The organism is Rhodococcus sp. USK10 (assembly GCF_019378875.1).
Taxonomy (GTDB): Bacteria; Actinomycetota; Actinomycetes; order Mycobacteriales; family Mycobacteriaceae; genus Rhodococcus_F; species Rhodococcus_F pseudokoreensis.
Genome location: NZ_CP076048.1, coordinates 6,668,079 through 6,783,109, shown reverse-complemented (window position 1 = coordinate 6,783,109; position 115,031 = coordinate 6,668,079). Strand labels below are relative to the sequence as shown.

The window sequence follows — 115,031 nt, the reverse complement described above, 5'->3', positions numbered from 1 at the left end:
CCGTAGAGAATTTCGAGACCGAGAACCACCTCCTCCAGCGCGGCGAAGCCGGCACGGTAGGACATTCCGGACACCGACACGTCCGGGCTCGCGCCTGCCGTCGCGGCCGCGACGGCCGTGGCGGTGCCGAGGCCGAAGTCGTCATGCACATGCATGGTGATCGGCACGTCCTCGACCAGGCGCTCCCGGAACGTCCGGACGAACAGTTTCATCGCTTCGGGGCCGAGACTGCTGGTCGAGTCCATCAGATCGAGTCGCCGCGCACCGAGCGCGACGGCGACGTTGCAGGCTGCCACCAGATCGTCGAAGTCGCGGCGGCCCACGTTGGCGAGCGTGATCGTGGCGTCGCCACCGAGCTCACGCACGTACTCGAAGAACTTCTCGAGATCGCGGTACTGACGTGACCGGGCGGGGGCCGAGGGTGCCGGGACGATGCCCGGCGCGAACGTGCGCACTCCCCATTCGTGCAGTTGATCGACAGTTTCCATCATGCCGACCTGCTGGTAGTTCTCTCCGTCCGACAACAGGGTGTCGGCGTACACATTGAGCCGGAATCCGAAGTCCCGGGCGGCGACGGCACGAACGAGCGCCGCTTCGCGCGGCAGCGGTGACGCTCCGCCACCCCAGTTGATGTTGATGCTTTCCTCCCGGATTCCCGCCACACCGAGCGCCGCCGCGATCCGGACGAATCCGTCCATCGACGTGGTTGCGCCCGCGGTGAAAAGCGTCTTCCGCAGGGTGCTGTCGATCAGCGCGAACGGTGAAGGCCAGTCGAACTGCGCCCGGACGGTGGCGTCGAAGTTGAACGGGCTGACCCAGTGACTGCCTTCGACGAGGTGGGAGCGCTCAGGATTGATCATGCGAATACCTCTTCGGTGTCGTGGTTTTCGTGATGTCGGGGAAGGTCGGAGGGAACAGTTCGGCCGGTGGTCTGCGTCGGTGGTCGCGTTCGCTGTACGCCGCCCTCATGCGTTCGAACAGGGCCTGTGCGCGAGCCTGCAGCCGCGACTGGTCGGCACCGAGGACGACGCCGTCGACCATGACGGTGCGGCCTGCGACCACCGTCCGGCGGACGTCGCGGGCCGATCCGTTCATCGTGAGGGTGCGGAGCGGATCCTCGCGTACCCCCATGGCGAAGTCGGCGAGATCGACCACGATGAGGTCGGCACTCGCTCCGGGCTGCAGGCGGCCCAGATCGGTTCTGCCGAGGGCACGAGCACCGCCGAGCGTCGCCGAACGGAGGTAGTCGGCTGTGGCACCCGCCGCGAGTGACCTGTCGGCAAGTTTGGCGAGATGGGTGCCGTAGTCGATGCCGCGGACGAGGTCCGGGGGGAACGAGTCGGTTCCCAGGGCGATGTGGACACCGGCCGTTCGATACCGGTCGTACGAGTCCAGCACGGCTCCGTACCGAATAGATGTCATCGGGCAATGCACGATGGTGACACCCGCCTCGGCGAGGCGGCGCAGGTCGGCCTGCCGCCCGCCACCGCCCGGCGCGCCGAGATGAATGCCGTGGGGCACCAGCAGACGCGTCGCCAGAAGTCCGGTCGCTTCGAGGAGTTCGACGGGGCGCATCCCGTACCACTCGTCGAGCAGCGCCAACTCCACCCCACCCTGCATGCAGTGCAGTCGCACCACGGCGTCGCGGGCAAGCGCCAGCTGTGCGGTCGCTGCCATCAGTTCCCTTGTCAGGGTCTCGATCCTGCAGGGCAGCAGAGCGCCGTGGACGAGATCACCGCCGTGGTCGGCGGCATAGTCGAGAAAGCGCTCGGCATCCCGGAGCCCGGCTCGTCCTCGTTCCTCGTCGAACAGTACGGACCGGCGTCCACCGTCGACGACGTTGACGCCGGACCGGTAGGCGGGGCCGAGATATCCCCGAATTCCGAGACGCTCCGCGATCCGCGCGACCTCGACCATGTCGTCACAGGTCTCCGCCCAACTGCTGTGGGTCTCGGAGGCGATCGGCATGAAGGTGGTCACACCGTGCCGAAGAAGCTGCGACAGAGCATATTCGCGGATGACCGCACGCTCGGATGCGTCGAACACGTCGCGCCGCCGCGATCGGAAGTAGTCGGCCGACCACTGCTGCCCGAGTGCCAGATCGGGTGTCGCCCAGGAATCGAGCAGCGCGTGATCGATGTCTGCCAGCGCATCGAGGTCGATGAATCCCGGCATGATCAGAGCGTCGCCGCAGTCGATCGTCTCGTCGACCGGGCCGTCCCATCCCCGTCCCGCGTGCAGGATCCGCGCGCCCCGATAGACGATCTCCCCGTCGGAGACGAGCATGTGATCGCCGTCGCGATGGGCCAGGACGTGGGCCGCCGTCATCCTGACCACCGGTTCCGTCATGGCACGGTCACCTCGATCGGCTCGTCGAATTCGCGCCTGTTGCTTCGCCATCCGGGATCGGTGAGGTGGTGCGCCAGGCCGGCACGTTCGACGAGCAGTCGGGCGTGCCGGTCTCCCTCTTCCAGTGCTTCCGTCTCGTCGACGCCGCACACGGTGCGGTCTTCCATGACGACCGTTCCCCCGACGATCACCGTGTGCACGTCGGCTCCGGTCGCCTCGTAGACGAGGCGGTGCACCGGCATCCAGTTGGGTACGAGATGCGGCTTGCGCATGTCGAGAATCGCGAGATCGGCGCGTTTGCCCACTTCGATGGATCCGATGACGTCGGACATCCCGAGGACCGCCGCCGCATCGATCGTGATCATCTCGAGCAAACGGCCCGGTGGCAGCAGGTAGGGATCGTCGGCGAGAAGCTGATTGGCAGCCTGCACGGCGCGCGCGGCCTGCAGGAGGTCGAACGGACGCCGCGGCGACGACCCGTCGGTGGTGACCGCAACGGTGATGCCTGCCTGCAGCATCTGAGGAACCGGCGCACGTCCTCCCGGCGCATGTCCCACGGACGTCCCGGTCTCCGCCAGGATCGCGACCTCCTCGGCAGACAAGCCCGTGCAATGTTGCAGGTGGACGTCCGGCCCGAGGAGCGCATTCTCCCGGTCCTTCACGGCGAGCCGCACCATGCCACCGAACGCATCCGAGTGGATGCGGACACCCCAGCGCTCCGCTGCTTCCCTGATCCGGCGCGCCTGGTAGCGATCGCCTTCGGTGAGATTGGTGGCAACGTCGGGTCGCGACGGGTGGGACGGATCGACCGAGGGGACGATCGTGAAGGGTGTCAGGAACACAGACGTGAGATCGCCCTCGTAGCCGTCGACCGTCTCGATCACCGATTCCGCGCCGGACAGCATCTCGTCGAATCCGACCTCGCGTCGCCGCGGAACTCCGCCGGACCAGTCCGTGACCGGATGGGGCAGCGGCAAACCCGCCGGCCCGACACACACCACGTCGCGTATTCCAACCTCGCGGTAGGCGCGCGCGTGAGCCAGCGAGATCTCGGGATCGTCACTGCGGGGGCGCGATCCCATGACGCTGACGCCGCACGTCACTCCGGCGCGGACGCGTTCGAGCGCGGACACCAGTCCGTCGTGATACCAGTATTCCGGTGTCGTCGCGTGGAAGTACGCAGGTGTGACGGTTCGCATCCAGAATGTCGGGCTGTCACATCCCAGCGTCTTGATCAGCGAGTGGCCGGCGTGTCCGTGGGCGTCGACGAGCCCGGGAATCACCAGTTTGCCCCGGCAATCGATTCGGCGGACGGACCGATCCGTGACGGCGAGGAGCGCCTCGCTGTCACCGACCACGCTGATGAGGCCACCGTCGATCAGGACGGCGCCGTCGTCGATGATCCGGCGTTCACGGTCCACTGTCACGATCGTGGCTCCGTACAACAACATCGCGCTCATGCCGCCGTCCCGCTCGTCATCGTTGCCAGTTCGGACAGCGCAGCCTGCAGTCGCGGCGCCGTGGCCGTCACCGGAGGCCGGTCGGGCCGCGCCCTGGACGACAGGATCGAGAGTTCTCTCAGCGAGACGTCGCTGTTCTGCAGAAGCCACCGTTCGTCACACACCGGCATCTCGAACTCTCCGCGGTGCAGGTCGACGAGGACCGGCGCGCTGGAGCCTGCACCGTCGACGATGCGAAAGATCGCTCCCCAGTCGATGTCGCCCTCACCGCCCGGGCACAACCGTCGTGCGAGACCGCGACCGGTGAAGGTGATCCACGCGTCGTCGTAGTGAATCCGGGCGACGTGCGGTGCGAGCCGGGCGGTCGCCAGCTCCGGATCTTCGCCTCTCACCGGCAGATTGACCGGGTCGAGCGCCACCGCCAGATGATCGGATCCGACGGCGTCGACGAGCGCGAGGATTTCGTGTGACGTGATCTCCTCGTGCGTTTTGACCGCGAGTTTCAGACTCAGGTCGGTGAGCACCGGTGCCAGGTTCCGATACAACTGCGCCGTGGCGTCGAGTTGCTCCGGCCACCCGACCGACGCGTCATAGCGGTCGTCCAGCGTCCCCACGGCGACCTGGACGTAGTCGGTGTCGAGTTCCCCGATCGCCCTCAACGCCTTGCTCAGTCCCGCAACCAGATCGCCGCGACCCGCCTCGCGGAATCGTGTGGTCCGTTCGGCATGCCCGGCGGATACCATTCCCAGCGCGCAGGTCAGCCGAACACCGAGTGAACGTCCGTAATCGGCGAGTGCCCGGAAGGCGGTCGGATCGAGTGCGGGCGAAATCACGAATGGAGAAGCGAACTCCACGTGCCGCAGACCGAGGCCCGACGCCGTGCGGATGGTCTCCCGCGGGGTCGATTCCTCGCCCAGCGCACGCGCGCACGCACCGAGTTCCCGGACGACCGTGCCGACGCCGTCGCCGATGTTCACCGCGCAGACTCCGCGAGATCGCCCGCCTTCGTGATCGATTCGACGGGAAGATCGTATTCCGCGCACACGTTTCGCACGTGATCCGCACTGGACCTGATGTACGACACCGTCTCCGCATAGCCGTACGGCTGCGCGGCATAGGCGGCGTTGTCGATCCGTTCTCCCGACCGGAGCTGCCGGTCGTACGACTGCACCATGTCCAGGTACGCCGCCATCTCCTGGACTGTCAGATCGGGATGGCCGTCGAGGAATTCGGGGTCGAACGCCTCGATGAGCATCGTCCGCCGGGGACGGGGCAGGTCATCGAGCGACTCGTCGTTCTCGATCGTGAGATTGAGATCCGGATTCGCCGCCGCGAGTATCGGCAGAATGCGATGGAAGTCGACGACACCGGTGCCGCACGGGCGCATCTGGTAGGCGAGACCGCCCTCCGTGTAGGTGATCGCAGCATCCTTGATGTGCGTCTGACGCACGTACGGCGCCAACCGTTCGGCCGCCCGGACGGGATGTTCGAGGCGTTGGAGCACGTTCGCGGTGTCGAACACGACCCCCACCACATCCGAGCCGACCGCCTCCACCAGCCGGACGAGTTCGAACGACGTGATCTCCTCGTGTGTCTCCAGGTTGAGGTGGATTCCGAGGTCTCGTGCGATCGGAGCCAGTGTTTCGAGAAAACGCGCCGTTGCGTCCAGCTGTTCCGTCCACGTCACGTCGGTGCGGAAACGGTCGTATGCCCAGCGGCCGCTGTACGCCGACTTGTAGTTCGCGGTGGCCACCCACAGCTCACGGCAATCGATGGCGGCGCACGCTTCCATCATCCGGCGGAAACCGAGGACGATGTCGCCGTCACCGACGGCGCGCAACTCCGGCGCCTCCGGGTTCGCATAGGGATTGACCTTGCCCAGACCGGTCTCCAGGTACATACCCAGTTCGTCTGCCTTGGACCGGATGTCGCGCAATTCGCCGGCATCCAGGGCCGGACTCATATCGAGCACCGTCCGGAAGAACAAGCCGGACATACCGAGTTCGTCGGCGTGTTCGAGGCTGTTCACGGGACCCCGAGTGCGGCTCTCCGGAATCTTGCGTCCGTCTACACCAATTCGCATGTCTACCTACTTCCGTCAGGGATGATCGATGGGATGAAACGCCGGGGCTCGACGGCCCTTACGGCAGAGTCAGGACGCCGCCGGGGATGGCTCGCCCGGCGCGGGCCACAACCGGGTCGGGGATCGGCACCGCCTCGAGTAGTTCGCGTGTGTATCGGTGACGTGGAGTGGAGAACACCTGTCGGGTGGGCCCTTCCTCCACCACCACGCCGGACCGAAGAACGGCCACCTGAGAACAGAGTTGCTGCACTATCGCGAGATCGTGCGCGATGAACAAGATCGTCACACCGAGGTCCTCGTGCAGGGACGCCAGCAGATTGATCACCTGTGCCTGTACCGAGACGTCCAGGGCCGATACCGGTTCGTCGCACACGAGCAACCTCGGGCGAAGGATCAGCGCGCGTGCGATGGCGATACGCTGCCGCTGCCCACCGGAGAACGTGGCCGGCAATCGACCCATCGCATCCGGGTCGAGACCCACCTCGATCAGGGTCTGCGCGACCCGCGCACGCCGGTCCGCGCGGTTACGGGCCAGGCGGTGGACGACGAGCCCCTCGCCGACGATCTGCTCCACCGTCATCCGAGGGTTCAGGCTGGCGTACGGGTCCTGCGCGACCAACTGAACGTCGCGACGAAACCGGCGCAGGTCCCCGCCGCGGAGCGCATGGACGTCACGCCCGTCGAAGGTGACCGTCCCGGAGTCCGGTCGCTCGCGCCGGACGATGCACTTGACGAGCGTGGACTTGCCGGAACCCGATTCGCCGACCAGTCCGAACGTCCCGCCCTCGGGCACCGACAGGTATACGTCGTCGAGGGCCTTGCTTCCGCGGGATCCACCGAAAGTCTTGTTCAGAGATCGGATATCGAGAAGAGGTGTTCCGTTCATCAGTTCCCACTTCCTTGATCCAGATGGCAGACGCGGCGTCCACCGTCAGCGGTCGCCGTCGCCGGTGGGGTTTCGCTCGCGCAGCGCTCCATCGCGACTGGGCATCGTGGGTGGAAGGGGCAGCCGGGGGGCCGTAGCGCCGGTGACGGAGGCGCACCCGGAATGGTGGTCATCCTCGGGAGATGAACATCCAGCCTCGGCACCGCGGCCAGCAGTCCTGCGGTGTAGGGGTGCAGAGGGTCCGCGAACAGTGCGCGGACCGGGCGATCCTCCACGATCCGCCCGGAGTACATCACCGCGACACGGTCGGCGAGTCCGGCGACGACCCCGAGGTCGTGCGTGATCAGCAGGAGTCCGAGTCCCCGTTCCCGAGTGACCTCGTCGAGCAGGTTCAGCACCTGCTGTTGCACTCGGACATCGAGCGCCGTCGTCGGTTCGTCGGCGATCAGAATCTCCGGCTCCCCGATGAGGGCCATCGCGAGGACTACCCGTTGCCGCATGCCCCCGGAGAATTCGTGCGGATAGGCGCCGAGTCGTTCATGTGCACGCGCGACCCCGAGTTCGCTCAAGACCTCGGCGGCCCGCCGCAGTGCGTCCTTCTTCCTGACCCCGCGTTGCCGTAGTGGCTCACTCACCTGTGCGCCGATCGACTGCAGCGGGTCGAGCGCGCCCATCGGGTCCTGGAACACCATCCCGATGCGACTGCCCCGGATCGTGCTGAGGCGACGTTCGGTCTGCGCGAGGATCTCCGTGTCGCCCAGTCGAATCGAACCGCCGATCGTCAGTGAGCCGTCCAACCGCATCAGTGCGCGTGCCGTCACCGACTTTCCCGAACCCGATTCGCCTACCAGCGCCACACGCTCGCCCGCCGCAACCGTGAGATCCACGCCGTCCACCAACCGGACCGACGTGTCGCCCGGCTCCGTGTCGATGGTCAGCCCGGAGATCTGGAGGAGTGCGGTGCGCTGAACGATTTCTGTCGTCATGATCGATCACGCTCCTTCTCGTGCGGGGTCGCGCCGCTCGTGCAACATGTCGCCGAGCAGTCCGAAGGCCGCGGCCGTGATGACGATCGCGATGCCCGGCACGAGCGCAGCCCACCAGGCCGTCGACAGGTAGTCACGCGCGCCGGCGACGGCCGCGCCCCATTCCGCGCTGGGCGGCTGCGCACCGACACCGATGAACGACAGACCTGCGAGCACCAGAACGGTATTGCCGATGTCGCCCGCCCATTTGACGGTCATGACGTCGAGTGAGTTCGGCAGCACGTGCCGTGTCATCAGGCGCCATCGACTGACCCCGAGCACCACCGCACCGTCCACGAACGGCGACGCCATCGTCTCACGCATCACGCCGCGCAACAGTCGCGCCGTGTACGGCCAGCCGGTGGCGACCATCGCGATCAGTGCGCTGCTGAGGCTCGGACCGAGTGCGGCGGCGATACCCAGTGCCACGACGAGTCCGGGGAGAGCGAACCCGATGTCCGTCACTCGCATGAGGGTTTCGTCCACCCACCGTCCACCGACAGTGGCCATCGTGGCGAGTGCCGTTCCGATGAGCGAGTACGCGGCGACGACCAGAACGGCGGACAGCACCGACGACCGGGCGCCCGCGATCGTGCGCCACAGAACGTCTCGCCCCTGGTCGTCGGTCCCCAGCCAGTGTTCACTGCTCGGAGCGGCGAGGGCGTTCGCGATGTCCGACCGGTAGACGGAGTCGGGCGCGACCCACGGACCGACGACGGCGAGCACCACGATCACGCCGACAGCACCGACGACCACGGTGTCGAGCAGTCCCCATCGCGATCGGCGTCGACGACCGCGGATCGAGGCGGATCGCCATCGGCCTGCCAGTGCGGCCACACCGGTGACATTCGCTGCAATACTCATCGGACTCACTGCACCTTTCCGGGTGTGCGCAGCCGGGGGTCGTGGGCCAGCTGGAGCACGTCCACGACGAAGTTGGCGACGACGACGATCACGCCGACGACGGTGACGGTGCCGATGACTGCGGTGATGTCCTTGCGACTCACCGCATTGGAGAGGTAATCGCCGACCCCGGACAACCCGAACACGGACTCGACGAAGATCGCGGAACCAACGAGCATGCCGATCTCGATGCCGATGATGTTCAGGAGCGGCCCGGTCGCGTTGGGAAGCGCGTGCCGAGTCCACAACCTTAGGGAAGGAACACCTTTCGCTCGGGCAACGGTCATGTGATCGCGGCCCCGAACCCGGAGGAGATCGGCACGGAGAGCCCGGAACATCTGTGCGGCGACGGCGACGGCGAGCACGAACGCGGGCAGCATCAGATGCTGAAACGCATTGCTGAACGCGGCGAAGTCTCCGGCGAGGGCGGCGTCGACGAGTGTCATCCCCGTTCGGTGCGGGACGTCGACGCCCACCGAGAGACGTCCCGAGATCGGCAGGATCTGCAGCCACGAGCCCAGCACCCATTGCAACATCAGCGCGAGCCAGAAACCGGGAAGCCCGAATGCGACGATCGCACCGATGCGGCTGATCTTGTCGAATCCTCCCCGTGATCGCGCCGCCGCGATCGTCGCCATCGGAACCGCGAAGGTTACCGCGAGCATCATTGCGAGAACGACCAATTCGAGCGTTCCGGGCAGTCGCGCGAGAACGTCGTCGAGCACCGGCTGGCGGGTCGAACTCGAGGTGCCCAGATCGCCGTGGAGCATCCGGCCCAGGTAGTCGAAATACTGCACGGCCGCCGGCTTGTCCAGACCCAGCTGACGACGCACCTCTTCCACCTGTTCCGGAGTGGCGCTCTCCCCCGCGGCCACCTGCGCTTCGTCCCCGGGAATCACCTTGGTCATGGCGAAGACGATGGTGGCCAGTCCGACCAGGGTGAGGAGCGCTGCGCCCAGTTTGCGGCCCAGAAACGCCGACGGCGCCGTCAGGCGATGTAGGGCGCGAGGCATGTCGAGTGTCGTCATCGCGTACTCCCTCACGCCACGCGGATCGCGGGAACCCAGACTCCGCTGCCCACTACCGCCGGACCGACACCGGTCACCCTGTTGCTGTGAGCGGTGGTCTGCCCCAGGGTGTACATGTTGACAGCCACCGCGTCGTTGCGAATATCCTCTTGAGCCTGCTTGTACAGGTCACACCGCTCCCCGGCATCGGAGGTTTCGGCCGCGCGTCCGAGCAACGCGTCCACCGTGGGATTGCTGTAGCCGGATTTGTTCGTTCCGACCTGGTCCGACTTGTACGTCTTGACCAGCATCACTCCGGGATCCGGGTACTGCGCGAAGTCGGTGGCGAGCATCATCTGCGGAATCGAGTCGGGCGACTTCAGAGCCGACAGATAGTCCGCGTACGCGATGGGCTCGAGATCCAGCGTGACACCGATCTGCGCGAGGTTGGACTGCAGCAGCGTCGCTTCGCGTTCCTGCTCCTTGAAGACGGGCTGGAATTTCATGGTGAGGGTCAGGTCGGACATCCCGGCGTCGGACAGCAGCTTCTTCGCCTGTTCGAGATCCTGCCCGTAGGCGGGCATCTCCGGCCGGCACGAGAACTTTCCGGGCAGCGGGCCGGTGGCGATGCTGCCGTTGCCACCACGAATCGTCGCGAGGCCACCGGTGTAGTCGTACGCCATCTGGATGGCCTGTCGTACGGCCTTGTTCGCCGTCGGCCCGTTCATCACGTTGAAGAAGATGTTCGCCTGCAGGTTGACCGGCTGACTCTGCACCGTCACGCCGGAGAAGCCGTCCAGCGCCGCGGCGTCGGCGTTGGTGAGCCCGAACGAGACGTCGATGTTGCCGGCCTTCAGTTCCGCACTCTGCGTGGCGCTCTCGTCGATTCGTCGATAGACGAGCGAGACCGGACGCCCCTCGTCGCCCGCCCAGTAGTCGTCGAATCGTGTCAGCGTGTACGTGTCGGCACCGCCCGGGCCGGACAGGAAGTAGGGCCCGGACCCGGCATCGTGGCCCGCGAGATAAGCCTGGCCCCGGTCGGTCCCCTCGTTGGCTTTCACGAGGGCCGAGTTGAGGATGTAGATCTTCGACAGAGCGCCCAGGAACAGCGAGTTCGGTTCCGCCAGTTCGATCGTCAGGCTCTGCGGGCCGGTGACCGTGGCGCCCCGGTATCCGGTCATCTGCCCGGCAATCCCCTGTCCCAGCGCCGCCGTCCGATCGAGCGTGTAGCGGACGTCCTCGGCGGTGACGGGTGCGCCGTCGTGGAAGGTCGCCGCGCGCAGGGTCATTTGGATCGACCGCGCATCGGGGGACGGGGCGAACTCGGACGCCAGCTGGCCGACGATCTCGTTGTCCGCGTCGTATGTGACCAGGGTGTCGTACAACGCCTGGTCGACGAAGTTCGTCTGAGCGTAGTCGGCGCGGATGGGGTCGAGCGTGGAGATCTGATTCTGGTAGGCCAGGACGACGGGACGGTCGCCCGGTCCCCCACCTGCATCGGTCCTGGCCGCGCTGGTACACGCCACCAAGGAGGAGGTGACTGCCAGGCCGATCAGCGCGTACCCGAAACCCTTGCGAGCAAGTATTTTTCGTTCAGTGGACACGGGAATCCTTCCGAATGGAGAGGGTAGTTCCGAAGCTTTCGACGAAGTGGGCGGCGACCGAATTGCGCCACACTGCGCTGCCGGGCCGGATGTATATGGTCTACCAAGTGCGGAACCCGAGCGCCAAGCGTGGAGCGTTACATTCGGGTTAATCCCTTTGACCAGCAGAGTTGCGAAACGCGTCCGGTGGTCGGGTTCAACTTGGTATGCCATGATCGGTTCATGACAGTGAACCTGAACGGCGAGATCGGGGTCGTGGAATCCACGACGTCGCCTCTGGGCACGGGCGTGGCCGGCGGACTGTCGGACGTGCCACTCCCGAAGCAGATCTATTCGGTGATTCGTGAGCGCATCATCTCGGGCGCGTACCCACCCGGCAGTCGCCTGCGGGAGCGCGAATTGTCACAGGAGTTCGACGTCTCGAGGGTTCCGCTCCGCGAGGCGTTGCCGCAATTGGAATGGGACGGATTCATTCAGATCCTGCCGCGGCGGGGCGCGGTCGTGACTCAGCTGTCGTTACGCGACATCGAGGAACTGTTCGACGTGCGATTGGCCTTGGAACCGTACGCGGCACGATGCGCGGCCGAGAACGTCGCACGGGGCGCATCCATGGAGGCGCTGCTGTCGACGATGGCGCGCACGGAGGAACTGATCGGAAACGACGAACCCCTCCTGATTCCGGCGGTCAACGCGCGTTTCCACATGGATGTCGTCGAACTGTCCGACAACAAGCTACTCGTGTCGGTGATGAACTCGCTGATGGGCCGGGTCCACTGGTTGTTCCGGCTGACGTGGCATCACAATCCCGCAGTGTCCTGTGCAGCGCACCGGGAACTCGTCGAGGCAATTCGCAGCGGAAACGGAAGACTGGCCGAGGCCAGTGCGTTCGCTCACATCGAGCACGGGCGCAAGCCGACGTTGGAACGCCTCGCGCCGTCCCTGCCCGCAACCCTGTAGGTCGCCGCGCCACCTACACGTCCCCCGATGTCACATCGGTTCGATCTGACGGAACCGGGGTGACATCGGGCAACGGAAAGCGAAACAACGAGACGAGCGGACTACCGCACCACGTCGCGGCGGACGATGGTCTCGTCGCGGCCGGGGCCGACGCCGATGCAGGAGATGTACGCACCCGACAGTTCCTCGAGACGCAGGACGTAGTTCTGCGCGTTCTTCGGAAGCTCCTCGAACGTCCGGGCGTGGGAGATGTCTTCCCACCAGCCGGGCATTTCTTCGTAGATCGGCTTCGCATGGTGAACGTCGGTCTGCGACATGGGCATCTCGTCGTGCCGCACACCGTCGACGTCGTAGCCGACACAGATCGGGATGGTGTCGAGGCTGCTGAGCACGTCGAGCTTGGTGAGGAAGTAATCGGTGATGCCGTTGACACGCGTTGCGTAGCGGGCGATCACGGCGTCGAACCATCCGGTGCGCCGGGCACGGCCGGTGGTGACACCCACCTCGCCGCCGGTCTTGGCGAGGTATTCGCCGTTCTGGTCGAACAGTTCGGTCGGGAACGGGCCCGAACCGACACGGGTTGTGTACGCCTTGAGGATGCCCAGCACCGTCGTGATCTTGGTGGGGCCGATGCCCGAACCGACCGCTGCGCCACCGGACGTCGGGTTGGACGACGTCACGTACGGGTAGGTGCCGTGGTCGACGTCGAGGAGCGTGCCCTGCGAACCCTCGAGCAGCACCGTCTCGCCGCGCTCGAGCGCCTCGTTGAGCTGCAGACGCGTGTCCGCGATGCGGTGCTTGAAACCGTCGGCCTGCTCGAGCACGTCGTCGACGACCTGCTGCGGGTCGAGAGCCTTGCGGTTGTAGATCTTGACGAGCACCTGGTTCTTGAACTCGAGTGCCGCCTCGACCTTCTGGGTGAGGATCTTCTCGTCCAGCACGTCCTGCACGCGGACGCCGACACGCGCGAGTTTGTCCTGGTAGCACGGCCCGATGCCGCGTCCGGTGGTGCCGATCTTCTTGGCCCCGAGGAAGCGTTCGGTGACCTTGTCGATGGCAACGTGGTAAGGCATGATCAGGTGCGCATCGGCCGAGAGCAGCAGGCGGCTGGTGTCCACGCTCCGCTGTTCGAGTCCGGCGAGTTCGGTGAGCAGCACTCCCGGGTCCACCACGACACCGTTTCCGATGACGTTCGTGACTCCCGGAGTGAGGATTCCGGACGGGATGAGATGCAGTGCGAACTTGTCGCCGTTCGGAAGTACCACTGTGTGTCCGGCGTTGTTACCGCCCTGGTAGCGCACCACCCACTGCAGGCGTCCGCCCAGTAGATCGGTCGCTTTGCCCTTGCCCTCGTCGCCCCACTGGGCGCCGATCAGGACGATTGCCGGCATGACGTTGTCTCCTACGGTCGACGTACAGTCGTATCCGACTGCGTGGTCCTGCCGTTCGTAGGCAGTGGCCGGGGGAACAGTCTAGCCGAGGGTGCGGAGAACAGACCCCACAGTACGGCCGGGGAGGCCAACTCGGGCGTGCCACTAGGATGATCCGAAAGGGAAGCTGCGGAAATCGCGGCGGGACATCCGGGCGAGGAGTGGCGTTGACCCCCGTAGTGCTCATTTGCGGCGACGCGCCGCTTCCCCTACCTCTGGGCTCCATTTCCGCCTCGAGCGCACCCACTGTTCCGGACAAGGACGACTTCGACGAGGTCTTCTCCAAACTGCAGGTGGTCGCGGATCCGCGACTGATCGTGGTGGGCAGCGACGCCGCCCTCGCCGCCACCGTGACCCGGCTGATGCGCACCGAACGGCTGCACATCGAACTCGCCTACGTCGCGGAGCACCGTTCGGAGGCGACAGAGGCCTACCACCTGTCCGCCGGCGCGCGTGGCGCCCGCACCGCGCTGAAGGGGACGGCCAGACCGGTCCCCCTCATCCGCGACGACGCGGGGATCGCGCTCGTCGGATGCGCCACGGTCACCGGCCCGGACGGCGGCCCGCTCGTCGGCGAGGCGTACGTCGACGACACCCGGTTGTTCTCGGGGACGACGACGAACATGAACATCACCCCGACCCCGCGGATGCCCGGCCTGCGGGCGTCGGTCGAGCCTCGCCGGCGCTGGCTGCCCCGCCGCTGGGTCGAGGGCCGCGCCGTGCAGTTGGGGTCGCCCGCCGCGGCCCTCACCCGCGACGGCGTGCCGAACCCGCGCGACGTCAAGCGTTCGACGTTCTACCGCCACGACCAAGAGTGGCTGCTGGTCCGATGAACCTGCCCAGGGCGCGGACCACCGCGGTCCGTCCCAGTCCGGTCTTCCTGCTCGTCGTCGCGGTCGCGGTCGCCGGCGGTGTCCTCGCCTGGCGCGCCGAGCGGGGATCGGCCCTCGGGCACGGCGGGGTGTTCCTGCTGGTGGTCGCGGGATGGGTGGTGACGCTCTGCCTGCACGAGTTCGCGCACGCGTACACGGCGTGGCGGCACGGCGACACCGACGTCGAGGTGCGCGGCTACCTCACGCTCAACCCGTTGAAGTACAGCCACCCGCTGCTGTCGATCGGCCTGCCGGTGCTGTTCATCGCGCTCGGCGGGATCGGGTTGCCCGGCGGCGCCGTGTACCTGCGCACCGGACTGTTCCCGCCGAAGGTGCAGGCACGGGTGTCCCTCGCCGGGCCCGCCGTGAATCTGGTGTCGGCGATCGTTCTCCTCGCGGTGATCCGCTGGTTCGGGCTCGGCGGCGACCACCTGGTGTTCTGGACGGGCCTGAGCTTTCTCGCCTTCCTGCAGGTGATGGCGACCGTCCTCAACCTCCTCCCGGTCCCGGGACTCGACGGGTACGCCGCACTGGAGCCGTTCCTGCCGCCCCGCACCCGCAGGTCCGTCGACCAGTTCAAACCGTACGGACTGCTGATCCTCGTGGCGCTGCTGTTCGTGCCGTCGATCAACGTGGTGTTCTTCGACGTCATCTACCGGCTGTTCGAACTGTCCGGGGTGCCGGAGACTTACGCGCAGTTCGGCAACTATCTGATGCGTTTCTGGCTCTGACCCGTGAGTACTTCTTAACCGCCGGCGGTTGAGAAGTACTCACGGGCGGGGACGCATGGGGGTCAGCCGCAGTTCCGCCAGCGGCACCTCCCGGCCCGCACTGCGGACCTCGACGCGGACGGGTTCGCCGGAGGCGTCGTCCCGCAGCCCGATCGGCGGTCCGTGCTCGCCCTGAAGGTATTTGTCGCCCCACTGCATCAGCGCGAGCACGGCAGGCAAGAGGTCGCGGCCCTTCTCGGTGAGCACGTATTCGTAGCGAGTGCGCTGCCGGGGCTCCTTGTAGGGCTGCCGCTCGAACAGGCCCTTGGCCGTCAATTCCCGCAGCCGGGACGCCGCCACGGCCTCGGTGATGCCGACCCGCTTCGCGAAGTCGTCGAATCGCGTGGTGCCGTAGTAGGCCTCGCGCAGGATCAGGACGGCCGAGCGCGTACCGATCACGTCCATCGCCTTGCCGATCGAGCAGTGCGTGGCCCGCCACGTGTCGCGATCCGCGAGAAAGCCGTCCAACCGTGCCGCATCCATGCACCTCAGCCTAGCTGACTTGCAGATTCCATAGTCAGCGGCTACAGCCTCCAGGACAGGTGCGCGAGACCGCTGGCGTCGAGTTCGAGGCCACGCGGAGTCGACACGAGCCGCATCAGCACTTCCTGACACCCCGGGCATCGCACGACGACGCCGGGCGCACGCGAATAGACGTGGACGGCGGCCATCGGTCCGTCGAGACCGCAGAATCGGCACCGGCCGGTCGCCGCGGTGAGGTCGTGGACGAAGATCTCCGCGAACGGCCCACCGAGAACGTTTCCGTCCTCGAAATCGTTGCCCTGCAACGTACTCATCGAAAGCCCCTTCCTCCGGTCACGGCCCGGAGGGACCGAACCGCTCGGTCTTGATGTCGTCCGGCGAGTGCCCGAGCGAGAGCAGCAGACGAGCCACCTCCTCGACGAAACCGGTAGGCCCGCACACGAAGCAGCGCGGCGCGAAGTCCGCCGGCCATCCCCACGCCGCGAGATCGGCAGCGCTGATCCGACCCGCCGGACGCCCGGACCGCGGCGAGTCCTCACGGGTGCGGAGGACGAACGTCTCGACTCCCCCGTCGCCGATCCCGGGTCTGTTCAGCTCGTCCGCGAACAACTCGTCGGCCTGCGTCCGCAGCGAGTACACGAGCCGGAACGGTGTGCGATCGCGGCGGAACCGGCGCTCACGGATCATCGACATGAGCGGCACGATGCCCGACCCACCCGCGACGAGAAGCACAGGCGCGCCGCCACCCTCGCGCGGTGACCATACGAACCAGCCACCGATCGGTCCGCGCACCTCGATCAGATTGCCCGCGGCGAACACGTCGGTCAGATACGGAGACACCTCACCGTCCCGCACCCGCTGGACGACCAACTGCAGTCGCCACCCGCCGGGCGAGCGCGCGGCAGGCGACGCCAGCGAGTAGCTTCGTTCGGTGGTGTACCCGTCGGGTCCGGTCAGACGGAGATCGACGTGCTGCCCGGCACGATGGCCCGGCCAGTCCGGTACCTCGAGGACCAGGGCACGCGCACTCACCGTCTCCGGCCACGACTCGACGAGTTCGGCCACCCGCCAGCCGAGCACCGCGCGGCCCACGAGCTCACTGGTCACCCTGATACCTCTGCTCCCGCCACGGGTCGCCGCGATCGTGATACCCGAGTTGTTCCCAGAAGCCGGGAACGTCCTGGGTGACGAGTTGGATCGACCGAACCCATTTCGCGGACTTCCACAGGTAGAGGTGCGGCACGAGCAGGCGGGCCGGACCCCCGTGCACCGGTGCGAGCGGCGAACCCTCGTAGGTGTGCACGATCCACGCCTTGCCTCCGAGGAGGTCGGAGACGGGGAGGTTGGTGGTGTAGCCGCCGTCGCACCCGACGAGGACGAATCCCGCTGACGTCTCGACGTCCGCGAACAGGGTGTCGAGGGAGACGCCCTTCCAGGAGGTGCCGAACTTCGACCATCGCGTGACGCAGTGGAGGTCGACCGTCGGGCGCTCCTGCGGCAGCGCCGTGAATTCGGCCCACGACCACTCGCGGCGCCCGCCGGTCTCGTCGGTGACGGTCAGGGTCCACGTGTCGGTCAGGACGCGGGGCGTCGGCCCCGCGGAGAGGACCGGAAAATCGGTGACCTCGTACTGACCGGGCGGGAGGGCGTGCTCGCTGCGCGGTCTGCCGTGGAAGCCGGGGGTCAGAACAGCCATGCCCCACGTTAGGACCGCCGCCGGATCTTCGCAGCGCAAACCGTCGATCCGAGGCGTTCGTCACACCTGACTTGCCAAAATCATAGTCAGGTGTACATGCTGACTATAGTTATCAATAGTCAGATGGGGAAACCCCTGTGAGTACTTAATAACCGCCCGCGGTTAACAAGTACTCACAGCACCGAAAGGAAGAGCCATGAGAGACGCCGTCATCGTCGAGGCCGTCCGCACGCCGATCGGCAAGGGCAAGCCCTCGGGCGCCCTGCACGGGGTGCATCCCGTCGACCTCCTCGCCCACAGCCTGTCGGCCCTCGTCGAACGCACGGGAATCGATCCCGCACTGATCGACGACGTCATCGGCGGCACCGTCACCCAGGTCGGGGACCAGAGCCAGAACATCACCCGCAGTGCGCTTCTGGCCGCAGGATTCCCCGAATCCGTGCCCGGCACGACCGTCGACCGGCAGTGCGGCAGCAGCCAGCAGGCCGTCCACTTCGCCGCGCAGGGCGTGCTGTCGGGCGCCTACGACATCGTCGTCGCCGCCGGTGTCGAATCGATGAGCCGAGTTCCGATGGGGTCCAGCAGCATCGGACGCGAATCGATGGGCGTCGGCTTCGAACGCCGCTACCCCGACGGCCTCGTCCCGCAGGGCATCAGCGCCGAACTCATCGCCGCCCGGTGGGGGCTCTCGCGTACCCAGCTGGACGAGTTCGCGCTGCGCAGCCACCACAAGGCCGCGACGGCAACGACTGCCGGGAACTTCACGAAGGAACTCGCCGTCCTCCCGGAACTGAGCGTCGACGAGGCCATCCGGCCGGACACGACGGCGGCCGCACTCGCCGGCCTGCGACCCGCATTCCGCAGCGAGGTCTACGGCGAGCGGTTCCCGCAGATCGACTGGTCGATCACCGCGGGCAACAGCAGTCCCCTGTCGGACGGCAGTGCGGCGCTCATGATCACCACGAGCGAGATCGCGGGACGCCTCGGACTGCGGCCTCTGGCCCGGCTCCACAGTTTCTCCGTCATCGGCGACGACCCGCTGATGATGCTCACCGCTGTGATTCCCGCGACGCGTAAGGTGCTGCAGCGCAGCGGCCTCGACATCTCCGACATCGACCTCTTCGAGGTCAACGAGGCCTTTGCGCCGGTGGTTCTGGCCTGGGCAGCGGAGACCGGAGCCGACCTGGACCGCGTCAACGTGCACGGCGGCGCGATCGCGCTCGGACATCCGCTGGGGGCCAGCGGCGTGCGGCTCATGACCACGCTGGTGAACGCCATGGAGCAGCGCGGGGCACGGTTCGGGCTGCAGACCATGTGCGAGGCGGGCGGACTCGCCAACGCCACCGTCCTCGAACGCCTCCAGTAACGCCCGAACGGCCGGCTCAGCCGTTCCGGCGGGTGATCGCCTCACCGACCGCGCGCAGCGAGTCCCGCAGCGACCGCGGCTCGAGCACTTCGACTCCCCCGCCGAGAACGGTCAGCTGGTCGAGGGCCACGTCCTCGGCCTCGAGCAGCAGGTCGACGGTGACCCAGCCGTCGTCTTCGGGCGTGCCGGGTTCGACGCGAGCGGCCTCCACCCCGACCACCCGGGGCAGTCGGCGCCACGCCGCGGGCGAGAGCCGCGCCCGGCACCGGAATCGCAGGAGGGCACGGTCGAATTCGGCCACCGACGCCATCCACCACGCGCCGAGATCGAAATCGCCGGGTCGCACCGCCGGCTGCTTCAGCACGGTCGCATCACTGATCCGCGACACACGGTACGACAGCGTCCGCCCCCGGTGCTGCGCGACGAGATACCAGACACCGGCCTTCGCCACCAAACCCAGGGGGTCGAGTGTTCTTGCCGCCGAACGGTTCCCCTTGCGATACCGGATGCCCAGACGCCGCCCCTCGAGCACCGCGGACGCAACGACGGGAAGATCGCCGGTGTCGCGTGGCCCGTCGAACCAGCCGGGGGCGTCGACGTACAGCCGGTCCCGCCACAGCTGCGCCCCGGCCCGCAGTGGAACCGGCAACGCCCCCAGCAACTTCGACTGCGCCGCCGCGGTGACATCGCGAAGACCGAGATCCTCGGCGATCGACGGGACCCCGAGCAACATCAACGCCGACGTCTCCTCCCCCGTCATGCCGCCGAGTTTCGACTGCCAGCCGTCGAGCAACCGGATCCCGCCCCCGGGCCCACTCTCCGTCCACAACGGGACCCCGGCCGCCGACAACGCCGTGACGTCGCGGTACACGGTGCGAACCGAGACGCCCAGTTCGTCCGCGAGTTGCTGTGCGGTGGCCCCGCGACTGCCCTCCAGACGGAGCATCACCTCGACGAGCCGACTCGAACGCATCCTCCGAGTCTAGAGAAAATCCCTGACAGTAGATGTCAGGGATAGGGGCGCACACTGGCCCACATGACCAACTGGGCACAGTTCGAGACAGAAGCACCCGACCTCGCCAAGGCCGTCGCCGCGCGCTTCGAGGCGCACAAGCACCACGTGCTGGCGACGCTCCGCAAGGACGGGTCCCCGCGGGTGAGCGGCACCGAGGTCGAGTTCCACGACGGCGCGCTGCTGCTCGGCTCGATGGTCGGCGCACGCAAAGTGCAGGACCTGCAACGCGACCCGCGGTACTCCCTCCACAGCAACCCCGGTCACCACACGATGGAGGGCGGCGACGCCAAGATCAGCGGCAGCGCCCGGGAAATCCTCGGGGAGCGGAAGCAGAGGATCGTCGACCGCTACCCCGACGAGATCCCCGAGGCGGACGTCTTCGAACTCGACCTCGACGAGGTGGTGCACACCACCGTCGACGGCGAGCACCTGTACGTCGATCTGTGGCGGCCGGGCGCGGGTGTCACCCGGTTCACCAAGTGACGGTCACTGCGTGACAGCGAACCCGAAGCCGAGAGCACAGGTTGCGTCGGCGTCCTTGGCAGGCCCGTCGGGGTCATAGGTCCCGCCGGGGATCAGGTGGGCGGTGAAGCCGGGCAGATCCCGTTCGACGCCTCTGCCGTTCGCCAACGGGCCCGACGTGCCGATCGTCGGCGCCTGGCCACCGAAGTTGAGGTAGGTCACCTGAGCGTCGGTCGTGGCATCCTTTGGTCCCTCGAACTCCCACTCGACCTGGTTGCCTTCCTTTTCGACGTCCAGCGTCGCGGCCGGCTTGCAGTTCGCCGGTGTTCCCTTCCGAGAGTCGTCGCACAACGATTTCCCGTCGCGATACCGGACGAAACAGACAGGGTCTACCAGGTGACGTTCTCGGCGCAGTGGCGTCCGTTGGCGGTGGACTCGACCTGCACGGTCACGTGCGAGAGGTGGTGGCTCTCCAGGACGGTCCGCGCCGCTTCGAGGACGGCGGACGAGTCGGCCTCGGTGGTGAGGTGGACGGTAGCCACGTCCATTCCCGTGGTGAGCGTCCACACGTGCAGGTCGTGCACGCCGGTCACGCCGGGTAGCGCTTCGAGGTCGGCTTGCACCGATTCGACGTCGACGTCCTCGGGTGAGGCCTGGGTGAGGATGCGCAGCGACGCGGCGGCCAGTTTCATCGCCCGCGGCACCACCCACAGCGAGATGAGGACACCGACGATGATGTCGGCGTAGGGCCAGTCGAACACCAGCACGACGGCGCCGGCGATGAGCACGCCGACACTGCCGACGGCGTCCGCGAGCACTTCGAGGTAGGCGCCGCGGACGGCCAGGCTGTCCTTGGAATCGGCGCGCAGCATCAGCATCACCACGAGGTTCGCGGCGAGACCGACGGATGCGGTGAGGATCAGCGCCATGCCGGGAAGTTCGGGGACGTCGCCGATCCGGGAGATGGCCTCGTAGAACACCCAGATCGCGACGGCGAGCAGCATCGCGGCGTTGGCCATGGCCGTGAGCACTTCGGCGCGGTGCCAGCCGAAGGTCCGGGCGGCGGTGGCACTGCCCTTGCGGGCGAGGAGGAGGGCGACGAGTCCCATCGACATTCCGACGACGTCGGTCAGCATGTGCCCGGCGTCGGCGAGCAGCGACAGCGAGTTGACGGTCAGGCCGACGACGACCTCGAGGACCAGGAACGCGAGGAGGATGACGAGCGCGATCACCATGCGGCGGATCCGTCCCCGCGACGGGCCTACCTCACCGGTACCTGGTGTGTGGCCGTGCGAATGTCCGTGACCGACTCCCATGGGTGAGCCTCCTCCCGAGTTGTGCCGATCATATGCGTACATGCGCATATGTTCAACAGCGTGCTCGGGCGGTCAGAGTTCGGGACGATACGCCGGTTTCTCCACCGTCGGCGGCAGCGTCGCGATGGCCGAGATGCGTTTCAGCCCCGCGACCTGCAGAAGGTCGACGGTCAGAGACCGGATCTGCGCGAAGACGACGGTGGCCGACAGGCCCGCGTTCTCCACCAGTTCCGGTTTCAGGCCGGACGCCACCGACCGCAGCACCCGCGCCGCCTCGGCCTGGTCGGGTTGCTGACCGGGGTCCGCGAGCGCCATCTGCCGAAGGGTTTCCAACGCGTGGGAGAGCTTCTCCACCTGGTCGACGAGCCGCGGGTTGAGGATCTCGTCGTCCCGCACCAGTGTGAGCGACCGCCGCGCGAGAACCCGGATGTTGCGCAGCGCGTTGTCGAGTGGGTCCGCGGCTGCGGTGAGCCGCTCGAGTCTGCCGCGGGTGTTCCAGTACAGCGGCGAGATGCGGCTGATCTCGCGGCCGCCCGCAAGGTGCGTCCGCAGCGTGTCGATGGACGCCTGCGTTGCCCGCGCCTTCTGCAGCGCCTCCTCGATGGGCTTGTCGTCGTTGGCCACCAATCCGTCGGCCACCAACTGCATCACCTCGGACGCCGTCCCGAGGACGTTCGCGGCGTACTTGCGCGCCCGCCCCACGGGATGCGTGGGAATCAGCGCGACGACGGCGATCCCCACCAGACCACCGGTCAGGGCGTCCACCATGCGGTTGATTCCCGCGGCACCGCCGGGAGGCAGCAGCGTCGCCACGAGCACCGCGGAGTTGCCTGCCTGCATCGAGAAGATCGGGCCGCTGTTCAGCAGCACCGCCGCGGACATCGCCAATATGACGACGAGCGTGATCTGCCAGGCGCCGCTCCCGATGACGGAGACGATGAGGTCGCCGACCCCGATCCCGATCGTGACACCCGCCACCAACTCGACGGAACGACGCAGGCGGGCGCCGAGAGACAACCCCAGCGACACCACTGCGGCGATGGGAGCGAAGAACGGTGTCGGATGACCGATCACCACCGTCGCCACCCACCACGCGGCACCGGCCGCGATCGCGCACTGCAGGATGGGCAGCGCCGACACCCGCAGCCGGTGGACCGAGGTGTTCAGCCCGTCCCGGCCACGGACTTTCGCCGTGCTGAGGGCGTTAACCGACGCCAAGCGCTTCGGCGGCTCGGGGATCGCAGTCCTCGAGCAGGTCGAGGCACCGCGCGTACTCGTCCGTTTCGCCGATCGCCTTCGCCGCCTTCGCCAGGACGGCGACGCAGCGGAGGAAACCGCGGTTGGGCTCGTGGGCGTAGGGAACCGGGCCGAAACCCTTCCAGCCGTTGCGACGCAACTGGTCCAGGCCACGGTGGTACCCGGTGCGTGCGTACGCGTAGGCCGTGATGGTCTGGTCTGCGTCGAGGGCGGCCTCGGCCAGGTAGGCCCATGCGATGGATGCGGTGGGATGGGCGGCTGCCACGGAAGCCGGATCCTCGTGGTTCAACAGGGCCGACTCGGCCTCGTCGTCCCCGGGAAGCAGCGTGGGCTGTGGTCCGAGAAGGTCACCGAAAGACGTCATGCGCCTATTGTGCCCCCGCCGCGGAGCCGTCAGTGCGTCGGCCCGCGTCCGCGACGCGCCCTGTCGTGGTCTCCGATGACTCGCGATGTCGTTAGGCTGCCTCCAACGTTCATTTCTCTGCAGACCGAGGGGCAGCGCGTGCAGGACCCGAAGAAAGACGAATCGACTCAGCAGCCGGCCGCGGACACACCGTCCGGCCAGGCTGCGGCCGACACCACCGCCGGCAAGGGCACCTCCGCCGGCAAGGCCGACGCGACCGCGAAGCCTGCGGAGGCCGAGCCCACCGCGCCGAAATCGCCCGAGCCGAAGCCCCCGCAGAAGAAGGCCCCCGAGACGGCGGCGGAGAAGCCCGTCGAGCCGCAGTCCGAACTGCCCAAGCCCCCGGCGCCCCGCCCACGCGCGGGGACGTCCGAGGCGCCCACCACCGCGATCCCGAAAGCGCAGGACCAGCGGGGCCAGGCGAAGGCGCCGTCCGGCGACGAGACGGTCGCGATCCCGGTGACGAGGCCCGCCGTCCCGTCGACACCGCCGCCGCCCCGGCCTGCGCCCCAGGCGAACCGGCCTCAGCAGCCGCAGAACGGGCGGCCGGTTCCGCCGCCGCCCGCTCCCCCGCGCCCGGCGCCCGCACCGCCGAAGGCCGCACCGCAGCGGGTGCTGCCGCCGCAGCAGAGCGCGCCGCAGCGCGTCGCCGCAGCCGAGAAGCCGGCGAAGAAGCACGGAAAGGCGTGGCTGTTCGCCGCGATCGCCGCAGGCGTCATCGTCGTCGCCGCCATCGCGGTCGCCGGGATCGTGGTCTACAACAACAACCAGGCCGAGAACTCACCCGAAGCTCAGGTGCAGGGAACGATCGACACGTTCGTCGCGGCACTCACCCAGGGTGACCTGGCGACGCTGCGCACCAGCACCTGCGGCAGCCTCGCCGAGTACTACCAGGGCATTTCCGATCAGGATTTCGCCGAGGTCCACCAGGTCGCCGTGACGCAGCAGAACATTCCGGTGGTCGGCGGCGTCGACGCGGTGCAGATCACCGGTGACACGGCCATCGCCCAGGTGAAGGCCCACACGACCGCCAACCCGGGCGAGCAGTCGTGGCGCACGTTCAACCTCGAGAAGGTCGACGGCACCTGGAAGATCTGCGACCCCCGGTAAACGACTGTGCGCCTTTCCGGTAGCTACAGCTACCAGAAAGGCGCACGAGCCCGAAGGGCCTATCCGGAGACGGAACGTCCCGCGGACTTGAGGTCGTTGCAGGCCTCGATGACGCGGGCCGTCATGCCGGCCTCGGCCTTCTTCAGGTAGCTGCGCGGGTCGTAGACCTTCTTGTTGCCGACCTCGCCGTCGACCTTCAGCACGCCGTCGTAGTTGCTGAACATGTGGCCCACGAGCGGACGGGTGAACGCGTACTGGGTGTCGGTGTCGACGTTCATCTTCACGACGCCGTAGTTCAGCGCGGCCTCGATCTCCGACTTCAGCGAGCCCGATCCGCCGTGGAAGACGAAGTCGAACGGCTGCGAGCCGTCGGACAGGCCGAGCTTGGCGGCGGCGACCTTCTGGCCGGTCTCGAGCACCTCGGGACGCAGTTTCACGTTGCCCGGCTTGTAGACGCCGTGCACGTTGCCGAACGTGGCGGCCAGCAGGTACTTGCCGTTCTCGCCGGTGCCGAGCGCGTCGACGGTCTTCTCGAAGTCCTCGGGCGAGGTGTAGAGCTTGTCGTTGATCTCGGCTTCCACGCCGTCCTCTTCACCACCGACGACGCCGATCTCGACCTCGAGGATGATGTTGGCGGCCTTCGCCTTCGCGAGGAGTTCCTGGGCGATTTCCAGGTTCTCGTCGATCGGGACGGCCGAACCGTCCCACATGTGGGACTGGAACAGCGGGTTGCGGCCGGCCTCGACGCGCTGGCGCGAGATCTCGAGCAGTGGGCGGACGAACGTGTCGAGCTTGTCCTTGGGGCAGTGGTCGGTGTGCAGAGCGATCGTGACGTCGTACTTCGCGGCGATCACGTGCGCGAACTCGGCGAGTGCGACCGCGCCGGTCACCATGTCCTTGACGCCCAGGCCCGAACCGAACTCGGCGCCACCGGTCGAGAACTGGATGATGCCGTCACTGCCGGCGTCCGCGAAGCCCTTGATGGCGGCGTTGATGGTTTCGGAAGAAGTGCAGTTGATGGCGGGGAAGGCAAAGGAGTGCTCCTTGGCTCGACCAAGCATCTCGGCGTAGACCTCGGGAGTCGCGATTGGCACGGCGGCAGTCCTCCATAAAGAGTCGATTTCGGCGCGCGCGATCAGCGCAGCGCCCGATGTGGTCCTAGCAGTATGGCAATACCGTTAGCGTACGTCTCCCGGTGGCTGTCGCGGCACCCCGTTTCGGCAGGTCCGCGCCCCGGCCGAAACTCCATGACCTGCACTATTCCGACAGTCGGGGATTCCGCCGGTACGCTGAGGGCCGTGATTGTGCAGGCAGCATCGGATTCCGTGACCAACCTCGCGTTGTTGCCGGGATTCCTCGACCCGGTGAACCTCCTCAACTCCTTCGGCACATGGGTGCTCGTCGGACTCCTCCTGGTCGTCTTCATCGAGTCGGGTTTGCTGTTCCCCCTGCTCCCCGGCGACTCGCTCCTCTTCACCGCGGGACTCATCGCGGCGTCGAAATCGACGGAGATCGAACCGTTCGCTCCCCTCTGGGTGCTGCTGGTTCTGATCCCGATCGCCGCGATCCTCGGCGACCAGGTCGGCTTCTTCATCGGCAGCAAGGGTGGCACCGCCCTGTTCAAGAGTGACGACGCGCGGTTCTTCAAGAAGAAGTACATCGACGAGTCGCACGCCTTCTTCGAGAAGCACGGCCCCATCACCATCATCCTGGCCCGGTTCGTTCCGATCGTGCGCACGTTCGCGCCGGTCGTCGCGGGTGCGTCGCGAATGAAGTACCCCCTGTTCCTGACATACAACATCGTGGGCGGCATCCTCTGGGGCGCCGGCGTCACGCTGCTCGGCTACCTGCTCGGGCAGATCGAGTTCATCCGCGACAACGTCGACGTCATCTTCCTGCTGATCGTCTTCGTGTCCGTGCTGCCGATCATCGTGGAGGTGGGCAAGCGCATCGTGAAGTCCCGCCAGGGCGCGGGCGCCGCGACCGAGGACCCGCAACCGGTCACCACCCCCACCGATCCCACTTCCTGACACCGATCGGGGTAGCGCACTGACGATGGTCACCACGGCAGCAGGCAGCTTCGGGCCTCTCGTCTCGGCCGGCCCAGCGCTGGTCTGGGTCGTCGTCCTCGTGTTCGTGTTCATCGAGTGCGCGGTGATCCTGGGTCTGTTCCTGCCCGGCGACTCGATGCTGATCACCGCGGGCATCGTGCTGGCCAACCATGCGTCGGGCGCCGGTCACGTGTGGGCGTTGTCGGTCGGCGCGATGATCGCCGCCGTCTGCGGAAACCAGGTGGGGTACGTCATCGGTCACCGCACCGGCAACCGCATCCACGCCCGCAAGGGCGGGAAGTATCTCAACTACGCCAACCTCCACAAGGTGAATGTGCTGCTGGAGAAGCACGGCTTCTGGGCCGTTCTCGTCGCGCGCTGGATTCCGTGGATCCGCACTCTGTGCCCGCTGGTCGCCGGTGCGGCCAAGATGAACCACACCAAATACACGATCGCCAGCACTATCGGCGCCATCTTCTGGGCGCCCGTACTGCTGCTCATCGGCTTCTACTTCGGCTCGTTCCTCGACCGGGTGTCGTGGCTGATGCCCGCGGTGCTCGCCGGGATGGTCACACTGCTGGTGATCGGCACGGCCCTCGGGGTGTGGCACTACCGGCAGGAGATGGCGCGGCCACCCGAAGATGTGGCCGTCGAAGAAGTACTGGACTAGTGCCGGTGCACCGGCTCCCACGCGGGCAGCGGGTCGTCGAACCGCATCCACTCCGCCGGTCCTGACCGCAGTTCCTCGTCGGTGAGCAGCGCCGGGTCGAGGATCCGCCGCGGGCCGTCGGGGTCGAGTCGGACTCCGATGAACGCGATCTCCTGCCCCGGACGTTCGTCCGTGGACGCCCACAGCTGGGCGGGTTCGATCACGAGATTCGGTCCGGCCTGCGACCAGACTGCGGCGAGGTCGGGGCGGCTCGCGATCCAGCAGAAGCCCTTGCTCCGGAGCAGCCCGGTGAACGTTCCCAGCGCCCGCTCGAGCCGGGCCGGGTGGAACGGCCGCGACGCCCGGTAGGTGACGCTGCGGATCCCGTATTCCTCGGTCTCCGGGGTGTGCCCCACGGCCAGTTCCTCCGCCCACCCGGGTAGCTCGGCCGACGCCTCCGGGTCGTACAGGCCGGTTCCGAGCACCTCACCGGGATCGACGACGCCGCGTGTGGTGCGCAGCAGTGTCGCGGTGGGGTTGAGTCTGCGCACGGTCGCCTCGACGGCGCCGGCGGCACTCGCGCTCACCAGATCCGTCTTGTTGAGCAGGATGACGTCGGCGAATTCCACCTGATCGACGAGGAGGTCGGAGATGCTGCGCTCGTCGCCGTCCCCGGCCTCGAGGTTCCGGTCGTCGAGGCGTTCGCCCCTGGCCAGTTCGCCGAGGAACGTCGACGCATCCACGACCGTCACCATCGTGTCGAGTGCGGCGACCGAACCGAGACTGAACCCGTCCTCGAACTCCCAGTCGAACGTGGCGGCCACGGGCATCGGCTCGGAGATGCCGGTCGATTCGATGACGAGATGGTCGAACCGGCCCTCCCTGGCCAGCCGCGCGACCGCCTCGACGAGGTCTTCCCTCAGGGTGCAGCAGATGCAGCCGTTGGTGAGCTCGACGAGTTTCTCCTCCGTCCGGTCGAGATGCCCCTGCCCGGCGACGAGGGCGGCATCAATATTGACGTCGCTCATGTCGTTGACGATGACGGCGACGCGCCTGCCGTCCCGGTTCGCGAGCAGATGGTTGAGCAGGGTGGTCTTGCCCGCGCCGAGGAAGCCGGACAGGACGGTGACGGGGAGGGGCCGGAGGACAGTCATCAGAAAATGATAACTGTTTTCATTAAACTCCAGTGTTCCCCGCCCCTGCGACTACAGCGCGACGGTGCCCGGCGCGTCTGCGTACTGGCTCTCGGGGCGCGGCAACCCGAAGTGGTCACGCAGTGTGGTGCCCGAGTACTCGGTGCGGAACAGTCCGCGCTCCTGCAGGATCGGGACCACCTTCTGCGCGAACACCTCGAGACCGCCTGGGTAGTACGGCGGCATGACGTTGAAACCGTCCGCGGCGCCCTGCGTGAACCATTCCTCGATGGTGTCGGCCACCTGCACCGGCGTCCCGACGACGACCCGGTGCCCACGCGCCCCGGCGAGACGGTGCAGCAGTCCGCGCAGCGTCGGGTTCTCCCGCTCGACGATGCCGGCGATCACCTGCAGACGGCTCTGCTTGTTGTCCGTGACGTCGCCGGCGTCCCCGAACAGTCCGGCAGGCACGGGGGCGTCGAGATCGAGGTGCCGCACACTCGATCCCGTGAGCGCCTCGAGCTGGGCGATCCCGTACTCGGGCGAGGTCAGTTCGTTGAATTCCCGCTCCAGATCCCGCGCCTCGGCCTCGGTGTCGCCGAGGAACGGGCTGATGCCGGGAAGGATCTTCACGTGCTCCGGGTTGCGGCCGAACTGCACCGCTCGCTGCTTGACGTCCGCGTAGAACGCCTGCCCGTCCGACAGCCGCTGGTGCGCGGTGAAGATGGCCTCGGCGTACTGTCCCGCGAACGCGCGGCCCTCGTTGGACGCACCCGCCTGCACCAGCACCGGGTGTCCCTGCGGCGAGCGCGGCGCGTTGAACGGTCCCCGCACCCGCAGGTGGCGTCCGACGTAGTTGATCTCGTGGATCTTCGACGGGTCCGCGTAGATGCCCGCGGCCTTGTCGATCAGGATGGCGTCGTCCTCCCAGCTGTCCCACAGCTTGACGGTCGCGTCGACGAATTCCCGCGCCCGCGCGTACCGGTCGGCGTGGTCCGGGTGGCTGGACAGTCCGAAGTTGGCGGCCGCCACGTCGGTTCCGGTGGTCACGATGTTCCAGCCGGCCCGGCCGCGGGAGATGTGGTCGAGGGACGCGAACAGCCGCGCGAGGTTGTAGGGCTCGAAGTACGTCGTGGACGCGGTCGCGATCAGCCCGATCCGCTCGGTGGCCGTCGCGATGGCCGTCAGCAGCGTGATGGGCTCGAGGGCCCCGGCGGCACCGTGCTCGACGTCGCTGCGCAGGGCGGGGCCGTCGGCGAAGAAGATCGCGTCCAGCTTCGCGGCTTCCGCTGTCCGCGCGATCTCCTGGAAGTACGAGACGTCGTACAGCCGCTCGGGCGTCGTGAGCGGGTGCCGCCACGCCGACTCGTGGTGCCCGGCCGGGTAGATGAACGCGTTGAGACTCAGCTGCCGCTGTTGATCTGACATAACGAACTGTCTAACAGCGCCGAATCCGGGGCGATACGGTTAATTTTCGCGTGATTCGAACCGTCGCCTAGCGTCGCGGATACCCCGCCGCGGACACCATGTGCGCGGCCTCCATCAGCATCCAGCCACCGAGCTGGACGGACATGTCCCGTTCCGGGATCCCGGACGAGCGGACGGTGCCCCCGGTGAAGGTGGCGATTCCCCCGCCCATCCCCGGCAGCTGCGCCTGCCGGGTCCAGTCGTGGCCGAACAGCGGCTGCCCCTCGATCTGCAGCCGGTTCTCCCACGCCGATTCCGCGGAGGTCAGCACGAGCTGGGCGCCGATCTCCCGGGCCCGGATGTCGGCGGGCGACTCCCACGGCAGCATCACCGCGGCCAGCGCAAGATACCGCGCGAGGATCCCGTTGAACAGGCCGCCGTCTCCCCCACCGCCGCCGTCGATGACGCCGTGGGGTGCGAGATGTTCGTCGATGGCGTCGACCAGCCGGTGCGTCCGGTTGCGGTGCCGGGGCGAGCCGAGGCGCACGGCGAGTTCGGTTTCGAGTCCGAGCACGACGCCCTGACAGTAGGAGTAGATGTTCCTCTCGATCTCGCCGCCCGGGTGGATGCCGTCGGCGATCAGGTTGGTGTGCACGTCCCGCAACGTGTCGTCGATCCAGTCGGCCGTGGCCTGGGCGCGCCACAGCTTTCCGGTGCGGGCGAGCATGATCCCGGCCGGTCCGTTGGCGGGCGCGTTGTAGAAATTCGAGCCCTTCCGCCACGGGATGCCGCCCCCCGCCTCGGGCGCCCAGGCGTCGAACAATTGGGATTCGAGCGCCTGCACCGCACTTCTGTTGTCTATGAAGTGCATTCGCTGGGCACGCTCGAGGGCGATTCCCAGCCAGGCCATGTCGTCGTAATAGTTGTTGGTCCAGCCCGAGATGTTCCGCAGACGGTGGCTGCGCGCCAGTTTCACGATGCGGCGACGACGGCGCGGCGTGGGGTCGCGTTCGAGGGCGTCGACGGCGCAGTCGAGCAGGTGGGCCTGCCACCAGTAGTGCCAGCTGAAGAACAGTCGCTCGCGCCGCACCGCAGGCCAGGCGACGACGCCCAGGGTGGTGCCCGGGAGCGCCCACAGCCGGCGAAGGTGCCTGCTCACCACCGCTTCTTCAGCGGCGTCCGCGCGCGCCGACCACGAGTCCTGCATAAGAGTTGATCTTGCCTATCCGCCGAGGGTTCCGCTACCACGCACGACCGAGGTCGGCGTGCTGACGCACCCACGCATGCATCGCGATTCCCGCGGCGATACCCGCGTTGATGCTGCGGGTGGAACCGAATTGCGCAATCGACACCGTCATCGCCGCAACCTCTTTCGCCTGGTCGGTGACTCCCGGCCCCTCCTGGCCGAACAGGAGCACGCAGTCGCGGGGCAGGTTCGCCGTCTCGAGCGGCACCGACCCGGGCGTGTTGTCGACGGCCACGATGGTGAGACCTCTCTCACGTGCGAAGTCGACGAGGCCGTCGACGTCCGGGTGGTGGAGGACATGCTGGTACCGGTCGGTGACCATGGCGCCGCGCCGGTTCCAGCGTCGACGTCCCACGATGTGGACCGCCGCGGCGGCGAACGCGTTGGCGGTGCGAACCACCGTCCCGATGTTCGCGTCGTGCCCGAAGTTCTCGATGGCCACGTGGAGCGGGTGGCGACGGCTGTCGATGTCTGCGACGATCGCTTCCCGCGTCCAGTAGCGGTAGGCGTCGACCACGTTGCGGCGATCGCCGCCGGCCAGCAGGTCGGGGTCGTACCGCGGGTCGGTGGGGGCCGGGGTGTCGTGCTCCTCGGTCCACGGGCCGACGCCGTTCGGGTTCTCACCCCATTCGGTGGGACCCGTCTCGGCGACCTCGGCCACGGCCTCGGCCCCCACCAGGCCCGTCTCGACTCCGCTCACGACGTCAGAACGTCTTGTTCGAATCGAGGGCGACGGTGAATCCGTGCGACGTCTCGTCGTTGGTGCACGTGACGGCCGTGGCGGTGGTGCCGCAGGTGTAGCCGAGCTTGGTCAGTTTCGACCCGGCGGGCAGTGCCGCGTCCGGTTCGTCGCCGCCCGAGGTGTAGACGAGGCCGCCGGCGCACATGAACGACGCCTCGCCGTCGTTCTCGACGCGGATGCCGTGACCCCAGTCGACCATGCAGTCGTCGGGGCGCGGCGGCACCGGGCTCGTCGACCCCTGGCAACCGGCCTCGGTGCGGTTCGGCAGCTTGATGATGCCGCACTGGAACCCGCCGTCCGGAGAAGTGAAGAAGTACGACTCGTTGTGCTCGTACGGGACGTCGACGAGCGTCGTGGTCGGCGCTTCCGTCGTCGTCGGCGGCGGCGGCGCAACGGTCGTGGTCGTGGTGGTCGGCGGAACCGTCGTCGTGGTGGTGGTCACAGGGGCCGCGGCCGTCGTCGTGGACGCCGGCGGAGCCACCGCGTCCGAGGACCCACCACACCCTGCGAGCATCATGGCCGAGCCAATGCTCAGACACACCAACGACACCCGACGCCACGCCATACGGCCACCTCCACACATACTTACCTGCTGCCGACACTGCACTCTAACGGCAGTGCGGCAGCGGGGCCCCTTCGGCGAGGCCGGGACGGGTTAACCTGGAGGTGGAGGCATTCGATGAATCATCAGCGCATCGTGCGGACGGTCTGCTTCGTCACGGTCGGCTACGTCGTCGTCCTCGCCGTCTGGCTGGGATGGTTGATCCAGCACACCCCGCCGGCCACCATCCCGTACCAGATCATGGGATTGGTCGCGGCCTTCGGCTCGGCGCTGGGATTCGGGATGATGGCGGCCGGGCGGCCCAGCCGCGCCGACCGCAAACTCGAACGCCACGGCCTCGAGGGCTGGGCCCGCATCGAGCACGTCACGCCCCTGCGCCGCACCCCGGACGACGGAGAGCTCACCGAACTGGACCTCCGACTGACCGTGCCGGGATCGGAGAGTTACGCCGGACGGGTGGTGTACGAGGTGCGGCGGGAGAACGCGACACGATTCGTGCCCGGCGAGACGATCACCATCCTGGTGGACCCGGAGGACCGGGACCACATCATGCTCTGCCCGTGATCCGGCGGCGCCCGAGCGCGAGCATCCCCTCGACGAGCAGCAGCTGGGCCGCCGCATAGCTGGCGAGGATCGCCCCTTCGGCGGCGGCCCTCCCCCGTTCTCCCCGGATGAACAAGCGCCGCACCACGATCAGACCGTCGGACGCGGTGAACAGCATCCCGCCCACGCCGAGCCAGCTGCGCCGGTCGGTTCCCGGCACGGCCACATTCGCGACAACGTCGGCGCCGGGCGCGAGGGACGGGTCGGCCGAGAGGGTCGACGTGGTGCCGAGCAGCGCGCCGTACGTGGTCAACGGTCCGGCGACCTCCTTCGCGCGCCTGCGGAGAAGCGCTGCCGCGCCCGCCCATCCCGCGAGCCGGGGCAGCAACGCGGGGACGGTGGGCCGGGCGCCGCGGCGCAGCAGCAGCGCGGAGTAGCCGACCTGCATGACGGCGAACGAGGACGCGCCGCGCACGAGGCGGGCGTCGTCGTCGGGGTCGATCATGAAGACGTCCCCCACGGTCGCGGCGGTGAGACCGGCGAGGAGGAGCGCGACGTCGGCGGGGTCGGTGTCCGCGCGCCGCCGCAGCACCCGGGCAGCGAGCGCGGGCGCGATCAGTGGCTTCGCCACCCGCTGCAACCGTTCCCGCCCGGTGACGGCTCCGACCACGGTGGCAAGCGTCGCACCGGCGAACACCGCGTGCTCGACACCCCAGTTGTTCTTCGACTTCACGTCTTCCTCCCACGCTTTCGGATGTGCCGAGGTTACCGGTCCGAACAGTGGTTGACTGGAAAGTGGATGCGACGGAGAATCCGCGATTGTGAGGCACAGGTGATGGCAAAACAGGCGCGCGCGGCGGCCACCCGCCATCAAGTACTCGAGGGTGCGGCACTGAGCTTCGAGAAGCTCGGGTACGGCGGCGCGAGCCTCAGCGGCATCCTCTCCTACGCCGACGTGACGAAGGGCGCCTTGTACTTTCACTTCGAGTCCAAGGAGGCGCTGGCCTGGGCGGTGATCAAGGAACAGCACGCGATGGCGATGCTGGCGGCGCAGCGCGTGCTCGCGACGGCCCAGTCACCGACGGAGGCGATCCTGTTGTGCGCCAAGGAGATGGCGCGCCAGCTGCTGACCGAGCCGATCGTGCGGGCGGGTGTGCGACTGACCCTGGAACTCGGGACGTCCCGCGGCCCGGCCACCGATCCGTACATCGACTGGACCGACACCCTCGTCGCACTCGCGGGCAAGGCAAGGGAGGCCGGGGAACTGCGCGCGACCGTCGATCCCGCGGCACTGGCCCGTTTCCTGGTCAGTTCGTTCACAGGTATGCAGTTGGTGTCCGAGGCGCTGACCGGGCGTGCCGACCTGTACGAGCGGCTGGCCGACATGTGGGACCTGCTGCTGCCCTCGATCGCGTCGCCGGACATACTGCCGCGCCTGCTCGAACTCGCGGCACTGCGCGACGACGTCGCGTCCTGACTCAGACGCCGGTGTGGGCGGGTTCCTCGGGACCGTCCGGCGCCGGTTGCGGCAGGTCGAGCGGATGCGACTGCGTCGGCGCCGGCTGGACGACGGCGATGCGGGCGCCGTCCGGAATCGCGTCGACGGAGCAGATGGTTCCGAAGATGCCGAGGCCGCCGAACAATGCCAGCAGGCCGTAGGCCAGGAACGTCGACGTTCGTTCGACAGCTGATCGTGGTTCGCCCTCCAGTGCCATCGTGGTGCGCCGCGCGTACACGGCCCTTCGCTCTCGGGGATTTCGGCTGAGTTCCACCATGTGGCCCTTCTTCGCATGATCGGTCGTGCGGATGGTGTCGGGTCGACGCTTACGAGTCTGTCGCGGCGGCGGCCGTGTGTCGCTTCCCCCAGGGATGGAATGCACTCCACCCAGGGTTGGACGGCCCGGCGCGAGTCGTTATGATCCGGACCACACCATGTGTACGCAGAGCGGAGGTTCTGTCCGCTATGCGTACATCGTGAGCATCGCCCGAGCAGGAAGGCCTCATGACGACCACCGAGGAACCGACCCGCAGCGAAGACGCGCAGACGCGCCCCCCTCGCTTCGAACGACCGCCGTGGCCGCCCGCCGGCCCCCGCCGCCTGCTCCGCGACCTCGGTGGCGCCTACGCCGCCAACGGGCTGATCGGGCTGATCTTCTCCGCGACCGGTCCCGTGGCCGTCATCCTGGCCGCCGGTTCCGCGGGCGGACTGTCGCCCGGGCAGATGGCGTCGTGGATCTTCGGCGTCTTCTTCCTCAACGGCATCCTCACCGTCCTCGCCAGCTGGCTGTACCGTCAGCCACTCGCGTTCTTCTGGACGATCCCCGGGACGATCATCGTCGGCGGCTCGCTCACCCACCTGTCGTGGCCGGAGGTGCTCGGGGCGTTCCTCGTCACCGGGCTCCTGATCCTCGCCCTCGGCCTGACCGGGCGGGTGCGTCAGGTCATGGCGATGCTCCCGATGCCGATCGTCATGGCCATGGTCGCCGGCGTCTTCCTGAAGTTCGGGACCGACCTCGTTCACGCCGTGGGAACCGATGCGGCCGTGGCCGTTCCGATGGTCGTCGCCTTCGTCCTCCTCGCGTCCCGCGCCGCGCTCGGCCGGTGGATGCCCCCGATCCTCGGCGCGCTGCTCGTCGGGGTGGCCACGGTCGCGGTCACGGGCCGCTTCCACCCCACCGGCACGGGCACACCGTGGATCGCGGCGCCGATGTTCCAGGCCCCGCAGTTCACCTGGCAGGCGATCACGGAACTGGTCGTCCCGCTGGCGATCACGGTCATCGTCGTGCAGAACGGCCAGGGTGCGGCCGTGCTGACGTCCGCAGGCCACAAGCCGCCGATGAACGTCGGCACCGTCCTGTGCGGGGTCTGGTCCCTCGCCACCGCCGCCGTCGGAGCCGTGTCGACGTGCCTGACGGGGCCGACCAACGCCCTGCTGGTGGCGTCGGGGCAGCGCACCCGGCAGTACACGGCGGCCGTCGTCTGCGGACTGCTCGCCGTGGTCGTCGGCCTGTTCGCCCCGCTGTTCGTTCAGCTGATGCTGGCCACCCCGGCCGCGTTCGTCGCGACGCTCGGCGGCCTGGCGATGCTCCGGGCACTACAGGGGTCGTTCGTCGCGGCGTTCGGCTCCCGATACACACTCGGCGCCCTCGTGACGTTTCTCGTGACCGTCTCGAACGTGCAGTTCCTCAACATCGGCGCGGCCTTCTGGGGACTGATCGCCGGACTGCTCGTGTCCCGGGTGATGGAACCGGGTGATTTCCGGAAGGGATGATCGGTCACCGTCCCCGCCGCCACCACCGCCTGACCGCCGGGGGCGGGTCCGGTACCGGCTCCGGTTGCGAATTCGGGGGCGCTGTCTGCTGCGGCTTCCGCACGACTGCTTCTGCTGCCGCCAGGTCGCGACGACCTCGTCCGCGTCGACCGGGCTCACCGGGATCCTCGGACCGGACGGCGCCCGCAACCACTCGACGATCTGCAGGTTGAGCTGCGCCACCACGTCCCGCACTGCCTGCTCGGACGGGATTCCACGGATCGTGTCGGGCAGTCGCTCGATCTCCTTGCGCAACTGCAGCGGCGTGGGGAGCAACGAGTCGGTGGGCAGATTCTCGCGCCGCAGGTAGTTCTTCACCCACCACAGTTCGTCGTCGACGTCGCCCACCGGAATCGGCTTGCCCGCGCCGGGGAGATCGTCGAAGTCGCCGCGCTCCTGAGCGAGCCGGATCTGCTTGTCGATCCAGCTCTCGAAGCTCACCCCGGGAGGTTTGCGCTCGGTCACGCACGCCATTCTTCCAAAACCTGCTTCAGCCTGCCGGGGGCTCGGCTCCCGTGTAGAACGCGGTGGTCCGATCGCCTGCCGCGGTCGCCGCGGCTTCCGGAGTCCCGAACGCGATGCTCGCGTCCCGCCACCGCTCGCTGCTCGCGGTGATGAACGCCTTGCCCTCGTCGCTCGCCGACCAGGCCTCGCTCTCCTTCGGGTCCATCGACTTCCCCGTCCCCAGATACAGGAACAGCCCCAGAACCCCGAGTTCCCATCCGACGCCGGTCGCGCCGGGCCCGTATTCGTCCCAGAACTTGTCGTCGACGTGCGCCGTGTGCCGAAGCTCGAAGCGGGCACCCCCGGCCGGATCCGCGGTGACGGACACGTCGATCCAGCTGACGTCGCCGCCGTACTCCCAGGTCGCGGTGAATCCGTTGGGCGGATCACACGTGAGGATCTCGCCGCCGGCGTTGCCTTCCAGCTGGTAGCGACCGTGCAGCCGCAGGTCGCCCGTCACCGGCATGAACCACCGCGGGATCCGCTCGGCGGTGGTGCAGGCCTCCCACATTTCCTCCACCGTGGCGTCGTAGGTGCGGCCGATCGTCACGATGCGGGCCTCGCCCGCCTCGAGCGTCCGGCTGCCCACCGACCGGCGTACCGCGTTGATCTGTTCCGTCACTTCGATCATCGATCGCTCCCTTGCTTCGGGTCTGTGCCGTCCTCGCCGGACAGTCGTTGTTCGCGCCGCCCCCGCGCGATCTCCGTGGCCAGTGCGTCGAGCCGCGGCGTCCAGAACCGCCGGAACTGGCCGAGCCACGCGTCGATGTCGCGGAGCGGTTCGGTCTCCACCACGTACAGCCTTCGCGGACCGTCGCTCCGGACGGTGGCGAAACCGTTCTCCCGCAGAACCTTCAGGTGCTGCGACACAGCCGGTTGCGAGATTCCGAACTCGGCACGGATGACGTCACTGACCGCACCGGACGTCTTCTCGTCGTCCGCGATCAGCTCGAGGATCCGGCGTCGGACCGGATCGCCGAGTACGTCGAAGGCGTGCATGTCGATCATATTTCAGCCTTCGCTTATATAAGTCAAGACGCAAATGATTGCCGGGCACTTGCCAAGGCGCCTCACTCCTTTTACTGTGACACAACGTCTCAGTTAAATGGACTGACGGCGCAGGTTCCGTATCCGCCCCAGGGAAGCGACCATGACCGCGACAACCCCCGAGCACGCCGCAGCACCCGCGAGCAGCGAAGACGAGCGGCACGTGCGCGTCGTCGTGGTAGGCGCCGGCCTGTCGGGGATCGCCGCCGCGGTCAAGCTCGAACGCGTGGGCATCACGGACTTCGTCGTCCTGGAGAAGTCCGATCGCGTCGGCGGCGTGTGGCGCGAGAACACGTACCCCGGGTGCGGTGTCGACATTCCGGCACCGGTGTACTCGTTCTCGTTCAACCCCAACCCGCGATGGCGCAGCAACTTCGCACTCCAGCCGGAACTGCTGTCCTACATCGAGGACACCGTCGCCGAGTTCGACGTGCAGTCCAGGATCTCGATGCAGACCGAACTCCACGAGGCCGTGTGGTCCGACGAGCGCCGACGCTGGATCCTCGACACCAGCCGGGGCACGATCGTCGCCCAGCACGTGATCTTCGCGGCGGGCCCGATCACCGAACCCAGCACTCCCGCGGTGCCCGGCATCGACGGCTTCGGCGGCGACATCTTCCACTCGGCCCGCTGGAACCACGACGTCGATCTCACGGGAAAACGTGTCGCGGTCGTCGGCACGGGCGCGTCCGCCGTGCAGTTCATCCCCGAGATCCAGCCGGACGTCGAGGCGCTGCACGTGTTCCAGCGCACCCCGGCCTGGGTGGTGCCACGCCTGGACTTCCCGTTCCCCCGGCTCGCGCAGTCGGTGTTCTCCCGCGTCCCCGCGGCGCAGCGCGCGTTGCGACAGATCCTCGACGTCGTCCTGCGGACGCTCTCCTGTGCGATGCGCCGCGAACGCACCGCCCGGCTCCTCAACCCCCTCGGCACCCGCTGGCTCGCCCGGCAGGTGCCGGACCCGGCGCTCCGTGCGGCACTGACCCCGAACTTCACACTCGGATGCAAGCGACTACTGCTGTCCAACACATATCTCCCGGCCCTGACGAAGAGCAACGTCGAGTTGATCCCGCACGCCCTCACCGAGGTCGACGGACGCGTCGTCGTGGGAGCCGACGGCACCCGGCGCGAGGTCGACGTCATCATCTTCGGCACCGGTTTCGACGTGAGCCATCCGCCGATCGCGAGCCGGATCCGCGGACGCGACGGGGCACTGCTGTCCGAAAAATGGTCGAAGAGCCCCGAGGCCTATCTGGCCACCACGACACCCGGCGCACCGAACGCGTACATCATGCTCGGACCGAACATCCTGGTGTACAACTCGTTCCTCGGCCTGGCCGAAACCCAGCTCGACTACGTGATCGACGGAATCACCAAGGCGGAGCGGCAGGGCATCGAAGTGCTCGAGGTCCGCGACCAGCCGTTCCGCCGGTTCAACGACGCGGTGCAGAAGGGCCTGGAGCCGACCGTGTTCAACAACGGCGGGTGCAGCAGCTACTACCTCGACGCCGACGGCAGGAACTTCGCCGCGTGGCCATGGTCCACCGGGTCCCTGCGCCGCCGCCTCGCCCGTTTCGACCTCGAGAACTACGCCGTCCGGCCGTACCGGACACAGCCGTCCCCCTCACCTCACCCGTCAGGAAAGTCACGATGATCGAGATCCATCACACTGCTGTCGCCGGCGCACCCGTCGCGGGCGCGTTCGACTACGTCGACGACTATCGCCACGTCCCGTCCTGGATGTTCGGGATCACGAAGTTCGACCCGATCGGCGAACAGGATCGCGGGCTCGGAGCCGTCTACGACGCCGCGATGAAGATCGGCCCCAAGACCCTCGGTTCGGTCGTGAAGGTCACCGGATGGGAACGCAATTCGCTGATCGAGCTCGAATCGATCGACGGCCTGTACACGCACTCGCGGTGGCAGTTCGAGGCCGTCGGCGAGACCGAGACCCGCCTGATGGTCGATTTCCGCTACGACCTGCCCGGCGGGCTCGCGGGCAAGGCGCTCGGCAGGATCATCGAGCCCTTCGTCGCCCAGGCGATCCGCCACACCGACGCCACGCTGCGGCGTCAGGTGGAGGAAGTCGCGCGCCGGTCGGCCTGACTCACTGCGCGCTCGCCGTTCACCCTCGCGTGACAGGTGGAACAGCCGGCGCCGGTGTACATAGTTAGTTAGCCTATGTAATATGTTTTGCATGGACGACGACACGCGGCTGCAGAGCCTGCTCGTCGACCTGGTCACGAATTCTCACCGATTCACCAGGCTCGCGAGCTCCTTCGGATCCGAGGACCATCCCCGGCCGTGGGTACGTGCCCTCGCCCTGCTCGATGACCACGGCGTACTCCGCATCAGCGAATTCGCCCGCATCGACCGCTGCTCGCAACCGTCCGCGACCGCCCTGCTCCAAAAGCTCGCTGATCGCGGATACGTGGCCCGCCGGCCCGATCCGGACGACGCCCGCGCAGTCCGGGTGTCCATCACCGATCCCGGACGCGACTGGCTGACCGTGGCCCGGGGCGAGATCGCGGGCGCCCTCGCCCCGCACTTCGCGGACCTCGAACCCGAGCAGCTCGAACGACTGACGCAGGGCCTGGCGGAACTGCGTTCGATCGTCAAGTCGTCGGCCCTCGCCTGACGACCCATCCACCCCGAAACACATCGAAGGAGGTGGCCGTGAGCACCACGACCGCAACCGTCACGAACAGCAGCGAGGCACCACCGAGCCTCCTCCACCAGCCGAAGTCGGTGTGGGCCGTAGCCTTCGCCAGCGTCATCGCGTTCATGGGCATCGGGCTCGTCGACCCCATCCTCAAGCCGATCGGCGAACAGCTGGACGCGACCCCCTCCCAGGTGTCGCTGCTGTTCACCAGTTACATGCTGGTCACCGGTGTCGCGATGCTCATCACCGGTGTTGTGTCGAGCCGGATCGGCGCCAAGAAGACACTTCTGACCGGTCTCGCCGTCATCGTCGTGTTCGCGGCGCTGGCCGGAAGCTCCGGCACCATCGCCCAGATCGTCGGCTTCCGCGCCGGCTGGGGACTGGGCAACGCCCTGTTCATCGCGACCGCACTCGCCGCCATCGTCGGCGCGGCCAGCGGCGGCGTCGCGCGGGCCATCATCCTCTACGAGGCCGCGCTGGGCATCGGCATCGCCGTCGGCCCGCTGGTCGGCGGTGTCCTCGGCAACATCAGCTGGCGCGCACCGTTCTTCGGCGTCGCAGCCCTCATGGCCGTCGCGTTCATCCTGATCATCGTGATGCTGCCGTCCGCCCCCAAACCGGAGCATCGCACGTCGATCGCCGCGCCGTTCCTCGCCCTGCGCCACCGCGGCCTGCTCACCGTCGCGATCACCGCGTTGCTCTACAACTACGGCTTCTTCACCCTGCTCGCGTACACGCCGTTCCCGCTGGACATGGGCACGTACTCGATCGGATTCATCTTCTTCGGATGGGGTCTCGCACTGGCCGTCGCGTCGGTGTTCCTCGCCCCTCGCCTGCAGCGGCGCTTCGGCACGCTGCCGATGATGATGGTGGCCCTCGCGTTGTTCGCCCTCGACCTCGCCATGATGGCGGCGTTCACCGACAACAAGACCGTGCTCATCGTCGGCGTCGTCCTCGCCGGGCTGTTCCTCGGTGTCAACAACACCCTCATCACCGAGACCGTGATGATCTCCGCCCCCGTCGAGCGGTCGACGGCGTCCGCGGCCTACAGCTTCGTCCGCTTCGTCGGCGGGGCCGCGGCACCGTGGGTCGCGGGCAAGCTCGGTGAGAGCAACATTCACCTGCCGTTCTGGGTCGGCGCGGTGTGCACCGCCGCCGCGATCCTCGTCCTCGCGACCGGCCGCAAGGTCCTCGCCCACGTCGACGAGCACGATCCCGAACCGCACAGCGTCGACGAGGCACTGGCCGTCACGGCCGGCGACGCCGACTGACTCCCTGACGTGAGTGGCAAAGCGTGCGCGAGCACACTTTGCCACTCACCTGTCAGAGGTTCAGGTCGGGAAGACCGAGAAGCGAACGGTACTCGAGACCCTCGGCCGCGATCACGTCGCCCGCGCCGGTCGCCCGGTCGACGACGGTCGCGACACCCACGACGATCGCCCCCACGTCGCGCAGTGCCTTCACCGCGGTGAGCGGCGAGTTGCCCGTAGTGGTGGTGTCCTCGACCACGAGGACACGCTTGCCGACGACGTCCGGTCCCTCGATCTGCCGCTGCATTCCGTGCGCCTTCGCGGCCTTGCGCACCACGAACGAGTCGATCGGCCTGCCCGGTGCGTGCATCACGGCCATCGCCACCGGGTCGGCGCCCATCGTCAGCCCTCCGACGGCGTCGAAATCCCAGTCCGCCACCAGTTCACGCAGCAACTTCCCGATCAGCGGGCCCGCCTCGTGATGCAGCGTGGCGCGGCGAAGGTCCACGTAGTAGTCGGCTTCCTTGCCCGAAGACAACGTCACCTTGCCGTGCACAACAGCCAGCTCGCGCACCAACGCGGCCAGATCCTCGCGATCACTCATGCCCGAAACCCTACCCACCTCTACGTGCGGGCACGCCCCCGGCCGAACACGTTGGTCAGCCGCCGGACCAGACTCTTCGGGACGAGACGCCCGGCGGTCGTCAGCACCTTGTACTGGAGGCCGGGGACGCTCACGACCTTGCCTGCCTCGAGATCGGACAGCGACGCCGCGACGACCTGGTCGACGCTCAGCCACATCGCATTCGGAATCGAACTCATCTCGATGCCCGCGCGCTCGTGGAACTCGGTGCGGATGAATCCCGGGCACAGCGCCTGGATCCGCACACCCGTGCCGCCCAGCCCGTTCGCCAATCCCTCGGAGAACGAGATCACGTACGCCTTGCTCGCCGAATAGGTCGACCCCCGCCCGGACAGCAGTCCCGCGACGCTCGCCACGTTGATGACGGTGCCGTTCGCCGACGCGATCATGCCGGGCAACGCCGCACGGGTCAGCTGCATGACGGCGGTCACGTTCACGTCCAGTTGGGACTGCAACAGCTCCGGCGTCGCGGTCCAGAATTCGCCCGACGTGCCGAATCCGGCGTTGTTGACCAGTACCTCGACACCCTTCCCGAGGCGTTGCGCCACCTCCTCGCGCCCGGACGCCGTCGCCAGATCGGCCTGCAGGATCTCGGACTCGGTGTCGAACAGCGCCTTCATCTCGTCGGCGAGGGCGTGCAGGCGGGTGTCGTCACGCGCGACGAGCACGAGGTCGTAACCGAGGGACGCGAACTTCCTCGCGAAACCGGCACCGAGCCCCGACGTCGGGCCGGTGACGAGGGCAACGGGTCGGGCTGAGCTGGGGGGCGTCGACATACCGGTGACGGTAGCAAGGCGCTGCGCGCCTGTGCGCGGTTAACGAGTCCAGGGACTCGTCAGGCACTCACGAGCGCGGAGCGCCCGGCGGCGGCGCGGGACGGTCCTGCGGTGCGGGACGTGGCGGTGTGGCCGAGCGCGTTTCCGGGGTCGGCCGTCCCTGGGATGCGGGACGCGCCTGTGGTGCGGGACGACCCTGCTGCGTAGGACGTCCCTGCGACGCGGGGCGCCCCTGCGGTGCCGGACGTCCCTGCGGTGCGGGGCGTTTCTCCGGTGCGGGGCGTTTCTCCGGTGCGGGGCGCGATTCGACGGGGGCGCCGTCACGCAGTCGCGGCCTGCTCGGGTCGTGATGGCCACGGTCGAGTCCGCTCGGCTCGGTGACCGGGGGCAGGACGTGCAGGATGCCGGACAGCCGGGCGACGGCCTCGATGGCCGAATCCCACTCCCGGCCGCTGCTGCCGATGGGCAGCAAACCGAGGGTCCACTCGCCCTCGCTCCACAGCATGTTCACGTGCGGCGGCACCGACTCGGTGAACGCCACCATCCGCTGATCGCAGACCCTGCGCGCGATCTCGAGGTCGGTGGCGAACACGACGCGCGGTCCGATGGCGCCGAGGAGGTCGAGGTCCGAGTCCTTCGGTGGCGGGGTCGACTTGAGGCGGAGGTCGATGTCGACGTCCGAACCCACCCGGCGGCGCACCGCGACAATGGTCGCGGTCTCCTCGAGGTCGAACAGGATGAACGACTCGCCGCGGCGTTCGCCCTTCACCACGTCGATGGCGCTGAGGTACTCCTGCTTGGCCAGCGCGGCCCGATGGAACTGGGCGGGCAGCCGCTCTTCGACGTTGTCGTACGTGTAGCCCTGGGCCTTGGCCCAGATCTGCCGCACACGACCCGTCTGATCACGACGCGAGCGATCGAAATAGAGCAACGCGCACGCGCCTGCGAGTGCGATCAACGCCAGTAAGAACCACATTCCGGTCATCGATGATCAGCCTAGCGAGTCGAGGGCGTAACGAGGGTAGGCGGTGCCGGGACACCCCGTGTCGGTTTTGCCCGAACCGGCCCGACGGCCGTGTCCGCCGGCACGGGTGGGCTCAGTTGCCACCGAGCTTGGGCAGCTCGGTGCTGATGATCGTCTCGGCCATCATCGTGCCGTTCTCGACCTTCGTCCCCTGCACCATGACGGTGAATCCGGGCTTCAGGTCGGCGACCGTGGTGCCGTCGAGTGCGATCACGTTGGTCTGCGCGTTGGTCTGGACCGTCAGCTTCGAACCACCGAGGGCGTCGAGGGTGAGCGTGGAACCGTCGTTGGTGCTGATCGTTCCGAACGCGGCGCCCGCAGCCCCGATGGCCTCGCCGATTCCGCCGGGAAGTTGATCGAGCGGCGACTCGGTCGTGCTCGACGGTGGCGGCGTGGTCGCCTTCGGCGGCGCGGTGGTGGCCGGCGGGCGGGACGTCGTGGGACCCGCCGCGGTGGTGCTCGACGAGTTGTTCGGCGCCGTCGTGAACAGGGCGACGCCGAAGCCGATGACCGCGATCAGCAGCAGCGCGGCAGCGGCGGCCGCGATCCACGTGCCGATCCGGCGCGGCTTCTTCTCCTCGGCGGCCTCCGCGACCGGCGCCTGGTGCTGCGATCCCGGGTACTGGCCCGGCGGGTACTGCGATCCTGGGTACTGGGCGTTCGGATACTGCCCCGTCGGATACCCGCCCTGGTACTGCTGAGCCTCGTACGGCGGATACGCCTGCGTGGCGTTCGGCGGCGGAGCCTGCTGGTCGAACCGCGGGTCGTAGGTCGGGTACGCCTGCGTCGGATTGGGCTGGTTCTGCCCGTACGCCGCGGTCGGGTCGGACGTGTAGAACTGCTCGGTCGGTCCGGCGGCGGACCCCAGGTACTGGGTGCGGTGGTCCTGGTCCGACGAGCCGAGGTGCTCGGTCGGCTGGTCCTGCCGCGACCACGCCTGCGTCGGGTCCTCGTCACGAGCCCGCGACGCGGAATCGTCATGCGCCCGCGACGCCGAATCGTCGGTCGTCCACGACTCCGAATCGTCGGTCGTCCACGACTCCGTGCCGTCGTACGCGCGCTCCTGCGGGGTGCGCGGATCGTCGGGGTTCGTCATGATCGGCCCCTCCCTCGGGTTCGTGTGGCCGGTGTCCAGCGGTTACGGACGATCCAGGGTAACGGCGAAACTTAAGACTCCCCTGTGAAAACACAGGTGAGTGGCACGGCGTGCGGGAGCACACCGTGCCACTCACCTGGGGGTCAACCGAGGACGAGCGCGTCCCCGGTCTCGGACACCTTCACGGGGACGGTGTCACCGTCCTTGACGTCGCCGGCCAGCAGCAGCTTCGCGAGCTGGTCGCCGATCGCCTGCTGGATCAGCCTGCGCAGCGGCCTGGCCCCGTACATGGGGTCGTAGCCGCGGACGGCCAGCCAGAAGCGGGCCGAGTCGGATACGTCCAGCGTCAGCCGCCGCGCCGCGAGCCGGCGGGACAGCTGGTCGAGCTGGATGTCGACGATCGACTCGAGCTGCTCCTCGGTGAGCGGTTCGAAGATCACGACGTCGTCGAGCCGGTTGATGAACTCCGGCTTGAACGCGTGCCGCACCGCATCCATCACCTGCTCCCGCGATCCGCCCGCACCGAGGTTGGACGTGAGGATCAGGATGGTGTTGCGGAAGTCGACCGTGCGCCCCTGACCGTCCGTCAGCCTGCCTTCGTCGAGGACGGCGAGCAGGATGTCGAAGACGTCGGGGTGCGCCTTCTCCACCTCGTCGAACAGCACCACCGTGTACGGGCGCCGTCGCACGGCCTCGGTGAGCTGGCCGCCCGCCTCGTACCCGACGTAGCCGGGCGGCGCGCCGACGAGCCGGGCCACCGAATGCTTCTCGCTGTACTCGGACATGTCGATGCGGACCATGGCGCGTTCGTCGTCGAACAGGAAGTCCGCGAGGGACTTCGCGAGCTCCGTCTTACCGACACCGGTCGGTCCGAGGAACAGGAACGATCCGGTGGGCCGGTTGGGGTCGGCGACTCCGGCGCGGGCGCGGCGGACGGCGTCCGACACGGCGACGACGGCCTCTTCCTGTCCGACGACCCGCTTGCCCAGTTCGGATTCCATCCGCAGCAGCTTGGCGGTCTCGCCCTCCATCATGCGGCCGGCGGGGATGCCGGTCCATGCTGCGACCACGTCGGCGACGTCGTCGGGCCCCACTTCCTCCTTGAGCATGACGTCGCCGTCGGCGGCGGCACCGGACTCGCGGGCGGCCTGCTCGAGTTCCTTCTCGAGCTGCGGGATCCGCCCGTAGCGCAGTTCCGCGGCCCGGCCGAGGTCGCCGTCGCGTTCGGCGCGTTCCTCCTCACCTCGCAGCGTCTCGAGCTGCACCTTGACTCCGCGGACGGAGTCGATGGCCTGCTTCTCGTTCTGCCAGCGGGTGGTCAGCTGATTGAGCTTCTCCCGTTCGTCGGCCAGTTCCTGACGCAGCTTCTCCAGCCGGTCCTTGGACGCCGCGTCGGATTCCTTCTGCAGCGCCATCTCCTCGATCTCGAGGCGGCGGACGATGCGTTCGACGGTGTCGATCTCCTCGGGTCGCGAGTCGATCTCCATCCGCAGCCGGGACGCGGCCTCGTCCACGAGGTCGATCGCCTTGTCCGGCAGGAACCGGGACGTGATGTAGCGGTCGCTGAGCGTGGCGGCGGCGACGAGCGCGGAGTCGGTGATGCGCACCCCGTGGTGCACCTCGTACCGCTCCTTGAGCCCGCGCAGGATGCCGACGGTGTCCTCGACGGACGGTTCGCCGACGAGCACCTGCTGGAAGCGGCGTTCGAGGGCGGCGTCCTTCTCGATGTACTTGCGGTACTCCTCGAGGGTGGTCGCGCCGACGAGCCGCAGCTCACCGCGGGCGAGCATCGGCTTGATCATGTTGCCGGCGTCCATCGCCGACTCACCGGTGGCACCCGCACCGACGATGGTGTGGAGTTCGTCGATGAACGTGATGACCTGACCGGCCGAGTTCTTGATGTCGTCGAGGACGGCCTTGAGCCGCTCCTCGAATTCGCCGCGATACTTGGCTCCGGCGACCATCGATCCGAGGTCGAGGGAGATCACCGACTTGCCGCGCAGCGATTCGGGGACGTCGCCCTGCACGATGCGCTGCGCCAGCCCCTCGACGATGGCGGTCTTGCCGACGCCGGGCTCACCGATCAGCACCGGGTTGTTCTTGGTGCGGCGGCTGAGGACCTGCACGACACGGCGGATCTCGTTGTCGCGGCCGATCACCGGGTCCAGCTTGCCGTTGCGGGCGAGGGCCGTGAGGTCGGTGGAGTACTTCTCGAGCGCCTGGTAAGTCCCTTCGGGATCCGGGCTGGTGACACGAGCACTGCCGCGGACGGTGGTGAACGCGTCGCGCAGCGCCTCGGGGGTGGCGCCGTGCCTGCCGAGCAGCCCGGCCACGTCCGACTCACCCGATGCGAGTCCGACCATCAGGTGTTCCGTCGACACGTACTCGTCGTCGAGTTCGGTGGCGAGGTGCTGTGCTGCAGTGAGTGCGGCGAGGGCCTCGCGACCGAGCTGCGGTGTGGTGGTGGCACCCGTCGTCTTGGGCAGCCGGTCGACGAGATTCTGCGCTTCGCGGTGGACCGCGGCGGGGTCGACGCCGACCGCCTTGAGCAGCGGGGCGGCGATGCCGTCGGTCTGGTCGAGCAGGGCCACGAGCAGATGCGCGGGCCTGATGTCGGGATTACCGGCCGACGACGCCGACTGGAGCGCAGCGGTCAACGCGGCCTGGGTCTTGGTGGTCGGATTGAACGAGTCCACTGGTCACCTCTTCTGGCGTTGTAGAGCGGTTCGCCGCCGGGGCCGGGTGGCACGTGGCGACGCTGTCATCTTCTTAACGCACGAAGAGTTGAGTCTGTTCCGCTCAACTTTGAATTTTTTCTGACTACCCCATCATCTCGCCCCGCGACGCTCTGCGGGGCGGGAAATCACGCCCCGATCGCGGCACCCATCATCGGCCAGGACGTGGTGAGGTCGTCACGCCAATACCCCCACGAGTGGGTGCCCACCGGCCGGAGGTCGACGGTGGCGGGAATGTCGAGGGCCCGGAGTTTCTCCGCGAGCCGCATCGTGCAGTCGTTGGTCACGGCCTCGATGACACCGCCGACCACCACCTGCGTCGCGAGGGCGCGGCGGTCGCCGCCGACGGTCCGGGCGTCGAGGGTGTCGTACGGTCCCGGCAGTCCGCTGCCGTTGGAGATGTAGAGGGTGGTCCCCCGGAGTTTCTCGGCGTTGACGTACGGATCGTTCGCGGCCCACAGCGGATCGTCGGCCGCACCCCACATGTTCTCCGGGTTGCCGCCGAAGTCCGCGACCGTGATCTCGACGAATCGGCGGGCCACCGGGTCGCTCGTCATCGCGCACCCGCTGTAGGCGCCGACGCTCTGATACAGCCCGGGCTTGGAGATCGCGAGGTTGAGCACGCTGGTGGCCGACATGGACAGCCCGGCGATCGCGTTCCTGCCGGTCGTGTCGAGCGCAGAGTCGACGATGGGCGGCAGTTCCTTCGTCAGGAACGTCTGCCACTTGTTCCGCCCGAGTTCGGGATCGTCGCGCTGCCAGTCGGCGTAGTAACTGGACTGGCCACCGAACGGGATGACCACGTTGACGTCCTTGTCGGAGAAGAACTTCTCGACGTCCGCCTTCTGCTCCCAGCCGAACTGTTCCGAGTTCCCCTCGACGCCGCCGAGCATGTACACGGTGGGACGCTTCCCGGACGCGGCCCGGATGACCCGGACGATGACGTCCTTGTCCATGGCCGTCGAGTGGACGGTGAAGTTCATCTGCGATTCGCCGACCGGGGTGACCTCGACCAACCGCGAACCGTCGGGCGCCTCGTCGGCCGTGATCGACTCGACCGTCGCCCGGGGTTCCGCGGAGGCGATCGTTCCGATGCTCGACGCCATCAGGGCGCCGACCGCCAGCACGACGGTGCCCACGCGTCGAACCGAGCCGGCGCTGCGTACCCCCGCGCGAAACCGACCCCGATTCCGCGCAACACCAACTCGCATGGAGCCCCCCTCGGTAACCCGGTCCGATTATCGATGCACATCGTGCCCTGCCGGTGGTCACGGCTCAATAGCGACCCGCCGAAATGCCGGGTTCGGAGGCCGAACCGGCCGGCGCCGTAACCCGGGGTACTGCGCGGAGGACGGCTAGAATGCGGGTGTTCGAAATCAGCAGGCACGGAGGCAGGGGACGGCTTGACACGAGATTGCCTCGACCCACTCGTGATTTCGCGTCTGCGCGCCAGCTTTTCGTCGATCGTGTCCACCGAACACGGCCACAATCGGCTCACCACCACGTTCTACGCCACCCTGTTCGCCGAACACCCCGAATTCCGCGCGCTCTTCCCGGCGGCGATGGACCAGCAGAGTCATCGCCTGTTCCAGGCGCTGCAGTACGTCATCGACAACCTCGAGGACGCAGACCGGATCCTCGGTTTCCTGGCCCAGCTCGGCCGTGACCACCGCAAGTACGGCGTCGAGGGCAGGCACTACTTCGCGTCGGGCCATGCGCTGCTGGTCGCCGTGCAGAGCTCCTTCACCCAGGCCATCTGGACGCCGTCGCTGACCGCGGCGTGGACGGACCTGCTCGACCTCCTCCTGAACACGATGGCCGACGCCGCGGACAACGACGACCTGCCCGCCGCCTGGGGCGCCACCGTCGTCGATCACGAACGCCGCCTCGACGACCTCGCGATCGTCCGGCTCGAGACCGACTCCCCCATCCCCTACGGCGCGGGCCAGTACCTCAGCGTCCAGATCCCGCAGCGCCCCCGGATGTGGCGGTACCTGTCGGCGGCCATCCCCGCCAACCCGTACGGACAGCTCGAATTCCACGTGCGACGGGTGTCGGGCGGGTGGGTGAGTCCGGCCATCGTGAACGAGACGCAGGTCGGCGACCGCTGGCTGCTCAGCTCGCCGCTCGGCGGGCTGGAGGTGGACCGCGACAGCGGGCAGGACGTCCTGATGATCGGTTCGGGGACGGGCATCGCGCCGCTGCGCGCCCAGGTGATGGAAATGGCGATGCGGTCGAACAACCCGCGCGTCCACATGTTCGTGGGCGGCAAGTACCCGTGCGACCTGTACGACATCGAGACCCTGTGGCACCTGTCGCTGAGCAATCCGTGGCTGACCGTGGTCCCCGTCTCCGAGGAGGACGAAGACCCGTGGTGGCACACGAGTCCCGCCCCCGAGGCGCCGCCGGGGTTGCATCAGCGACTCCAGGGCCAGCTGGGCCGGGTGGTCGCGCGGTTCGGGTCGTGGGCGGACCGGCAGATCCAGATCTCCGGTTCACCGGCAATGATCAAGACCACCGTGTACGCCCTGCAGGGCGGCGGCACCCCGCCCGAGCTGATACGCCACGACCCCCTGATCTAGTCGCGCAGCCAGCCCCTGCCCATCCGCCATCCGGTTCGACCGTCGGGAGAGCATCACGCCATGCAAGCCACGCAGACCACCTGGACCAGCACCGTCGTCGAACATCACCGACTGCGGCACGACCTCGCCGTCGTCCGCCTCGTCGGGGACTACGTCCCGTTCGAGCCGGGGCAGTACGTGGACGTGAGCGTGCCCCAGAATCCGCGGCTGCTGCGCAGGCTCTCCCCCGCCCTGCCGCCGTCGCTGGACGGCAAACTCGAATTCCACGTCCGCACGGTGCCGGGCGGCTGGGTCAGCGGCGACATCGTCACGGGGACCTCGCCGGGCGACCAGTGGCAGATCCTCGAACCGCGCGGCACGATGACCGTCGACGAGGACGGACCGGACGTCATCATGATCGCCGGCGGCACCGGCCTCGCCCCGTTCCGGTCGATCCTGCTGGACCTGTCGCGCAGGCCGAATCCACCGCGGGTGTTCCTGTTCACGGGCGATCGGACACCGCGCGATCTCTACGCGTCCGACATGCTGTACCTGCTGCTGCAGAATCTGCCGTGGCTCACCGTCATTCCGGTGGTGGAGAACGTCGCCAATCCGGACTGGACCGACGAATGGTACGAGCGCACCAGAGTGGACGTGGGGTTCACCGAGGACGACCTCATCGAGGGCTCGCTGCCCGACGTCGTCACGTCCTACGGCGCGTTCACCGAGCACCAGGTGCTGGTGTGCGGTTCGGCGGCGATGGTCCGCGCCACCCTCGACCGGCTCCGCGACACCGGGACCCCCACCGAGAACATTCAGTTCGACCCGTACTGACCGGGCCGATCAGTAGGACGGATCGTGCCGGATGTTCTCCGGCGGCGTGCCTGCCGCGTGCAGCCGGAACTTGGTGGTGTTGATCATGGCCTCGGAGCCGACGAGCTGGATGTCGCGCTCGGCCCACGTCCCGAAGTCGGCGACGACCTGCCCGACCTTGCCGGTCAGCCTGCGGTGCATGCCGGGCATCCCGGCACTGCCGGGGCCCGTGTACCACCACGGGTCCTCGTCCTCCTCGGTGACCGGGACCACGGTCAGCCACGGATTCTGTTCCGCGAGCGCCCACAGGGTTCCCAGGTCGTAGAGGTCGCAGGGGTACCGGCCCGCGAAGAAGAGGTGGACGCGCCGGTCCTGGCCGCGCTGCGACATCTGGAGGATCTGTGCGCGCAGCGGGGCGATGCCGGTCCCCGATCCGATCATGAGAATGTCGCGACCGTTGTCGTAGCGGATTCCGAGGTCGCCGAGTGGGGAGCCGACCACCCACCGCTCGCCCACGAGTGTCTGGGTGACGATGGCGGGGCTCACCCAGCCGCCCGACACGCGGCGGACGTGGAACTCGATGATGCCCTGGTCGTTGGCGGGGTTCGCCGGCGACAGGTACCGCCACATCCGGGGCCGGGACGGCACCTGCACGCTCACGAACTGGCCTGCGGTGTACGTCATCGGCTCGTCGAGTTGCAGTCGGATGATCGAGACGTCCTTGCGGACCTGCAGGTGCTCGATCACGGTCGCACCCCAGGCCGGCGGGCCGCTCTCGGCGTTGGCCGCGTCCATCATGGTGGCGGCGACCACCGCGAGGACGTCGCGCCACGCCTGCTCGAGTTCGTCGGTCCACGGCTCGGTGGACGGGAACTGCTCGACGGCGGCGATCAGGGAGTTGCCGACGGCTACGTAGTGCGCGTCCTCGATCCCGTACTTGCGGTGGTCCCGGCCGAGTTGGGCGAGGTAGGCGAGAATCTGCCCGGACTCCTCCTCGAGCCGCTCGATCACGTACTGGACAGCGGAAATCAGCCGGTCACGTTGCTCGTCCATGGCCGCAGGAAAGAAGTCGCGGGCTTCGGGATACCGGGCGAACAGCAGGGCATAGAAGGACCGCGACAGAGTCTGAGGCCCGTCCGGCACTGCCGCGATAGCCTTGAAACTCGACCGGACCAGCGATATTGCCTGTGAATCCACCGCGCATCCTCGTCACCGACCGAACGCGGCCCCGCCGCGAAGTACTTGGGCAGACTATAGGCGTGGGCGCCACGCCGCAGACCAGGTCCCTTGTTTCTCGCCCCGGCCGTGCTATCCGACCGCTCGGTCTGCACTTTCCCAGTACCGGGAGCGCAGCGCCTTCTTGTCCAGTTTGCCCAGCGGGGTCAGGGGCAGGGTGTCGACGAAATCGATCGACTTGGGGGCGTGCACCGACCCCTTCGCGGCCCGGACCCGTTCGACGAGTTCGGCGGCCTCGACCGTCTGTCCCGCCCGCAGCACCACGCACGCCTTGACGGCCTCGCCCCACTTCTCGTCCGGGACGCCGACCACCGCGACCGAGCCGACGGCGGGGTGCGCCGAGATGACGTCCTCGATCTCGCGGGGGAACACGTTGAATCCGCCGGTGACGATCATGTCCTTCTTGCGGTCGACGATCGTCATGAAACCGTCCTTGTCCTTGCGCGCGACGTCGCCCGTGTGCAGCCATCCGCCGCGGAACGCCTCGGCGGTCTCGGCGGGTTTGTTCCAGTACCCCTTCATGACGAGGGGGCCGCGGACGCAGATCTCGCCGAGTTCGCCCTGCTGGACCTCGTTCAGGTCGTCGTCGAGCAGTGCCACGTTCAGCCAGGGCACGGGACGTCCGCACGTCGCGAGGCGGCTGGGATCGTCCGGCAGATGCTCCTCCTTCCGCAGCACCGCGATGGTCATTCCGCATTCGGTCTGCCCGTAGAACTGGAAGAAGATCTGACCGAACTTCTCGATGCCCTCCTTCAGCCGGGCCGGCGACATCGCCGACGCGCCGTAGAACAGCGTCTGCAGGCTCGACACGTCCCGCTTCGGCAGGTCGGGATGATCCATCAGCAGGTAGATCATGGTGGGGACGAGCATCGTCGCGGAGATCTTGTGCTTCTCGATCGCCTCGAGCACGGCGCCGGGCTCGAACGCGGGCAGCACGATCAGCGCGCCGCCGCGCAGCAGGGTCGGGATGAAGAAGGCAGCGCCGGCGTGCGACAGCGGCGTGCAGATGAGGAAACGCGGTTCGTCGGGCCACTGCCATTCGGCCATCTGGATCTGATTGAGGGTGGCACCGGACTGATAGGAGCCGACGACGCCCTTCGGCTTGCCGGTGGTGCCGCCGGTGTAGACCATGCTGCTGTTGTCGTCGGCGGCCACGTCCGCCGCCCGTAGGCGTTGCGGGGTGAACGTCTCGGCGAGGGCCAGGATGTCGGTGCCCCCCTCGGACGGTCCCAACGACAACACGTTCTCGATCGACGGCGACTGCGCCACCAGTTCGGCGGCGCGCCCCTCGAAGGCGGTGGGATCGAAGATCAGGGTCCGGATCTCGGCGTCGCCGACGATGTAGAGGTGGTCGTCGAGCGAGCCCATCGGGTTCAGTGCGCTGGCGCGGCATCCGGAGATCATGGTGGCGCCCATGCTGATGAGCACTTCGGGCCGGTTCTTGGACAGCATGGCGGTGCTCGTCCCCTTGCCGATCCCGAGCGAAGCCAGTGCCTGCGCAAAGCAACTGATCTGATCGCGCATCTCACCGCCGGTGAGAACGACGTCGCCGAGGTATAGCGCCGGCTTGTCGGAATTGCGGTCCAGTGCAGTGATGAGGAGGTCTGCAGCGAAGGCGGGTCGATGCAGATCTGCGAACTCGTCGGTCATCTGTGATCCTTCTACTCCCGCGAGGCCGGGGTGCGTCGTCCGGCGGTCTGGATTTTCTGTGTTCTGGGTCACCGACACCCTAACCGGAAACCGGCAAAACTGAAACCTGTTCCACTCCCGGCGCGGGTGGCGATCACCGCTCCCGGCCGGGTCACGTCCGATAACGTGAAGTCCATGACTCCGCAGGATCGGGTTGCCGAACGGATCTCGACAGCGGCCCGGAACGCGCACGTCTTCCTCGCGACAGCGGAATCCCTCACCGGCGGGCAGATCTCGTGCCTTCTCGGCGCGGCACCGGCGTCCTCCGACTGGTACCGGGGCAGCGTGGTCGCCTATTCCAGCGAGGTGAAACATCGGGTGCTGAAGGTGCCGGACGGTCCCGTCGTCAGTGAGGCCAGTGCCCGCGCGATGGCGGGGGCGGTCGCGGAACTGCTCGGAGCCGACATCGCCGTCGCGGTGACCGGAGCGGGCGGGCCCGACCCCCAGGACGGGCAACCCCCGGGCACCGTCTGGTTCGGACTCTTCGCCCACGGCCGCATCGACACGGAGATGCACCGCTTCGACGGCGAACCCCAGGACGTCGTGACGGCCACAACAGAACACGCACTGGTCCTGCTCGAGCAGGCTCTGGCCTCGGCGCCGGGCCGGGTGCCTCCACCCCTCGCGTAAATCTCCGGGAGCCGGGTAATCGTCCGCGAGGGCACCGCCACACCCGAGGAGGATTTCCGTGCCGAAGACCACCGAGAGCGGCAAGCCGAAGAAGAGCGAACTCCCCGAGACCCTGAAGAAGTCGCCCGAGAAGGCGCAGCGCACGTTCGCCAAGGTGTACGACTCCGCGATGGACCAGTACGGGGACGAGGAACGAGCGCACCGCGTCGCGTTCGACGCCCTCAAACACAGCTACGAGAAGGTCGGCGACCTCTGGGAAGCCAAGGCCGAGAAGGGCCCCTCCGACGAGCGCGCGGAGAGCGGCGGCCCGAACCCGTCCGGCGAGACCGCCGAGGGCGTCGACGCCAACGCGAGCAAGGAGCACCTGATGCACCTCGCGCAGCGACTCGACATCCACGGCCGATCGACCATGACCAAGGACGAACTCGTCGAGGCCCTCGTCAAGGCCAACCGGAGAGCACGATGAGAGCCGTCACCTGGCAGGGCAGGCGGAAGGTCAGCGTCGACACCGTGCCCGACCCGGTGATCGAACAGAAGACGGACGCGATCGTCGAAATCACCACCACCAACATCTGCGGTTCCGACCTGCACCTGTACGAAGTGCTCGGCGCGTTCATGAGCGAGGGCGACATCCTCGGTCACGAGCCGATGGGCATCGTCCGCGAGGTGGGGTCCGAGGTGACCGACGTGAAGGTCGGTGACCGGGTGGTCATCCCGTTCCAGATATCCTGCGGCAGTTGCCACATGTGCGACCGGAAACTGTTCACCCAGTGCGAGGTCACGTAGATCCGGGACGAGGGCATGGGCGCGGCACTGTTCGGCTACTCGAAGTTGTACGGGAGCGTCCCCGGCGGTCAGGCCCAGTATCTCCGGGTGCCGCATGTGAAAAACACCCACTTGACTTCCTCTCGGCCGTGAACGACCGAGATTCCCCTCGAAACTCGCGTCCCGAGGTTCCTGTTTCACCGACAGTCGCCGCCTCGCACGTTATGTGCGAGGTGGTCTCACACCATCTCCGCAGGCTGCCACCGTCAGTCCGACGGCCAAAATATTTCTCGCCGCATTCACATCCCGATCGTGGACGACGCCGCACCGGCACACCCACTCCCGCACGTCCAGCGGCATCGTCAACGCGACCGCCCCGCACACCGAGCAGGTCTTCGACGACGGACAGAACCGGTCCACCGCCACCACCCGCCGCCCGTACCAGTCGGCCTTGTATTCGAGCATCGACCGGAACTCGGACCACCCCGCATCCGAGATCGCCCGAGACAACGACCGATTCTTGACCATATTCCGCACACTCAGATCCTCGATGGCGATCACTTGATTTTCGCGCACCAGCCGAGTGGAAAGTTTGTGCAGATAATCGCGGCGCCGATCGGCGATCCGGCCATAGATCTTCGCGACCTTCAGTCGGGCCTTGGCCCGGTTCCGGGATCCCTTCTCCTTCTTGGCCAGCATCCGCTGCGCCTTCGCCAGCCGCTCACGATCCGCGCGCTCATAACGCGGGTTGGTGATCTTCTCCCCCGTCGAAAGCGTGTACAGGCTCGTGATCCCGGCATCGAGCCCGACCACCCGATCGGTCGACGGGAGCTCGGTAATCGTGTCCTCGACGAGGATCGAGATGTGGTACTGACCACGAGCATTACGCGACACCGTCACCTGCGACGGCACCGCCCCCTCCGGCAGCGGCCTCGACCACCGAATATCCAGGGGTTCGGACTGCTTGGCCAACCGGATCTGCCCGCCGCCGTAGGTGAAGCAGTTCGAGTAGTAGGTCGCCGAATCCTTGGACTGCCCCTTCTTCTTGAATTGCGGGTAGCGGGCCTGCTTGCGCCAGAACCTCTCGAACGCACCCTGCAATTGCCGCAGCGACTCCTGCAACGGCCCCTTCGACGGCTCCGCCAACCACGCGGTCTCCGCCTCCCGTTTCCATCCGGTGAGCATCGTCGAGGTATCCGCATAGGTCACCCGACGCTGCTCCTGCGCCCAGGCCCGCGACCGCTCGGCCAACGCCCGGTTGTAGACATACCGGGTGCACCCGAATGTTCGAGCTAGCTGTTCCGCCTGCACCGCAGTCGGATAGAAACGGTACTTGAACGCCCGCTTCACCGCCCTCCCCACCATGACCCAGACACTAACCACACAGTCCGACAAACCAGATCGGCTATCCCGGACCTAAAGGACCGGGTTTGCGCCGAAAGTCTCACGGATCAAGGTCCCAGAGGGCCCACCGGATTCGCGGTTCGTGTACCTGTCCGACGTGCTGCCGACGGCATGGCAGGCCGTCGAGTACGCAAACGTGCCCGACGGTGGCTCCGTCGCCGTTCTCGGGCTGGGTCCGATCGGCGACATGGCGGCACGCATCGCCGCGCACAAGGGTTTTCGGGTCATCGGTGTGGATCTCGTGCCCGAGCGTCTCGCCCGCGCGAAGGCGCGGCAAATCGAGACGGTCGACCTGAACGACGCCGGGAGCGAACTCGGCGGCCTCATCCGGGACATGACCCACGGCCGCGGTCCCGATTCCGTCATCGACGCCGTCGGTATGGAGGCGCACGGCTCCCCCACCGCGAAACTCCTGCAGCAGGTCACGTCGTTTCTTCCCGACGCCGTCGCGGCCCCGCTGATGTCGACGGTGGGAATCGATCGCCTGCACGCCCTGTACTCGGCCATCGACATCGTGCGGCGCGGCGGCACCATCTCGCTCAGCGGGGTGTACGGCGGGATGGCCGACCCGATCCCGATGCTCACGTTGTTCGACAAGCAGATTCAGCTGCACATGGGCCAGGCCAACGTCAAGCGGTGGGCCCCGGACATCCTGCCGCTGCTCACCGACGCCAACCCCCTGGGCGTGGACACGTTCGCCACTCACGAACTGCCCCTGGACCACGCACCGCACACGTACGAGATCTTCCAGAAGAAGCAGGACGGCGCGGTGAAGATCCTCCTGAAGCCGTAACCCCTTCTCGTCGAAGGGAATTGCCCAGCGTTCTGCGCGGAGATCGTCGAGGAATTCGCCGAGGGTCGCCACCCGCGGTGATCTAACCGGGTGCCGTCATCCGGCATCGGGGACCGTCACCACCACCCGCGTGCCCGATCCGGGCGAGGAGGTGACGTCGAAGGTGCCGCCGAGGCTCTCGACCCGCACGATGTGCGAGGCCAACCCGATGTGCCCCTGCGCCACGCGTTCCGGAACGACGGCGGGATCGAATCCGGTGCCGTCGTCGGCGACCGTCAACGTGGTCCGCCCGCCGGCGCGGGTGAGCGCGAGTTCGACCTTTTTGGCACCGGCATGTTTGGTGACGTTGGTGAGCAGTTCCCGCGCCACCCGGTAGAGCAGCTCCTGGCAGTCGGGGTGAACGACGTCGTCGAGGCTCACCGATATCTCGATCTCACCGCGCCGGGAGAACAGGTCCGCGAGTTCCCGCAACGCCGCGGTCAGGCCCAGCTGCGCGAGTACCTGCGGATGCAGGGTGGTGACGGTGGAACGCAGTTGCGCCGCGGTCTCGCGGAGAGCGGTTTCGGCGGCGTCGAGTTGCGCGTCCGGGTGCCGCTCCAGCGCCTCCTCCACATCCAGCCGCGCTGCGAGGACATTCTGGAGGGGCCCGTCGTGGAGGTGCTCGGCGAGTTGCCGCCGCTCGCGTTCCTCGGCGCCCATCGATTCCGCGATCAGCTGCCTGCGCACGTCCATCAGCGAGATGACCGTCGCGGAACGCCGCACCAGCACGTACGACAACGCCGTCGTCGCGGCCGCGAGCCACAACAGGAAACCGAAGTAGAGGTACACCTCGTCGGGGAAACCCACGAGGTCGTCGCGTTTCGAGTAGACGATCCACACCACCTGGTACCCGACGGCGGTGCAGACCCCGACGATCGCCGTCAGCCGCGGCCGGTACTGGAACGCCACCGAGATCGGCAGCAGGAAGAACACCGGCAGCAGCACCGACGTCGCGCCGCCCGACGCGATGCACAACGCCACCACCGCGGAGACGTCCGCGGCGGTCGACACCCAGCCCGCCCACGGACCGACGTCCTGGACGAGGACGAAGATCAGCCAGCCGGCCGCGAGCAGCGCATATCCGATCAGGAGCCCGGCGAACACGTCGGGCTGCCAGTGCGTCACGCTGATCACCGGCCCGAGCAGCGCCATCAGCCCGATCAGCGGTAGCCGGAGAATGGCGGTCACCCGGACCGCCTCGGTGGTGTAGCGCCGGACTACGCGACTCTGCGACGTCTCGCGCACGTCACTCCAGCAAACCGCGTCGCATCGCCTCGGCCACGGCGGCCGCGCGGTCGCTCACCCCGAGCTTCTCGTAGAGGCGCTGGACGTGGGTCTTGACCGTCGACGGCGCCAGGTACAGCTCCCCGGCGATCGTGGGGATGCTCTGGCCGCGTGCGATGAGCGCCAGCACTTCCTTCTCCCGGCCGCTCAGCACCGGCCCGACCGGTTCGCTGCGGCGCCGCACCTCGCCGGCCAGCCCGACGGCGAGGGAAGCGGGCAGGACGTCGCGGCCCTGAGCGCAGTCGAGGACGGCCTTCACGATCTCCGCCCGCGTCGACTCCTTCGGCAGGAATCCCGCCGCCCCCTCCTGCAATGCGTGGTAGACGATCGCGGACTCGTCGTGCGCCGACAGCAGCAGCACCCGGGTGGCGAGTTCGGCACGCCGCACGGCCGCCGCCACCTGCGAACCGTCCAGTTCCGGCATCCGGTAGTCGAGGAGCGCGACGTCGGGGGCGAGTTCACGGATCAGGGCGAGCGCCGCCGCACCGTCGTCCGCCTCGCCGACCACCTCGATGTCGCCGCTCGCGAGGAGGGCCCGCACGACACCGTCCCGGAAGATCGGGTGATCGTCGCCCACCACGACCCGCACGGCGGTCACGGCGCGGTCCGATCCGTGTCGGCTCCGGCGAAGTCCATTGCTCACTTTCTCACGAGACCGGGCCCGCGCGGAGCACTTCGCGGCGCCGGTGTCCCCCGATCGGGGGACACCGGATTCATCCCGCCCTCGGTCCTGTCGGTGGACAGACTGCGGCGCACATTCGCGACATAGTTGGTGCACACCGGAAAACGGGGAGATCGGAAAACGAAAACCCCACGGCCCCAATCGTTCCCCTCGTTCCCAACACAGGAGAAGCCATCATGCGCATCAACGCCCGCCGCCGCGTCGCCCTCTTCATCGCACTGCCCGCCACCGCACTGGCCGTCACCGGATTCGCCGTCGCGGCCGCCGGAGTCGCCACCGCGGGCACGATGCCGACGTCGGGACCGACGATCGCGATGACGATCAGCAACGACACCGACCTGCCGATGGTCCTCGCCGGATCGTCGAACCCGTACGGGCAGTGGATGCAGGCGCCGTCGGACTACCTCGCCCCGCACAGCAGCCAGATCGTGAAGGCATACTCCAACGACCCGAACGGCGTCGAGGTGGACGCCACCTACGCGCTGCCCGGCGGCGCCCAGGCCGTGTTCCGCGCCGACAACTACAACAACATGACCGACGTCGACGGGACCCGCATCGACGGCAACTTCGGCCACGGCTACGGCATCAGCAGCTGGATCGACTCGGGCTACCCGAACATGAACGCCGGCTACCACCTGTACGGACAGCCCTGATCGACGACCACAACCATCCACCGAACACTCCACGAAAGACCGAGACCATGATCATGCACGTCACCCCCACTCCTACCCCCACCGTCTCCAAGGCACTGTGGAGCACCGAGGAGATCAAGGCACGACTCGAGCAGATGGACATTCCACGCTCACACACCCGCCGCGGGCCCCGCTGGGGCAGCCGCGACCGATAAGCCGGGGGCTGGGGACGCGGTGTCGCGCTGATTCACTCCGACAGGATCAGTGCGACACCGGTTCCGGTTCACACGGCGGAATGCCCGGTCAGCGCTGGTGCCGCGGCTTCCACACGACGAGCGCGTTGCTCCGCGGGATCGGCACCAAGTCGCGCCGGTAACCGGCGTGGACCTTCGAAATCTCCTCCGCCAGCTCGCGAACCCGGTGTTGCAGAGCCTCCACCTGGTTGGTGAGTTCGATGATCCGCTTGATCCCGGCGAGATTGACACCCTCGTCCTGGGAGAGGCGCTGCACCTCGCGGAGCAACGCCACATCCCGCGGCGAATAGCGTCGCCCACCACCGGACGTGCGGTGCGGGGTGACGAGCCCGAGCCGGTCGTAGTTGCGCAATGTCTGGGCGTGCATGCCCGCGAGTTCCGCGGCCACCGAGATCACGAAGATCTGGGCATCCGGATCAACGGCGGTTTCGCGTGGATCCCCGGTCGTGTCGCTCATCAGGCACCAGCCCACCCGGCCCTCGGATCGAATCCGCTGGCCTTCTCTGCTTCCAGATAGGTCTTCAGTGCTTCGGTGGCCGGGTCGTCGAGCTTCTGCGGAACCGCGACCTTGACCGTGACCAGCAGGTCACCGGCGCCACCGGCACGCTTGGGGACTCCCCGGCCGCGCACGCGCAGGATCCGGCCGTCGGCCGTGCCCGCCGGAATCTTCACACCGACCCGGCCCTCCAAGGTGGGGACGGAGACGGTGGTTCCGAGCACGAGCTCACCGTAACTGACGGGGACGACGAGGGTGAGGTCGTCGCCGTTGCGACCGAACACCTTGTCGGGACGCACCCGGACCGTCACGAACAGGTCGCCGGACGGCGCGCCGCGCAGGCCCGCCTCGCCCTGGCCTGCCAGCCGGATCTTCTGTCCGTCACTGACCCCCGCGGGGACGCGGACGGTGATGGTGCGGGTGCGGTTGGTGACGCCGTTGCCGTGGCAGACCTCGCAAGGCGAGTCGATGATGGATCCGGTGCCGCGGCAGTCGTCGCACGGCTCACTAAACCCGAACGCGCCCTGGTTGCGGCTGACGATCCCGGTCCCGTTGCAGCGCGGGCAGACTCGCGGGCTGGTGCCCGGCTTGGCACCACTGCCGTGGCAGGTGGTACACGGCGACGGGCTGGTCAGTCGCAGCGGAACCGTGACACCCAGCGTGGCCTCGCGGAATTCGAGGGTCGTCTCCGTCTCGACGTCGCTGCCCCGGCGGGGACGGCTGGTGGTGCGGGTCGCGCCGCCGCCACCCGCGCCGCGATTGAACAGGCCGCCGAAGATGTCGCCGAGGCCACCGTCACCGGCTGCCGCGCCGCCGCCGAACAGGTCGTTGATGTCGAATCCGCCCTGGCCGAAACCGCCGGCTCCGGGGTTGAATCCGCCGCCGCCCTGACCGAAGCCGCCGCTCGCGAACAGCCGCCGCGCCTCGTCGTATTCCTTGCGCTTGGCCGGATCGGACAGCACGGCGTGTGCTTCGCTGACGGACTTGAAACGCTCCTCGGCCTTCGTGTCGCCGGGGTTCGCGTCGGGGTGCAGGTCGCGGGCGAGCTTGCGGTACGCCTTCTTGATCTCGTCCGCGGATGCGTTGGACGAGACGCCCAGCTCCTTGTAGAAGTCCTTTTCGATCCACTCCCGCTGGCTCACTGGGCGTCTCCTCCTCTCGCTCTTACTCTTGTTCCGACGCGGCGGGCTTCGCAGCCCCGTCGGGGGTGTTCGCGTCGGCATCGCCGGCGCGGTCGATCACAGCTACCATCGCATGCCGCAGGACGCGATCACCGAATTTGTAGCCCTTTCGCATCACCGTGCCGAGAACGGGGTCGTGACCCTCGCCCTCGTGCTGCACTGCCTCGTGCAGCGCCGGATCGAATGCGTCGCCCTCGGCACCGAACTCGCTCAGGCCGAGCGAGGTGAGGGTGCCGGTGAGCTTGTCCGCCACACCCTTCAGCGGCCCCGAGTCGAGGTCGCCGTGGCTGCGGGCGCGGTCGAGGTCGTCCAGCACCGCGATGAGCTCACCGACGACGGACGCTTTCGCGTTCGCGATGTCGGACTGCTTGTCGCGCTGGACGCGCCGACGGTAGTTCGCGTACTCCGCCTGCAGTCGCTGCAGGTCGGCGGTGCGCTCCGCCAACTCGTCCGTCTCCGGTGCCGCCGTCTCCGACAGGGCCCCTTCGTCCACCGAGCCGGGCTGCGGAGCGGCAGCGGCGCCCGCGAGGGGCTCCACTACCGGTTCCGCGTCCCGTGTGAGACCGGTCTCGGGGTCGATCTTCCGCTTGTCCACGAAAGTGACCGGTTCCTGCTCGGTGTTGTCGGACGTCACTTCTTCTCCGCGTCGGACGGCTCGTCCACGACCTCGGCGTCGACGACGTCGTCGGCACCATTCGCGCCGGAGCCGTCGGTGTTGGCGGCCTCCTCGGCGGCACTGGCCTCGTAGATCGCCTGGCCGAGGGCCTGCGACTCGGTGGCCAGCTTCTCGACCGCGGTCTTGACGGCCGCGATGTCGGTGCCTGCGAGAGCGTCGTTGGCTTCCTTGATGGCAGCCTCGACCTTCTCCTTGACGTCGGCGGGCACCTTGTCCTCGTTGTCCTTGATGAACTTCTCGGTCTGGTGCACCAGCGACTCGGCCTGGTTGCGCACCTCGGCCTCCTCGCGGCGGGCCTTGTCTTCCTCGGCGTGCGCCTCGGCGTCCTTGACCATCCGCTCGATCTCTTCCTTGGACAGACCGGAGCCGTCCTGGATCTTGATCGTGTTCTCCTTGCCCGTGCCCTTGTCCTTGGCGGTCACGTGCACGATGCCGTTGGCGTCGATGTCGAAGGTGACCTCGATCTGCGGCACGCCACGCGGGGCGGGCGGCAGGTCGGCCAGCTCGAACGAGCCGAGCAGCTTGTTGTGCGACGCGATTTCGCGCTCACCCTGGAACACCTGGATCTGCACCGAGGGCTGGTTGTCGTCAGCCGTGGTGAAGGTCTCGGAACGCTTGGTCGGGATGGTGGTGTTGCGCTCGATGAGCTTGGTCATCACGCCACCCTTGGTCTCGATGCCGAGGGACAGCGGGGTGACGTCGAGGAGCAGCACGTCCTTGACCTCGCCCTTGAGCACGCCGGCCTGCAGGGCGGCACCGACGGCGACGACCTCGTCCGGGTTGACGCCCTTGTTGGGCTCACGGCCACCGGTCAGCTCGCGCACCAGGTCGGAGACGGCGGGCATACGGGTGGAACCACCGACGAGCACGACGTGGTCGATGTCCTTGACGGCGATGCCGCTGTCCTTGATCACGGCCTGGAACGGCGCGCGGGTGCGGTCGAGGAGATCGGACGTGATCTTCTGGAACTCGCTGCGGGACAACTGCTCGTCGAGGAACAGCGGGTTCTTGTCCGCGTCGACGGTGATGTAAGGCAGGTTGATCGACGTGCTCTGCGAGGAGCTCAGTTCGATCTTCGCCTTCTCGGCAGCCTCACGGAGACGCTGCAGGGCCATCTTGTCCTTGGTCAGATCGATGCCGTTCTGAGCCTTGAACTTGTCGACGAGCCACGTGACGATGCGCTCGTCCCAGTCGTCACCACCGAGGTGGTTGTCGCCGGACGTCGCGCGAACCTCGACGACGCCGTCGCCGATTTCGAGCAGCGAGACGTCGAACGTGCCGCCACCGAGGTCGAAGACCAGGATGGTCTGTTCCTTGTCGCCCTTGTCGAGGCCGTAGGCCAATGCGGCCGCGGTGGGCTCGTTGACGATGCGCAGGACGTTGAGGCCGGCGATCTGGCCGGCTTCCTTCGTCGCCTGACGCTGGGCGTCCTCGAAGTACGCGGGGACGGTGATCACGGCGTCCGTGATGTCCTCACCCAGGTAGGCCTCGGCGTCGCGCTTCAGCTTCATGAGCGTGCGCGCGCTGATCTCCTGCGGCGTGTACTTCTTACCGTCGATCTCCACGTTCCAGTCGGTGCCGATGTGGCGCTTGACGGAGCGGATGGTGCGGTCGACGTTGGTGACGGCCTGGTTCTTGGCGGGCTGGCCGACCAGCACCTCACCGTTCTTGGCGAAGGCGACGATCGACGGGGTGGTGCGTGAACCTTCGGCGTTGGCGACCACTACGGGCTCGCCGCCTTCCAGTACAGACACGACCGAGTTCGTTGTACCGAGGTCGATACCGACGGCACGAGCCATAGTGTTCCTCACTTCCGTTTTGCAGTCCTGTGGGCAGGTTGTTCAGTACTGAACTGCGATGTTGGCGCTTAGTGAGCGCCCTCCGCTCAAGTTTGCACTCCGACACCGTCGGGAGTCAATTCGAACTTGAGTCGAGCACGCTCAATCTTGTCGTAAGGCTCAACGGAGGGGTGAGGAGATTTGTTCCCGGCCGCCCGGATTTTCTTTCGCCGCCGCCGGCTGGACTTTGTGTCGGCTCCGCCGACGCGGCCCGCGCGCGTCGGCCAACCTACCGGGCAACCGGTCGGCACGCCTCCGCGCGACCGGTCGATAGGATCGCAGCGTGACGACACCCGAACAGCCGCCACGCCGGCCGGCACCGCCGCGACCCGTACCGCCGCGTCCGGAGTTCGCGGTCACCCCGCTGCGCGCCGCCCCCACCGACGCCACCCCGAAGGCTGTCGCGGTGTCGCTGTCCGCCTGGGTGGGGTCGTTCGTCGTTCTCGCCGGCATCGCGGGGGCCATCGCCCTCGACCTCGGCGCGGTCCGTGACGCCCTCGAGGCGTCGGTGGCCGCGGACAATCCCGGCGACTCGGCGACGGACATCACCGACACGGTGAACCTGACGTTGATCGGCAGCGGCGCCATCGCGGTCGTACTGATCCTGCTCGGACTGCTGGGGATTCAACTGCTGCGCGCCCGGAAGACGGCGGGGCGGATCACCCTCGCCGTCGTCGGTGCACTCAGCGCCGCAGGCGGGGTGGGCCTGTGGATGCTGCTGTCCGACGCCGGGGACGCGACCGCGGGAGTGCTGCAGTGGGCGCCGCTCGCCTACAGCGCCCTCGTCGTGGTGGGAGTGCTCGCGCTGTTCGCTCCCGGTGTGTCGCCGTGGCTGCGCCCGAGTCGCTGACCGGACTCACCGACCGGAGTCACACCTGACACGGAGCGGTGCTGCCGTGGAATTCCGGATCCGGGTCGTACTCGCGGTTCGACGTGCCGTGGTACTCGGGGTCGGGGTCGTATTCGTCGTTGGTCGTCCCGGTGAAGTCGGGGTCCGGGTCGTACTCGTCGTTGGTGGTGCCCTCGTAGGAGGAGTTGCAGGCCGGGTGAGCCGCGGCAGTCTGGGTCACGGACGCGGCGCCGAACACGAGAGCCACTGCTGCCAGTGCGGTCATCGTCGTGCGGATCATGGTGAGTCCGTTCATCGGTGGGCTGAGCGGACGGAGAAGGAAACTTCCCTCGCCTCTGCAGCGCCGCGCTCCACGACTTCGTGGCGCGTCACCGAGGGGGTACCCAGATCGAGGCGCGTGAAAAGTGTTCCGGGCACCACCTCGAGAGGACGACGTGCCGGCGCCGGCGCCGGCGAGGGAATGTTCATACCGAGAATCCTTCTCGGCGGGCGCTTTCCGCACATCCAGGAAGGCACCCAACTCGGTCCCCGGGAAAAACCCTGAGAAGCCCTCCCTAATGAGGACCGTTTCTGACCTCAATCGCTTCTATCGTTCTTCTCATGACCACTTCGCAGAAGTCCCCGGCCACCGGCGAACGCGCCGATCTCCTCCAGATCCTGCAGGAGCAGCGAGCCACCCTGCTGATCACGATCCGCGGCATCGACGACGAACAGGCACGGAAGCGCTCGACCGTCAGCGACCTGACGCTCGGGGGTCTGATCAAGCACGTGTCCCAGACGGAAAAGCACTGGATCGAAACCATTCTCGAACCCGACGAGAACGCGGAGTTCGACATGGAGTGGTCGATGCAGCAGTACTACATGCGCGACGACGAAACCCTCGAGGGACTGCTGGCCGAGTACGCCGAGGTGGCCCGCGCAACGGAGGCCGCGGTGGCCGGACTCGACGACCTCGATGTGCTCGTCCCGCTGCCGACCGCCCCTTGGGCGCCCGAGCGGCAGTGGTGGACCGTCCGCCGCACCCTGCTGCACATCATCCGGGAGACCAGCCACCACGCCGGTCACGCCGACATCATCCGGGAATCCCTCGACGGCGGAAACACCACCAGGCAGATGGGCGCCGACGCGGGCATGGAGTTCTGACCCGCCTGTCGGCACAGACGAAAACACCTCACCGGCTTCGGGTTCCGGTGAGGTGTTTCTCGTCTCGGTGTGTGGCTACGTTTCCTCGGTCACGGACAGCACCACCACGTCGTCGGGGAAGGACGCGGGCGTCTGCAGACCCACGACGGCGAGGGCCCGTCCCGTCATCGAGACGCCGGGAACCTCGCTGCCCGCGGACAGTCCGTCGGCTCGTCCGCCGCCGGGCGGGGTGGTGACGGTCGGCTGAGGCTGCGGTGGCACGTTGAACCACGCGGGTGGTTTCAGGCCCTCGTCCGGTTCACCGGCGAAGACGGGTCGCACACGGTACCGCCGGTCCGGGTCGAGCCCGGGCAGCGTGAACCGGCCGCGCGGCGACACGTCGGACCGCCCCACGTATGCGAGGAAGAACAGGGCCTCCGCCCGGTCGCCGGCGACGGCACCGTAGACCAGCAGGGTGGGGTCGATCTCGTCGGCGCGCACCATCGTCCCCGTGTGCAGCAGTTCCCGGTGCCGCTTGTACAGGTCGATCCACACGGCGAGCTGTGCGTTCTCGTCGTCGGTGGCAGTCGCGAGATCCCACTCGATCCCGAGGTGCCCGTAGAGCGCCGTCCCCGCCCGGAACGACAGCCGGTGGTACCGGCCCGTCGTGTGGGAGACCCCCGACGCGATGTGCGAGCCGAGCAGTTCGGGGGGAAGCAGTTGCATCGTCCACCGGTTCATCTGCTGGCGTTCGAGCGGATCGATGCAGTCCGACACCCAGACGCGGTCGGTGCGTTCGAGGATGCCGAGGTCGACCCGCGCGCCACCCGAGGAGCAGGATTCGATCTCCAGTCCGGGGAACCGGCGCTTCAGCTCGTCCATCAGCCGGTACGTCGCGAGCGTCTGGTCGTGGACCCCGGCACGCCCGTGCGGCGCGGTGCCCGCGTCGATCAGGTCGCGGTTGTGGTCCCACTTGATGTAGGCGATGTCGTACTCGCCGAGAATCGCGGACATCCGCTCGAGGATGTGGTCGTACGCCTCCGGGATCCCCAGATTGAGCACCTGCTGGTTCCGGGACGGAACCGGCGTGCGCCCGCCGGTCGCCATGACCCATTCGGGATGTTCCCGCGCGAGATCGGAATCGAGGTTGATCATCTCCGGTTCGAACCACAGGCCGAACTCCATGCCGAGCGAGCGCACGTGATCGATGATCGGGTGCAGTCCGTTCGGCCACACCGTCTCGTCGACGTGCCAGTCCCCCAGCCCCGCCAGATCGTTGCGCCGGTACCGGAACCAGCCGTCGTCGAGCACGTAACGCTCGACGCCGAGCTTCGCCGCCCGATCCGCCAGGTCTGTCAACCGGGCCAGGTCGTGATCGAAGTAGACGGCCTCCCACACGTTGATCGTGACCGGGCGCGCGCGCCGCGGGTGAGTGGGCCGCGACCGGAGATGGTCGTGGAACCGGTGCGCCTGGGCGTCGAGCCCGTCGCCGTAGGCGCCGTAGATCCAGGGGGTTCCGTAACTTTCGCCGTCGGACAGCCGAATCTCGCCCGGCAGCAGCAGTTCTCCGCCGCCGACCACCTGGAAACCGGTGAAGAGCCGCTCGGCGTAGTGGCGATGGTTGCCGCTGAACCCGACGTGGGTACCCCACACCTCACCGCGGCCGAAACCGAAACCGGGCACGCCGACGGACAGCACCGTCGCCGCGTCCGGGCCGGTGCGTCCCTTCCGCCCTTCGCGTTCGTGGATCCCGACGGTGAGTTCGCGGCGCTGCGGGGTCCGCTCCTTCCCCCACCGGCCTGCGAAGTCGAGGATCTCCCGGGCCTGCGGCGGGACCGGGAACGCGAGCTGGAGGTCGTCGAGGACATAGAACGAGCTGCCGGTGTTGGTGACCTCGGCGCGCGCCCGCAGGAGGCCGCTCGGCAGCAACTCGACGTCGAGGGTCAGCCCGAGGTCGGCGACCGCGTCGTGCGCCGTGACCCGGACGGTGCCCGCACCGACGGAGACGAGTTCGGGGTCCGGGGACGGCCGGTGTTCGGCCCCGTCGACGGTCAGCGCGGTGGTCGTGAACAGCGGCGACCAGTCGACGCCGTCCCGGTGGCCCGCGATCCCCGGTTTCCCCACCCACCCGGTGTGGTGTTCCGGGAGGATCGACAGCCGCACCGGGAGGTCGACGACATTGCCCGCAGGGGGCTCGATGTTCGCCTGCGCCAGGGCCAGCGTGTCGGCGACGTTCAGGTCGCCGAGCGCCGCACCCCAGTGCACGATCGCCGGCAACCGGCCCCCGGTGACGTCGAGCACGACGGACACGCCGCCGACGGTGAGGTGGATGTACGCGTGCGGTGGGACTGTCGCGCTCACTTGTTGGCTCCCATCGTCAGTCCGGAAACGAAATGCCGCTGCAGCGCGACGAATACGAGCACCGTCGGCAACGCGACGAGCACCGATCCGGCGGCGAGCAGGTTGGTGTCGGTGAAGAAGCTGCCCTGCAGATTCTGCAGCGCGGTGGTGACCGGCAGCTTGTCGCCGCTGACCATCAATGCGAGAGCCCAGAAGAAATCATTGTAAATCCAGGTGATCATGAGCGTCGCGAGCGCGGCCAGCGCCGGACGGCACAGCGGCAGCACCACCTGCCAGTACTGGCGGAACAGGCCGGCGCCGTCGACCGTCGCGGCCTCGAGCAGTTCGGGGGGAACGGTCTTCATGTAATTGCTCAACACGAACACACAGAAGCCGGTCTGAAATGCGACATGCACCAGGATCAGACCCCAGTAGCTGTCGTAGAGCGAACCCGACGAACTCATCCAGTACGGCAGCGGAATCGCGTTGTACAGACGGAACAACGGGGTCAGCAGCGTCTGCTGCGGCAGCAGGTTGCCTGCGATGAACACCGCCAGCATGATCACGTTGAACTTCCACGGGAACCGGGCGAGCACGAACGCCGCCATCGACCCGATGAACAGGATCAACAGCACCGCCGGGATGGTGATGATCATCGAGTTGAGGAAATAGTGCGGGATCCCGCCGACCTCCCACGACTCGGTGTAGTTGCTCAGCGTGAAGCCACCGACGGACAGGTAGCCGTGGGTGAGGACGTAGTCGTAGTCGCGGAACGAGTTGTAGAGCGCCCACAGCAGCGGGAAGATCCACAACAGCGCGAGCGCGGTGAGCAGGAGGTACATCGCCGCATGCGCGGCACTGAGCCGGCGCCGGTTGGCCACCGCGGCCCTGTTGCGGGGCCCGGTCCGATCGGCGGGCGCACTGCGGTCGGCGAGGGGTGTCGTCATGGTCATCAGTCGTCGCTCCGCATCACGATCCAGAGATAGAGGGCAATGAACACCAGCGAGATCACGAGCATGATCGTCGCCAGGGCCGAACCGAATCCGACGCGGCCCGCTTCACCCACGACGTTCGCGGTGACGAGGGCGGAGATCAGTTCGAGTCCGTTGCGGCCCTTGTTGATCACCCACACGAGGTCGAAGGCACGCAGGGCCTCGATGACGGTGATGACGATGATCAGCAGGTTGGTGGGTTTCATCAGGGGGAACACGATCCGGAAGAACGTGCGGATCGGGCCGGCACCGTCCATGAGGGCGGCTTCGCGCACCGACGGGTCGATGGCCTTGAGACCCGCCAAGTACAACAGCATGATGTAGCCGGTGTGCCGCCAGCTCGCGGCGACCATGACGGCCCAGATGTTGACGTCCGGGTTGCCGAGCCAGTCGACGTCCGTGCCGAGGATGGTGTTGAGCACGCCGCCGTCGGTGGAGTAGATGAGCTGCCACACGAACCCGACGAGGGCCATCGACAGCACCACGGGGATGTAGAAGATGCTCTGGTACAGCCGGCTTCCCTTCAGGCCCCGGTCGAGCAGCACGGCGAGGAAGATGCCGAGGATCGTCGGGAAGACGAAGAGGAACGCCAGCCACAGGACGTTGTTGTGGAGCGCCTGCTGGAACGGCGGGTACGCCTGGACGGCGTCGACGTAGTTCTGCGGGCCGATCCACTCGATGGTCGATGTGCCGCCGATGCCGTCCCAGCGGGCGAACGACAGGATCACCGTGAACACGGTGGGAATCCACACCAGCCCGATCACGATCGCGGCGGGCAGCCCGAGCATGACGGCGATGGTCCACCGGTCGCCGCGACTGCGTCGGATCTTCGGCGCCGGGATCCTGGGTTCGGTTCCGGCCTGGAAAGGAACTGTGCTGGTCATGAATTCACCTGACCTGTCGGGACCGTGATGGTGGTCGTTGTCTTCTCGTGTGTTCTCATTGCCCGAATACCGCCGCCTTCTGCCGCTCGATGCTCCGGACCAGGCCGTCCACGTCGTTCGGGTTGCCGAGGAACTGCTGCATCGCGGGGATCATCACGACGGACGCGAAATCGGGGCGGGTGTCCCGGTCGAGGAACTGGGTGATGGACCCCGCACCCTGGACGAGGGCAGCCGACTTCTGCACGAGCGGAGGGAAACTCGACAGGTCGGCGTCGCGGTGCGCCGGGATCGCCTGGGGATCCTGCTTCGCGTACGCGACGGCGGCGTCGGCGTTCGTGAGGAAGGAGAGGAACTGCTGCGCCCCGTCGAGATTCCGCGGGTCCTTGCGCATCATGAATCCGTCCATCGGCGCCTCGACCGCCGACGTGCCGACCGCGGAGTCGAGTTCGGGGAACGCGAAGAAGTCCAGATCCTCGCGGTCGGGGCCCGCCGGAAAGCTCTGTGCGACGAACATGCCGGCCACCAGCATCCCGGCCTCCTTGTTCAGGAGCGCCTGCTGCGCCTCGGACATCTTGCGGCCCAGCGGTTGCGGCTGGTGGAACGGCAGGATCTCGCGCCAGGTGTCGAACACCGACCGGACGCGGTTGTCGGTCCAGCTCACGTCGCCCGCGAGGAGGGAGCGGTGGAAGTCGACGCCGTTGAGGCGCAGATCGAGGTAGTCGAACGTGCCGAACGGCGACCAGCCGTCACGGACCCCGAAACCGATGGGAGTGAGCCCGTCCGACTGCATGCGTTTCGACAGGGCCACCCATTCGTCGAACGTCTTCGGCGGCGCGTAACCGCGTTGCTGCCAGAGGCTGGGGCGGTAGAACACGGCCCACGGGTAGTAGAAGAACGGGATCAGGTACTGCCTGCCGTCGGTTCCGGTGGACGCCTCGCGGAAGCTGTCGCTGAAGCCGCTGCCGTGCGATTGCCACACCGGGCTGACGTCGTCGACGAGTCCCTTGTCGGCGAAGTACCTCATCCGGTATCCCGACATCCAGGTGAAGACGTCGTCCGGGGTGCCCTGCAGGTAGTTGTTGACGTTCTCCTGGAACGACGTGGAGTCGACGGAGTTGATGCGCACCGCGCCGCCGGTCTGCTGCTGGAACATCCCGACGACGTCCTGCACGCCGAGTTTGGCGTTCTTGTCCGACAGCCGCGATCCGAGGGTGATCACGTGGGGGTCGAGGCCGCCGGTACACCCGGACAGCAGGCCGGCCGTCGACAGGGCGCCCGCGGCGCCGAGTGCGGCCTTGAGAAAGGTGCGCCGGGAGGGTTGCCACTGGTGCGGCAGCTCGTTTCGGTTCATGGTGCCCTTTTCGCTCGAGTAGCGGGGTGGGGCGGAGTCGCTCACCATCCGATCGAAATCGAACAACTTCGATCACAATTCAGTGGTGACGCCTCACGCCGTTACGTGATGCAGGTTACAAAACCACGCTGCGTTGCGCATTGTCAACCGCAACATAGTGCGTTTACCTGCACAAGTGCAGAAATGTTCATTCATGTTGACTTTTGAGCAGCGATCGGACAGATTGTGAGCATGCACACAGCGAGCGAGTCCGGCGGGCGGCACCTGCGGTGGCCGACCCGGGGCATTTCCTTCGGCGGTGACTACAACCCCGAGCAGTGGCCGGAAGAGGTCTGGCAGCACGACGTCGAACTCATGCGCGAGGCGGGAGTCGACTTCGCGACCGTCGGCGTCTTCTCCTGGGCGCGACTGCAGCCCACCCCCTCCACCTGGGACTTCGGCTGGCTCGATCGCGTCCTCGACCTCCTGCACGACGGCGGCGTCCGCGTCGACCTGGCCACCGCGACCGCGTCCCCACCCCCCTGGCTCACGGCCGCGCATCCCGAGATCCGGCCCGTCGACGAACGCGGGTACCGGTACGAGATCGGCAGCAGGCAGACGTGGAGCCCGAGTTCCCCGATCTACCGCGACCACTCCCTCGCCCTCGTCGAGAAGATGGCCGTCCGCTACGGCGACCATCCGGCACTCGCCCTCTGGCACGTGTCCAACGAACTCGGCTGCCACAACTCGCGTTGCTACTCCCCCGACAGCGCGCGGGCGTTCCGGCGGTGGCTGCGGCGGCGGTACAGCGACCTCACCGAACTCAACCGGGCGTGGGGCACGACGTTCTGGAGCCAGCACTACAGCGCCTGGGACGAGGTGGTGCCGCCCGCCGCGAGCACGACGTTCGGCAACCCCACCCATCTGCTGGACTGGCGCCGCTTCTCCTCCGACGCCCTCCTCGACCAGTACCGCGCAGAGCGGGAGGTGTTGCGGCGCATCACTCCCGACGTCCCGGTGACGACGAACTTCATGGTGGGCATGGGCTCGCCGCAGTCCCTCGCCGGCGACATGAACTACGCGCAGTGGGCGCCGGAACAGGACCTCGTCTCCACCGACCACTATCTGGTCGGACCGGTGACCGGTGACGGCGCCGCCCACCACCGGCTGTCGTTCTCCGCGGACCTCACCCGCGGCATCGCCGGCTCACAGCCGTGGCTGCTGATGGAACACTCGACGAGCGCCGTCAACTGGCAGGCGGTCAACCGGGCGAAGGCGCCCGGCGAGATGCTGCGCAACTCCCTCGCCCACGTGGCGCGCGGCGCGGACGGTGTCGCGTTCTTCCAGTTCCGCGCCTCGCAGGCCGGCGCCGAGAAGTTCCACTCCGCGCTGGTGCCGCACGCGGGCACCGACTCCGCCCGGTGGCGCGAAGTCGTCCAACTCGGGGCGGTCCTGCGCCGGCTGGAGCCGGTCCGCGGCAGCCGCGTCGAGGCCCGGGTCGGCATTCTGTTCGACTGGGAGTCGCAGTGGGCGTGTGAGCAGGACGGGCACCCGTCGCGGTTGATGCAGCCGATGACGATCGCCGAGCAGATGCACCGCGCGTTCGCCGGGGTGACCTGCGACGTCGTCCCCCCGGACGCCGACCTCGGCCGGTACTCCGTTCTGGTCGTGCCCGCGATGTATCTGTGCAGCGACGAGGAGGCGGACCGCATCTCGGCGGCGGCCCGCGCAGGCGCGCACGTTCTGGTGACGGCGTTCTCCGGGATCGCGGACCGCGACGACCACGTCCGGCTCGGCGGCTACCCGGGGGCGTTCGGAGATCTGCTCGGCGTCCGGACCGAGGAGTTCTTCCCGCTCGGCGCCGACGAGACCGTCGCCCTCGACGACGGCACGTCGGCCCGCGTCTGGACCGAATACCTCACGGTCTCCGAGGACGTGGACGTCCTCGCCCGTCACACCGCGGGACACCTGCAGGGCGTGCCCGCCGTCACCCGGCGTCCCGTCGGCGACGGCTCCGCCTGGTATCTCGCCACCGTCCCCGACGCACAGGGCCTGGAGCGGCTCGCCGAGACAATCTGCGCCGCAGCCGGTCTCGACCAGCACCTGGGACGGCAGTCCGACGTCGAGATCGTGCGCAGGCGGGGCGAGAACGGGTCGTGGTTGTTCGTCCTCAACCACACGAACGAGAAGGTGACCGTCGACGTGTCCGGCACCGACCTCGTGACCGAACGGGTGGTGGACGGACCGCTCACGCTGGAACCGGGCAACTGTGCTGTGATTCGCGAAGACAGCGCCGGCACCGGCGCCCCGACACGGAAGGCGGACGCATGATGCTCGCTCGTCAGCGCCAGCAGGTGATCCTCGACGAGGTCACCGCGCACGGTGCGGTGAAAGTCGTCGACCTCGGTGCGACGCTCGGGGTCTCCGACATGACCATCCGGCGTGACATCAACGAACTCGTCGAGCAGGGTCTCGTCGAGCGGGTGCACGGCGGGGTGACGCTGCCGCGGTCGGCGAGCGTCCACGAACCGGGGTTCTCGGCGAAGTCCGAACTCGACCGGGAGGCCAAGCGGGCCATCGCCCGCGCCGCGGCCAGGCTGGTGCGGCCGGGCACGTCGGTGGGCATCTCAGGCGGCACCACCACGCATGCCCTCGCCCGCGAACTCCTCGACGTTCCCGACATCACCGTCGTCACCAATTCACTGCCGGTCGCCGACGCCTTCCACGAGGGCGGCCGCGACGACCAGACCATCCTCCTCACCGGAGGTCAGCGCACCCCGTCGTTCGCCCTCGTCGGACCGCTCACGGTCGCCGCCCTGCGCGGCATCCACGTGGACATGCTGTTCCTCGGTACGCACGGCATGGGGATCGACTCGGGGCTGACCTGCCCCAATCTGATGGAAGCCCAGACCAATCAGGCGCTCGTCGCGTCGTCGCGTCGCGTCGTGGTGCTCGCCGACCACACGAAGTGGGGGGTGACCGCGCTGGCGAACACGATCCCGCTGTCGGACGTCGACATCCTCATCACCGACGCCGGCCTCGAGCGCGCCGCCCAGGAAGCCCTCGCCGACCACGTCGGCGATCTCGTGGTGACACGGGAGAACGCGGAAGGACTTGACGATGACCGTGCGTGACGAACAGGAGGCGCGGGAGGCCCCCGCGCGGGTCCGGATGCGCAAGACCCGGACGACGCTCGCGGACGGCCGCGAACTCCTCTACTTCGACGACTCCGAGCCGTACGTGTCGGGCGGCGCCACCCGGGAACTGGTGGATTCGCGTACGCTGCCGCCCGCGGTGTCGCAGTCGCAGATGCGTTTCGACGTGCTCACCGGGGAGTGGGTGGTCATCGCCGCGCAGCGGATGGACCGCACGTTCCTCCCGCCGCCGGACGCGTCGCCGCTCGCGCCGAGCCGGCCGGGCAAGGCTCCCACCGAGATTCCGGCCGACGACTACGACGTGGTGGTGTTCGAGAACCGCTTCCCCTCGCTGGCGACGGCCGCCGCGGAGCAGGACCTCCCGGACTGCGTCGACGGTGAGGCGCTGTGGCCGCTGGCACCGGGAGCGGGCAGGTGCGAGGTGGTGTGCTTCACCAGCAACCCGGATGCCGCGTTCGCCACCCTGAGTGTCGACCGGGTCCGCACCGTCGTCGACGTCTGGGCCGACCGCACCGCCGAACTGTCGGCGCTGCCCGGGGTGCGGCAGGTGTTCTGCTTCGAGAACCGGGGCAAGGAAATCGGTGTCACCCTCACCCATCCGCACGGGCAGATCTACGCCTACCCGTATCTGCCGCCGCGCACGGACGCGCTGATCCGGCGTTCCCGCGAGCACTTCGAGAGCACCGGGCGGTTGCTGCTCGCCGACGTCCTCGACGCCGAAACACGCTCCGGCAGAAGGGTGGTCCTGGCAGGCGAACACTGGACCGCGTACGTTCCCGCCGCGTCGCGCTGGCCGCTGGAGGTGCACCTCGCACCGCACCGCGATGTCCGTGACCTCGCCGAACTGACCGACGGCGAACGCGACGAACTCGCGCAGGTGTATCTCGAACTGCTGCGGCGGGTCGACCGCTTCTTCGACGGCGTCGACGCCGTGCCGTACATCGCCGCGTGGCACCAGGCGCCCGTCGGCGAGGACCGCTCGCTCGGCCGGCTGCACCTGCAACTGTTCTCGATGATGCGGTCGCCCGGCCGGATGAAGTACCTGGCCGGCTCGGAATCCGGGATGGGTGCGTGGGTCAACGACACCACACCCGAGCGCATCGCCGACCGGCTGCGGGAGGTGGCGTCGTGACTGCCGCACGGTGGGTGGTCCCTGCCGAAGAGCACACGGTCGCCGGCACCGCGGAGGCGTTGTTCCGCAGCACGTTCGGCGGCGCCGCGGACGGTGTCTGGGCGGCGCCCGGCCGGGTCAACCTCATCGGCGAGCACGTCGACTACGCCGGCGGGCTGGTCCTGCCGTTCGCCCTCCCCTACGTCACCGTCGTCGCCGTCCGCGTGCGGGACGACGGGATCCTGCGCGCCGTGTCCACCCACACCGGCGAGACCTGGCGGGGTGCGCTCGCCGACGTGGCCCCGGGCCACCCGTCCGGCTGGGCCGCGTATGTCGCCGGCGTGGTGTGGGCGCTGCGCCGGTCCGGACTTCTTACGGCCGGAACAGGTTTCGAGGTGGCAGTGCATTCGACCGTCCCGGTCGGCTCCGGGCTGTCGAGTTCGGCCGCGCTCGAGTGCGCGTTCGCGCTCGCCGTCGCCGACCTGGCCGGGCTGCCCACGGACGAGTCCGGGCGCCGGCCGCTGATCGACGCGTCCATCCGCGCGGAGAACGAGATCGCCGGGGCCTCCACCGGCGGCATGGACCAGTCGGTCGCGATGCTCGCCCGCCCCGGCCACGCACTGCTCCTCGACTGCCGGGACGGCACGAGCAGGCACGTCCCGCTCGACTTCCGCTCCGCCGGCGCCCGGCTGGTGGTCGTCGACACCAACGCGCCGCACCGGCTGGTCGACGGCCAGTACGGCAACCGGCGCGCCGCCGTCGAGAAGGCCTGCGCCGACCTCGGTGTCGCCACCCTCCGCGACGTCGCCGACGCCGACGCGGCCGTCGCGGCACTGAGTCCCCTTGCAGCGCAGCGGGCCCGGCACGTGCTCGGCGAGATCGGCCGCGTCCGGGAGGTCGCCGACCTGCTCGACCGCGGCCGGATCGCCGACGTCGGTGACGCCCTGAACCGCTCGCACGCCTCCCTGCGCGACGACTACGAGGTCAGTTCCGTCGAACTCGACTCCGCCGTCGACGCCGCGGTCGAGGCCGGCGCCTGGGGAGCCCGGATGACCGGCGGCGGCTTCGGCGGTTCCGCGATCGCGCTCGCCCCCCTCGACCGGGTCGACGCCGTCACCGAGAACATCGTCCGCCGCGCCGAATCCGCGTCCCTGCCCACACCGCAGTTCCTGTCCGCCGAGCCGTCGGGCTCGGCCCACCGACTCTGAACCTCCCCACCGATTTCTCGAACAACTGATTTCTCGAACAACGAGGAGAAAACCATGGCACGAGTCACGTATGACGCGGCGACCAAGATGTACCCCGGCTCGGACGTGCCGGCAGTGGATTCGTTGAACCTCGACATCGAGGACGGTGAATTCCTCGTCCTCGTCGGCCCGTCCGGCTGCGGCAAGTCGACGTCGCTGCGGATGCTCGCCGGTCTCGAAGATGTCGACTACGGCGCCATCCGCATCGGCGAACGCGACGTCACCGCGCTCGCCCCGAAGGAACGGGACATCGCGATGGTGTTCCAGAACTACGCGCTGTACCCGCACATGACGGTCGCGAAGAACATGGGCTTCGCCCTCGAGATCGCCGGCATGGACAAGACCGAGATCGGCCGCCGCGTCGAGGAGGCCGCGAAGATCCTCGACCTCGGCGACTACCTGAACCGCAAACCGAAGGCACTCTCCGGCGGGCAGCGCCAGCGGGTCGCGATGGGCCGGGCGATCGTCCGCAACCCGCAGGTGTTCCTCATGGACGAACCGCTGAGCAACCTCGACGCGAAACTCCGGGTGCAGACCCGCACCCAGATCTCGCTGCTGCAGCGCCGACTGGCCACCACCACCGTCTACGTCACCCACGACCAGGTGGAGGCCATGACGATGGGCGACCGCGTCGCCGTCATGAAGGCGGGCGTCCTGCAGCAGTGCGCCAGCCCGAAGACGCTGTACGAGAAGCCGGTCAACAGTTTCGTCGCCGGGTTCATCGGATCACCGGCGATGAACCTTTTCGAGGTGGACATCGTGCACGGCGACGCCCGGATCGGCTCGCTGTCGACGCCGATCGAGCGGTCGGTGCTGGGCGCCCTGGACACCGGCCGGGTCGTCGTCGGTGTCCGCCCGGAGGCGTGGACCGTGTCCGATCAGGGCACCGCGGTGAAAGTCGACGTGGTCGAGGAACTCGGCGCCGACGCCTACATCTACGGACGCCTCGTCCGCGACGGCGACCTCGGCGGCCACGACATCGTCGCCCGCGTCAGCGACTCCGCCACCCCGGCCAAGGGTGACGTGATCCGGCTGGCACCGGACCCGGCCCGCCTGCACTACTTCTCGCCGACCACCGGCGCCCGGCTCGGCGACTGACACGGGAAGGCGAACAGTGAAACTTCTCGTCACCGGCGGCGCCGGGTACGTCGGCAGCGTCTGCGCGCAGCGATTGCTCGAGTGCGGCCACACGGTCGTCATCGTCGACGACCTCTCGACCGGCAACGCCGACGCGGTGCCCGCGGGAGCGGAATTCGTCGAGGACGACGTCGCGGGCGCAGCCCACCGGGTGCTCGGCGCCGGGGACGTCGACGGCGTGCTGCATTTCGCCGCCCGCTCCCTCGTCGGCGAGTCGGTGGAGACACCGGAAACGTACTGGCAGGCGAACGTCGTCACGACCCTGACGCTGCTGGAGGCGATGCGCACGTCCGGCACCGGCCGGCTGGTGTTCTCCTCCACCGCGGCGACGTACGGTTCCCCGGATTCCGTGCCGATCACCGAGGACGCACCCACCCGGCCGACCAACCCGTACGGCGCCACCAAACTGGCGATCGACCACGCGATCACGTCGTACGCGCACGCCCACGGGCTGGCGGCGTGCAGCCTCCGGTACTTCAACGTCGCGGGCGCGTACGCCGGGCTCGGCGAGAACCGGGCGGTGGAGACCCACCTGATCCCGCTGGTGCTGCAGGTCGCAGCCGGGCACCGCGACGAGATCTCGGTGTTCGGCACCGACTGGCCCACCCCGGACGGCACCGCCGTCCGCGACTACATCCACATCCGCGACCTGGCCGAGGCGCACGTCCTCGCGCTCGAGTCCGCCCGGCCCGGAACACATCGGATCTACAACCTCGGCACCGGCACCGGGTTCAGCGTGCGGGAGGTGATCGCGTCCTGCGAACGCGTCACGGGGCGGGCCGTCGCCACCCGGGACGCCCCGCGCCGCGCCGGGGATCCGGCGGTACTCGTCGCGTCCGGCGCCCGGGTGCAGGCCGAACTGGGCTGGCAGCCACGGCACACCGACCTCGACGAGATCGTGGCCGATGCGTGGGCGTATCTGCAGTCACCGGCAGGGCGGCAGCGTTACCGTGGTGCGGTGCGGTCGTGACGGTTCTGCCGCGAGAAGGAGGCTGCTGTGGACGACGCCGATTCCACGAGGCGGAGGCGGATCGTGGAGGTCCTCGTCGAGACCTTCGCCGACCTGATGGAGGCGGACCCGAGCGCGTTCCGCACCAAGTTCCGGAAGATGGCCGCCAACCCGTTCGCGTTCTACCGGGGCAGCGCCTGCCTGTTCTACGACGATCTGCGTGACTTCGACGATCCCTGGGCGGACGAGCGCACCGGCCGCGTGTGGATTCACGGCGATCTGCATCTGGAGAATTTCGGCACGTATATGAACTCGGAGGGCACGCTCGTCTTCGACGTCAACGATTTCGACGAGGCGTACGTGGGGCACTTCAGCTGGGATCTGCGGCGCTTCGTCGCGAGCCTGGCGTTGATGGGCTGGCAGAAGGCGCTCCCCGAGAGCGATGTCCGGGAACTCGCCGAGACGTATCTGCGCAGTTACGTCGAGCAGGTCCTGCAGTACGCGCGGGAGGAGGAGGACGAGGCGTATGCGCTGCGCCTGGACAATTCGCGGGGCGCCATTCACGACCTCCTGCTGAGCGCGCGCCTCGCCACCCGGGTGAGCCTGCTCGAATCCGTCACGGTGCTGGAGGACTTCGACCGGCACTTCCGCCGCGGGCGCGGGGTCCGCGAACTGGAGGAGGCCGAACGCGCCACGGTCCGCGAGGCGGTGGAGAAGTACGTCGAGCGGGTCCCCCGCAGCAAGCGGTCCACTCGCCCGGTGTTCTACCGCATCAAGGACGTGGTGGGACGGAAGGGCTTCGGGATCGGAAGCGCCGGTCTGCCCGCGTACAACGTGCTCATCGAAGGGGCGTCCCAGGCGCTCGAGAACGACATCGTGCTGTCCCTCAAGCAGGGCAACGTCGCCGCTCCGAGCCGGATCGTCGACGAACCCGGTGTCCGGGAGTACTTCGAGCACGAGGGTCACCGCACCGCGGTGAGTCAGCGCGCCCTGCAGGTCCACACGGATCCGCTGCTCGGCTACACGGAGATCGACGGCACCGGCTTCGTCGTCGCCGAACTCTCCCCGTACGAACTGGACCTCGACTGGTCCGACCTCACCGAACCCGAGGACATCGCGCCGCTGCTCGAGGACCTCGGCCGGGCGACGGCGAAGGTGCACTGCGTCTCGGACGAGGACAGCGACCAGACCCTGGTGACGTTCCAGACCGAGGACGCGATCCAGAACGTCGTCGACGGCAGGCTGGACGAGTTCGTCGGCGAGATCGTCGACTTCGGCATCGCCTACGCCGAGGTCAGCCGCAAGGACCACCAGCTGTTCGTGGACGCGTTCCGGGAGGGCGAGATCGCGGGCGTGTCCGCCACCTGACCCGAACTACAGACGCACGGTGTTCAGTTCCTCCAGAACACCTTCCGCGCTGCGGGCCGCGACGGTGCAGGCCCTTGCCGTGAACTGGTCGAGCAACGGGTGCCGTGCGCGTTCGCGCCACTTCCGCACCGCGGCGAGCGCCCGCATCCGCTGCAACTCCACGGAGTCGTCGCCGTCGGTGCCCAGTCGTTCCGGGATCTGGATTCCGAAACCGCCGATCAGGCGCTGCAGTTCGGCCACGTCGTCGGCGGGCAGTCCCACCTCCGTGGACCGCAGCCGCCCGAGCAGCCGCAGTTCCTGGAAACCGTGCACATCGGACAGCAGTCGTTCGGCCGACATCAGGATCTCGCCCGCCCCCGGCACCGGATGCGCCGTGAGGACCCGCTTGAGTGCCACGAGCGCCGAGTGGGTCTTCAACTGATCGGCCCGCTGCCCGAACTGGATGTCGATCACCTGACGCAGTTCGTCGAGCCCGCTGCGTTCCACCAGTTCGGCCGCCAGCGTCGGCGAGTCCTTGGTGCCCAGCCGGATCAGGGTGACGGCCATCCGGATCCCGAAGAGCCCGAAGCGGTCTGCCAGCTGGGCCCGCATCCGGGCGTCCACGGGAAGCGGGCTGTCCTCCCGGGCGAACCGGTCGGCCGAGAGCATCGCCAGGTTCAGATCGTCCACCGGCACCTCGGCGAGATGCTGGAACGCCGTGAACTCGGCCTGGCGCATCGTGCGGGCCCCCAGCGCCAGCAGACCCGCGACGGGGACGACAGCCTGGCACAGCCCGGTGCGCTCGAGTTCGCCGGCGAACCGGGACGCCACCTCCTTCGCCGACATCATGGCGTCCAGGCGTCCGGCCCCCACCTCGTCGGCCCGGGACACGACCCCGACCACACCGAGCGGTCCCGATTCGTCTCCGACGTGGTCGCCGATCTGACCGAGGAACTGGACGTCGGTCGCGTTGAGCGTGCGCAGCAGGTAGACCACGGCGTCGGCGCCGGACGCCTCGTTGTCCGGGGTGAGCATCTCGAGCGTGCGGGCCGAGACGTCCCGGGACAGCGAGGACGTGCCCGGGGTGTCGATGATCGTCGTGTGCGCCAGCGCGGACGACGGCCACTCCACATCGAGGCGGTCCACCTGGTCTGCGGTGAGGTGACCGAGGTCGAACGTGAGATGTCCGTCCCGGCGCAGCACCGGGACGTTCGCCGAACGCTGGCCGCCGGTGCCCGGGTCCGGCTGGTACCAGGCCGTCACGGTGGGCGTCGACCCGCTCCGGTACCAGGTGACGACGCGGGTGCACTCGGTGGCGTCGGTGGGGGCGATGTCCTGCCCCACCAGGGAATTGAGCAGCGTGGACTTGCCCGCCTTCAGCGAACCCGCCAGCGCCACCCGCAGTGGTTGTTCCAGTCGCCGGGCGCATTCGGTCAGCTGATCCCGGATCTCGGGCCTGCCCGCGTACAACTGCCGGGCGGAGGCGATGAGCGCCCGGGCTTCGTGGAGCGGAGCGGCGGTCATGCCGTGACCGCTCCCGCGTCGCCTGCGACGAGTTGCGCGGCCTGCTGCTTCAGCTCGGAAGCGACGTGCAGATCCTTCTCGAGCTGCGCTATGCGACGGGTCCGCTCGGTGGACTCGAGGTTCGCCGCCTCCTGCGCGGCCCGCAGCGACTCGTTGATCGACCGCAGCGCCTGCTCGGCGATCGCGGTGAAATGGTCACGCAGCAACCGCTGGATCGACCGGAGCCGATCCTTCGACTCCTTGCCCACCTGGAAGCTTGCGTCGTCCGCGAACCGGCGGATCGCGGTCTTCGCCTCCGCCCGCCGCTTCAGGATCCGGCTCTCCCGGTCTTCCCGGTACGCCTTGGTGCCCAGCAGGACTCCCGCGCCGATCGAAATCGGATTCACCAGGGCCATCCCCATCATGGTGGTGATCAGACCGAACATGAGGACGCCACCGTAGGAGCCGCGCATCCCGACGAGGACCTTCTGGGTGATCCCGATACGCCCAGCCTCGAGGTCGGCGAGCGAGGCCACCGGCTCGAGTACCCCGTCGACGTTCGCGACGTCCAGGTGCGGGAGTTCGACGGACCCCGTCTCGGCGAAGTGCTGCGCCACCACCTCGGCCAGCCACAGCGCGCGGTCGTGGGCCCACACGAAGTTGTCGCCGATCGCGGTGGCGAACTCCTGCTCGAGCCACTGCCCCAGCGCGTCCCAGTCCTTGCCGGGGTCGCCCTCGTCGACGGTCTCCTCCGCCTCCCGGGTGACGCGGCGCAACCGGTCCCGCAGGTCGTGGTCGATGTCCGCGGCCAGGTCGGCGATGCCGTCGCCGAGCGTCTGCTGCCACAGCGACGTCTTCTTGTGCAGTTCCTCGGCGGCGGCCTTCGCCTTCTGCAGTTCCGCGACCGCGGCGACACCCTTCGCCGGATCACGCAGGGCGGCAAGCTCACTGCCGATCCCCAGGGTCAGATGCTCAGCAGCCGACGACACGTCCAGCGACACGGCCCGGCGGGTGTTCGCCTCCGCACGCGCCACCACCCGGTCGCGCAGAAATGCGTACAGCTCGACGAAACCGGATTCGGTGTTGAGTCCCTCGTCCTGCAGTCGCAGCGCGTGCGAACGCAGCACCGAGGAGATCGGGATCAGGGGAACATCGAGACCGGCGCGCGCGAGGTGCCCGCGATCGGCCTCGACGATCTCGCGCCAGTGCGGGTACAGGTCGGTCTTGCTGATCAGGCAGGCCACCGACGGGCACAGGCTCGTGACCTGGCGGATGAAACCGAGTTCCGGCTCGGTGAATTCCTGGCTGGCGTCGGAGAGGACGAACACGGCGTCCGACGCCGGAATCAGACCGAGCGTGCTCGCGGCGTGCGGGTTGCCCGCGCCGCCCACCCCGGGGGTGTCGACGAGGACCAGTCCGTCGGCGAGCAGCGGACTCGGGACGTTGACCTCCACCCGCAGCACCTCCCGGCCCCCGGCGCGGGGCGAGGCCGGGGTGATGCCGTTCAGCTCGTCGAGCGGCAGCGGCACCCGGATCGGGTCGGCTCCCGGGTCGGCGAGGACCAGTTCCGCCGACGCGGTCTCCGCGTTCTGCACGACGGTGGGGATCGCGGTGGTCTCGTCGTCGCCCACCGAACACACGGTGAGGTTGAGAAGCGAGTTCACGAACTGGCTCTTGCCCTGCTTCAGCGGCCCGACCACCACGATCCGCATCCGCGGATCCTGCACCCGGCTGCGGGCCGAATCCAGGCGCTGCGCCAGATCGCCGCGACCGAACCGCTTCGCCACGTCCAGGGCCTGCTCGAGCAGGGCCGTCATCGGCTGCGATCGGGCTGGACTCTTCTCGGCGGCTGCACTGTCCATGAGCTTCGTTGACCCGCAATTCTTCCGACCTCGTGCGGGCACCTGTTCGGTGCCCCGACACCCGACTGTGTAAATCAGCCCCGCACGCATAACGCGTCCGGGGCTGATTTCGTTACATCGTACGGCGGTCCCGGCCGCCCCGTCTGGGGGATGCCGGAACCGCCGTTTCATCACGGCTCGAGGTGATCGACCACGCCCGTGACGTCGTGCGAGAGGTCCACCGAGGAGTCGGTGTCGCCGAACAGCGAACCGTCGGTGTCGGCGTGCAGGCCCGAGTCGGCGCCGAACGCGTTGTCCGCGTCGATCGACGACCAGGTGTCGGCCCCGGTGTCGACGGCACCGCCCAGGGTCGATCCCAGGCCGCCGGCGATCGAACCGGTGGTGTCGGCGACTGCGCCGCCGACCGCCCCGAGGTCCGCGGAACCGTCCGCACCGGCGTCCGCGCCGGCATCCGCGCCGGCAGATGCGCCACCCGTGACCGATCCACCCGCGGACGCTGCGCCGTCGAGGGCGCCGCCGACCGAGGTGCCGAGCGATCCGAGACCGCCCACGCCACCGGACAGTCCGGCGCCGAGGTCGGCGGCCGCGTCGGTGGTGGCGTCGAGGCCACCGGTCAGGCCGGCGGTGGCGTCGACGGCGCTGTCCACGCTGCCTTCGAGTCCGCCTGCCACGTCGCCGCCGATTCCGGCAGCGGCGTCCACGGTGCCGCCGAGGCTTCCGCCGACGTTCGCGGCCGTGTCCAGAGCGCCACCGACCGTGCCACCCAGGTTCGCGGCCGTGTCCAGAGCGCCACCGAGGTTCGCGTCCAGGCTCGCACCGGCGTCGGCGACCGCGCCGACCGAGGCGCCTGCCTCGCCGACCGCGTCCACGGCACCGCCGACGCTGCCGGTCAGTGCCGAGCCGAGGCCCGCACCGGTGTCGAAGATTCCGCCGAGACCACCGGTGAGGCCGCTGGTCAGACCGGCGCCCAGGCCACCGGCCGTGTCCAGTCCGCCGACCAGGTTGGTTCCGAGGCTGCCGCCCAGGTCCGCTCCGGCGTCGGCAACCGCGCCGACACCCGCCGCGACACCGGCACCGATGCCGGCCGCAGCGTCCGCGCCGCCCGCCACACCGCCGCCGACGGCGCCGCCCACGTTGCCCGTGACGTCAGTGCCCACGTCGAGCAGACCGCCCAGCGCGCCGTCGATGCCGCTCGTCAGGCCACCCGCGAGACCGGTGCCCGCGTCGAGCGCACCGTCCAGGGCGCCGCCCACACCGGCTGCCGCGTCGAGTCCGAGGTCGGCGTCCAGAGCGGAGTCGAGATCGAGCCCGCCACCGGCCTCCAGTGCCGTCTCCAGTGCGGAACCGAGGGTCGCGCTGAGGTCGCCGTCCGCGCCGAGGACGCCGCCGAGAGCGGTGCCCAGCGTGCTGCCGATGCTTCCCTCCGCGCCGAGGACGCTGTCGAGGTCGAGGGCGCCGCCGGTCTCGAGCGCACCGCCGAGCACACCGCCGAGGGCCGCGCCGAGATCGGCGCCCGCGGCGCCACCGGCACCGAACGCGCCGCCGAGCAGACCACCCAGATCGGTCGCCCCGCCGAGGTCGACTCCGCCGTCCGCGCCGAGCACCGCGTCGAGCGCCGCACCCAGGCCTGCGGTGGCGTCACCGTCGACTCCGAGCACTCCACCCAGCGCGCTGCTGATCGTGGTTCCCAGATCGGCACCGGTGTCGAGGACACCGCCCAGCCCGAGGCCGCTCTCCAGCGCGCCGCCCAGGACCGTTCCCAGGTTCGCGCCTGCGTCGCCGCCCAGACCGAGGGCACCGCTCAGCGCCGTGGTCAGTTCCGACGTCAGTTCGCCGCCGAGGCCGAGGTCGCCGCCGAGGCCGAGGTCCAGTCCGCCGTCCAGCAGGCCGCCCAGGTCGATGCCCGTCACGCCGCCGGCACCGAGCGCGGCGTCGAGGGTGCTGCCCAGTTGGGCGGCCAGGCCACCGTCCAGGCCGAGGGCGCCGCCGAGGACCGTGCCGAGTGCGGCGTCCAGTCCCAGTCCGCTGCCGAGCGCACCGGAGAGTGCGCCGCCGAGTCCGCCGTCCAGATCGAGGGCGCCGCCGAGCAGACCGCCCAGGGCTCCACCGAGGTCACCGCTGACGTCGCCGCCGGCGCCGAGGACGCCGCCGAGGATGCCGCTCAGCGCGCCACCGAGGCCGCCGTCGGCACCGAGCACGGCACCGAGGTCGAGTCCGCCGCCGGCACCGAGCACCGCGTCCAGTGCGGTGCCCAGACCGGCCGTGAGGTCGCCGCCGACTCCGAGTTCACCGCCGAGCAGCCCGCTCAGGGCACCGCCGAGGCTGCCGCCCGCACCGAGGATCGCGTCGAGGTCCAGTCCGCCGCCCAGGTCGGCGATCGAACCGAGCGTCGCGCCGAGGGCGCCACCGAGGTCTGCACCGAGGTCACCGCCCGCACCGAGGACACCGCCGAGCGCGCCACCGAGGACCGCGCCGAGGTCGGTGCCGAGGACTCCGCCGAGCGAACCGGCGACGTCGCCGAGCAGGTCACCGCCGAGCAGGCCTTCGAGGGTCGCGCCCAATCCGCCGCCCGCGCCGATCGCCGCGTCGAGGGCGCCGCCCAGCGTGCCACCGAGACCGGCGTCCACACCGAGCACGCTGCCGAGGGTCGTTCCGAGCACGCCACCGAGGTCGAGGCCGGCACCGACTCCGGTGAGGATGTCGCCGTCCACGCTGCCACCGAGGTCGACGACGCTTGCGAGGGCGGCACCGAGAGCCGCACCCAGCTCGGCGCCCAGGTCGCCGCCGATCGACAGGGCCGGCGCGAGGATCCCGGTGAGACCACCGGCGACGTTGACCACCGGCAGGGCCGTGATCGCCGCGGTGAGGGTGGTGGCGAGCTGCGCGGTCAGGTCGGCGCCCAGTCCGAGCGCTCCTCCGAGGGCTCCGCTGATCGTGGCGCCGAGGTCGAGTGCGCTGCCGAGGTCGACGCCACCGGTGAGAGACAGTGCCGCGTCGAGGGCCGCACCGAGCGCGGCACCGAGCTGTGCACCGATCTCGCCGCCGATCTCCAGTGCGGCACCGAGCGCGGCGCTCAGGCCGGCCGCCAGTTCCGCGGCGAAGTCGAAGTCGCCGCCCAGGCCGGCACCCAGACCGAGGCCCGCGCCGGCACCGAGACCGACCGCACCGCCGAGGCCGCCGCCGAGGCCGCCGCCGAGACCGAGGCCGGCGCCCAGGCCGCCACCGAGTCCGCCGCCGACACCTGCGCCGAGACCGCCTGCGACGTCACCGGCGACGCCGGCACCGGCGTTGACGATCGCCGCCAGATCGGCTCCACTGCCCGCGAACAGTCCCGACTCCGCGACCAGGGGAGCGACGGAGACGATGTCCGCGTGGCTCACACCCTGCAGGCCGGCAGCGCACAGCGCGTCGGTCGGGTTGGCGCAGTAGGCCGCCGCAGCCTGCTCGTCGCGAAGAAGGCCGAGGATGAAGTCGAGGACGGCGTTGGTAGCCATGGCAATCTCTCCTGTGGTCGAGGTTCGGGGAGTTCGGGTGGCCACCACAACTGCTGTGACGGCGAGTGAAATACACGTTATGGATCGGCGGCCCCCTTCCCAACGGGGCGGCGCCCCCTACTCACCGGCCCCCGTATCGGGGATCTCCCATCGGGGGTCGGGCCCCCGCCGTTAGGGGTAGGGGGGCATTAGGGGATCGGCCCCGCAACTGCCGTCGACCTGCGCATCGGCGTAACGAAACGGCCGCCGCACGCGACAATTCGAGTGACCACGACGGCCCCGGCCGTCACATACGACGGCGGCACCGTCCGTCTGACACAGGCGGCGTGACGCCCGCCCGGACCACAGGAGTGGAACATGGCTGCAGCGCTCGGCATCGGTGTCGGATCGGTCAACACGGTGGCCGCCGTCGACACGGACGGGGCGAGCGTGACGGATGCCGCCGACCTCACCGTCCTGTCCCGCGCAAGCGTTCTGCACCTCTCCCCCGACCGCGCACCCCTCCTCGGCGGTGCCGGCGGCGAACCGGACGCCGTGACGGTGTCCGACTTCGCGAACCGCGTGGGCGACCCGGTCGGGATCCTCACCGACGACGGCTCGACCTACTCCGGCGAAGACCTCGTAGCCACCGCCGTCAGCTGCATCGTCCACGAGGCGGCGTCGGGCAGGCACGGTCTCCCGGCCACCGTCGTCGCCCACCCGACCGTCTGGCCGCCGTACACCGTCGGGGTGCTCGCCGACGCGCTCGAGGAGGCGGGCGTCGCGGACGCCACCCTTGTGTCGGAGGCGCAGGCGGTGATGACGTGGCTCGAACGGACCCGCGGCACCCTCGGCGACGCGCTGACCGTCATCTACGACCTCGGCGGCACCTCACTCGACATCACCCTGTTCCGTTCGGACGCACACGGCACGGAGACCGGCGTCCTCGGCAAGCCGGTGCGGTCCGAGGACTTCGGCGGCGCCCACTTCGACCACGCCACCATGCAGTACGTCCTCGGCAACGTCGCCGAGGAGTTCGGCGACATCGACCCGTTCGCCCCCGACACCGTCGCCGCGCTGACCCGCCTACGGACCCGGTGCACCGCGGCGAAGGAGGCACTGTCCTCCGACACCGAGGCCACCATCGGCATCGAACTGCCCGGCATCTCAACCGACGTGCGCCTCGTCCGCTCGGAACTCGAAGACCTCATCCGCGAACCCCTGCAGGACTCGGTGACCCTGGTCCGCGAGAGCATCCACGCCGCCGGTCTCGAATCCAGCGACGTCACCCAGGTGGTGCTGACCGGTGGCAGCGCCGCCATCCCGCTCGTCGCCGAACTCCTGTCCGCGGAGCTGCGGGTTCCCGTCGTCGCAGCCGAACGTCCGGGCCACACCGCCGCCCTGGGTGCGGCGCTGCTCGCCGCCGACCGGGATGCGGGACGCGCCGCCGCCCCGACCGTCGCGCGGATGCCGGTCGTCGTTCCCACCGCCGCGCCCGCGTCGGCAGCGCCCGCCGCCGCCCCGGCTGTCGAGTCGGACGCCGACACCGTCGTCCTCGCCGCCCGGCCGCCCGCACCGAGACCCGTCGAGCCCGCCCCCACCGGGATGTCGCGCAAGAAGAAGGCCGGGATCATCTCCGCGTCCGTCGCCGCCATCGCCCTGCTCGCCGCGGGCGGGCTGTCGCTCGGCACGGCCTTCGACGTCGCACCGGCGTCCAGTTCGGGTGCGACCACCTCGCAGTCGTCGGGCACATCGGCGGGTGCGGCCGCCACGTCCGGTGTTCCGGCGGAGGCCGCCGCGACCGGGGCCGTCGTACCCGGCACCGAGGCCGCGGGTGTCGCCGCCGCGACCGGGGTTCCCGGCACCGCGGCCGGTGTCGCGACTCCGGTCGCCGCACCCGGAACCGTCCCACCCGGCACCGTCGCACCTGCCGCGGCCCCACCGGTTGCCGCGGCGCCCGGCACCGCCCCGGCCCCCGCCGCGGCGGCGCCCGCGCCGGCACCGGCTGCTCCCGCACCGGCACCTGCGCCCGCTCCGGCACCGAGCGTTCCGTCCGACGGCGGCGCCGCGATCGCCAACACCATCGTCGGTGGTGCCGGCGCGGTCGGCGACACGGTCACCGGGGTGGGCGACACGGTCGGCGGCGTCGTCGGCGGAGTCACCGGCCTGGTGCCCGGCGTCCTCGGCAACGGCGGATAGAGCGCCGGTGTCCTCGCTGCCCTCACCGCTTCCTCCCACCGAACTCGCGGACCTCGACGGCCCGCAACTCTCCGCTCTCGCACTGGTTCTGCTCGGCAGCGACCTCGACGAGACCGTGGTCGCCCGGGTCCTCGACGTCGAACCCGACCGTGCCCGCGCGGCCGTCGACGCGCTCCGTTCGGACGGCTGGGTCGACGAACGGGACACGCTGGTTCTCGATCGCACGCATCTCACGACGACGCTCGGCGAGAACCGACTGCACACGCTGGCGCGCCGCCTGCTCGCCCATCACGTCGACGGCGGAACGCTGACGCTTCCCGTCGCCCGCGCGGTGGCCGCGACCGGCACACCCAGCGACGAGCTGAGCCAATTCCTCTGCGCCCAAGCCGAACTCGCCGAACCTGCCGTAGCCGTCGCGCTGTACGCCGAAGCCGGCCGGGTCGGCAGGCTCCGCGACGGCGCCGTCGTCGCGCATGCCGAGGCGAGCGCCCTGAACGGCGACCTCGACACCGCCGTCGGTCTGGCCGATTCCGTCCTCGAAAGATCCGCGACCGTCGACGGCCCGGAACTCGCTGCGGCCGTGCGTATTTCGGCAGCGGGCGCCGCGTTCTGCGGGATGATCGACCGCAGCGCCGAACTGTATGCCTGGCTCGGTGCGGACCGGGCGGGTGCCGACGCCTCCGTCGCCGCTTCCGTCCTCGTGGTGGCGGGCCGGCTCGACGACGCCGAAGCCGTCCTCGCGACGAGCGCGGGCGCACCCCCCACCGCCGCCACCGCAGGCGCGGCCCTCGTCGCGACCGGACTCGTGCAGTCCGTGACCGCGTCCGCGAATGCGGCACTCAACTCGCTGACCCGCGCCCTGTCGCTGCCCGGCCGCGCGTCGCGGCACCGGATGCTGCCCGACTCCCCCGCCGCGATCACCGCCCTCGCCGCACTCCACTGCGGCGAACTCGCCCACGCGGACGCCGTCCTCACCCGCGCCCGGGACGCCGAGCGCCCCGGCAGTGTCACCGCGAACCGGCACCAACTGCTCACCGCGTGGACGTCGATGGTCCGCGGCGACCTCACGTCCGCGCAGTCCCGGCTCGACGGTCTCGACGCCGCGACGATGCACCAGCGCGATCTGCTGTTCGTCCACGGCCTGCGGGTCGGGCTGGCGCGGCGCACCGGCGACAACGCGGCACTGCTCCAGGCCTGGGCGGGCGCGCAGGGGGTGCTCGCCGAGTACTCGGTGGACCTGCTGAGCCTGCTGCCGCTCGGCGAACTGTGGCTCACCGCGATCCGCGTCGGCGAACCCGGGCGGATCACCCACCTCGTCGAGGACGCCCAGTCGTTGCTGCGGACCCTCGGCGAACCGGCGATGTGGGGATCGGCCCTGCACTGGTACGGCGTGCAGGCCTCGATCCTCGCCGAATGCCCCGCCGATCTGATGCCCCACGCCCGCGCCCTCGGCGAGGCCGCCAAGGTCAGCCCGTACGCGTCCGGGCTCGCCACCGCCGGTCGCGCCTGGCTGCGCGTCCTGCAGGGCGACATCGACGCCGCCTCCGTCGAGGACGCCGCCCGCACCCTCGACCGGATCGGCCTGCCGTGGGACGGCGCGCGCCTCGCCGGCGAGGCCGCGCTGCGCGCCTCCGATACCAGGGTGGCGACCACCCTGCTGCAGGTCGCGCGGGCCCTGCGCCAGCCGACGTCCCCCGGCAACGGCGCCGACTCCGCGGTCGTGCCGAGCCCGAGCACGCCGGGGTCGCTCACCGACCGCGAGGCGGAAGTCGCCGACCTGCTCGTCCAGGGGCTGACGTACCGGGAGATCGGGTCGCGCCTCTACATCTCCGCGAAGACGATCGAGCATCACGTGGCCCGGATCCGGCGGCGGCTGGGCGCCGGGTCGCGGTCGGAACTGTTGTCGATGCTGCGTGCGATGGGCCACGGGACTGCGGCTTCGCCACCCGTGAGTACTTCTTAACCGCCGGCGCTGGCTGTCAGCATGGTCGTGAGACACCTGGCAGTCAGCGTGGGGAGCGGAGTTCCCTGTGACCGACATCGACAGCTTTCCGATCGGGCGTGGTCCGACGGGTAGGCGTTCGTTTCCGATCGCGTTCCGGATCGAGGTGCTGCGCCGGTGGGACGAGTGCACCGAGCACGGCGCCAAGACGCGCCTGCTGCGTGAGTTGAACCTGAGCAAGAACCACGTCACTGCGTGGCTTCGCGCGCGGGAGAGCGGACAATACACGCAGGCGATGGTCGCCGCGGCAGAGAAGTCGAGGAATTGGATGGACAGTCGGGATCGGGCCGAGCTGGCGCGGCTGCGCCGGGAGAACACACGGCTCAAGGCCCAGGTGGAACAGGCGGAGACCGCCCAGGAGATCCTGGGAAAAGCGTTCGAGCTCTCTTGCAGGGGATCACCAAGCGCTCGAACGAGGACCCATCTGCGATCCCACCGGCGTTGATGAGCGCGAACGAGTACGCGCAGTGGCTCGAGCGAGAGAAGCTGTCCTGATCGACACCGTCGGGGTGTTGGTCCGGGACGCGGCGATGCCGGTCACCGCGGCGTGCGCCCTGCTCGGTGTGCCGCGGTCGAGTTACTACCGGCGCACCCGCGGTTACCGGCACTACGTTCCGGTCACCGAGCCGGTCCCGCACGTTCAGCGGCGGCAGCCCGCCGCGTTGTCCGACGACGAGCGCGCCCGGATCGTCGAGTTGATCCTGGCCGAGGAGAACACGGATCTGTCTGTGGTGCAGGTGTATTGGCGTTCTTTCGACGCCGGGTTCGTCGCGTGTTCGGAGTCGACGTTCTACCGGGTGGCGCGTGCGCAGAACTTGACCGGGGACCGTCGCCGCACCCGGCGGGCCACGGCCGCGGCCCGCCGGGCACCGGTCGCCCGGGCCGGTCGGGCCGGGCAGTTGTGGTCGTGGGACATCACGATGTTGCACGGTCCCCGCAAGCAGGACAGGTATCTGCTGTACCTGGTGATGGACGTGTTCTCGCGGTTCCCGGTGGCCTGGCGGATCGAGTACGCCGAGGTTCCCGAGTTGGCGGTGCAGATGTTCGCCGAGGCGTTCGAGGCGTTCGGGGTGCCCGAGGTGGTGCATGCCGACAATGGTCCGTCGATGCGCTCACATGCCCTGATCGCCGCCCTCGACGAGGCGGGCGCGTGCCGGACCTACTCACGACCGAGGGTCAGCGATGACAACCCGTTCTCCGAGTCGCTGTTCAAGACCATCAAGTACGACTTGTCGTGCCCGCTTCGGTTCGACGACATCGACCACGCGCGGCGATGGACCGAGACGTTCATGACCCGCTACGCGCTCGAACACCGGCACAGTGCCCTGGGCCGGCACACCCCCGCATCGGTGTTCCTCGGCCTCGACACCGAGGAACACCGCCGCCGACAGCACCGGCTGGACCAGATCTGGGCCGAACACCCCGAACGGTTCCGCGGCCGACCCCTGGCACCACACCCGCCACAACCGACAGGCATCAACATCAACCAGAACCTGTCTCAGACAGGTTGACAACTACCGCCGGCGGTTAACAAGTACTCACGGGTGCCGGATGTAACCATTCGACCGCGGGAGGCGACACACTGTGCACATGGTGCGATGATGCACCCCTCTGAACCGTGCCAGTAAGGATCTTCCATGACCACCGGAGTCGGACTCACCGTCGGCGATTCGGTTTCCACGGCGGTGGTGACCGCTTCCGGAACCGACGTGAGGACGATCGAACACCCGTCCGTCCTGTTCACGGCCCCGGACGGCACCGTTCAGCTCGGCGACCCCGGCACGGAGTCGACGGGCGCCGTCCGCGATTTCCTCGCACGCGTCGGCGAGCCCGCGGGCATCGAGTACGCGGGTTCCCTGACCCGCGCCGAGGACCTCGTCGCGACGGCGATGTTCTGCCTGTTCCGGGAGGCGTCGGACGGACTGTCCGGGACGGTGAAGGTCACCGCGACCCATCCGTCGGACTGGGCGCCGGAGATCGTCACGAAGCTGCGTGAATCCCTCGACTACATGGGTCTGGGCGACGCGACCCTCATCCCGGAGTCGGTGGCGCTCGCCGCGTCACCCGAGTCCCCGGCCCACGGCGCGGCCCTGCTGGCGGCCGGGTTGGCGCTGACCGACGAGGACACGAGCGCCGACACGGAGTCGATTCCCGTCGTCGAGGCCCCGCTGCACACCGCGTACTCCGCCGTGACAGCGGTGCCGGCTGCCGCTGCCGCCGCGTCCGCCGACGCGTTTCCGTCGGCCGAGACCGAGGCGTCCACTCCGGCGAGCACGCCGACCGCACCCGCCAAGCGCCCCGACCGTCGGCCGCTGATCATCGCCGGTGTCGCCGCGGCCGCACTGGTGGTGGCCGGTGGGGCGGTCGCGTTCGCGCTCGCCGGCAACGGCAGCACCGCGGTCCCGTCGATCCAGGACGCCCAGACCGCATCGGTGACGACGACGACCGCGCGGCCCACACCGGTCGCGCCCGCGGTGTTCCCGACGGCGAGCACGCAGGAGGTGGCCGTGACGACGGAGGTGGAGGCCCCGATCCCGGTCGCTCCCCGCCCGCCCCGGTGGAGACGACGTCCGTGTTCGTTCCGCCGCCCCCGCCGACGACGACGACCACGACGACGACGACGCCGGTGATCACCCTTCCCTCGATCACCACGGTCCCGCAGACCACCACGACGACGACTGCCGCGACGACCACGACGACGCCGCCGGAGACGACCACCACCACGACGACGAAGGAAGCGCTGGCCGCGACCACCACGACGACTCCGGTGCGGCCCGCGCTGAAAACGCCAGGCCAGTGAGCCTTCGGTCACACCTCCCGGACGGGTCGACCCGTCCGTAGCTTAAGGTGGGGCGCTGATACCCACCCCAGAAGGAATCCTCAGTGAACGGATTCCGTGCAGAAGGGATTTCATGCGTAACGTGCTGGCGCACCGCGCCGCTGTTGTAGGCGCCTCGGCAATGCTTCTTCTCTTTCCGTTTTCCACTGCCGCCCAGGCCGACCCTGTTACGCAGCCCGGCACCACGCAGTTGAGCGCCGACAAGTTGCCGGCCGAACTCGTCGAGGCCATTACCCGCGACCTGAAGATCAGCCCGCAGGAATACCTCGACCGCGCCGCGAAGGCACAGGAGCTGGGTAGTTACGCCGCAGACTTCCGGGAGGAGCATCCCGACGACTTCGCCGGGGCGTGGATCGGCCTCGACGGCAAGCCCGTCGTCGCGGTCACCACGAACGAGGCCGCCGACGCCGCAGCCAAGGCCGGGTACGACACCCGCATTGCGCCGGTGTCCGCGAACGGCCTGGAGAAGACCCTCTCCGACGTGAACGGCTGGATCGCGGGACTGCCGAAGGACGTGGCTTCCCAGGTCAACTCCGCGTCGATCGACGTTCTCGACAACCGCGTCGTCATCGACGTCGTCAACAGCCCCGTCGGCCAGGCGCTGAACCTGCCGACGCTGCTCGCCAACGTCAAGGTGATGCTGAGCCCCGGCGGCGGCGGTCCGGTGGAGCGGGGTCCCCTCGCCGGCGACACGTACATCACCACCGCGGGTGAACTGCCGAAGACGCCGATCTCGGAGATCTCCGTCTGCTCGCTCGGCTTCAACGCCGTCGACGACAGCGGCCAGGCCGTCAACATCAGCGCCGGGCACTGCAACCCCGTCGAGGGCCAGCCGTCGCCGGTGTTCCTCCCCAACCATCAGAACGTCGACGACAGCCAGCAGATCGGCGCGTTCTCGAAGTCGTCGGTGGGTAACCCGGCCGACAAGCTCGACTACTCGGTGATCAAGCTGAACGAGGCGGGCGTCAAGGCCGGCCTGGACCGTCCCGCGGTGCGCGGCGCGAACGGCACCACCCTGGAGATCACCGGCACCGCCCGTCCCGTCGTCGGCGCCCCGATCTGCAAGTCGGGTCAGACGTCGTCGTTCACGTGTGGTGTGGTCGCCGCCGATCACGTCGAGACGCAGTTGTTCGTTGCCGACGGTTCGAGCCGCGTGATCAACGGTTTCGCGGGCACCGCCTGCACTCTCGCGGGTGACAGCGGCGGCGCCATCGTCACCGGCACCCTCGCGCTGGGCATCACCAGTGGTTCCAATGCCGCCGGCGCCCCCAACTGCACGGAGGCGAACCTGGTGCTGGCACCGGAGGGCGGCACGGCCAGCCTCGGCATCCCGGTCGCGGACATCGTCGACACGGTCGGATCCGGGATGCACGTGCGCACCATCTCCGACTAGTTCGCCACCGCTTTCAGCCTGCGCCCGGTGTCCGTTTCGTCACGGACACCGGGCGCAGGTGTGTGTACGGCAGGGTGCCGCGACGGTCCGGTGTCCGCTTTGTCCAGCTGCGTCGCCCGCCGGGAGTGTTACAGGTGGGAATAGACGGGGCGAACCCATATAGTCGACTCCGACTGTGTACGGCCTTACCTGTCAGGGGGGGTCGTATTCGCGTGCGCCCGCGAGGCAACTGCGAACAAACAACATAGAAAGGCCCCCATGCGAAGCTCCATCGCACGTCGTGCCGCCGTGTTCGGCTCCGCCGCGCTGCTGCTCCTCGGTCCGGTCACCGCCTCTGCTCAGGCCGATCCGGTCGAGCCGGGAGTGTCCGGCCAGGCCGCCAAGCTTCCCGCGGAACTGATCGACGCAATTTCGCGTGATCTGTCGCTGAGCCCGGACCAGTACCTGGAGCACTCCGAACTGGGCCAGAAGCTGGCCGAGTTCGCGAAGATCGCCCGCACCCAGTTCCCGGACGCCTTCGCCGGAACGTGGCTCGACAACGCAGGCACCCCGATCGTCGGGCTCGCCGACGGCGCCGACAAGGAGGCCGCGGTCGCCGCGGCCGACAAGGCCGGCTTCCAGGTGAAAGATGTGGCACAGAGCGAGAGCAGCCTGCAGGCGCAGGTGAAGTCGCTCGACGGGTGGCTGGACACCCAGCCGCCCGCCGTCGCCGATCTCGTTCGCGGCGTCGCCATCGACATCGTCAACAACGATCTCGTGCTCCGCGCCGACAACGTGGGCGGTTTGCAGCTTCCGGACTTCCTGAAGGGCGCTCGCGTCGTGCAATCGCCTGCGACGGCCGCTCCGCTGCCCTCCACCGACCTCACCCCCATCGCCGAACCGCTGCCCGCCGACGCCCTGCTGGGCGGCGACGCGTACGGCTCGCTCGGCGGCGGAGTCGGGCTGCGCTGCTCGCTCGGATTCAACGGCACCGACGGCTCGGGCCACCCCGTGAACATCACGGCAGGGCACTGCGACCCCAACCGGGGCGCTGCAGGCACCTCGGAGGCATCGGAGGCGTTCTCCCTGGTCCAGGGTGGCACCGGTCCGCGGATCGGCACGTTCGCCAAGACCAGCCTGGACATTCACGACTACTCGATCATCCGGGCCGACGACGCCGCCGCCCGCCGGTTCGAGAACAACGGCGTCCGGGTTCCCGGTGCGGCGCCGGTCGCGATCACCGGAACCGCCGACCCGGTCGTCGGCGCCCCGGTGTGCAAGTCGGGTCTGACGACCGGCTTCACGTGCGGTCGCGTCACGTCCGTCGCGCAGACCGTCTCGGTCGGTGAGCGCACGCTGGCCGACAGCTTCTCGACGAGCATGTGTGCCCTGCAGGGCGACAGTGGCGGCACGATCGTGACCGGCACGCTGGCCCTCGGCATCTCGAGCGCCTCCAACGTCGGGCAGTACCCGATCTGCCAGGTCGCGGACGTCGTCACGTTCGTCCTCGGCGAGAGTCCCGAGTTGTTCGCGACGCCGATCAACGAGGTGCTGGCGGAGAACCCGGGTCTGCGCGTGCGCACCTCGTAACGCACCCCACCGACGACGACGGCCCGCTTCCCTTCGGGGAGGCGGGCCGTAGTCGTCTGCGACGGATCACGACGAGCTTTGCGTCAGTGCGACATCGGCGACCCCCGCACGGCCGCACACCATTTCGCGCTCCCAGTGGCTACCGTGCGCGCGGAAACCGATCAGGCGGTGGGTTCGGGCGCGGGCGGAACGAACGGGGTGTTGACGGTGACGAGGTACTGGATTCCGAGGATCACCAGCGCGGCGCCGCCGACGAAGATGGTTCCGGCCAGCCCGCCGGCGGCGAATCCCGCCAGCAGTCCGCCGCGGCAGCCGACCGGCGTGCCGACCACGGTCACGGCGAGCAGTCCGCACCCGACCACGAGACCGACGACACCGAAGATCACACCGAAGATCAGGCCGCCGATCAGCGTCGCGTACCCGAGGTAGCTGTTGAAGTCGGCGAGCGCCGAATCGTCGCGCTCCTTCTGGGTGTCGAATCCGTCCTGCGCCACCGACTTCAGCGAAGACGCGACGTCCTCGGGGACGTGCGGGGTGAGCGTCACCGTCCGCCCGTCGAGGTCGGCGTCGATCGGGTAGACAGCGTCGCCGACACGAATCGTGAGAGGCAGTGCCGCCACCACCTTGCCGCTGTCGTCGACCACCTCGATCGCGTCACCGGTGTCGGTGACCCGGAAGGCGCCCGCGTCGATGGACGTGATCACGGACGTGCCCTCGGCGTGGGCCTCGTAGCCGATGTCGGACGATTCCTGCTGTGTTATCGGGGCCGCGTGTGCGGTCCCGGCAGAGATGCCGAGCGCCGCGACGACGAGGACCACGGCTCCGGTGAGGGCCCGCAGATGCCGTGCGAACCGGCCGCTCATGCCGTGGGTTCCGGTGCGACGAACGGGCTGTTGATCGTGTTCAGGTACTGGATGCCCAGGACGACCAGGGCGCCGCCGCCGACCACGATGGTGCCCGCCAGCGCCACGACGGGCGCGACGATCAGCGCACCTCCGATGCACCCTGCCACCGGCCCGGCAAGACCGAGGAACGGAATCACCAGGGCAGCGGTGCCGGGGATGATGCCGATCGCACAGCCGATGGCCCCGCCGATGATGGCGGCGACGATCGCGGTGATCGCACTCGTGATACCGAGTTGCTGCTGGAAGTCGTCGAGCGCGCGGTCGTCGCGTTCCTGTTTGTCCTGCGGTGCCGCGACGTCGTCGAGGGTGATCCGCTCCGACACCGGGACGGAGGTCGCTGCGGACGGATCCATGTTCGGGACGAGTCGCAGGACGCGCGCAGATTCGTCGACCGCGACAGCGAAGGGATGCTGCAGGTCGTCGACCCGGAAGAACGTGGGAATGGACGCGACGACGCGGCCACTGTCGTCGACCACGTCGACGGTGTCGTTCGCGGCGTTGATCGCGAAGGCGCCGGCGTCGAGGGTGGCCACAGCGGCGTCACCGTCACGAGCGGTCTGGTAGTTGATGTTCGGGATGCCCTGTTCCACTGCCGGCTGGGGTGCGGCGGCCGGATCGGCGTATGACGTGGCCGCCCCGACTCCCATCGCCGCGACGACAAGCATGGATGTGGCAGTAAACCGTCGGAGGTTCATCGAGACCCGTTTCAAGAGCAGCGCTGTGACGGACGAAGGTTAGCCTAAGCATTGGCAAACCCGGGACGTCAGCTCCGCCGCTGTGACGAGGTTCACTTTCGGAAAGTCCATACGACGACGAACCGCCCGCCTCCGGAAGGAGACGGGCGGTTCCGTGGTCTTGCAGCCGTGCGGCTAGGTCACCCACGTCGTGGTGTCGCACATCTTTCGGACCGACATCAGAGCAGCTTGGGACCGACAGTCACGATCGTGATCACGTAGCCGAAGATGTCGGCCAGGATTCCGAAGAGTTCCGCCATGAATACTCACACCTCTCTCGGGCGCACGCGCCGCTGAAACTGGCTACTTCGCGCCCTTGTCGTTCTTCGCCCAGACCGTGGTGCCATCGGGCGCCGTCAGAGTCTGCGCAAGCTGAATACCTGCAATGACCAGGGTCGGCCCACCGACGATGACGGTTCCGGCAATTGCCCCGACCGCCGCGAACACCGGGACGGTCGCCAGGGCGACGGGCCCCGCAATCAGGCCGACCAACCCGATCGCGCCACCGACGACGGTGCCGGCCAGTCCACCGACCGCCGAGGCGAGTGCGAGTTGCTGACCGAAATTCGCCTGCGCGCGCGTGTTCTCCTCGACCGAAGCAACATCGCTCAGTGGAAGATCGGTGTCTGCGATCGGCGTCGCCTTCGCGCGATCGACGACGGGAGTCAACGTGAGAGTCTTGCCGTCCTCGCTGACCTTCTCCTCGAAGGGGAACTGCAGATCGTCGAAGCGGTATGCGAGAGGCAGCGAGAGGACGGCGTTTCCGGCGCCATCCTCGAGTGACACCGATTTGCGATCCGACGACACCACGAACGCGCCCGCATCGATCTTCGTGACGACTGCCCGATCCTCCACACGGGTCTCGTATCCGATGTCGGCTCCGGGCTCGGCCGCCGGTTCCGCGACCGCCACCCCGGATCCGGCCGCGAGGGCACCCACCAAAAGTGCCGAAGTCGTAACGAAACGACGCAACTTCATTCCATCCCCTTAAGGTTTCAACCCCATCCGCTGCTAAACAGTAACTTGCTGCTCCGACAGATCCCAATTGAGTTTCGACTCGAGAAAAGGCTCGTCACCAATAGTCGACGAAGGGCTATGGAAGTTCGCATCGGGAACGGCGCCGGGACCGAATTCCAAGAATTGCACCAGTCATTCATGCAGTAATTCCCACCAAAAGCGGGGAACCGGTCGGTTTCTTCGCGGAGGCCGCCCACACACGACCCGGCCCCGCCGTGCGTGACACGACGGGGCCGGGCGACCGAGGCGAGGGCTCTACTCGTCCCTGTCGGCGTAGATCGAGGTCCCCGGGGCGGCGTTGTACGTCTCCCACAACTGGTAGGCGCTGACGCCGAGCGTGGGACCGCCGGCGACGATGGTTCCCACTACCCCACCGATACCCGCTCCCGTGACGAGACCGGGCACACACCCGGCAGGAAGTGTTGCGATACAACCGATTCCGGCTCCAGCAATGGTTCCGACCAGACTGCCGACCGTGACGGCGATGCCCACCTGCGCGCCGAACTGGCCGAACGCCCTGTCGTTCTCCTCTCGGGACGCGACGTCGTGGAACGGCAGCGGGAGTACGGCGGGTGCCGTCATGGTCGGCGCGGGCGCGACGGGGGCGGGCGCCGCCGCCGGCCCCGCGTGGGAAACCCCGGCAGCGAGACCCATGGCGGCGACCGCCATGCCTGCCGTTACTGCAGCTCTTCTCACGATCATTGATGCCTCATTTCAGGACCGACGCGACGAAGTACTGATGTGATCGAAGTGCACTGCACGACCCCCGTTGCGACCGCTGACCAGGGCCGGAAAACACGCTCAGAGTAACAGCGGAATCACGGCGGAAATGTCCATTGACGAAAAATTCACCGCAGCGACAAGGCGCCGGTCGCAAGCTGGTCGATTGCAACGTAATTCGCACGAATTACATGGGGTGAATTAGTCCGGTCGGGCGGATTTTCGGCAGCGCCGACATCGACGCACGGAATATTTGCCCGTCGTTATCCCGCCGCAATGCAACCGCACTGAATTCGTGACCGAAATGGCGACAGAAGCGCACCCGGGAGACCTCTCGGACAGTCCCGCGCACCCGTCCGCCGAAGTTAGGGCGACCTTGGGTGAACGCCGCAAATTCGACCCTTTAACGTGGCGAACAGAAAGTCCGATTGTGGCATGCACCACATGCCTCATCGGCGCCCCAGCTGCAGATATCCCGCTCGAGCCAACTAAGTTACCCACAGGTAGGCTAGGTAAGTTACCAGTGGGTAACTTAGCAAGCGTTAGGATCACGAGCAGTCCCGAGGTGGCCGCCCTGCCGCCCTGAAACGAAAGGCCGCGACATGAATGCCCTGACGATCACGTTGGGCACCATCGGCGTGCTGCTGAGCCTCGTATGTTGGTTCTCCTTCATCACAGGCGCATTGAAGATGGTCAACGTCGTCCGGATCGGCCAGTCGGCCCCGGATCGATGGCGCCCCTTCTTCCCGCGCTTCAAGCAGATGTGTGTCGAGTTCATCGCCCACACGCGCATGAGCAAGTTCCGCACCGTCGGCTGGGCCCACTGGCTGGTCATGGTCGGCTTCATGCTCGGAGCCGTCGTGTGGTTCGAGGCGTACGGCCAGACGTTCAACCCGGAGTTCCACTGGCCGCTGGTCGGTAACACCGCCGTCTACCACTTCGTCGACGAGATTCTCGGCCTCGGCACGGTCATCGGTATCACCACACTGATCGTGATCCGCCAGCTCAACCACCCCCGAGTGCCCGCGCGGCTGTCCCGTTTCGGTGGCTCCGACTTCAAGGCCGCGTACTTCGTCGAGGCCGTCGTCCTCATCGAGGGTCTCGGCATGATCTTCGTGAAGGCCGGGAAGATCGCCACCTACGGCCACTCGAACCCGTGGACCGACTTCTTCACGATGAACCTCGCGAAGCTGCTTCCCGCGAGCCCGAACATGGTCGCGTTCTTCGCCTTCGTCAAGCTGATGTCGGGCATGATCTGGCTCTACGTCGTCGGCCGCAACATCACCTGGGGTGTCGCCTGGCACCGGTTCGCGGCGTTCGCGAACATCTACTTCAAGCGTGAGGACGACGGCGACGTCGCGCTCGGCGCCGCCAAGCCGATGATGTCCGGTGGCAAGCCCATCAACATGGAGGACGCCGATCCCGACACCGACACGTTCGGTGCCGGCAACATCGAGGACTTCTCCTGGAAGGGCTGGCTGGACTTCACCACCTGCACCGAGTGCGGGCGGTGCCAGTCGCAGTGCCCCGCGTGGAACACCGGTAAGCCGCTGTCCCCGAAGCTGCTCATCACGTCGCTGCGCGACCACGGTTACGCCAAGGCTCCGTACCTGCTCGCCGGTGGCCGCAAGGACATGGGCGGCGACGAGGTCGGCCTGGTGAACGGCGAAGGCGCCGTCGACGACGCCAAGCTGGCGGCGATCCCCGAGGCGGCCCGCCAGGAAGCCGAGCGCAAGCTGGTCGGCGAGACCGTCGAAGGCGAGCTGGCCCCGGTCATCGACGCCGAGACGCTGTGGAGCTGCACCAACTGCGGCGCGTGCGTCGAGCAGTGCCCCGTCGACATCGAGCACGTCGACCACATCATCGACATGCGCCGCTACCAGGTGCTGATCGAGTCGGAGTTCCCGTCCGAGCTGGCCGGCCTGTTCAAGAACCTCGAGAACAAGGGCAACCCGTGGGGTCAGAACTCCAAGGACCGTCTCAACTGGATCAGTGAGATGGACTTCGAGATCCCCGTGTTCGGCCAGGACGCAGACAGCTTCGAGGACTACGAGTACCTCTTCTGGGTCGGCTGCGCCGGCGCCTACGAGGACCGCGCCAAGAAGACCACGAAGGCCGTCGCCGAACTCCTCGCCACCGCAGGCGTGAAGTTCATGGTGCTCGGCGCCGACGAGACGTGCACCGGCGACTCCGCTCGCCGCGCCGGTAACGAATTCCTGTTCCAGCAGCTCGCCATGCAGAACATCGAGTTGCTGAACTCGGTCTTCGACGGCGTCGAGCAGCGCAAGCGCAAGATCGTCGTCACCTGCGCCCACTGCTTCAACGCGCTCGGCAACGAGTACCCGGAGGTCGGCGGCGACTACGAGGTGGTGCACCACACTCAGCTGCTCAACCGCCTGGTCCGTCAGAAGAAGCTGATTCCGGTCGCCTCCGTCGGTGAGGACATCACCTACCACGACCCCTGCTTCCTCGGCCGCCACAACAAGGTCTACGACGCTCCCCGCGAGCTGATGGAAGCCTCCGGCGCGAAGCTGAAGGAAATGCCCCGGCACGGCGAACGGTCCATGTGCTGTGGTGCCGGTGGTGCGCGCATGTGGATGGAAGAGAACATCGGCAAGCGCATCAACATCGACCGGGTCGACGAGGCGCTCAGCACGGATCCGAAGAAGATCGCGACCGGCTGCCCGTTCTGCCGCGTCATGCTCACCGACGGTGTCACGGCTCGCCAGGAGTCCGGCCAGGGTGAGGGTGTCGAGGTCGTCGACGTCGCCCAGCTGATGCTCTCGTCCATCACGCGTCTCGAGCCGGAGAAGCTGACCGAGAACATCAAGGTCGTCCCCCGCGAGAAGCCGGCCGAACCGGTGGCAGCCGAGGCCAAGGCAGCGGTAGTCGAAAAGGAACGCGTCGAGGAGGTCGAGGAGGCCGCCGCAACTCCGGCCGCCACGGAAGCTCCCGCAGGCAAGGGCCTGGCGATGAAGGGCCTGGCCAAGGCACCCGGAGCGAAGGCTCCCGGCGCCAAGGCACCCGGCGCGAAAGCACCCGGTCTCGGCATGGCGGGCGGGGCGAAAGCTCCCGGCGCCAAGGCGCCCGGCAAGGGTCTCGGCATGGCCGGTGGGGCGAAGGCTCCCGGCGCCAAGAAGGCTGCTCCCGCCGCCGCGGCTGATGCAGGCTCGGAGGCTCCGGCAGCGGAGGCACCCAAGGCGAAGGGCCTCGGGCTCGCCGGTGGTGCGAAAGCACCGGGCGGCAAGGGTCTGCAGATGAAGGGTGCCGCCAAGGCTCCCGGCGCGAAGGCCGCCGCTCCGGCCGCCGACGCACCGGCCGCCGACGCACCGGCCGCTGAGGCTCCCGCCGCCGAAACGCCCGCTCAGGACGCGCCCGCGGCGAAGCCGAAGGGGCTCGGACTCGCGTCCGGCGCCAAGGCACCGGGCAAGGGCCTGCAGATGAAGGGCAAGGCGAAGGCTCCCGGGGCGAAGGCCGCCGCTCCGGCCGAGCCGGCGGTCGCCGAATCCCAGGCTGCCGCGCCCCCGGCTGCCGAACCGGAGGTCGTCGACACCTCCTCCGCTTCGGAAGCTCCCGCGGCCGAGGCTCCGAAGGCTCCTCCGATGGCGAAGGCCGGTGGACTCGGTTTCAAGAGCGGTGCCAAGGCTCCCGGGGCCCGCAAGTCTGCGGCTCCCAAGGCCGCAGCACCGAAGGCCGAGGCACCCGAGGCTTCCCCGGCTGAAGCAGCCCAGGCCGAGGCACCGAAAGCCGAAGCACCCGCGGCCGAGGCTCCGAAGATAGAGGAGTCGAACGGCGACGGGTCCAACGGCAAGGCACCGGAGACGGCGCAGGCCCCGCCGCAGGCCAAGCCCGGTGGGCTCGGTTTCAAGGCCGGCGCGAAGGCACCGGGCCGGAAGAGCTAGCCGACAGCAGTGACCAGCAACGCCCCCACCGATCACGGTGGGGGCGTTGCTGTTTTCTACCGCGGTCCGGCGCCGCCGCGTCCGCCCGCTCCGCCGCCCATCGGCTGAGCGGGCGCCGGGTTCTGCACGGTGTATTCCTGCACCGTGTCATTCCCCGGGGTGTCGTCCTGCGCGGTCTGGCCGGCGGACGATGCCTGGTCGACGGACGAAGTGGTGGTGGTCGTCGTTGCCGAGGGCGTCTCGTCCTGGCCGATCAGCTGGGTCGCTGCCGCGCCGCCGCCCAGGAGGACGAGAGCGGCGACACTCGCCGCGACCATCCAGCCCCGGATACCCGACTTCGGGGTCTTCGCGGCCGGGGCGACGGTGTGTGTGACAGCCGGTGTGGGCGGGGAAACGGGCCTGGTCGGCACCCCGGCGGATGCGGAGGGAGGCAGCACACGCGACGTTGCCGCCGCGATCGGTCGCGGCGCCGCCGGTGGCTTCACCCGCGGCCCCGGCGCCGACATCACCCGGGAACCCGACTTCCGGAGCGATGCCCGCTCGGCGATCACCGCCGCGCCGCGGGCGGACGCCGTCGACGGTTCAGGCGAGACGACGAGGGGGACGTCCACGGCCGTCGACAGCAGTTCGGTCACGAGCGGTACCGCCGCTCCGCCGCCGAGGAGGACGACCGCGTCGACGGGAGTTGCGGTCTCGGCGAGACGTTCGAGTTCACGTGCCACCGCGTTCGCGGCGTCAGTGAGTGAGCCACGGATGACGTCCTCGAATTCGGAACGCATGACACGTATCTGGCGTCGGATGCCGGGAAGCTCGACGGTCACCACGGCAGAGGTGTCCTGCGACAACCGCTCCTTCGCGATCCGGCAGCGGGCCGCGAGTTCGGCGAGGGCCGCGCGGTGGGCGGGTTCGTCGACGTCGAAGTCTGGGTTCGCGTTCAGTACCAGCGCGACCACATGACCCATCAGTAGCCGGTCGGCGTGGTCTCCGCTGAAGTCGGTGCTGCGCGTCGATGGGCGCACAGCGAATTCGGCGCCCTGCCTGGTGGCCACGGTCAGGTCGAGCGAGTGGGCTCCGACGTCGCACAGCAGCACTGTGTCGCAGTCGTCGAGTTTCTCCACCCGGGCGACCCACGTGAGTGCCGCGGTGGTTTCGGGGATCACGGTGACTGTGCGGTTCTGCAGCAGACCCCAGCGACGGATCTCGTCCTCGAGTTCCTCCACCGCGTATCCCGACCAGCCCGCTGGGGCCGCGACCACCACATGGTCGGGCGCCGGGGTGCGGCCCCGAATCAGGCAGTCGAGCGCGGTGGTCACCAACTGCACGGCCGGGGTGCGGGTCCCGTCGTCGCCGATCACCGGAACAGGGTCACCGACTCTGTCGATGAAGTCACGAAAGACGATGCTGCCCTGCGGAAGCGACGCTGCACGGTGCGGCCCGAGCGTCGGCGCGCTGCTGGACGACAGCGCGAGTTCGGCGGAGTGCCGCACCACCGTGAATCCGTCGTGCTCGTGGTGCCCCTGCGATTCACCGTGCATCTGTGCGGACACGAACGAGTCGGAACCCATACTGATCCCCATCGATGTCCGCATGTCGTGATCTCCATTCCGTGGTACGGCAGGCGGATTTCCTGCCGGTCGAAACGCTAGACCGCCTTCCTGTACCGACCGCTGTGCGCTTCCTGCGATGTTCCTGTGTGCGTGGCGGCGAACGGCCCCTAGGGAAGGTGCAGCGTCCTCCCATGGTCTTCCCAGGAATGGTCCATAACGTCGTCGGCAGTCGCCTCGAAGGGGCAAACCGAGATGAAGGAGCACTCATGACGAGAAGCGAAATCCACCCGTCGGACGTCCTCGAACACGACGCACCCACCCCGCACGCCGCGATCGACGCACGGGCACCTCAGCCCGACCTGGGCGGCGCGCCCCATGCGGCGGACCTTCTGCGCGACGGACTCGACGGTCTCCTGCGCGACCTCCGCCCGGCGAACCCGACCGGCGATCATCCTGCTCAGCACGTTGAGCAGCAGAAGAATTTGCATGACGTTTCGCACGACAACGACAGTCGCGGGTTCGAGAACACCGGCCGTCAGAACAACACAGACACCCGTCACGACAACCACACCGACGGCGACCGACAGAACCACGCCGCCGACTCCTCGCGAGACAACAACAACGGCCGCGACGAGACCAACCACCAAGACAACGCCGGCCACCGGGACGACGCAGGTCGCCAAAGCACCGCCCCCGGCAACCAGGCCCACGAGAACGACAGCACGATCAACCACGACGGACGCACCGACGGCAACAACGTCGCGAGCCATCAGAACGCCCTCTCGAACCCGTCGGCGTCGTTCGGCAACCCGGGCCGCGGTGAGTCGGCAATGAACTCGGGCGGCGCGTCCGCGTCTCAGCCCGCATTCGGTCAGGGCAACGCAGTTGCGACGCAGCCGTCGACGCTGGCGCCCACGTCGGTGTCTGCGCAGACGTCGTCGGCCGTGCAGCCTGCCGCGGCCGGTCCGGCAACGAGTGCGGCGCCGGCAACGGCGGCGTCCGCGGCCCAGCCGATCACGGCGACCCCGGTCTCGACCCATTCCGATGCGGCGGTGACGTCGCAGCCTCTCGACACGACGATTCGGCAGACGAACACCGAACCTGCCTCGGCGACGACGACATCCGACACGGACCGGAATCAGAATCAGGTTGCGGACCAGCAGAGCACGCGGAGCGCGGAGACTGCCTCGGTCACCGGCGACGAGGGAACGCGAACAGCGTCGACGGATAACACCCCGACCAACGCCACCCAGACCGACGCCGCCACGCAGAACGCGACGGCACCCACCGCGGATCTCGGCCGAACCGAGGCGACCACAGCGGCAACCCCAACGACAACGGCACAAGAGGCGACAACCACGGCCACAGCACCCGCCGCCGATCTCGGCCAATCCCAGGCGGCCACCGCGACCAATGCGACCACCACCACGACAGACAGCAGTGACCTCTCGGCGACGGACCACAGTTCTGCGGTCAGCACGCTCACGGACACGGCGTCGGACACCGGACTCAGCCATGACACGGCAACGACTGACACCGCCACCACCGACACCGCGACGACGTTCGACACCACCACCTCGCACGACTCGAGTACCACGTACGACTCGAGCACCACCTACGACTCGAGCACCGCGCTCGACACCGGCACATCACTCGACGCGACGAGCCTCTCGTCAGGGCTGACGGCCGATTCCGGCAGCACTCTCGACACCCACGATCAGAGCCTGACTGCGACGACGACTGTCGACCAGCACGTGTTCTGACCTCGACGTGGCGGGTCCGCCCACTCCCCTGCAGCGGGCCCGCCACTCCCCTCTCTCGAATGCCCGTCACCGACTCTTGCGGAGATCATGAACGCCACCCTCGAATCCTCAGCCGCCAATGCCCCTGTGCGCCCGAATCTTCCCGCCGAGACCACTGCGTCGATGACGGCGCTGCTGTCGCAGTTGGCGGCGCTGACCCGGACTGCGGGTCGCGGCGATCTCCTGACCCGGCTGTCGCACACCGAGTCTCGCCTCGCCGATCCGCGGACGCGGGTGGTGGTGCTCGGTCTGACCGACAAGGGTGTCAGTTCCGTGGCGGGCGCGCTCGTCGACGCGGACGTGTCGGCGACGGCACGGTCGCGGCAGGAGCCGGTGGTGGTCGAGTACGGACCTGTCGCGGCGGATCCGGATTCGACGGTCACCCTCCCCCATGATCTGCTCGCGGAGGGTCTGGTGCTGGTCGACGCGCCCAGTTTCTCCGGTCACGCTCCGGCGCGCGCGGCGGACACGCTGGCGCTGGTTCCCACGGCGGATGCGGTGCTGTTCGTCTCCGATGCGAGTCAGGAATACACCGAACCCGAGGTCGCCCTGCTGACACAGGTGCACAAGCTGTGCCCGATGGTGATCTGCGTCGTCAACAAGATCGACTTCTATCCGCGGTGGGCAGACATCCAGAAGGCCAACCGCACGCACCTGCAGAATGCGGATCTCGCGCTGCCGTTGCTGCCGGTGTCCGCGCTGATGCACGCGGACGCTCTCGAGGCGGGCGATGACGCGCTCGACGTCGAATCCGGCATTCCGCAGCTGGTCGACTATCTGCGCACGCAGGTGGTCGCGAAATCGGATGTCGTGCTCCGCAATTCGGTGATCGTCGACGTTCGCACCGTCACCGACCACCTGTCGCTGTCGCTGAGCGCCGAACTGGACACGTTGCGTGATCCGCAGCGCGGCGCCGCCCTCGTCGAGCAGATGACCGGGGCCCGCGCGGCGGCGGATCAGCTCCGGCAGCGATCCGCGAACTGGCAGTACACCCTGGCCGACGGCGCGATCGAATTGATGACGGACATCGAGCACGACCTGCGTCATCGTCTGCGCACCGTCATCCGCGCGGCGGAGGAGGACATCGGCAAGTCCGATCCGGCGCCGCGGTGGGAGGAGTTCGGTTCCTGGCTCGACGGCGAGATCGCGACGTGCGTGCGGGAGAACTTCGTGATGGCCCACACCCGTTCGCAGGCCCTCGCGCTGTCGGTCGCGGGGCGGTTCGCCGAGGACGGCAAGGTCCCAGTTCCCGCGCTGCGCATCGACAATGTGGATCACGTGCTCGAACCCGTGAACACGCTCGAATCCCTGGAGAGTGCGCAGGGTTTCACGCAGCGTGTCCTGTCCAGCATGCGCGGGTCGTACGGCGGCGTGCTGATGGTCGGCCTGGTCACGAGCCTGGCCGGCCTGGCGCTGGTGAACCCCTTCTCGATCGGCGCGGGAGTGCTGCTCGGCGCCAACACGTACCGCGAGGACCGCAAGGCGCGCACCGCCCGCAGGCAGGCGGAGGCGAAGGTGGCGGTGTCGCGACTGATGGACGACGTGATCTTCCAGGTAGGGAAGGAATCGAAGCAGCGACTGCGGGAGGTGCAACGCGTCCTGCGCGACCACTTCACCAACCTGGCGAACGAGATGCTCCGTTCCGTCGACGATTCGCTGCGCGCGGCGACGGAGGCGTCGAAGATGCACGACGATCACCGTGCGACGCGGTCGGCGCAGATCCGCACGGAACTCGACACGTTGCGGCAGATCCGAATGCAGGCCGCCGGATTCGCGGGGCAGGTGGCGGCATGAGCGTCACCCGTCTGGGCTCCCAGACCCGCCAGCTGATCGATGCCGCCCGGCACGAACTGCGCAGCGACCCCGCCACCGTCGAGGAACTCCGGCACTGCGGCGCCCGCCTCGAGGAACCGCTCCGGGTCGCGCTCACCGGCACGCTGAAGGCCGGCAAGTCGACGCTGCTCAACGCCCTCGTCGGCGAGGAGATCGCACCCACCGACGCCACCGAGTGCACTCGGGTGGTCACCTGGTTCGAGCAGTCTGCCACGCCACGAATCGATCTCACCCACGATGCCGGACGCCGGACGCGACTGCCCGTGCACCGGGACGAGGGCAGGCTGTCGCTGGACCTGGGCACGGTGACCGCGGATCGGGTGGAGCGACTGCAGGTGGGGTGGCCGTCGGCGTTGCTCGGCGAGTTCACGCTCGTCGACACACCGGGAACGTCGTCGAATTCGCGGGACGTGTCGGCGCGGACCCGGGCGCTGCTCCTCCCCGAGGACGGGCCGTGCGACGTCGACGCCGTCGTCTACCTGACCCGGGGCACCGACGGAGCGGACGTTCGGTTGCTCGACCAGTTGCAGACCCGCGTCGGTACGGCCGCGGGTCCGCTGGGCATCGTCGGTGTGCTGTCGCGGGCCGACGAGGTGAAGGGCGGCCGCGAACGCACCCTCGACGCGGCCCGCGCCGCCGCCGACGACGCGGGTCGCCGGGTGCAACGCAGCCTGCTGCCCGTGTCGGGGCTTCTCGCGCTGCGCGGCCGCACTCTGCGTCAGACCGAGTTCGACGACCTGGCGCTACTCGCCACCGTTCCGGACAGCGTGCTCGAGTCCGCGCTGCGTTCGATCACCCGGTTCACGGCGGAGGGCACCGACCTCGTGCTGCCGCCGGGGCAGCGACGCGACCTCCTCGAGAGTTTCGGCCTGTTCGGTATCCGGTTCGCGGTCATGCTGATCCGCTCGGGCGCGACCGACGCGCCGGCGCTGGCCCGGGAGTTGACGGCACACAGCGGCCTCGAGGACCTGCGCCGCACGCTGCACCTTCAGTTCGGTCAGCGCAGCACCGAACTGAAGGCGCACTCCGCGCTCCGCACGCTGAAGGCCGTGCTGGCCCGGACCCCGTCGTCGGCGAGCCGCAGCCTGAGCCGGGCGGCGGATCGCCTGCTCGCGGACACCCACGTGTTCCGGGAACTGCGGGTGCTGTCGGGCCTGCGCTCGAGCGGTCTGCAACTGCGGGACTCGGACGTCGTCCTGCTCGAGCGGGTGCTCGGTGGTGAGGGCATGTCGCCGCACACCCGCCTCGGCATGCCCGCCGACGCCGCCCCGGAGCAGATCTCACGCGTCGCGCTGACGGCCCTGCGGTTCTGGCGGTCCCAGGCGGGACGCCCGACCATCGACACTGCGACGGTGCAGGCGTGTGCGTGTGCGGCGCGGTCCTGCGAGGCCCTGCTCGCCCGATGACGAGCCCAGGGTCCCGCGTCTACCCCTCGGGCTGCCACAGTTCGAGCCGCGGAATGTCCGGCGGCTCGAATCCCAGTACCTGCCCGTAGAAGGAGAGTTCGGCGTTACGGGAGCTGATGAGGGTGGCCAGCTTCCGGAATCCGTGCGACTCCCCCTCGTATTCGAGGTAGGCGTGCGGGATGCCCTTCTCCACGAGCGCATCCCGGAACCGTTCCGCCTGCGACGGCGGCACGATCGGATCGTCGAGCCCCTGCAGCAGCAGGACCGGGCAGTTCAGCCCGGCGACGTTGTTCAGCGGTGCCCGCTCGGCGTAGAGGTCGGCGGCTTCCGGCAGCGGTCCGATCAGACCGTCGATGTACCGGGACTCGAAGTCGTGCGTCTCCTTCACGAAACCGTCGAGTTCGGCGACACCGAAGTAGGAGGCACCGCAGGCGAACACGTCCGAAGTCGTCAGTGCCGCGAGCACCGTCCATCCGCCGGCGGATCCGCCTTCGATCGCCAGCCGGCGGGGGTCCGCCATCCCCGCCTCGGCCAGACCGGTCACCGCGGTCACCACGTCCTCGACGTCGACGACCCCCCACTGGCCCCGTAGCCGGTTGCGGTATTCGCGCCCGTACCCGGTGGATCCGCCGTAGTTCACGTCGACGACGCCGATGCCGCGGCTGGTGAAGAACGCGAACACGGGATTCAGCGACGGTGCGACCCGCGACGTCGGTCCGCCGTGCACGAACGCCACGTACGGCGGCAGTTCGCCGTCCTCGCCGCGGTACCGCGGGTGCCGCGGCGGATAGGCGATCGCGTGGACTTCGCGTTCGGCGCCCTGGAACGTCAACTGCCGGGCTTCGGGGAGGTACGCCGCCTCGGGCAGTTCGGTGACCGACAGCCTGACGGTGCGGAGGTCACCGGTGTCGAGGTCGAGTTCGCGCAGGCCCGACGGGGTCTGGGCGCCGCCGGTGAGCAGCAGGATCCGGTTGCCGTTGCGATCCCCGAGACCGATGCTGGTGAGTCCGTCCAGCGGGATGTCCACCAGCGAACCGCTGGCCGGATCGAGCACGGCGAGGGTGTCGGTGCCGAACGTGCGCACGGTCAGCAGTGTGCCGTCGTCGCGGCGGGTGTGCCAGCGGCCGCCGAGCATCCACAGGGCACCGCCGAAGTCGGCGTCCATCGGGCACAACGCCACCGGTTCGGGGTCGTCGATGCCCACCCGGTACAGATTCCACCAGCCGCTGCGGTCGCTGATCGTGTACAGCTCGGTGGGCCCGACCCATTCGGGTTGCAGCACCGATTCCTCGGTACCGCCGAGCAGTGTCCGCACCTTCCCGTTGACGCGGCCGCCCTCGACGGCCACGATCCTGAGCTCGGTGCCGTCCCACGGCATCTGGGGGTGGTCCCACGCGATCCACGCGAGGTGCCTGCGGTCCGGGGACAGTCGCGGATTGGCAAGGAAATCCGAGCCGGCGACGACGGATCGCACCCGATGCGGGTCGTCGGCCGCCGACCCGTCCAGCGGGACGACGCAGATGTCGCGGGACACGCCGCCCTCGGTGTCGTGCGTTTCGCGGACCGCCCACACCTCGCCGTCGACCACCGACAGGTCGCCGTACCGCAGCGAGCAGGGCTGCGGAGGCTCCGGTGTCAGCGGCACCGGGGTCCCGCCTTCCAGCAGGTACAGGCGCTGGTCGCTGAACTCGGCGAACACGAGGTGGCCGGCGTCGGTGACGGTCCAGCCGCCGCCGCCGTACTCGTGGACGCGGGTGCGGGCGTTCCACGGTGCGGGCAGAATGTCTTCCGGTTCGTCGTCGAGGCCGAGCCGCCGCACCGCGACCCGCCCGCCTTCGCTGGGTCGCAGTTCCGACCACCACACGTCGTCGCCCACGTACCGGCCACCCTCGACGGGGTGGCCGCTGGAGGCGAGGTCCGCCGCCGCGATCGGAGAGGGCCAGGAACCGTAGGGCGCAGAGGTCATCCGCCGAGGATATTCCGCCGCCCGCTACTCCGCAGGCAGCCACGCGCCGTGAAGGCCCGCCGGAACCCGAATCGGCAGTCGCACCTTCCCGATCGGCCCCGACCCGGGGTCGTCGGCGGGCAGCACGAAGAACCAGGACGACAGGTCGCTGCGGTTGGTGCCGATCATCCCCCAGTACTCGTGCTCGGCGCCGGGCATGAAGATCGGTTCGCCCACCGACACACTGCCCGGGTCCCAGTGCGTCTCGGTGCCGCGGGCGGTGTCGAAGAACCACAGCGAATCCTGACGTCCCTGGCTGCGGTCGAGTTTGCCGACCGTCGCCACGGTGCGGTGCCCGCGGGTCAGTTCCCGGTCGTCGACCCGTGGGAACTCGACGTCGCGGTCGCACACCACCTCTCGCGTCACCCGTCCGCTGCCGGGGTCGACGACGGCGCGGACCAGCGAGCCGAGCGACGGCGCCGGGGCCTTCGCGAATCCGCCGGGATACGTCCACTCCACGTAGTCGACGCTCACCCGCCCGTCGGGCAGGTCGAACGCGTTCGCGAAATGCCACACCCAGTACGCGTCGTGCGTCGTCCACCGCACGGGACCGCCGTCGCGGGGGATCAGCGCGATCCGCGTGCCGTCCTCCGGCCGCCAGTCCAGCACGGACCCGCCGGTCAGCACCGCGGCGATGTCGAACACCAGCGGGCACAGCATCAGCACGATGTACCGCTCGGTGAGCGCCATGTCGTGAATCATCAGCGGCGTGTCCACGCCCTCGACCGCCGTCGGGGTCCGCGCGACGGATCCGTCCGGGTTCACCACCGACCACGTCAGATACGGGGGCTCCAACATGTAGTTGAACAGGACCATCTGCCCGGTGACCGGGTCGATCTTGGGGTGCGCGGTGCTGCCCACGCTCATTGCGCCGTCGCAGTTGTCCCGCCCCAGCGTGCTCAGGTCGGCCGGGTCGAGGCGGAACGGCAGCGTGGTCTCGGCCATCGCGAGGAGTCGTCCGCCGTGCCGGACGATGTTGATGTCGGGCAGTTCGCGGGACGTGCCCGCCAGTTCGGGCCCCACCTCGTCCTCGGTCGGCGTGTAGAGGTCGG

The 115,031-nt window shown here is 68.5% G+C and carries 100 protein-coding genes and 4 pseudogenes (2 of these 104 cut by a window edge); 43 read left to right on the top strand and 61 right to left on the bottom strand.

Annotated elements, in window-relative coordinates; translation table 11 throughout:
• The 10 genes in view from I1A62_RS38055 to I1A62_RS38010 are tightly spaced (at most 58 nt apart) and all read right to left on the bottom strand, a layout consistent with a single transcriptional unit that may run on beyond the window.
• A protein-coding gene (locus I1A62_RS38055) for a 2-isopropylmalate synthase (RefSeq protein WP_219457441.1) crosses the window boundary here: on the bottom strand, positions 1–860 show its 5' portion. Its footprint begins 439 nt before the window's first position; 860 of the gene's 1,299 nt are visible here — the first part of the coding sequence; its start codon is at positions 858–860; the stop codon falls past the left edge of the window.
• The gene (locus I1A62_RS38050; protein ID WP_257890645.1) at positions 847–2,349 is read right to left on the bottom strand and encodes a chlorohydrolase family protein; all 1,503 of its coding nucleotides are present in this window, start codon (positions 2,347–2,349) and stop codon (positions 847–849) included. Before I1A62_RS38050 ends, I1A62_RS38055 begins: the two co-directional genes overlap by 14 nt.
• The gene (locus I1A62_RS38045; RefSeq protein WP_257890644.1) at positions 2,346–3,776 is read right to left on the bottom strand and encodes an amidohydrolase family protein; all 1,431 of its coding nucleotides are present in this window, start codon (positions 3,774–3,776) and stop codon (positions 2,346–2,348) included. The genes I1A62_RS38050 and I1A62_RS38045 overlap by 4 nt, the downstream gene beginning before the upstream one ends.
• 29 nt (positions 3,777–3,805) lie before the next feature.
• Complete coding sequence (locus I1A62_RS38040) at positions 3,806–4,786, bottom strand: sugar phosphate isomerase/epimerase (protein ID WP_219457437.1); 981 nt, start codon at positions 4,784–4,786, stop codon at positions 3,806–3,808.
• On the bottom strand, positions 4,783–5,892 hold the full coding sequence (locus I1A62_RS38035) for a sugar phosphate isomerase/epimerase (RefSeq protein WP_219457435.1): 1,110 nt from the start codon (positions 5,890–5,892) through the stop codon (positions 4,783–4,785). The genes I1A62_RS38040 and I1A62_RS38035 overlap by 4 nt, the downstream gene beginning before the upstream one ends.
• 58 nt (positions 5,893–5,950) lie before the next feature.
• Positions 5,951–6,778, bottom strand: a complete 828-nt coding sequence (locus I1A62_RS38030) for an ATP-binding cassette domain-containing protein (protein WP_219457433.1) — start codon at positions 6,776–6,778, stop codon at positions 5,951–5,953.
• Positions 6,778–7,764 carry an ABC transporter ATP-binding protein gene (locus I1A62_RS38025; protein WP_219457432.1) on the bottom strand — a complete coding sequence of 329 codons (987 nt, stop codon included), beginning with the start codon at positions 7,762–7,764 and terminating at the stop codon, positions 6,778–6,780. Before I1A62_RS38025 ends, I1A62_RS38030 begins: the two co-directional genes overlap by 1 nt.
• Positions 7,765–7,770: 6 nt before the next feature.
• Positions 7,771–8,667 (bottom strand): ABC transporter permease, encoded by an 897-nt coding sequence (locus tag I1A62_RS38020; protein WP_219457430.1) that lies wholly within the window; start codon positions 8,665–8,667, stop codon positions 7,771–7,773.
• A 5-nt stretch (positions 8,668–8,672) separates the two neighbouring features.
• Positions 8,673–9,734 carry an ABC transporter permease gene (locus I1A62_RS38015; RefSeq protein ID WP_219457428.1) on the bottom strand — a complete coding sequence of 354 codons (1,062 nt, stop codon included), beginning with the start codon at positions 9,732–9,734 and terminating at the stop codon, positions 8,673–8,675.
• Between the two features lie 11 nt (positions 9,735–9,745).
• The gene (locus tag I1A62_RS38010) at positions 9,746–11,317 is read right to left on the bottom strand and encodes an ABC transporter substrate-binding protein (protein ID WP_219457425.1); all 1,572 of its coding nucleotides are present in this window, start codon (positions 11,315–11,317) and stop codon (positions 9,746–9,748) included.
• Between the two features lie 222 nt (positions 11,318–11,539).
• On the opposite strand from I1A62_RS38010, the gene I1A62_RS38005 reads away from it, so the two are divergent.
• Positions 11,540–12,274, top strand: a complete 735-nt coding sequence (locus I1A62_RS38005; protein WP_257890643.1) for a GntR family transcriptional regulator — start codon at positions 11,540–11,542, stop codon at positions 12,272–12,274.
• 101 nt (positions 12,275–12,375) lie between these two features.
• On the opposite strand, the gene I1A62_RS38000 is transcribed toward I1A62_RS38005, so the two are convergent.
• Positions 12,376–13,665, bottom strand: coding sequence for an adenylosuccinate synthase (locus I1A62_RS38000; RefSeq protein ID WP_124389180.1), 1,290 nt, complete (start codon positions 13,663–13,665; stop codon positions 12,376–12,378).
• Between the two features lie 218 nt (positions 13,666–13,883).
• Here I1A62_RS38000 and I1A62_RS37995 point away from each other — a divergent pair, with 218 nt between their 5' ends.
• Both I1A62_RS37995 and I1A62_RS37990 read left to right on the top strand, forming a co-directional pair.
• Positions 13,884–14,537 carry a hypothetical protein gene (locus I1A62_RS37995; RefSeq protein WP_225857878.1) on the top strand — a complete coding sequence of 218 codons (654 nt, stop codon included), beginning with the start codon at positions 13,884–13,886 and terminating at the stop codon, positions 14,535–14,537.
• The gene (locus I1A62_RS37990; RefSeq protein WP_219457423.1) at positions 14,534–15,307 is read left to right on the top strand and encodes a site-2 protease family protein; all 774 of its coding nucleotides are present in this window, start codon (positions 14,534–14,536) and stop codon (positions 15,305–15,307) included. The genes I1A62_RS37995 and I1A62_RS37990 overlap by 4 nt, the downstream gene beginning before the upstream one ends.
• Before the next feature lie 39 nt (positions 15,308–15,346).
• Here the strand turns inward: I1A62_RS37990 and I1A62_RS37985 are convergent, their stop codons facing one another.
• Genes I1A62_RS37985 through I1A62_RS37970 form a run of 4 tightly spaced genes read right to left on the bottom strand, consistent with a single transcriptional unit; the run spans position 15,347 to position 17,525 of the window.
• The gene (locus tag I1A62_RS37985) at positions 15,347–15,829 is read right to left on the bottom strand and encodes a helix-turn-helix domain-containing protein (protein WP_219457421.1); all 483 of its coding nucleotides are present in this window, start codon (positions 15,827–15,829) and stop codon (positions 15,347–15,349) included.
• Positions 15,830–15,870: 41 nt separating this feature from the next.
• Complete coding sequence (locus tag I1A62_RS37980; RefSeq protein ID WP_124389176.1) at positions 15,871–16,143, bottom strand: DUF6510 family protein; 273 nt, start codon at positions 16,141–16,143, stop codon at positions 15,871–15,873.
• 19 nt (positions 16,144–16,162) lie between these two features.
• Positions 16,163–16,936 (bottom strand): ferredoxin reductase, encoded by a 774-nt coding sequence (locus tag I1A62_RS37975; RefSeq protein ID WP_219457419.1) that lies wholly within the window; start codon positions 16,934–16,936, stop codon positions 16,163–16,165.
• Positions 16,926–17,525 carry a sulfite oxidase-like oxidoreductase gene (locus I1A62_RS37970; protein ID WP_124389174.1) on the bottom strand — a complete coding sequence of 200 codons (600 nt, stop codon included), beginning with the start codon at positions 17,523–17,525 and terminating at the stop codon, positions 16,926–16,928. The genes I1A62_RS37975 and I1A62_RS37970 overlap by 11 nt, the downstream gene beginning before the upstream one ends.
• A gap of 196 nt (positions 17,526–17,721) precedes the next feature.
• Here I1A62_RS37970 and I1A62_RS37965 point away from each other — a divergent pair, with 196 nt between their 5' ends.
• The gene (locus I1A62_RS37965; protein WP_124389173.1) at positions 17,722–18,891 is read left to right on the top strand and encodes a thiolase family protein; all 1,170 of its coding nucleotides are present in this window, start codon (positions 17,722–17,724) and stop codon (positions 18,889–18,891) included.
• 16 nt (positions 18,892–18,907) lie between these two features.
• On the opposite strand, the gene I1A62_RS37960 is transcribed toward I1A62_RS37965, so the two are convergent.
• Entirely contained in the window at positions 18,908–19,864 is a 957-nt protein-coding gene (locus I1A62_RS37960) for a YafY family protein (protein ID WP_219457417.1), read from the bottom strand.
• Positions 19,865–19,927: 63 nt separating this feature from the next.
• Between I1A62_RS37960 and I1A62_RS37955 the strand changes: the two genes are divergently transcribed.
• Positions 19,928–20,389, top strand: a complete 462-nt coding sequence (locus tag I1A62_RS37955; protein ID WP_124389171.1) for a pyridoxamine 5'-phosphate oxidase family protein — start codon at positions 19,928–19,930, stop codon at positions 20,387–20,389.
• A gap of 3 nt (positions 20,390–20,392) precedes the next feature.
• Here I1A62_RS37955 and I1A62_RS37950 read toward each other — a convergent pair whose 3' ends face one another.
• The 4 genes from I1A62_RS37950 to I1A62_RS37935 all read right to left on the bottom strand — a co-directional run bounded on the left by I1A62_RS37950 (position 20,393) and on the right by I1A62_RS37935 (position 23,305).
• The gene (locus I1A62_RS37950; protein ID WP_257890642.1) at positions 20,393–20,719 is read right to left on the bottom strand and encodes a hypothetical protein; all 327 of its coding nucleotides are present in this window, start codon (positions 20,717–20,719) and stop codon (positions 20,393–20,395) included.
• 38 nt (positions 20,720–20,757) lie between these two features.
• Complete coding sequence (locus tag I1A62_RS37945; RefSeq protein ID WP_219457416.1) at positions 20,758–21,684, bottom strand: cation diffusion facilitator family transporter; 927 nt, start codon at positions 21,682–21,684, stop codon at positions 20,758–20,760.
• A gap of 72 nt (positions 21,685–21,756) precedes the next feature.
• Entirely contained in the window at positions 21,757–22,824 is a 1,068-nt protein-coding gene (locus I1A62_RS37940; protein WP_124389499.1) for an aromatic acid exporter family protein, read from the bottom strand.
• A 64-nt stretch (positions 22,825–22,888) separates the two neighbouring features.
• Positions 22,889–23,305 carry a DUF3151 domain-containing protein gene (locus tag I1A62_RS37935; protein ID WP_124389168.1) on the bottom strand — a complete coding sequence of 139 codons (417 nt, stop codon included), beginning with the start codon at positions 23,303–23,305 and terminating at the stop codon, positions 22,889–22,891.
• 138 nt (positions 23,306–23,443) lie between these two features.
• Here I1A62_RS37935 and I1A62_RS37930 point away from each other — a divergent pair, with 138 nt between their 5' ends.
• Complete coding sequence (locus I1A62_RS37930; RefSeq protein WP_219457414.1) at positions 23,444–24,454, top strand: transcriptional regulator; 1,011 nt, start codon at positions 23,444–23,446, stop codon at positions 24,452–24,454.
• A 59-nt stretch (positions 24,455–24,513) separates the two neighbouring features.
• Here the strand turns inward: I1A62_RS37930 and fbaA are convergent, their stop codons facing one another.
• A complete protein-coding gene (fbaA, locus tag I1A62_RS37925; RefSeq protein ID WP_072937367.1) occupies positions 24,514–25,548 on the bottom strand; it encodes a class II fructose-bisphosphate aldolase in 1,035 nt (344 codons plus the stop codon).
• Between the two features lie 204 nt (positions 25,549–25,752).
• On the opposite strand from fbaA, the gene I1A62_RS37920 reads away from it, so the two are divergent.
• Together I1A62_RS37920 and I1A62_RS37915 are read left to right on the top strand one after the other, a co-directional pair.
• Complete coding sequence (locus I1A62_RS37920; protein ID WP_374710721.1) at positions 25,753–26,484, top strand: VTT domain-containing protein; 732 nt, start codon at positions 25,753–25,755, stop codon at positions 26,482–26,484.
• A 25-nt stretch (positions 26,485–26,509) separates the two neighbouring features.
• The gene (locus I1A62_RS37915; RefSeq protein WP_124389165.1) at positions 26,510–27,175 is read left to right on the top strand and encodes a DedA family protein; all 666 of its coding nucleotides are present in this window, start codon (positions 26,510–26,512) and stop codon (positions 27,173–27,175) included.
• Here the strand turns inward: I1A62_RS37915 and I1A62_RS37910 are convergent.
• The 5 genes from I1A62_RS37910 to I1A62_RS37890 all read right to left on the bottom strand — a co-directional run bounded on the left by I1A62_RS37910 (position 27,172) and on the right by I1A62_RS37890 (position 32,247).
• Entirely contained in the window at positions 27,172–28,308 is a 1,137-nt protein-coding gene (locus I1A62_RS37910; protein WP_124389164.1) for a GTP-binding protein, read from the bottom strand. The genes I1A62_RS37915 and I1A62_RS37910 overlap by 4 nt on opposite strands.
• A gap of 51 nt (positions 28,309–28,359) precedes the next feature.
• A complete protein-coding gene (locus I1A62_RS37905; RefSeq protein WP_124389163.1) occupies positions 28,360–29,715 on the bottom strand; it encodes an LLM class flavin-dependent oxidoreductase in 1,356 nt (451 codons plus the stop codon).
• Positions 29,716–29,782: 67 nt separating this feature from the next.
• A complete protein-coding gene (locus tag I1A62_RS37900; RefSeq protein WP_219457413.1) occupies positions 29,783–30,901 on the bottom strand; it encodes a glycoside hydrolase family 76 protein in 1,119 nt (372 codons plus the stop codon).
• Positions 30,902–30,935: 34 nt separating this feature from the next.
• The gene (locus I1A62_RS37895) at positions 30,936–31,640 is read right to left on the bottom strand and encodes a TrmH family RNA methyltransferase (protein WP_219457411.1); all 705 of its coding nucleotides are present in this window, start codon (positions 31,638–31,640) and stop codon (positions 30,936–30,938) included.
• A gap of 4 nt (positions 31,641–31,644) precedes the next feature.
• Positions 31,645–32,247 carry a hypothetical protein gene (locus tag I1A62_RS37890; protein WP_219457409.1) on the bottom strand — a complete coding sequence of 201 codons (603 nt, stop codon included), beginning with the start codon at positions 32,245–32,247 and terminating at the stop codon, positions 31,645–31,647.
• Positions 32,248–32,361: 114 nt separating this feature from the next.
• Here I1A62_RS37890 and I1A62_RS37885 point away from each other — a divergent pair, with 114 nt between their 5' ends.
• Positions 32,362–32,808, top strand: coding sequence for a hypothetical protein (locus I1A62_RS37885; RefSeq protein ID WP_087561404.1), 447 nt, complete (start codon positions 32,362–32,364; stop codon positions 32,806–32,808).
• Here I1A62_RS37885 and I1A62_RS37880 read toward each other — a convergent pair.
• Complete coding sequence (locus I1A62_RS37880; protein ID WP_219457408.1) at positions 32,792–33,520, bottom strand: lysoplasmalogenase; 729 nt, start codon at positions 33,518–33,520, stop codon at positions 32,792–32,794. The two genes, I1A62_RS37885 and I1A62_RS37880, sit on opposite strands and share 17 nt — an antisense overlap.
• 102 nt (positions 33,521–33,622) lie before the next feature.
• On the opposite strand from I1A62_RS37880, the gene I1A62_RS37875 reads away from it, so the two are divergent.
• Entirely contained in the window at positions 33,623–34,264 is a 642-nt protein-coding gene (locus tag I1A62_RS37875; protein ID WP_124389158.1) for a ScbR family autoregulator-binding transcription factor, read from the top strand.
• Between the two features lies 1 nt (position 34,265).
• Here I1A62_RS37875 and I1A62_RS37870 read toward each other — a convergent pair whose 3' ends face one another.
• Positions 34,266–34,562: a hypothetical protein gene (locus I1A62_RS37870; RefSeq protein ID WP_087561401.1), complete on the bottom strand. Its 297-nt coding sequence runs from the start codon at positions 34,560–34,562 to the stop codon at positions 34,266–34,268.
• Positions 34,563–34,789: 227 nt separating this feature from the next.
• Here I1A62_RS37870 and I1A62_RS37865 point away from each other — a divergent pair, with 227 nt between their 5' ends.
• Positions 34,790–36,058: a benzoate/H(+) symporter BenE family transporter gene (locus I1A62_RS37865; RefSeq protein WP_219457406.1), complete on the top strand. Its 1,269-nt coding sequence runs from the start codon at positions 34,790–34,792 to the stop codon at positions 36,056–36,058.
• 4 nt (positions 36,059–36,062) lie between these two features.
• Here the strand turns inward: I1A62_RS37865 and I1A62_RS37860 are convergent.
• The 3 genes and pseudogenes from I1A62_RS37860 to I1A62_RS37850 all read right to left on the bottom strand — a co-directional run bounded on the left by I1A62_RS37860 (position 36,063) and on the right by I1A62_RS37850 (position 37,600).
• Positions 36,063–36,571, bottom strand: a pseudogene (locus I1A62_RS37860) (DUF1992 domain-containing protein).
• A 16-nt stretch (positions 36,572–36,587) separates the two neighbouring features.
• Positions 36,588–37,232: an SRPBCC family protein gene (locus tag I1A62_RS37855; RefSeq protein ID WP_124389155.1), complete on the bottom strand. Its 645-nt coding sequence runs from the start codon at positions 37,230–37,232 to the stop codon at positions 36,588–36,590.
• The gene (locus tag I1A62_RS37850; RefSeq protein WP_124389498.1) at positions 37,229–37,600 is read right to left on the bottom strand and encodes a helix-turn-helix transcriptional regulator; all 372 of its coding nucleotides are present in this window, start codon (positions 37,598–37,600) and stop codon (positions 37,229–37,231) included. The genes I1A62_RS37855 and I1A62_RS37850 overlap by 4 nt, the downstream gene beginning before the upstream one ends.
• Positions 37,601–37,751: 151 nt before the next feature.
• Here I1A62_RS37850 and I1A62_RS37845 point away from each other — a divergent pair, with 151 nt between their 5' ends.
• From I1A62_RS37845 to I1A62_RS37830, 4 genes are all read left to right on the top strand, one after another.
• Complete coding sequence (locus tag I1A62_RS37845; protein ID WP_219457405.1) at positions 37,752–39,299, top strand: NAD(P)/FAD-dependent oxidoreductase; 1,548 nt, start codon at positions 37,752–37,754, stop codon at positions 39,297–39,299.
• Positions 39,296–39,751 (top strand): SRPBCC family protein, encoded by a 456-nt coding sequence (locus I1A62_RS37840; RefSeq protein WP_124389153.1) that lies wholly within the window; start codon positions 39,296–39,298, stop codon positions 39,749–39,751. Before I1A62_RS37845 ends, I1A62_RS37840 begins: the two co-directional genes overlap by 4 nt.
• A 91-nt stretch (positions 39,752–39,842) precedes the next feature.
• The gene (locus tag I1A62_RS37835) at positions 39,843–40,283 is read left to right on the top strand and encodes a MarR family winged helix-turn-helix transcriptional regulator (RefSeq protein WP_219457403.1); all 441 of its coding nucleotides are present in this window, start codon (positions 39,843–39,845) and stop codon (positions 40,281–40,283) included.
• A gap of 32 nt (positions 40,284–40,315) precedes the next feature.
• On the top strand, positions 40,316–41,578 hold the full coding sequence (locus I1A62_RS37830; RefSeq protein ID WP_124389151.1) for an MFS transporter: 1,263 nt from the start codon (positions 40,316–40,318) through the stop codon (positions 41,576–41,578).
• Between the two features lie 52 nt (positions 41,579–41,630).
• On the opposite strand, the gene pyrE is transcribed toward I1A62_RS37830, so the two are convergent.
• The 6 genes from pyrE to I1A62_RS37800 form a co-directional block, all read right to left on the bottom strand.
• Positions 41,631–42,161, bottom strand: a complete 531-nt coding sequence (gene pyrE / locus I1A62_RS37825; RefSeq protein WP_015889338.1) for an orotate phosphoribosyltransferase — start codon at positions 42,159–42,161, stop codon at positions 41,631–41,633.
• 20 nt (positions 42,162–42,181) lie between these two features.
• Positions 42,182–42,976: an SDR family oxidoreductase gene (locus tag I1A62_RS37820; protein ID WP_219457402.1), complete on the bottom strand. Its 795-nt coding sequence runs from the start codon at positions 42,974–42,976 to the stop codon at positions 42,182–42,184.
• A 67-nt stretch (positions 42,977–43,043) separates the two neighbouring features.
• Positions 43,044–43,952 carry a hypothetical protein gene (locus I1A62_RS37815; RefSeq protein ID WP_257890991.1) on the bottom strand — a complete coding sequence of 303 codons (909 nt, stop codon included), beginning with the start codon at positions 43,950–43,952 and terminating at the stop codon, positions 43,044–43,046.
• Between the two features lie 121 nt (positions 43,953–44,073).
• Positions 44,074–45,096, bottom strand: a complete 1,023-nt coding sequence (locus tag I1A62_RS37810; protein WP_219457397.1) for a hypothetical protein — start codon at positions 45,094–45,096, stop codon at positions 44,074–44,076.
• A 143-nt stretch (positions 45,097–45,239) separates the two neighbouring features.
• The gene (gene clpB / locus I1A62_RS37805) at positions 45,240–47,792 is read right to left on the bottom strand and encodes an ATP-dependent chaperone ClpB (RefSeq protein WP_219457396.1); all 2,553 of its coding nucleotides are present in this window, start codon (positions 47,790–47,792) and stop codon (positions 45,240–45,242) included.
• 167 nt (positions 47,793–47,959) lie between these two features.
• Positions 47,960–49,042: an alpha/beta hydrolase gene (locus tag I1A62_RS37800; protein WP_374710720.1), complete on the bottom strand. Its 1,083-nt coding sequence runs from the start codon at positions 49,040–49,042 to the stop codon at positions 47,960–47,962.
• 219 nt (positions 49,043–49,261) lie between these two features.
• Here I1A62_RS37800 and I1A62_RS37795 point away from each other — a divergent pair, with 219 nt between their 5' ends.
• Positions 49,262–50,413, top strand: coding sequence for a globin domain-containing protein (locus tag I1A62_RS37795; RefSeq protein WP_257890990.1), 1,152 nt, complete (start codon positions 49,262–49,264; stop codon positions 50,411–50,413).
• 60 nt (positions 50,414–50,473) lie between these two features.
• Entirely contained in the window at positions 50,474–51,226 is a 753-nt protein-coding gene (locus tag I1A62_RS37790) for an FAD-binding oxidoreductase (protein ID WP_219457392.1), read from the top strand.
• A 9-nt stretch (positions 51,227–51,235) separates the two neighbouring features.
• Here the strand turns inward: I1A62_RS37790 and I1A62_RS37785 are convergent, their stop codons facing one another.
• Positions 51,236–52,402 (bottom strand): FAD-binding oxidoreductase, encoded by a 1,167-nt coding sequence (locus tag I1A62_RS37785; RefSeq protein WP_124389145.1) that lies wholly within the window; start codon positions 52,400–52,402, stop codon positions 51,236–51,238.
• A 111-nt stretch (positions 52,403–52,513) separates the two neighbouring features.
• Positions 52,514–54,091: an AMP-binding protein gene (locus tag I1A62_RS37780; RefSeq protein WP_219457390.1), complete on the bottom strand. Its 1,578-nt coding sequence runs from the start codon at positions 54,089–54,091 to the stop codon at positions 52,514–52,516.
• A gap of 174 nt (positions 54,092–54,265) precedes the next feature.
• Between I1A62_RS37780 and I1A62_RS37775 the strand changes: the two genes are divergently transcribed.
• The 3 genes and pseudogenes from I1A62_RS37775 to I1A62_RS37765 all read left to right on the top strand — a co-directional run.
• A complete protein-coding gene (locus tag I1A62_RS37775) occupies positions 54,266–54,760 on the top strand; it encodes a CinA family protein (RefSeq protein WP_219457389.1) in 495 nt (164 codons plus the stop codon).
• A gap of 58 nt (positions 54,761–54,818) precedes the next feature.
• The gene (locus tag I1A62_RS37770) at positions 54,819–55,226 is read left to right on the top strand and encodes a ChaB family protein (RefSeq protein WP_219457387.1); all 408 of its coding nucleotides are present in this window, start codon (positions 54,819–54,821) and stop codon (positions 55,224–55,226) included.
• Positions 55,223–55,660 (top strand): annotated as a pseudogene (locus I1A62_RS37765) (alcohol dehydrogenase catalytic domain-containing protein); the annotation flags it as partial. The gene I1A62_RS37770 and the pseudogene I1A62_RS37765, both read left to right, overlap by 4 nt.
• Positions 55,661–55,747: 87 nt before the next feature.
• Here I1A62_RS37765 and I1A62_RS37760 read toward each other — a convergent pair.
• A complete protein-coding gene (locus I1A62_RS37760) occupies positions 55,748–56,890 on the bottom strand; it encodes an RNA-guided endonuclease TnpB family protein (protein ID WP_219457386.1) in 1,143 nt (380 codons plus the stop codon).
• 79 nt (positions 56,891–56,969) lie between these two features.
• Between I1A62_RS37760 and I1A62_RS37755 the strand changes: the two are divergent.
• Positions 56,970–57,722 (top strand): annotated as a pseudogene (locus tag I1A62_RS37755) (zinc-binding dehydrogenase); the annotation flags it as partial.
• Positions 57,723–57,818: 96 nt separating this feature from the next.
• Here the strand turns inward: I1A62_RS37755 and I1A62_RS37750 are convergent.
• Both I1A62_RS37750 and I1A62_RS37745 read right to left on the bottom strand, forming a co-directional pair.
• Positions 57,819–59,006 (bottom strand): sensor histidine kinase, encoded by a 1,188-nt coding sequence (locus I1A62_RS37750; protein ID WP_124389141.1) that lies wholly within the window; start codon positions 59,004–59,006, stop codon positions 57,819–57,821.
• A 1-nt stretch (position 59,007) separates the two neighbouring features.
• Complete coding sequence (locus tag I1A62_RS37745) at positions 59,008–59,643, bottom strand: response regulator transcription factor (protein ID WP_072937397.1); 636 nt, start codon at positions 59,641–59,643, stop codon at positions 59,008–59,010.
• Between the two features lie 260 nt (positions 59,644–59,903).
• On the opposite strand from I1A62_RS37745, the gene I1A62_RS37740 reads away from it, so the two are divergent.
• Together I1A62_RS37740 and I1A62_RS37735 are read left to right on the top strand one after the other, a co-directional pair.
• Positions 59,904–60,380, top strand: a complete 477-nt coding sequence (locus I1A62_RS37740) for a hypothetical protein (protein WP_219457383.1) — start codon at positions 59,904–59,906, stop codon at positions 60,378–60,380.
• A 47-nt stretch (positions 60,381–60,427) separates the two neighbouring features.
• Positions 60,428–60,574 (top strand): hypothetical protein, encoded by a 147-nt coding sequence (locus I1A62_RS37735; RefSeq protein WP_167372165.1) that lies wholly within the window; start codon positions 60,428–60,430, stop codon positions 60,572–60,574.
• 88 nt (positions 60,575–60,662) lie between these two features.
• Here the strand turns inward: I1A62_RS37735 and I1A62_RS37730 are convergent, their stop codons facing one another.
• Genes I1A62_RS37730 through dnaK form a run of 4 tightly spaced genes read right to left on the bottom strand, consistent with a single transcriptional unit; the run spans position 60,663 to position 64,765 of the window.
• Positions 60,663–61,070: a heat shock protein transcriptional repressor HspR gene (locus I1A62_RS37730; protein ID WP_072937428.1), complete on the bottom strand. Its 408-nt coding sequence runs from the start codon at positions 61,068–61,070 to the stop codon at positions 60,663–60,665.
• Positions 61,070–62,251, bottom strand: coding sequence for a molecular chaperone DnaJ (dnaJ, locus tag I1A62_RS37725; RefSeq protein WP_219457382.1), 1,182 nt, complete (start codon positions 62,249–62,251; stop codon positions 61,070–61,072). Before dnaJ ends, I1A62_RS37730 begins: the two co-directional genes overlap by 1 nt.
• Before the next feature lie 22 nt (positions 62,252–62,273).
• Positions 62,274–62,924, bottom strand: a complete 651-nt coding sequence (gene grpE / locus I1A62_RS37720) for a nucleotide exchange factor GrpE (protein WP_087561376.1) — start codon at positions 62,922–62,924, stop codon at positions 62,274–62,276.
• Complete coding sequence (gene dnaK / locus I1A62_RS37715) at positions 62,921–64,765, bottom strand: molecular chaperone DnaK (protein ID WP_124389138.1); 1,845 nt, start codon at positions 64,763–64,765, stop codon at positions 62,921–62,923. Before dnaK ends, grpE begins: the two co-directional genes overlap by 4 nt.
• 322 nt (positions 64,766–65,087) lie before the next feature.
• Here dnaK and I1A62_RS37710 point away from each other — a divergent pair, with 322 nt between their 5' ends.
• Positions 65,088–65,654 carry a hypothetical protein gene (locus tag I1A62_RS37710; protein WP_218271108.1) on the top strand — a complete coding sequence of 189 codons (567 nt, stop codon included), beginning with the start codon at positions 65,088–65,090 and terminating at the stop codon, positions 65,652–65,654.
• Positions 65,655–65,673: 19 nt separating this feature from the next.
• On the opposite strand, the gene I1A62_RS37705 is transcribed toward I1A62_RS37710, so the two are convergent.
• Entirely contained in the window at positions 65,674–65,934 is a 261-nt protein-coding gene (locus tag I1A62_RS37705; RefSeq protein WP_225857859.1) for a hypothetical protein, read from the bottom strand.
• A gap of 320 nt (positions 65,935–66,254) precedes the next feature.
• Between I1A62_RS37705 and I1A62_RS37700 the strand changes: the two genes are divergently transcribed.
• On the top strand, positions 66,255–66,797 hold the full coding sequence (locus tag I1A62_RS37700) for a DinB family protein (protein ID WP_206006077.1): 543 nt from the start codon (positions 66,255–66,257) through the stop codon (positions 66,795–66,797).
• Positions 66,798–66,872: 75 nt separating this feature from the next.
• On the opposite strand, the gene I1A62_RS37695 is transcribed toward I1A62_RS37700, so the two are convergent.
• The 4 genes from I1A62_RS37695 to I1A62_RS37680 are packed head-to-tail and all read right to left on the bottom strand — an operon-like array spanning position 66,873 to position 72,343.
• Complete coding sequence (locus I1A62_RS37695; RefSeq protein WP_219457379.1) at positions 66,873–69,137, bottom strand: alpha-galactosidase; 2,265 nt, start codon at positions 69,135–69,137, stop codon at positions 66,873–66,875.
• On the bottom strand, positions 69,134–70,069 hold the full coding sequence (locus tag I1A62_RS37690; RefSeq protein ID WP_124389132.1) for a carbohydrate ABC transporter permease: 936 nt from the start codon (positions 70,067–70,069) through the stop codon (positions 69,134–69,136). Before I1A62_RS37690 ends, I1A62_RS37695 begins: the two co-directional genes overlap by 4 nt.
• Positions 70,069–70,992 (bottom strand): carbohydrate ABC transporter permease, encoded by a 924-nt coding sequence (locus I1A62_RS37685; RefSeq protein ID WP_124389131.1) that lies wholly within the window; start codon positions 70,990–70,992, stop codon positions 70,069–70,071. The genes I1A62_RS37690 and I1A62_RS37685 overlap by 1 nt, the downstream gene beginning before the upstream one ends.
• A 55-nt stretch (positions 70,993–71,047) precedes the next feature.
• Positions 71,048–72,343, bottom strand: coding sequence for an ABC transporter substrate-binding protein (locus I1A62_RS37680; RefSeq protein WP_124389130.1), 1,296 nt, complete (start codon positions 72,341–72,343; stop codon positions 71,048–71,050).
• Between the two features lie 231 nt (positions 72,344–72,574).
• On the opposite strand from I1A62_RS37680, the gene I1A62_RS37675 reads away from it, so the two are divergent.
• Genes I1A62_RS37675 through I1A62_RS37645 form a run of 7 tightly spaced genes read left to right on the top strand, consistent with a single transcriptional unit; the run spans position 72,575 to position 81,289 of the window.
• A complete protein-coding gene (locus tag I1A62_RS37675) occupies positions 72,575–74,653 on the top strand; it encodes a beta-galactosidase (RefSeq protein WP_219457378.1) in 2,079 nt (692 codons plus the stop codon).
• Complete coding sequence (locus tag I1A62_RS37670; RefSeq protein WP_124389128.1) at positions 74,650–75,456, top strand: DeoR/GlpR family DNA-binding transcription regulator; 807 nt, start codon at positions 74,650–74,652, stop codon at positions 75,454–75,456. The genes I1A62_RS37675 and I1A62_RS37670 overlap by 4 nt, the downstream gene beginning before the upstream one ends.
• Positions 75,443–76,609 carry a galactose-1-phosphate uridylyltransferase gene (galT, locus tag I1A62_RS37665; protein WP_219457376.1) on the top strand — a complete coding sequence of 389 codons (1,167 nt, stop codon included), beginning with the start codon at positions 75,443–75,445 and terminating at the stop codon, positions 76,607–76,609. The genes I1A62_RS37670 and galT overlap by 14 nt, the downstream gene beginning before the upstream one ends.
• Positions 76,606–77,796, top strand: coding sequence for a galactokinase (gene galK, locus I1A62_RS37660; RefSeq protein WP_219457374.1), 1,191 nt, complete (start codon positions 76,606–76,608; stop codon positions 77,794–77,796). Before galT ends, galK begins: the two co-directional genes overlap by 4 nt.
• A 54-nt stretch (positions 77,797–77,850) precedes the next feature.
• Positions 77,851–78,933 (top strand): ABC transporter ATP-binding protein, encoded by a 1,083-nt coding sequence (locus I1A62_RS37655; RefSeq protein ID WP_219457372.1) that lies wholly within the window; start codon positions 77,851–77,853, stop codon positions 78,931–78,933.
• A 16-nt stretch (positions 78,934–78,949) separates the two neighbouring features.
• Entirely contained in the window at positions 78,950–79,942 is a 993-nt protein-coding gene (gene galE, locus I1A62_RS37650; RefSeq protein ID WP_219457370.1) for a UDP-glucose 4-epimerase GalE, read from the top strand.
• Positions 79,943–79,969: 27 nt separating this feature from the next.
• Positions 79,970–81,289 carry a DUF2252 domain-containing protein gene (locus I1A62_RS37645; protein WP_219457368.1) on the top strand — a complete coding sequence of 440 codons (1,320 nt, stop codon included), beginning with the start codon at positions 79,970–79,972 and terminating at the stop codon, positions 81,287–81,289.
• Positions 81,290–81,295: 6 nt separating this feature from the next.
• Here the strand turns inward: I1A62_RS37645 and I1A62_RS37640 are convergent, their stop codons facing one another.
• The 3 genes from I1A62_RS37640 to I1A62_RS37630 all read right to left on the bottom strand — a co-directional run bounded on the left by I1A62_RS37640 (position 81,296) and on the right by I1A62_RS37630 (position 88,127).
• Positions 81,296–82,792, bottom strand: a complete 1,497-nt coding sequence (locus I1A62_RS37640) for a dynamin family protein (RefSeq protein ID WP_206006097.1) — start codon at positions 82,790–82,792, stop codon at positions 81,296–81,298.
• Complete coding sequence (locus I1A62_RS37635) at positions 82,789–84,633, bottom strand: dynamin family protein (protein WP_219457366.1); 1,845 nt, start codon at positions 84,631–84,633, stop codon at positions 82,789–82,791. The genes I1A62_RS37640 and I1A62_RS37635 overlap by 4 nt, the downstream gene beginning before the upstream one ends.
• A 170-nt stretch (positions 84,634–84,803) precedes the next feature.
• Positions 84,804–88,127, bottom strand: a complete 3,324-nt coding sequence (locus I1A62_RS37630) for an IniB N-terminal domain-containing protein (protein WP_219457365.1) — start codon at positions 88,125–88,127, stop codon at positions 84,804–84,806.
• Positions 88,128–88,484: 357 nt separating this feature from the next.
• Between I1A62_RS37630 and I1A62_RS37625 the strand changes: the two genes are divergently transcribed.
• The 7 genes and pseudogenes from I1A62_RS37625 (at position 88,485) to I1A62_RS37595 (ending at position 98,108) form a co-directional block, all read left to right on the top strand.
• Positions 88,485–90,305 (top strand): Hsp70 family protein, encoded by a 1,821-nt coding sequence (locus I1A62_RS37625; protein WP_219457363.1) that lies wholly within the window; start codon positions 88,485–88,487, stop codon positions 90,303–90,305.
• Positions 90,306–90,312: 7 nt separating this feature from the next.
• Positions 90,313–92,268, top strand: a complete 1,956-nt coding sequence (locus I1A62_RS37620; RefSeq protein ID WP_219457361.1) for a LuxR C-terminal-related transcriptional regulator — start codon at positions 90,313–90,315, stop codon at positions 92,266–92,268.
• 67 nt (positions 92,269–92,335) lie between these two features.
• Positions 92,336–92,752 carry a hypothetical protein gene (locus tag I1A62_RS37615; protein ID WP_257890641.1) on the top strand — a complete coding sequence of 139 codons (417 nt, stop codon included), beginning with the start codon at positions 92,336–92,338 and terminating at the stop codon, positions 92,750–92,752.
• A 22-nt stretch (positions 92,753–92,774) separates the two neighbouring features.
• Positions 92,775–93,818, top strand: a complete 1,044-nt coding sequence (locus I1A62_RS37610) for an IS3 family transposase (RefSeq protein WP_257890617.1) — start codon at positions 92,775–92,777, stop codon at positions 93,816–93,818.
• Positions 93,819–93,944: 126 nt separating this feature from the next.
• Positions 93,945–95,107 (top strand): annotated as a pseudogene (locus I1A62_RS37605) (hypothetical protein).
• 112 nt (positions 95,108–95,219) lie between these two features.
• Positions 95,220–96,539: a S1 family peptidase gene (locus tag I1A62_RS37600; RefSeq protein ID WP_219457359.1), complete on the top strand. Its 1,320-nt coding sequence runs from the start codon at positions 95,220–95,222 to the stop codon at positions 96,537–96,539.
• A 258-nt stretch (positions 96,540–96,797) separates the two neighbouring features.
• Positions 96,798–98,108, top strand: a complete 1,311-nt coding sequence (locus tag I1A62_RS37595; protein WP_219457357.1) for a S1 family peptidase — start codon at positions 96,798–96,800, stop codon at positions 98,106–98,108.
• A gap of 161 nt (positions 98,109–98,269) precedes the next feature.
• Here I1A62_RS37595 and I1A62_RS37590 read toward each other — a convergent pair whose 3' ends face one another.
• The 4 genes from I1A62_RS37590 to I1A62_RS37575 all read right to left on the bottom strand — a co-directional run bounded on the left by I1A62_RS37590 (position 98,270) and on the right by I1A62_RS37575 (position 101,466).
• Positions 98,270–98,971, bottom strand: a complete 702-nt coding sequence (locus I1A62_RS37590) for a hypothetical protein (protein ID WP_219457356.1) — start codon at positions 98,969–98,971, stop codon at positions 98,270–98,272.
• Positions 98,968–99,678: a hypothetical protein gene (locus tag I1A62_RS37585; protein ID WP_257890638.1), complete on the bottom strand. Its 711-nt coding sequence runs from the start codon at positions 99,676–99,678 to the stop codon at positions 98,968–98,970. Before I1A62_RS37585 ends, I1A62_RS37590 begins: the two co-directional genes overlap by 4 nt.
• Before the next feature lie 372 nt (positions 99,679–100,050).
• The gene (locus tag I1A62_RS37580; protein WP_219457352.1) at positions 100,051–100,725 is read right to left on the bottom strand and encodes an ammonium transporter; all 675 of its coding nucleotides are present in this window, start codon (positions 100,723–100,725) and stop codon (positions 100,051–100,053) included.
• Positions 100,726–101,019: 294 nt separating this feature from the next.
• Positions 101,020–101,466 (bottom strand): hypothetical protein, encoded by a 447-nt coding sequence (locus I1A62_RS37575; protein WP_219457350.1) that lies wholly within the window; start codon positions 101,464–101,466, stop codon positions 101,020–101,022.
• Between the two features lie 620 nt (positions 101,467–102,086).
• Here I1A62_RS37575 and I1A62_RS37570 point away from each other — a divergent pair.
• Positions 102,087–105,386: a (Fe-S)-binding protein gene (locus I1A62_RS37570; RefSeq protein WP_219457349.1), complete on the top strand. Its 3,300-nt coding sequence runs from the start codon at positions 102,087–102,089 to the stop codon at positions 105,384–105,386.
• Between the two features lie 56 nt (positions 105,387–105,442).
• On the opposite strand, the gene I1A62_RS37565 is transcribed toward I1A62_RS37570, so the two are convergent.
• Positions 105,443–106,975 carry an Hsp70 family protein gene (locus I1A62_RS37565; protein WP_257890637.1) on the bottom strand — a complete coding sequence of 511 codons (1,533 nt, stop codon included), beginning with the start codon at positions 106,973–106,975 and terminating at the stop codon, positions 105,443–105,445.
• A gap of 224 nt (positions 106,976–107,199) precedes the next feature.
• On the opposite strand from I1A62_RS37565, the gene I1A62_RS37560 reads away from it, so the two are divergent.
• From I1A62_RS37560 to I1A62_RS37550, 3 genes are all read left to right on the top strand, one after another.
• The gene (locus I1A62_RS37560; protein WP_219457348.1) at positions 107,200–108,696 is read left to right on the top strand and encodes a hypothetical protein; all 1,497 of its coding nucleotides are present in this window, start codon (positions 107,200–107,202) and stop codon (positions 108,694–108,696) included.
• Between the two features lie 87 nt (positions 108,697–108,783).
• Positions 108,784–110,529, top strand: a complete 1,746-nt coding sequence (locus I1A62_RS37555; protein ID WP_219457346.1) for an Isoniazid-inducible protein iniA — start codon at positions 108,784–108,786, stop codon at positions 110,527–110,529.
• Complete coding sequence (locus tag I1A62_RS37550) at positions 110,526–111,974, top strand: dynamin family protein (RefSeq protein ID WP_219457344.1); 1,449 nt, start codon at positions 110,526–110,528, stop codon at positions 111,972–111,974. The genes I1A62_RS37555 and I1A62_RS37550 overlap by 4 nt, the downstream gene beginning before the upstream one ends.
• Before the next feature lie 19 nt (positions 111,975–111,993).
• Here I1A62_RS37550 and I1A62_RS37545 read toward each other — a convergent pair whose 3' ends face one another.
• Both I1A62_RS37545 and I1A62_RS37540 read right to left on the bottom strand, forming a co-directional pair.
• The gene (locus tag I1A62_RS37545; protein WP_219457342.1) at positions 111,994–113,940 is read right to left on the bottom strand and encodes a prolyl oligopeptidase family serine peptidase; all 1,947 of its coding nucleotides are present in this window, start codon (positions 113,938–113,940) and stop codon (positions 111,994–111,996) included.
• A gap of 24 nt (positions 113,941–113,964) precedes the next feature.
• On the bottom strand, positions 113,965–115,031 hold the 3' portion of the coding sequence (locus I1A62_RS37540) for a carotenoid oxygenase family protein (protein WP_219457340.1). 334 nt of this gene lie beyond the right edge of the window; 1,067 of the gene's 1,401 nt are visible here — the last part of the coding sequence; its start codon lies off the right edge, out of view — the gene reads right to left on this strand; the stop codon is at positions 113,965–113,967.

Bases quoted from the DNA above. Each gene is read 5' to 3' on its own strand.
- I1A62_RS38050 (WP_257890645.1), bottom strand. From the start codon at position 2,349: ATGACGGAACCGGTGGTCAGGATGACGGCGGCCCACGTCCTGGCCCAT.
- I1A62_RS38035 (WP_219457435.1), bottom strand. From the start codon at position 5,892: ATGCGAATTGGTGTAGACGGACGCAAGATTCCGGAGAGCCGCACTCGG.
- I1A62_RS38030 (WP_219457433.1), bottom strand. From the start codon at position 6,778: ATGAACGGAACACCTCTTCTCGATATCCGATCTCTGAACAAGACTTTC.
- I1A62_RS38025 (WP_219457432.1), bottom strand. From the start codon at position 7,764: ATGACGACAGAAATCGTTCAGCGCACCGCACTCCTCCAGATCTCCGGG.
- I1A62_RS38020 (WP_219457430.1), bottom strand. From the start codon at position 8,667: ATGAGTATTGCAGCGAATGTCACCGGTGTGGCCGCACTGGCAGGCCGA.
- I1A62_RS38015 (WP_219457428.1), bottom strand. From the start codon at position 9,734: ATGACGACACTCGACATGCCTCGCGCCCTACATCGCCTGACGGCGCCG.
- I1A62_RS38005 (WP_257890643.1), top strand. From the start codon at position 11,540: ATGACAGTGAACCTGAACGGCGAGATCGGGGTCGTGGAATCCACGACG.
- I1A62_RS38000 (WP_124389180.1), bottom strand. From the start codon at position 13,665: ATGCCGGCAATCGTCCTGATCGGCGCCCAGTGGGGCGACGAGGGCAAG.
- I1A62_RS37990 (WP_219457423.1), top strand. From the start codon at position 14,534: ATGAACCTGCCCAGGGCGCGGACCACCGCGGTCCGTCCCAGTCCGGTC.
- I1A62_RS37985 (WP_219457421.1), bottom strand. From the start codon at position 15,829: ATGGATGCGGCACGGTTGGACGGCTTTCTCGCGGATCGCGACACGTGG.
- I1A62_RS37980 (WP_124389176.1), bottom strand. From the start codon at position 16,143: ATGAGTACGTTGCAGGGCAACGATTTCGAGGACGGAAACGTTCTCGGT.
- I1A62_RS37970 (WP_124389174.1), bottom strand. From the start codon at position 17,525: ATGGCTGTTCTGACCCCCGGCTTCCACGGCAGACCGCGCAGCGAGCAC.
- I1A62_RS37965 (WP_124389173.1), top strand. From the start codon at position 17,722: ATGAGAGACGCCGTCATCGTCGAGGCCGTCCGCACGCCGATCGGCAAG.
- I1A62_RS37960 (WP_219457417.1), bottom strand. From the start codon at position 19,864: ATGCGTTCGAGTCGGCTCGTCGAGGTGATGCTCCGTCTGGAGGGCAGT.
- I1A62_RS37955 (WP_124389171.1), top strand. From the start codon at position 19,928: ATGACCAACTGGGCACAGTTCGAGACAGAAGCACCCGACCTCGCCAAG.
- I1A62_RS37945 (WP_219457416.1), bottom strand. From the start codon at position 21,684: ATGGGAGTCGGTCACGGACATTCGCACGGCCACACACCAGGTACCGGT.
- I1A62_RS37935 (WP_124389168.1), bottom strand. From the start codon at position 23,305: ATGACGTCTTTCGGTGACCTTCTCGGACCACAGCCCACGCTGCTTCCC.
- I1A62_RS37915 (WP_124389165.1), top strand. From the start codon at position 26,510: ATGGTCACCACGGCAGCAGGCAGCTTCGGGCCTCTCGTCTCGGCCGGC.
- I1A62_RS37910 (WP_124389164.1), bottom strand. From the start codon at position 28,308: ATGACTGTCCTCCGGCCCCTCCCCGTCACCGTCCTGTCCGGCTTCCTC.
- I1A62_RS37905 (WP_124389163.1), bottom strand. From the start codon at position 29,715: ATGTCAGATCAACAGCGGCAGCTGAGTCTCAACGCGTTCATCTACCCG.
- I1A62_RS37900 (WP_219457413.1), bottom strand. From the start codon at position 30,901: ATGCAGGACTCGTGGTCGGCGCGCGCGGACGCCGCTGAAGAAGCGGTG.
- I1A62_RS37890 (WP_219457409.1), bottom strand. From the start codon at position 32,247: ATGGCGTGGCGTCGGGTGTCGTTGGTGTGTCTGAGCATTGGCTCGGCC.
- I1A62_RS37885 (WP_087561404.1), top strand. From the start codon at position 32,362: ATGAATCATCAGCGCATCGTGCGGACGGTCTGCTTCGTCACGGTCGGC.
- I1A62_RS37875 (WP_124389158.1), top strand. From the start codon at position 33,623: ATGGCAAAACAGGCGCGCGCGGCGGCCACCCGCCATCAAGTACTCGAG.
- I1A62_RS37870 (WP_087561401.1), bottom strand. From the start codon at position 34,562: ATGGTGGAACTCAGCCGAAATCCCCGAGAGCGAAGGGCCGTGTACGCG.
- I1A62_RS37865 (WP_219457406.1), top strand. From the start codon at position 34,790: ATGACGACCACCGAGGAACCGACCCGCAGCGAAGACGCGCAGACGCGC.
- I1A62_RS37855 (WP_124389155.1), bottom strand. From the start codon at position 37,232: ATGATCGAAGTGACGGAACAGATCAACGCGGTACGCCGGTCGGTGGGC.
- I1A62_RS37850 (WP_124389498.1), bottom strand. From the start codon at position 37,600: ATGCACGCCTTCGACGTACTCGGCGATCCGGTCCGACGCCGGATCCTC.
- I1A62_RS37845 (WP_219457405.1), top strand. From the start codon at position 37,752: ATGACCGCGACAACCCCCGAGCACGCCGCAGCACCCGCGAGCAGCGAA.
- I1A62_RS37840 (WP_124389153.1), top strand. From the start codon at position 39,296: ATGATCGAGATCCATCACACTGCTGTCGCCGGCGCACCCGTCGCGGGC.
- I1A62_RS37835 (WP_219457403.1), top strand. From the start codon at position 39,843: ATGGACGACGACACGCGGCTGCAGAGCCTGCTCGTCGACCTGGTCACG.
- pyrE (WP_015889338.1), bottom strand. From the start codon at position 42,161: ATGAGTGATCGCGAGGATCTGGCCGCGTTGGTGCGCGAGCTGGCTGTT.
- I1A62_RS37820 (WP_219457402.1), bottom strand. From the start codon at position 42,976: ATGTCGACGCCCCCCAGCTCAGCCCGACCCGTTGCCCTCGTCACCGGC.
- I1A62_RS37815 (WP_257890991.1), bottom strand. From the start codon at position 43,952: ATGTGGTTCTTACTGGCGTTGATCGCACTCGCAGGCGCGTGCGCGTTG.
- I1A62_RS37810 (WP_219457397.1), bottom strand. From the start codon at position 45,096: ATGACGAACCCCGACGATCCGCGCACCCCGCAGGAGCGCGCGTACGAC.
- I1A62_RS37800 (WP_374710720.1), bottom strand. From the start codon at position 49,042: ATGCGAGTTGGTGTTGCGCGGAATCGGGGTCGGTTTCGCGCGGGGGTA.
- I1A62_RS37790 (WP_219457392.1), top strand. From the start codon at position 50,474: ATGCAAGCCACGCAGACCACCTGGACCAGCACCGTCGTCGAACATCAC.
- I1A62_RS37780 (WP_219457390.1), bottom strand. From the start codon at position 54,091: ATGACCGACGAGTTCGCAGATCTGCATCGACCCGCCTTCGCTGCAGAC.
- I1A62_RS37775 (WP_219457389.1), top strand. From the start codon at position 54,266: ATGACTCCGCAGGATCGGGTTGCCGAACGGATCTCGACAGCGGCCCGG.
- I1A62_RS37760 (WP_219457386.1), bottom strand. From the start codon at position 56,890: ATGGTGGGGAGGGCGGTGAAGCGGGCGTTCAAGTACCGTTTCTATCCG.
- I1A62_RS37740 (WP_219457383.1), top strand. From the start codon at position 59,904: ATGCGCATCAACGCCCGCCGCCGCGTCGCCCTCTTCATCGCACTGCCC.
- I1A62_RS37735 (WP_167372165.1), top strand. From the start codon at position 60,428: ATGATCATGCACGTCACCCCCACTCCTACCCCCACCGTCTCCAAGGCA.
- I1A62_RS37730 (WP_072937428.1), bottom strand. From the start codon at position 61,070: ATGAGCGACACGACCGGGGATCCACGCGAAACCGCCGTTGATCCGGAT.
- dnaK (WP_124389138.1), bottom strand. From the start codon at position 64,765: ATGGCTCGTGCCGTCGGTATCGACCTCGGTACAACGAACTCGGTCGTG.
- I1A62_RS37705 (WP_225857859.1), bottom strand. From the start codon at position 65,934: ATGATCCGCACGACGATGACCGCACTGGCAGCAGTGGCTCTCGTGTTC.
- I1A62_RS37700 (WP_206006077.1), top strand. From the start codon at position 66,255: ATGACCACTTCGCAGAAGTCCCCGGCCACCGGCGAACGCGCCGATCTC.
- I1A62_RS37690 (WP_124389132.1), bottom strand. From the start codon at position 70,069: ATGACCATGACGACACCCCTCGCCGACCGCAGTGCGCCCGCCGATCGG.
- I1A62_RS37685 (WP_124389131.1), bottom strand. From the start codon at position 70,992: ATGACCAGCACAGTTCCTTTCCAGGCCGGAACCGAACCCAGGATCCCG.
- I1A62_RS37680 (WP_124389130.1), bottom strand. From the start codon at position 72,343: ATGAACCGAAACGAGCTGCCGCACCAGTGGCAACCCTCCCGGCGCACC.
- I1A62_RS37675 (WP_219457378.1), top strand. From the start codon at position 72,575: ATGCACACAGCGAGCGAGTCCGGCGGGCGGCACCTGCGGTGGCCGACC.
- I1A62_RS37670 (WP_124389128.1), top strand. From the start codon at position 74,650: ATGATGCTCGCTCGTCAGCGCCAGCAGGTGATCCTCGACGAGGTCACC.
- galT (WP_219457376.1), top strand. From the start codon at position 75,443: ATGACCGTGCGTGACGAACAGGAGGCGCGGGAGGCCCCCGCGCGGGTC.
- I1A62_RS37655 (WP_219457372.1), top strand. From the start codon at position 77,851: ATGGCACGAGTCACGTATGACGCGGCGACCAAGATGTACCCCGGCTCG.
- I1A62_RS37640 (WP_206006097.1), bottom strand. From the start codon at position 82,792: ATGACCGCCGCTCCGCTCCACGAAGCCCGGGCGCTCATCGCCTCCGCC.
- I1A62_RS37635 (WP_219457366.1), bottom strand. From the start codon at position 84,633: ATGGACAGTGCAGCCGCCGAGAAGAGTCCAGCCCGATCGCAGCCGATG.
- I1A62_RS37630 (WP_219457365.1), bottom strand. From the start codon at position 88,127: ATGGCTACCAACGCCGTCCTCGACTTCATCCTCGGCCTTCTTCGCGAC.
- I1A62_RS37625 (WP_219457363.1), top strand. From the start codon at position 88,485: ATGGCTGCAGCGCTCGGCATCGGTGTCGGATCGGTCAACACGGTGGCC.
- I1A62_RS37600 (WP_219457359.1), top strand. From the start codon at position 95,220: ATGCGTAACGTGCTGGCGCACCGCGCCGCTGTTGTAGGCGCCTCGGCA.
- I1A62_RS37595 (WP_219457357.1), top strand. From the start codon at position 96,798: ATGCGAAGCTCCATCGCACGTCGTGCCGCCGTGTTCGGCTCCGCCGCG.
- I1A62_RS37590 (WP_219457356.1), bottom strand. From the start codon at position 98,971: ATGAGCGGCCGGTTCGCACGGCATCTGCGGGCCCTCACCGGAGCCGTG.
- I1A62_RS37585 (WP_257890638.1), bottom strand. From the start codon at position 99,678: ATGCTTGTCGTCGCGGCGATGGGAGTCGGGGCGGCCACGTCATACGCC.
- I1A62_RS37580 (WP_219457352.1), bottom strand. From the start codon at position 100,725: ATGAAGTTGCGTCGTTTCGTTACGACTTCGGCACTTTTGGTGGGTGCC.
- I1A62_RS37575 (WP_219457350.1), bottom strand. From the start codon at position 101,466: ATGATCGTGAGAAGAGCTGCAGTAACGGCAGGCATGGCGGTCGCCGCC.
- I1A62_RS37570 (WP_219457349.1), top strand. From the start codon at position 102,087: ATGAATGCCCTGACGATCACGTTGGGCACCATCGGCGTGCTGCTGAGC.
- I1A62_RS37565 (WP_257890637.1), bottom strand. From the start codon at position 106,975: ATGCGGACATCGATGGGGATCAGTATGGGTTCCGACTCGTTCGTGTCC.
- I1A62_RS37560 (WP_219457348.1), top strand. From the start codon at position 107,200: ATGACGAGAAGCGAAATCCACCCGTCGGACGTCCTCGAACACGACGCA.
- I1A62_RS37555 (WP_219457346.1), top strand. From the start codon at position 108,784: ATGAACGCCACCCTCGAATCCTCAGCCGCCAATGCCCCTGTGCGCCCG.
- I1A62_RS37550 (WP_219457344.1), top strand. From the start codon at position 110,526: ATGAGCGTCACCCGTCTGGGCTCCCAGACCCGCCAGCTGATCGATGCC.
- I1A62_RS37545 (WP_219457342.1), bottom strand. From the start codon at position 113,940: ATGACCTCTGCGCCCTACGGTTCCTGGCCCTCTCCGATCGCGGCGGCG.